General features: G+C 67.3%; 111 protein-coding genes (2 of these 111 running past the window's edge). 73 read left to right on the top strand and 38 right to left on the bottom strand.

Annotated features, from left to right (window positions below; all coding sequences use genetic code 11):
* Together CFB45_RS34555 and CFB45_RS34560 are read left to right on the top strand one after the other, a co-directional pair.
* A protein-coding gene (locus tag CFB45_RS34555) for an FAD-dependent oxidoreductase (protein WP_089429603.1) crosses the window boundary here: on the top strand, positions 1–493 show its final stretch. 1,040 nt of this gene lie to the left of the window's left edge; 493 of the gene's 1,533 nt are visible here — the last part of the coding sequence; its start codon lies beyond the left edge, outside the window; the stop codon is at positions 491–493.
* A 37-nt stretch (positions 494–530) separates the two neighbouring features.
* Positions 531–908 (top strand): DUF5594 family protein, encoded by a 378-nt coding sequence (locus CFB45_RS34560; protein ID WP_089429604.1) that lies wholly within the window; start codon positions 531–533, stop codon positions 906–908.
* Between the two features lie 38 nt (positions 909–946).
* Here CFB45_RS34560 and CFB45_RS34565 read toward each other — a convergent pair whose 3' ends face one another.
* Complete coding sequence (locus CFB45_RS34565) at positions 947–1,165, bottom strand: DUF6566 family protein (RefSeq protein ID WP_011349700.1); 219 nt, start codon at positions 1,163–1,165, stop codon at positions 947–949.
* 134 nt (positions 1,166–1,299) lie between these two features.
* On the opposite strand from CFB45_RS34565, the gene CFB45_RS34570 reads away from it, so the two are divergent.
* The 4 genes from CFB45_RS34570 to CFB45_RS34585 all read left to right on the top strand — a co-directional run bounded on the left by CFB45_RS34570 (position 1,300) and on the right by CFB45_RS34585 (position 6,620).
* Positions 1,300–1,938 (top strand): MarC family protein, encoded by a 639-nt coding sequence (locus CFB45_RS34570; RefSeq protein WP_089429605.1) that lies wholly within the window; start codon positions 1,300–1,302, stop codon positions 1,936–1,938.
* A 45-nt stretch (positions 1,939–1,983) separates the two neighbouring features.
* Positions 1,984–2,448 carry a DUF1269 domain-containing protein gene (locus CFB45_RS34575; RefSeq protein ID WP_089429606.1) on the top strand — a complete coding sequence of 155 codons (465 nt, stop codon included), beginning with the start codon at positions 1,984–1,986 and terminating at the stop codon, positions 2,446–2,448.
* A gap of 460 nt (positions 2,449–2,908) precedes the next feature.
* On the top strand, positions 2,909–4,276 hold the full coding sequence (locus tag CFB45_RS34580) for a sigma-54-dependent transcriptional regulator (protein ID WP_089429607.1): 1,368 nt from the start codon (positions 2,909–2,911) through the stop codon (positions 4,274–4,276).
* A gap of 37 nt (positions 4,277–4,313) precedes the next feature.
* On the top strand, positions 4,314–6,620 hold the full coding sequence (locus tag CFB45_RS34585) for a hybrid sensor histidine kinase/response regulator (RefSeq protein ID WP_089429608.1): 2,307 nt from the start codon (positions 4,314–4,316) through the stop codon (positions 6,618–6,620).
* A gap of 109 nt (positions 6,621–6,729) precedes the next feature.
* Here the strand turns inward: CFB45_RS34585 and CFB45_RS34590 are convergent, their stop codons facing one another.
* Positions 6,730–7,161, bottom strand: coding sequence for a CBS domain-containing protein (locus CFB45_RS34590; protein ID WP_089429609.1), 432 nt, complete (start codon positions 7,159–7,161; stop codon positions 6,730–6,732).
* A 470-nt stretch (positions 7,162–7,631) separates the two neighbouring features.
* Between CFB45_RS34590 and CFB45_RS34600 the strand changes: the two genes are divergently transcribed.
* From CFB45_RS34600 to CFB45_RS34625, 6 genes are all read left to right on the top strand, one after another.
* The gene (locus CFB45_RS34600; RefSeq protein ID WP_089429611.1) at positions 7,632–7,937 is read left to right on the top strand and encodes a hypothetical protein; all 306 of its coding nucleotides are present in this window, start codon (positions 7,632–7,634) and stop codon (positions 7,935–7,937) included.
* Positions 7,938–8,098: 161 nt separating this feature from the next.
* A complete protein-coding gene (locus CFB45_RS34605) occupies positions 8,099–8,407 on the top strand; it encodes a hypothetical protein (RefSeq protein WP_089429612.1) in 309 nt (102 codons plus the stop codon).
* Between the two features lie 213 nt (positions 8,408–8,620).
* On the top strand, positions 8,621–10,081 hold the full coding sequence (locus tag CFB45_RS34610; protein ID WP_089429613.1) for an RNA polymerase factor sigma-54: 1,461 nt from the start codon (positions 8,621–8,623) through the stop codon (positions 10,079–10,081).
* 77 nt (positions 10,082–10,158) lie between these two features.
* On the top strand, positions 10,159–10,347 hold the full coding sequence (locus CFB45_RS34615; RefSeq protein ID WP_089430114.1) for a DUF3008 family protein: 189 nt from the start codon (positions 10,159–10,161) through the stop codon (positions 10,345–10,347).
* A gap of 46 nt (positions 10,348–10,393) precedes the next feature.
* Positions 10,394–10,555: a DUF1328 domain-containing protein gene (locus tag CFB45_RS34620; RefSeq protein ID WP_089429614.1), complete on the top strand. Its 162-nt coding sequence runs from the start codon at positions 10,394–10,396 to the stop codon at positions 10,553–10,555.
* The gene (locus CFB45_RS34625; protein ID WP_089429615.1) at positions 10,552–10,938 is read left to right on the top strand and encodes a DUF3022 domain-containing protein; all 387 of its coding nucleotides are present in this window, start codon (positions 10,552–10,554) and stop codon (positions 10,936–10,938) included. Before CFB45_RS34620 ends, CFB45_RS34625 begins: the two co-directional genes overlap by 4 nt.
* A 161-nt stretch (positions 10,939–11,099) precedes the next feature.
* On the opposite strand, the gene CFB45_RS34630 is transcribed toward CFB45_RS34625, so the two are convergent.
* A complete protein-coding gene (locus CFB45_RS34630) occupies positions 11,100–12,419 on the bottom strand; it encodes a cation:proton antiporter (RefSeq protein WP_089429616.1) in 1,320 nt (439 codons plus the stop codon).
* Positions 12,420–12,456: 37 nt separating this feature from the next.
* Entirely contained in the window at positions 12,457–12,813 is a 357-nt protein-coding gene (locus tag CFB45_RS34635) for a DUF3175 domain-containing protein (protein ID WP_089429617.1), read from the bottom strand.
* 166 nt (positions 12,814–12,979) lie between these two features.
* Between CFB45_RS34635 and CFB45_RS34640 the strand changes: the two genes are divergently transcribed.
* From CFB45_RS34640 to CFB45_RS34650, 3 genes are all read left to right on the top strand, one after another.
* Complete coding sequence (locus CFB45_RS34640; RefSeq protein ID WP_089430115.1) at positions 12,980–13,351, top strand: DUF3022 domain-containing protein; 372 nt, start codon at positions 12,980–12,982, stop codon at positions 13,349–13,351.
* A 209-nt stretch (positions 13,352–13,560) separates the two neighbouring features.
* Entirely contained in the window at positions 13,561–13,926 is a 366-nt protein-coding gene (locus CFB45_RS34645) for a DUF1488 domain-containing protein (protein ID WP_089429618.1), read from the top strand.
* Positions 13,927–14,157: 231 nt separating this feature from the next.
* Entirely contained in the window at positions 14,158–14,385 is a 228-nt protein-coding gene (locus CFB45_RS34650; protein WP_089429619.1) for a hypothetical protein, read from the top strand.
* A gap of 423 nt (positions 14,386–14,808) precedes the next feature.
* Here the strand turns inward: CFB45_RS34650 and treY are convergent, their stop codons facing one another.
* From treY to CFB45_RS34695, 9 genes are all read right to left on the bottom strand, one after another.
* Positions 14,809–17,580 carry a malto-oligosyltrehalose synthase gene (gene treY, locus CFB45_RS34655; RefSeq protein WP_089429620.1) on the bottom strand — a complete coding sequence of 924 codons (2,772 nt, stop codon included), beginning with the start codon at positions 17,578–17,580 and terminating at the stop codon, positions 14,809–14,811.
* Entirely contained in the window at positions 17,577–19,805 is a 2,229-nt protein-coding gene (gene malQ / locus CFB45_RS34660) for a 4-alpha-glucanotransferase (protein WP_089429621.1), read from the bottom strand. The genes treY and malQ overlap by 4 nt, the downstream gene beginning before the upstream one ends.
* On the bottom strand, positions 19,802–21,673 hold the full coding sequence (gene treZ / locus CFB45_RS34665; protein WP_089429622.1) for a malto-oligosyltrehalose trehalohydrolase: 1,872 nt from the start codon (positions 21,671–21,673) through the stop codon (positions 19,802–19,804). Before treZ ends, malQ begins: the two co-directional genes overlap by 4 nt.
* The gene (glgX, locus tag CFB45_RS34670; RefSeq protein ID WP_089429623.1) at positions 21,670–23,796 is read right to left on the bottom strand and encodes a glycogen debranching protein GlgX; all 2,127 of its coding nucleotides are present in this window, start codon (positions 23,794–23,796) and stop codon (positions 21,670–21,672) included. Before glgX ends, treZ begins: the two co-directional genes overlap by 4 nt.
* A 32-nt stretch (positions 23,797–23,828) precedes the next feature.
* The gene (gene glgB, locus CFB45_RS34675) at positions 23,829–26,036 is read right to left on the bottom strand and encodes a 1,4-alpha-glucan branching protein GlgB (RefSeq protein ID WP_089429624.1); all 2,208 of its coding nucleotides are present in this window, start codon (positions 26,034–26,036) and stop codon (positions 23,829–23,831) included.
* Complete coding sequence (gene treS / locus CFB45_RS34680) at positions 26,033–29,446, bottom strand: maltose alpha-D-glucosyltransferase (protein WP_089430116.1); 3,414 nt, start codon at positions 29,444–29,446, stop codon at positions 26,033–26,035. Before treS ends, glgB begins: the two co-directional genes overlap by 4 nt.
* Positions 29,446–32,838, bottom strand: coding sequence for a maltotransferase domain-containing protein (locus CFB45_RS34685; protein WP_089429625.1), 3,393 nt, complete (start codon positions 32,836–32,838; stop codon positions 29,446–29,448). Before CFB45_RS34685 ends, treS begins: the two co-directional genes overlap by 1 nt.
* 147 nt (positions 32,839–32,985) lie before the next feature.
* Positions 32,986–33,474, bottom strand: coding sequence for a phage protein NinX family protein (locus CFB45_RS34690; RefSeq protein ID WP_089429626.1), 489 nt, complete (start codon positions 33,472–33,474; stop codon positions 32,986–32,988).
* Between the two features lie 80 nt (positions 33,475–33,554).
* Positions 33,555–33,839: a hypothetical protein gene (locus tag CFB45_RS34695; protein WP_089430117.1), complete on the bottom strand. Its 285-nt coding sequence runs from the start codon at positions 33,837–33,839 to the stop codon at positions 33,555–33,557.
* Positions 33,840–34,183: 344 nt separating this feature from the next.
* Here CFB45_RS34695 and CFB45_RS34700 point away from each other — a divergent pair, with 344 nt between their 5' ends.
* Entirely contained in the window at positions 34,184–34,426 is a 243-nt protein-coding gene (locus CFB45_RS34700) for a DUF6566 family protein (RefSeq protein WP_089429627.1), read from the top strand.
* 109 nt (positions 34,427–34,535) lie between these two features.
* Here the strand turns inward: CFB45_RS34700 and CFB45_RS34705 are convergent, their stop codons facing one another.
* Complete coding sequence (locus tag CFB45_RS34705) at positions 34,536–35,210, bottom strand: HAD family hydrolase (RefSeq protein ID WP_089429628.1); 675 nt, start codon at positions 35,208–35,210, stop codon at positions 34,536–34,538.
* A 214-nt stretch (positions 35,211–35,424) separates the two neighbouring features.
* On the opposite strand from CFB45_RS34705, the gene CFB45_RS34710 reads away from it, so the two are divergent.
* Positions 35,425–36,609: a sugar transporter gene (locus CFB45_RS34710; protein ID WP_089429629.1), complete on the top strand. Its 1,185-nt coding sequence runs from the start codon at positions 35,425–35,427 to the stop codon at positions 36,607–36,609.
* Positions 36,610–36,660: 51 nt separating this feature from the next.
* Here CFB45_RS34710 and CFB45_RS34715 read toward each other — a convergent pair whose 3' ends face one another.
* Positions 36,661–37,437, bottom strand: coding sequence for an SDR family NAD(P)-dependent oxidoreductase (locus CFB45_RS34715; RefSeq protein ID WP_089429630.1), 777 nt, complete (start codon positions 37,435–37,437; stop codon positions 36,661–36,663).
* A gap of 184 nt (positions 37,438–37,621) precedes the next feature.
* Between CFB45_RS34715 and CFB45_RS34720 the strand changes: the two genes are divergently transcribed.
* The 14 genes from CFB45_RS34720 (at position 37,622) to CFB45_RS34785 (ending at position 51,679) form a co-directional block, all read left to right on the top strand.
* Positions 37,622–38,524, top strand: coding sequence for a LysR family transcriptional regulator (locus tag CFB45_RS34720; protein ID WP_089429631.1), 903 nt, complete (start codon positions 37,622–37,624; stop codon positions 38,522–38,524).
* A gap of 241 nt (positions 38,525–38,765) precedes the next feature.
* Positions 38,766–39,203: a hypothetical protein gene (locus CFB45_RS34725; protein WP_144025259.1), complete on the top strand. Its 438-nt coding sequence runs from the start codon at positions 38,766–38,768 to the stop codon at positions 39,201–39,203.
* A 286-nt stretch (positions 39,204–39,489) separates the two neighbouring features.
* The gene (locus tag CFB45_RS34730) at positions 39,490–40,203 is read left to right on the top strand and encodes a helix-turn-helix transcriptional regulator (RefSeq protein ID WP_089429633.1); all 714 of its coding nucleotides are present in this window, start codon (positions 39,490–39,492) and stop codon (positions 40,201–40,203) included.
* 105 nt (positions 40,204–40,308) lie between these two features.
* Positions 40,309–41,787: an indoleacetamide hydrolase gene (gene iaaH / locus CFB45_RS34735; protein WP_089429634.1), complete on the top strand. Its 1,479-nt coding sequence runs from the start codon at positions 40,309–40,311 to the stop codon at positions 41,785–41,787.
* 564 nt (positions 41,788–42,351) lie between these two features.
* Entirely contained in the window at positions 42,352–43,488 is a 1,137-nt protein-coding gene (locus CFB45_RS34740; RefSeq protein ID WP_089429635.1) for a muconate/chloromuconate family cycloisomerase, read from the top strand.
* A 55-nt stretch (positions 43,489–43,543) separates the two neighbouring features.
* Positions 43,544–44,488 (top strand): catechol 1,2-dioxygenase, encoded by a 945-nt coding sequence (gene catA / locus CFB45_RS34745; RefSeq protein ID WP_089429636.1) that lies wholly within the window; start codon positions 43,544–43,546, stop codon positions 44,486–44,488.
* A gap of 114 nt (positions 44,489–44,602) precedes the next feature.
* A complete protein-coding gene (locus CFB45_RS34750) occupies positions 44,603–45,961 on the top strand; it encodes a Rieske 2Fe-2S domain-containing protein (protein WP_089429637.1) in 1,359 nt (452 codons plus the stop codon).
* Positions 45,958–46,446, top strand: a complete 489-nt coding sequence (benB, locus tag CFB45_RS34755) for a benzoate 1,2-dioxygenase small subunit (RefSeq protein ID WP_089429638.1) — start codon at positions 45,958–45,960, stop codon at positions 46,444–46,446. Before CFB45_RS34750 ends, benB begins: the two co-directional genes overlap by 4 nt.
* A 45-nt stretch (positions 46,447–46,491) precedes the next feature.
* Positions 46,492–47,514, top strand: coding sequence for a benzoate 1,2-dioxygenase electron transfer component BenC (gene benC / locus CFB45_RS34760; RefSeq protein WP_089429639.1), 1,023 nt, complete (start codon positions 46,492–46,494; stop codon positions 47,512–47,514).
* Positions 47,515–47,516: 2 nt separating this feature from the next.
* Positions 47,517–48,287 (top strand): benzoate diol dehydrogenase BenD, encoded by a 771-nt coding sequence (gene benD / locus CFB45_RS34765; protein ID WP_089429640.1) that lies wholly within the window; start codon positions 47,517–47,519, stop codon positions 48,285–48,287.
* A gap of 91 nt (positions 48,288–48,378) precedes the next feature.
* Positions 48,379–48,777 carry a RidA family protein gene (locus tag CFB45_RS34770; RefSeq protein WP_089430118.1) on the top strand — a complete coding sequence of 133 codons (399 nt, stop codon included), beginning with the start codon at positions 48,379–48,381 and terminating at the stop codon, positions 48,775–48,777.
* Between the two features lie 231 nt (positions 48,778–49,008).
* Positions 49,009–49,821 (top strand): creatininase family protein, encoded by an 813-nt coding sequence (locus CFB45_RS34775; RefSeq protein WP_089429641.1) that lies wholly within the window; start codon positions 49,009–49,011, stop codon positions 49,819–49,821.
* A 61-nt stretch (positions 49,822–49,882) separates the two neighbouring features.
* Positions 49,883–51,058 (top strand): YncE family protein, encoded by a 1,176-nt coding sequence (locus tag CFB45_RS34780; RefSeq protein ID WP_179255140.1) that lies wholly within the window; start codon positions 49,883–49,885, stop codon positions 51,056–51,058.
* A 138-nt stretch (positions 51,059–51,196) separates the two neighbouring features.
* On the top strand, positions 51,197–51,679 hold the full coding sequence (locus CFB45_RS34785) for a DUF1641 domain-containing protein (RefSeq protein ID WP_089429642.1): 483 nt from the start codon (positions 51,197–51,199) through the stop codon (positions 51,677–51,679).
* A 10-nt stretch (positions 51,680–51,689) separates the two neighbouring features.
* Here CFB45_RS34785 and CFB45_RS34790 read toward each other — a convergent pair whose 3' ends face one another.
* Positions 51,690–52,400, bottom strand: coding sequence for a response regulator (locus tag CFB45_RS34790; protein WP_089429643.1), 711 nt, complete (start codon positions 52,398–52,400; stop codon positions 51,690–51,692).
* A 433-nt stretch (positions 52,401–52,833) separates the two neighbouring features.
* Here CFB45_RS34790 and CFB45_RS38775 point away from each other — a divergent pair, with 433 nt between their 5' ends.
* From CFB45_RS38775 to CFB45_RS34800, 3 genes are read left to right on the top strand one after another with little or no spacing between them, the layout of a single operon-like run.
* The gene (locus tag CFB45_RS38775; RefSeq protein WP_144025260.1) at positions 52,834–53,022 is read left to right on the top strand and encodes a hypothetical protein; all 189 of its coding nucleotides are present in this window, start codon (positions 52,834–52,836) and stop codon (positions 53,020–53,022) included.
* Positions 53,023–53,034: 12 nt separating this feature from the next.
* A complete protein-coding gene (locus CFB45_RS34795) occupies positions 53,035–53,388 on the top strand; it encodes a hypothetical protein (protein WP_089429644.1) in 354 nt (117 codons plus the stop codon).
* Positions 53,389–53,407: 19 nt separating this feature from the next.
* Positions 53,408–53,662, top strand: a complete 255-nt coding sequence (locus CFB45_RS34800; RefSeq protein WP_256978525.1) for a hypothetical protein — start codon at positions 53,408–53,410, stop codon at positions 53,660–53,662.
* Positions 53,663–53,723: 61 nt separating this feature from the next.
* Here the strand turns inward: CFB45_RS34800 and CFB45_RS34805 are convergent, their stop codons facing one another.
* From CFB45_RS34805 to CFB45_RS34815, 3 genes are all read right to left on the bottom strand, one after another.
* Positions 53,724–54,263 (bottom strand): GNAT family N-acetyltransferase, encoded by a 540-nt coding sequence (locus CFB45_RS34805; RefSeq protein ID WP_089429646.1) that lies wholly within the window; start codon positions 54,261–54,263, stop codon positions 53,724–53,726.
* Positions 54,264–54,671: 408 nt separating this feature from the next.
* Entirely contained in the window at positions 54,672–54,893 is a 222-nt protein-coding gene (locus tag CFB45_RS34810) for a hypothetical protein (protein WP_039371644.1), read from the bottom strand.
* Positions 54,894–54,956: 63 nt separating this feature from the next.
* Positions 54,957–55,220 (bottom strand): HPr family phosphocarrier protein, encoded by a 264-nt coding sequence (locus CFB45_RS34815; RefSeq protein ID WP_174970737.1) that lies wholly within the window; start codon positions 55,218–55,220, stop codon positions 54,957–54,959.
* A 363-nt stretch (positions 55,221–55,583) separates the two neighbouring features.
* Between CFB45_RS34815 and CFB45_RS34820 the strand changes: the two genes are divergently transcribed.
* A complete protein-coding gene (locus CFB45_RS34820) occupies positions 55,584–55,928 on the top strand; it encodes a zinc ribbon domain-containing protein YjdM (protein ID WP_021158207.1) in 345 nt (114 codons plus the stop codon).
* A 43-nt stretch (positions 55,929–55,971) separates the two neighbouring features.
* Complete coding sequence (locus tag CFB45_RS34825; RefSeq protein ID WP_089429648.1) at positions 55,972–56,808, top strand: spermidine synthase; 837 nt, start codon at positions 55,972–55,974, stop codon at positions 56,806–56,808.
* Positions 56,809–56,840: 32 nt separating this feature from the next.
* Here the strand turns inward: CFB45_RS34825 and CFB45_RS34830 are convergent, their stop codons facing one another.
* Together CFB45_RS34830 and CFB45_RS34835 are read right to left on the bottom strand one after the other, a co-directional pair.
* Positions 56,841–57,026: a ribbon-helix-helix protein, CopG family gene (locus CFB45_RS34830; RefSeq protein ID WP_021158209.1), complete on the bottom strand. Its 186-nt coding sequence runs from the start codon at positions 57,024–57,026 to the stop codon at positions 56,841–56,843.
* A gap of 87 nt (positions 57,027–57,113) precedes the next feature.
* Positions 57,114–57,872, bottom strand: a complete 759-nt coding sequence (locus CFB45_RS34835; protein ID WP_089429649.1) for a YoaK family protein — start codon at positions 57,870–57,872, stop codon at positions 57,114–57,116.
* A 270-nt stretch (positions 57,873–58,142) separates the two neighbouring features.
* Here CFB45_RS34835 and CFB45_RS34840 point away from each other — a divergent pair, with 270 nt between their 5' ends.
* The 3 genes from CFB45_RS34840 (at position 58,143) to CFB45_RS34850 (ending at position 60,638) form a co-directional block, all read left to right on the top strand.
* Entirely contained in the window at positions 58,143–58,493 is a 351-nt protein-coding gene (locus tag CFB45_RS34840; RefSeq protein WP_089429650.1) for a hypothetical protein, read from the top strand.
* The gene (locus CFB45_RS34845) at positions 58,490–58,702 is read left to right on the top strand and encodes a twin transmembrane helix small protein (RefSeq protein WP_006489184.1); all 213 of its coding nucleotides are present in this window, start codon (positions 58,490–58,492) and stop codon (positions 58,700–58,702) included. Before CFB45_RS34840 ends, CFB45_RS34845 begins: the two co-directional genes overlap by 4 nt.
* 493 nt (positions 58,703–59,195) lie before the next feature.
* Positions 59,196–60,638 (top strand): sensor histidine kinase, encoded by a 1,443-nt coding sequence (locus CFB45_RS34850; protein ID WP_089429651.1) that lies wholly within the window; start codon positions 59,196–59,198, stop codon positions 60,636–60,638.
* Between the two features lie 13 nt (positions 60,639–60,651).
* Here CFB45_RS34850 and CFB45_RS34855 read toward each other — a convergent pair whose 3' ends face one another.
* Positions 60,652–61,125 carry an acyl-CoA thioesterase gene (locus CFB45_RS34855; protein WP_089429652.1) on the bottom strand — a complete coding sequence of 158 codons (474 nt, stop codon included), beginning with the start codon at positions 61,123–61,125 and terminating at the stop codon, positions 60,652–60,654.
* 231 nt (positions 61,126–61,356) lie between these two features.
* Here CFB45_RS34855 and CFB45_RS34860 point away from each other — a divergent pair, with 231 nt between their 5' ends.
* From CFB45_RS34860 to CFB45_RS34890, 7 genes are all read left to right on the top strand, one after another.
* A complete protein-coding gene (locus tag CFB45_RS34860) occupies positions 61,357–62,295 on the top strand; it encodes a response regulator (RefSeq protein WP_089429653.1) in 939 nt (312 codons plus the stop codon).
* 853 nt (positions 62,296–63,148) lie between these two features.
* Positions 63,149–64,078: a TauD/TfdA dioxygenase family protein gene (locus CFB45_RS34865; RefSeq protein ID WP_089429654.1), complete on the top strand. Its 930-nt coding sequence runs from the start codon at positions 63,149–63,151 to the stop codon at positions 64,076–64,078.
* A gap of 46 nt (positions 64,079–64,124) precedes the next feature.
* Positions 64,125–65,156, top strand: coding sequence for an ABC transporter substrate-binding protein (locus CFB45_RS34870; protein ID WP_089429655.1), 1,032 nt, complete (start codon positions 64,125–64,127; stop codon positions 65,154–65,156).
* 64 nt (positions 65,157–65,220) lie between these two features.
* Entirely contained in the window at positions 65,221–66,210 is a 990-nt protein-coding gene (locus CFB45_RS34875; RefSeq protein ID WP_089429656.1) for an ABC transporter ATP-binding protein, read from the top strand.
* Entirely contained in the window at positions 66,207–67,094 is an 888-nt protein-coding gene (locus CFB45_RS34880) for an ABC transporter permease (RefSeq protein ID WP_089429657.1), read from the top strand. Before CFB45_RS34875 ends, CFB45_RS34880 begins: the two co-directional genes overlap by 4 nt.
* Before the next feature lie 167 nt (positions 67,095–67,261).
* Positions 67,262–68,479: an acyl-CoA dehydrogenase family protein gene (locus CFB45_RS34885; protein ID WP_089429658.1), complete on the top strand. Its 1,218-nt coding sequence runs from the start codon at positions 67,262–67,264 to the stop codon at positions 68,477–68,479.
* Positions 68,480–68,521: 42 nt separating this feature from the next.
* A complete protein-coding gene (locus CFB45_RS34890) occupies positions 68,522–69,883 on the top strand; it encodes an LLM class flavin-dependent oxidoreductase (protein WP_089429659.1) in 1,362 nt (453 codons plus the stop codon).
* 2 nt (positions 69,884–69,885) lie between these two features.
* Here CFB45_RS34890 and CFB45_RS34895 read toward each other — a convergent pair whose 3' ends face one another.
* From CFB45_RS34895 to CFB45_RS34910, 4 genes are all read right to left on the bottom strand, one after another.
* Complete coding sequence (locus CFB45_RS34895; protein WP_089429660.1) at positions 69,886–71,073, bottom strand: LLM class flavin-dependent oxidoreductase; 1,188 nt, start codon at positions 71,071–71,073, stop codon at positions 69,886–69,888.
* Between the two features lie 109 nt (positions 71,074–71,182).
* Positions 71,183–71,707, bottom strand: coding sequence for a c-type cytochrome (locus CFB45_RS34900; protein WP_089429661.1), 525 nt, complete (start codon positions 71,705–71,707; stop codon positions 71,183–71,185).
* Positions 71,700–72,983, bottom strand: coding sequence for a sulfite dehydrogenase (gene soxC / locus CFB45_RS34905; RefSeq protein ID WP_089429662.1), 1,284 nt, complete (start codon positions 72,981–72,983; stop codon positions 71,700–71,702). The genes CFB45_RS34900 and soxC overlap by 8 nt, the downstream gene beginning before the upstream one ends.
* Positions 72,984–73,126: 143 nt before the next feature.
* Positions 73,127–74,311 carry a porin gene (locus CFB45_RS34910; protein ID WP_089429663.1) on the bottom strand — a complete coding sequence of 395 codons (1,185 nt, stop codon included), beginning with the start codon at positions 74,309–74,311 and terminating at the stop codon, positions 73,127–73,129.
* Here CFB45_RS34910 and CFB45_RS34915 point away from each other — a divergent pair.
* The 3 genes from CFB45_RS34915 to CFB45_RS34925 all read left to right on the top strand — a co-directional run bounded on the left by CFB45_RS34915 (position 74,310) and on the right by CFB45_RS34925 (position 76,185).
* On the top strand, positions 74,310–74,675 hold the full coding sequence (locus CFB45_RS34915) for a hypothetical protein (RefSeq protein WP_179255141.1): 366 nt from the start codon (positions 74,310–74,312) through the stop codon (positions 74,673–74,675). The genes CFB45_RS34910 and CFB45_RS34915 overlap by 2 nt on opposite strands.
* A 120-nt stretch (positions 74,676–74,795) precedes the next feature.
* Positions 74,796–75,140 (top strand): DUF3088 domain-containing protein, encoded by a 345-nt coding sequence (locus CFB45_RS34920; RefSeq protein WP_089429665.1) that lies wholly within the window; start codon positions 74,796–74,798, stop codon positions 75,138–75,140.
* Positions 75,141–75,186: 46 nt separating this feature from the next.
* A complete protein-coding gene (locus CFB45_RS34925) occupies positions 75,187–76,185 on the top strand; it encodes an ABC transporter substrate-binding protein (RefSeq protein ID WP_089430120.1) in 999 nt (332 codons plus the stop codon).
* A gap of 133 nt (positions 76,186–76,318) precedes the next feature.
* Here the strand turns inward: CFB45_RS34925 and CFB45_RS34930 are convergent, their stop codons facing one another.
* Positions 76,319–76,639 carry a hypothetical protein gene (locus CFB45_RS34930; protein ID WP_089429666.1) on the bottom strand — a complete coding sequence of 107 codons (321 nt, stop codon included), beginning with the start codon at positions 76,637–76,639 and terminating at the stop codon, positions 76,319–76,321.
* 415 nt (positions 76,640–77,054) lie between these two features.
* On the opposite strand from CFB45_RS34930, the gene CFB45_RS34935 reads away from it, so the two are divergent.
* The gene (locus CFB45_RS34935) at positions 77,055–78,176 is read left to right on the top strand and encodes a DUF2827 domain-containing protein (protein WP_089429667.1); all 1,122 of its coding nucleotides are present in this window, start codon (positions 77,055–77,057) and stop codon (positions 78,174–78,176) included.
* Positions 78,177–78,766: 590 nt separating this feature from the next.
* Complete coding sequence (locus CFB45_RS34940) at positions 78,767–80,182, top strand: ISNCY family transposase (RefSeq protein ID WP_089430276.1); 1,416 nt, start codon at positions 78,767–78,769, stop codon at positions 80,180–80,182.
* Positions 80,183–80,474: 292 nt separating this feature from the next.
* Here the strand turns inward: CFB45_RS34940 and CFB45_RS34945 are convergent, their stop codons facing one another.
* Positions 80,475–81,044 (bottom strand): lipocalin family protein, encoded by a 570-nt coding sequence (locus CFB45_RS34945; protein ID WP_089429668.1) that lies wholly within the window; start codon positions 81,042–81,044, stop codon positions 80,475–80,477.
* 250 nt (positions 81,045–81,294) lie between these two features.
* Here CFB45_RS34945 and CFB45_RS34950 point away from each other — a divergent pair, with 250 nt between their 5' ends.
* The 14 genes from CFB45_RS34950 to CFB45_RS35015 all read left to right on the top strand — a co-directional run bounded on the left by CFB45_RS34950 (position 81,295) and on the right by CFB45_RS35015 (position 93,883).
* Complete coding sequence (locus CFB45_RS34950) at positions 81,295–81,906, top strand: sigma-70 family RNA polymerase sigma factor (RefSeq protein ID WP_089429669.1); 612 nt, start codon at positions 81,295–81,297, stop codon at positions 81,904–81,906.
* Positions 81,903–82,637 (top strand): anti-sigma factor, encoded by a 735-nt coding sequence (locus CFB45_RS34955; protein WP_089429670.1) that lies wholly within the window; start codon positions 81,903–81,905, stop codon positions 82,635–82,637. The genes CFB45_RS34950 and CFB45_RS34955 overlap by 4 nt, the downstream gene beginning before the upstream one ends.
* A 153-nt stretch (positions 82,638–82,790) precedes the next feature.
* Entirely contained in the window at positions 82,791–83,624 is an 834-nt protein-coding gene (locus CFB45_RS34960; protein ID WP_089429671.1) for a DUF1295 domain-containing protein, read from the top strand.
* A complete protein-coding gene (locus CFB45_RS34965; protein WP_089429672.1) occupies positions 83,621–84,721 on the top strand; it encodes an SAM-dependent methyltransferase in 1,101 nt (366 codons plus the stop codon). Before CFB45_RS34960 ends, CFB45_RS34965 begins: the two co-directional genes overlap by 4 nt.
* Entirely contained in the window at positions 84,718–85,338 is a 621-nt protein-coding gene (locus tag CFB45_RS34970; RefSeq protein ID WP_089429673.1) for a lipocalin family protein, read from the top strand. Before CFB45_RS34965 ends, CFB45_RS34970 begins: the two co-directional genes overlap by 4 nt.
* Positions 85,339–85,448: 110 nt before the next feature.
* Positions 85,449–86,735: an NAD(P)/FAD-dependent oxidoreductase gene (locus CFB45_RS34975; RefSeq protein ID WP_373558432.1), complete on the top strand. Its 1,287-nt coding sequence runs from the start codon at positions 85,449–85,451 to the stop codon at positions 86,733–86,735.
* Positions 86,732–87,586: a DUF1365 domain-containing protein gene (locus tag CFB45_RS34980; RefSeq protein WP_089429675.1), complete on the top strand. Its 855-nt coding sequence runs from the start codon at positions 86,732–86,734 to the stop codon at positions 87,584–87,586. Before CFB45_RS34975 ends, CFB45_RS34980 begins: the two co-directional genes overlap by 4 nt.
* Positions 87,583–88,800 carry an SAM-dependent methyltransferase gene (locus tag CFB45_RS34985; RefSeq protein ID WP_089429676.1) on the top strand — a complete coding sequence of 406 codons (1,218 nt, stop codon included), beginning with the start codon at positions 87,583–87,585 and terminating at the stop codon, positions 88,798–88,800. The genes CFB45_RS34980 and CFB45_RS34985 overlap by 4 nt, the downstream gene beginning before the upstream one ends.
* Before the next feature lies 1 nt (position 88,801).
* Entirely contained in the window at positions 88,802–89,335 is a 534-nt protein-coding gene (locus tag CFB45_RS34990) for a chalcone isomerase family protein (protein WP_089429677.1), read from the top strand.
* Between the two features lie 110 nt (positions 89,336–89,445).
* Positions 89,446–89,604 carry a DUF2256 domain-containing protein gene (locus CFB45_RS34995; RefSeq protein ID WP_373452710.1) on the top strand — a complete coding sequence of 53 codons (159 nt, stop codon included), beginning with the start codon at positions 89,446–89,448 and terminating at the stop codon, positions 89,602–89,604.
* A 527-nt stretch (positions 89,605–90,131) separates the two neighbouring features.
* Positions 90,132–90,998: a hypothetical protein gene (locus CFB45_RS35000; RefSeq protein WP_256976953.1), complete on the top strand. Its 867-nt coding sequence runs from the start codon at positions 90,132–90,134 to the stop codon at positions 90,996–90,998.
* A 135-nt stretch (positions 90,999–91,133) separates the two neighbouring features.
* Entirely contained in the window at positions 91,134–91,865 is a 732-nt protein-coding gene (gene folE, locus CFB45_RS35005) for a GTP cyclohydrolase I (RefSeq protein ID WP_089429680.1), read from the top strand.
* A 116-nt stretch (positions 91,866–91,981) separates the two neighbouring features.
* Positions 91,982–92,686 carry a sigma-70 family RNA polymerase sigma factor gene (locus CFB45_RS35010; RefSeq protein ID WP_089430121.1) on the top strand — a complete coding sequence of 235 codons (705 nt, stop codon included), beginning with the start codon at positions 91,982–91,984 and terminating at the stop codon, positions 92,684–92,686.
* 225 nt (positions 92,687–92,911) lie between these two features.
* A complete protein-coding gene (locus CFB45_RS35015; RefSeq protein ID WP_089429681.1) occupies positions 92,912–93,883 on the top strand; it encodes a MerR family transcriptional regulator in 972 nt (323 codons plus the stop codon).
* An 85-nt stretch (positions 93,884–93,968) separates the two neighbouring features.
* Here the strand turns inward: CFB45_RS35015 and CFB45_RS35020 are convergent, their stop codons facing one another.
* Entirely contained in the window at positions 93,969–94,928 is a 960-nt protein-coding gene (locus CFB45_RS35020; protein ID WP_089429682.1) for an alpha/beta hydrolase, read from the bottom strand.
* A gap of 460 nt (positions 94,929–95,388) precedes the next feature.
* On the opposite strand from CFB45_RS35020, the gene CFB45_RS35025 reads away from it, so the two are divergent.
* The 5 genes from CFB45_RS35025 to CFB45_RS35050 all read left to right on the top strand — a co-directional run bounded on the left by CFB45_RS35025 (position 95,389) and on the right by CFB45_RS35050 (position 99,656).
* Positions 95,389–95,901: a DUF2878 domain-containing protein gene (locus CFB45_RS35025; RefSeq protein ID WP_256978483.1), complete on the top strand. Its 513-nt coding sequence runs from the start codon at positions 95,389–95,391 to the stop codon at positions 95,899–95,901.
* Positions 95,902–96,167: 266 nt separating this feature from the next.
* Positions 96,168–96,857 carry a hypothetical protein gene (locus tag CFB45_RS35030; RefSeq protein ID WP_089429684.1) on the top strand — a complete coding sequence of 230 codons (690 nt, stop codon included), beginning with the start codon at positions 96,168–96,170 and terminating at the stop codon, positions 96,855–96,857.
* Positions 96,845–97,546, top strand: a complete 702-nt coding sequence (locus CFB45_RS35035; RefSeq protein ID WP_089429685.1) for a hypothetical protein — start codon at positions 96,845–96,847, stop codon at positions 97,544–97,546. The genes CFB45_RS35030 and CFB45_RS35035 overlap by 13 nt, the downstream gene beginning before the upstream one ends.
* A gap of 226 nt (positions 97,547–97,772) precedes the next feature.
* Positions 97,773–98,087 carry a helicase gene (locus tag CFB45_RS35045; protein WP_089429687.1) on the top strand — a complete coding sequence of 105 codons (315 nt, stop codon included), beginning with the start codon at positions 97,773–97,775 and terminating at the stop codon, positions 98,085–98,087.
* Between the two features lie 198 nt (positions 98,088–98,285).
* Positions 98,286–99,656, top strand: a complete 1,371-nt coding sequence (locus CFB45_RS35050; protein WP_089429688.1) for an MFS transporter — start codon at positions 98,286–98,288, stop codon at positions 99,654–99,656.
* Between the two features lie 317 nt (positions 99,657–99,973).
* Here the strand turns inward: CFB45_RS35050 and CFB45_RS35055 are convergent, their stop codons facing one another.
* The 3 genes from CFB45_RS35055 to CFB45_RS35065 all read right to left on the bottom strand — a co-directional run bounded on the left by CFB45_RS35055 (position 99,974) and on the right by CFB45_RS35065 (position 102,572).
* Complete coding sequence (locus tag CFB45_RS35055; RefSeq protein WP_089429689.1) at positions 99,974–100,162, bottom strand: hypothetical protein; 189 nt, start codon at positions 100,160–100,162, stop codon at positions 99,974–99,976.
* Between the two features lie 447 nt (positions 100,163–100,609).
* Positions 100,610–101,902, bottom strand: coding sequence for an NRAMP family divalent metal transporter (locus CFB45_RS35060; protein WP_089429690.1), 1,293 nt, complete (start codon positions 101,900–101,902; stop codon positions 100,610–100,612).
* A 286-nt stretch (positions 101,903–102,188) separates the two neighbouring features.
* Positions 102,189–102,572 (bottom strand): hypothetical protein, encoded by a 384-nt coding sequence (locus CFB45_RS35065; RefSeq protein WP_089429691.1) that lies wholly within the window; start codon positions 102,570–102,572, stop codon positions 102,189–102,191.
* A 255-nt stretch (positions 102,573–102,827) separates the two neighbouring features.
* Here CFB45_RS35065 and CFB45_RS35070 point away from each other — a divergent pair, with 255 nt between their 5' ends.
* The 3 genes from CFB45_RS35070 (at position 102,828) to CFB45_RS35080 (ending at position 104,461) form a co-directional block, all read left to right on the top strand.
* Entirely contained in the window at positions 102,828–103,268 is a 441-nt protein-coding gene (locus CFB45_RS35070; RefSeq protein ID WP_089429692.1) for an Hsp20/alpha crystallin family protein, read from the top strand.
* Between the two features lie 15 nt (positions 103,269–103,283).
* Entirely contained in the window at positions 103,284–103,691 is a 408-nt protein-coding gene (locus CFB45_RS35075; RefSeq protein ID WP_089429693.1) for an Hsp20/alpha crystallin family protein, read from the top strand.
* A 206-nt stretch (positions 103,692–103,897) separates the two neighbouring features.
* Positions 103,898–104,461, top strand: coding sequence for an Hsp20/alpha crystallin family protein (locus CFB45_RS35080; RefSeq protein WP_089429694.1), 564 nt, complete (start codon positions 103,898–103,900; stop codon positions 104,459–104,461).
* 101 nt (positions 104,462–104,562) lie between these two features.
* On the opposite strand, the gene CFB45_RS35085 is transcribed toward CFB45_RS35080, so the two are convergent.
* From CFB45_RS35085 to CFB45_RS35110, 6 genes are all read right to left on the bottom strand, one after another.
* Positions 104,563–104,817, bottom strand: a complete 255-nt coding sequence (locus tag CFB45_RS35085) for a hypothetical protein (RefSeq protein WP_089430122.1) — start codon at positions 104,815–104,817, stop codon at positions 104,563–104,565.
* A 111-nt stretch (positions 104,818–104,928) separates the two neighbouring features.
* Positions 104,929–106,551, bottom strand: a complete 1,623-nt coding sequence (gene groL, locus CFB45_RS35090; RefSeq protein WP_089429695.1) for a chaperonin GroEL — start codon at positions 106,549–106,551, stop codon at positions 104,929–104,931.
* 75 nt (positions 106,552–106,626) lie between these two features.
* On the bottom strand, positions 106,627–106,944 hold the full coding sequence (locus tag CFB45_RS35095; protein ID WP_089430123.1) for a co-chaperone GroES: 318 nt from the start codon (positions 106,942–106,944) through the stop codon (positions 106,627–106,629).
* Between the two features lie 208 nt (positions 106,945–107,152).
* Entirely contained in the window at positions 107,153–109,483 is a 2,331-nt protein-coding gene (locus tag CFB45_RS35100; RefSeq protein WP_089429696.1) for a putative bifunctional diguanylate cyclase/phosphodiesterase, read from the bottom strand.
* Between the two features lie 53 nt (positions 109,484–109,536).
* Positions 109,537–111,636, bottom strand: a complete 2,100-nt coding sequence (locus tag CFB45_RS35105; protein WP_254600118.1) for a putative bifunctional diguanylate cyclase/phosphodiesterase — start codon at positions 111,634–111,636, stop codon at positions 109,537–109,539.
* 517 nt (positions 111,637–112,153) lie between these two features.
* On the bottom strand, positions 112,154–113,056 hold the 3' portion of the coding sequence (locus CFB45_RS35110) for a M4 family metallopeptidase (RefSeq protein WP_089429698.1). 795 nt of this gene lie beyond the right edge of the window; the window shows 903 of its 1,698 coding nt (coding positions 796–1,698); the start codon falls outside the window, past its right edge; its stop codon occupies positions 112,154–112,156.

Raw genomic sequence — 113,056 nt, forward strand, 5'->3', positions numbered from 1 at the left:
CGACGTGCTGCCGGCCGATCTCGTGGTGGTCGGCATCGGCGTGCATCCGAACGTGGCCCTCGCGCAGGACGCGGGGCTGGCCGTCGACCGAGGCGTGACGGTCGACCGCTTCCTTCAGACGAGTGGGCCCGGCATCTACGCGGCCGGCGACATCGCGCGCTGGCCCGATCCGCTGACGGGCGAGCGGATTCGCGTCGAGCACTGGGTCGTCGCCGAGCGGCAGGGCATCGTCGCCGCGCACAACATGCTCGGGCAGCAGCGGCCGTTCGACGCGGTGCCGTTCTTCTGGAGCCAGCATTACGACCTGACGGTCAACTATGTCGGGCATGCAGAGCAATTCGATCGTGTCGAGATCGATGGCGACCTCGGCGCGCACGATTGCTCGATCGCGTACTGGCGCGGCAACACGCGGCTTGCGGTCGCGACGGTGGGCCGCGATCTCGGCAGCCTGAAGGCGGAAGCGGCATTTGAGCGGCAGATTGCAGCCGCGTGACAGCGATGTGACGACATGATTCGAACCCGGAGGCGAGATGAATCCCGATGTGCGTGCCCGTTTCGAAACCGAGTTTGCGCCGCGTATCGCGGCGCGCGTGCTCGGCCTGTATCAGCCTGGCGAAGTGAGGGTGGACGTCGTGCCGCACGACGGGCAGGGCGGCACGACCTGTATCGACGTGATCGGCCTCACGTCGACGGTCGGCTTGCCGAACCGGCTGAACGCGCGGCTCGCGTGGCGTGACGATGCGATCGATGCGTTGCTGGCCGAGCCCGACCGCAGCCGCTTCGACCGCTATCTCGCGGCGCTGCCGGTCACGATCGAACGCTGGCAGATGGAGTTGCCGGTCGATTTCAGCACGCGCACCCAGCGCGATCGCGAGATCCTGATCGGCGATCTGGATTTCGATGCGTGAAACGCGCCGTGCGATGCATGCGGATGAGCCGGTTGCCGCTAGCGGTCGCGTGTCTTGATGATCACGCGGCCCTGGTCGATGCCGCCGCGCAGGGCTTCGTCGCACGTGAGCCATTCGGGTGTGACGAGCTCGGGCGCGGGCAGGTCGACCGGCGCGCCGTCGCGGAAGATCCGCACCTGCGCGACCCACGCGCCGTTCGCGTTGCGCGTCGCATCGACGCGAATCTCGTGATCCATGAAGGTGTCGGTGGCTTGCATCGGTCGGGGCCCTCCGTCGTGCGTGAACGCGGTGCGTCGATCGTAGCAGCATGGCGTGCGCCGTGCATCCGAAACGAAGCGGAACCTGCGCGCGACTCGACGCACGTGTCGACGCGCGAGACGGGAGCGAACCTGTGGCCTTCGACCTGACCTTCTCCATCAAGGTGTTCGCGGCGCTGTTCGCGATCATGAACCCGATCGCGAACATTCCGGTGTTCCTGTCGCTGACCGAAGGCGCGGCGGACGGCGTGCGCCGCAAGGTTGCGCTGACGGCCGCGATCGGCGTGACGGTCGGCTGCATCGTGTCGGCGGTGGCAGGCGGCGCGATCCTGCATGTGTTCGGCCTGACCATCGACGATTTCCGCCTCGCGGGCGGGCTGCTGGTGCTGCTGATCGCGCTGTCGATGCTGCACGGCGCGCCGAGCCGGCAGCATTCGCCGGGCGACGACGAAGGCGCCGATCCGGCCGCGGCCGAGAGCGTCGCGATCTATCCGCTGACGATCCCGTTGCTCGTCGGCCCCGGCACGATCGCGACGATGATCGTGCTCGGGCATGGCGCGTTCTCGACCGGGCAGGAATTCGCGTTCGCGCTCGGGCTTGCCGCGTTTCTCGTGTTGCTGGCCGTCTCGCTGCTGTCGGCACCGCTGATCGGCCATTACCTGTCGCCGCGCGTGACGGCGGTGACGCAACGGCTGATGGGGATGATTCTCGCGGCGATCGCGATGCAGATGATCGTCGCGAGCCTGAAGGCCGCATTCGGGCTGCCGCACTGAGTGCCGCCCATCTCGAACCGGCCGCCTGATTTCATGGAGTCGTTGATGAATACGTTGATCGTGTTGTCCTATCCCGACCTCGCGGCCGCCCATCGCGCGCTCGCCGAACTCGATACGTTGCGCGACCGGCACGTCGTCGCGCTGTCGGGAGTGGCGATCGTCGAGTGCACGGCCGATGGACAGTTGCGCGCGCATGCGGTCGACCCCGATCGCACGCCGCCCGCGTCGCTGCTCGACAGCGTGGTCGAACATATCGAATCGTCGCTCGACGCATGGCGCGAGAAGCCGGTGGACGACGCACTGATCGACCGCGTCGCGCGCAAGGCGCGCCCCGGCACCGTGTCGCTCGGGCTGGCCGCGACGCAACTCGATATCTACGCGCTGAGCACGGCGCTCGCACCGTTCGGCGGAGACGTGATCGACACGACGCTGTCGATCGACGACGAACTGAAGCTCGTCGAAGCGATCTCGAAAGCGCGCGACGGTGGCAGTCAGGCCTCAACCGACTGACGGTTCGACGAAGCGGATAGAGCGCTCGATGGTCGGCAAGTCACGCGGCAGGGTCTGAATCGAACGCACGCTATTAAGCGGCCACTCTCGTCATCCGAGAATTCCGACATGCGAAAAATCAGATCGGAAAGTTTGACCGCATGGCGCGTCAACGTGCACAAAAGACGGGATCCGGGCGACTTCACGCTACATGATCGCCTTGAAGCGATGGCGTTCTTACCGATTGCCGCGCATTGAATCTGGCAATGCAGGTCACGTGGGCGGATAGATTTATTCGATGACCGGCGAAAGCGCGACATGCCTCTCCTATACTCACAGAGACGCTTTTCACGGGAGGACAGCCCATCCGCACGAGTGCATCGATCAAGCCATATCGTCGTGCGACCGACGGCCGGACCTCGCTACAATCCGCCGCGGTCCCGGCAGGCAAGCGCGCCGGGCCGCCTCACAAGGAGCCACGATGCCCTACGTCCTGATCGTCGAAGATGACGCCGACACGCGGACGATGCTCGCGGCGCTCGCGCGCACGCAGCAGCTTGCATGCGACACGGCCGCGACGCTCGAGGAAGCGCGCACGCTCGTCACGACGCACCCCCCTGATCTCGTGCTGTGCGATCTCGTGCTGCCGGACGGCAACGGGATGGATCTGTTCGATGCGTTGCCGAAGCATTCGCACTGCGAAATGGTGCTGACCACCGGCCACGCAAGCCTAGAAACCGCGATCGACGCACTGCGGCGCGGCGCGACCGACTACCTGGTGAAGCCGCTCAACATGCAGCGGCTGAACAGCATCTTCGCGCGCGTGCCGCGCACCACCGCACTGCATGAAGAGATTGCCGAACTGCGTTCGGAGCTGCAGCGCCTCGGCCGTTTCGGCCGCATGCTCGGTAGCTCACCCGCGATGCAGACCGTCTACGACGCGATCGGCCGCGTGGCGCGCACCGAGGCATCGGTCCTGCTGACGGGCGAATCGGGCACCGGCAAGGAGCTCGCCGCGCAGACGGTGCACGACCTGAGCCTGCGCCGCCGCGGCCCGTTCCTCGCGGTGAACTGCGGCGCGATTGCCGCGAACCTCGTCGAGAGCGAGATGTTCGGTCACGACCGCGGCAGCTTCACGGGCGCGGAGCGCCAGCACAAGGGCTTCTTCGAACGCGCAGACGGCGGCACGCTGTTTCTCGACGAGATCACCGAGATGCCGCTCGAGTCACAGGTCAAGCTGCTGCGCGTGCTCGAGACCGGGCGCCTCACGCGGCTCGGCTCGACGCGCGAGATCGACGTCGACGTGCGTATCGTCGCGGCGACCAACCGCGATCCGGAGGCCGCGATGGCCGACGGCAAGCTGCGGCCCGACCTGTTCCACCGGATCAACGTGTTCCCGATCCCGCTGCCGTCGCTGCGCGAGCGCGGCGACGACATCCCGATGCTGGCCGATGCATTCCTGCAGCAGTTCAACGCCGAAAGCGGCCGGAACCTGCGTTTCGCACCGGCCGCGCGCGACGCGCTGAAGACCTATGCGTGGCCGGGCAACGTACGCGAGCTGCGCAACTTCGTGCAGCGCGCGAGCATCTTCTGCGACGCGGACGTGATCGATACGCTGCCGCCGCCGATCATGGACGAACTGTCGAACCTGGCCGATTCGCACGAGGATCGTGTGACCGTGCCGTTCGGCACGTCGCTCGAGGAAGCCGACGGCAAGCTGATCCTCGGCACGATCGCGCAATGCGGGGGCGTGAAGGCGCAGGCGGCCGAGGTGCTCGACGTCAGCCTGAAGACGATCTACAACCGGCTCGCGCAGCTCGAAGACGAAGTGGACAAGCCTGAATCCTGATGCCGCCGCGACCGACCCGCCGGCAGGAGTGTGATCGATGATCGACATTTCGCGGACCCGCGCCGGCAACTACGTCACGGCCGTGATGCTGGTTGCGATCGCCACCGTGCTGCAGGCGCTCGCGATCCGCTTCGGCGGCGTGAACCTGCCGCTCGTCCTCTACTATCCGCTGCTCGCGGGCGCCGCGTGGGCGACGTCGTTCCTGTTCGGGATGGCCTCGACGGTCGTCAGCGGCCTGCTCGTGTGGACGCTGTTCCTCTCGGATCCCGCGGCCTATACGCAGCCGCTGCCCGATCGACTCGTGCGGCTCGGCACCTTCGTGCTGATCTGCGCGCTCGTCTGCGCGATCGCGTCGATGCTGCGCCACGCGCGCTTCACGAGCGATGCGGCGCTACGGCGTGAAGCGGCCGCGCGCCGGCGGCTCGAAGCCGTGCTGCAGGCGCTGCCGCATGGCGTGATCGCCACCGATACGAATGGGCGGCTCACTTACCTCAACGCCGCCGCGGCCGCGCTCGTCGGCTGCCGGCCCGACGATGCGATGGGCCGCGCCGCGCGCGACGTGCTGCGGATCGCCGATCGCGACGGCCGGCGCGTTCAATCGACACCGCTCGATCTCGCGCTCGGCGGCGAGGGTGTCACATCGGATCGCCACTGGCTGCAGGCGGAAGGGAGCGAGCCGGTGCCGATCGTCGAGGTGGCCACGCCGCTCGGCGATGCGGACGGCAACGTCGACGGCGCCGTGCTGCTGCTGCGCGACGCCGGTGCCGACCGTTCGCGGGCCGATGCGTCGCGGTTGCAGCGCGCGGTCGTCGACGCGTCGCCCGACGCGATCGTCGGCATCGATGGCGACGGCCGCATCGTCAGCTGGAACCCGGCCGCGCAACGCATGTTCGGCTACGACGAAAGCCAGGCGCATGGGCGCATGTTCGAATCGCTGGTGGCGATGCGCTGGCTGAAACGCAAGCCGCTCGTGCAGTCGTTCGACGACATGCACGCGGCGGTCGGGCCGATCGACCTGCTGTGCGTGCGGCGCGACGGCCGGCGCTTCCGGGCGACCGTGTCGGCGGGCCCGGTACGCGGCGACGTGCGTGCCTCCGTCGCGTTGTCGCTGACGCTGCGCGAAGCCGGCGCGCAGCGCCGCCGCGACCTGCGCGCGCAGCGGTCGCTGCAGGGCGCACGCGATGCGCGCGATCAGGCCGATACGTCGAACCGGCTGAAGGACGAACTGCTCGCGACGGTGTCGCACGAGCTGCGCACGCCGCTGAACGTGATCTACGGCTGGGTCGAGGTGCTGCGCAATTCGGGCGACAGCGCGCTGCAGCAGCAGGCGGTCGACGCGATCGACCGCAGCGCGCGTTCGCTCACGCGGATGGTCGGCGACATCCTCGACGCGTCGTCGCTCGCGACCGGCAAGCTGCAGCTCGACGCGCGGCCGGTGGACGTCGTGCGGCTGTTCTCCGATTCGGTCGGCGCGTTCCAGACGGCCGCGTCGTCGGCCGGCATCGTGCTCGAATTCGACTGTGCGGCGTCGACCTGCGTGGTGTCGGGCGATGCCGAGCGTTTGCGGCAGATGCTGTCGAACCTCGTGTCGAACGCGCTCAAGTTCACGCCGTCCGGCGGCAGCGTGACGGTCGGGCTCGCCCGCAACGATGCGCGGGTGGTGCTGACCGTGAGCGACACGGGGCAGGGCATCGTGCCGGCGTTCCTGCCGTACGTGTTCGACATGTTCCGCCGCGCGGAGGATTCGCCGGCGTCGTCGCGGCGCGGGCTTGGCCTCGGCCTGTCGATCGTGCGGCATATCGCCGAGCTGCACGGCGGCGGCGTGACGGTCGAGAGCGCGGGCCGCAATCGCGGCGCGACGTTTACGGTGACGCTGCCGGCCGGCTGGCAACCGGTCGGCGCGATGGCGTGGGGGAATGCGCACGTGGACGGCCATCGCGCCCCGTTGACGCTCGATACGCAACGCATCCTGATCGTCGACGACGATCCGACGACGCGCGAGAGCCTCACCGCCGCGCTGACGACGTTCGGCGCGGCCGTCGCGATCGCGTCGACGGGGCGCGAAGCGCTCGCGGTGGCCGCCGACCTGCGGCCGACCGTCGTGCTGTCCGATCTCGCGATGCCCGACGGCGACGGCTTCTGGCTGCTCGACGCGTTGCGGCGCGCCGTCATGAACGGCGGCGGCGGGCCGCCCGCCATGCGGGTGCTCGCCGTGACCGCGCATGCGGGCGTGGCCGACGAACGCCGCGCGCTCGAGGCCGGGTTCGACGGCTATCTGTGCAAGCCGGTCGACGTGCGCGAACTGGCGGACAAGATCGTGCGCGTGACGAAGCAGGACGGCTGACGCGGCGGCCGTCCGTCATTGCCCTGTTGCGACGGCCCGTTTCGGTGATGCGGGGCCGGCCTCGACCGGCGGCCGGCAGGCTGCATCGCGCGCGGCATGCGATGCGCCATCACGTCCGCTTCGGCTGCGACACGCCTTCGAGCGTGTTCGCGACGTCGTCGCGCGCCGGGCCGGCCGAGCGCGTCGCGATGTCCGCGAGCGACAGCATCCCGACCAGCCGCTTGTCGTGATCGACGACCGGCAGGCGCCGCAACTGCGCATCGGCCATGTAATGCTGGATCTCGTCCAGCGAATCGTCCTCGAAACACCATTCGATCGGACCCGACGCGACTTCCTGGATCCGCGTCTCCGGCGGCTTGCCGACCGAGATCGCGCGCACCGCGAGGTCGCGGTCCGTCACCATCCCCACCAGCCGGTTGTTGTCGCATACGGGGAGCGCGCCGATGTCGTAGCGCTCCATCAACTGCGCGGCATGGCGGATCGAATCGGTCGGCGCGATGCGCACGACGTCCTGCGACATGATTTCGTTGACGCGATGCATGACGACCTCCTGGCGGGTTGGATGGGGTGATTCCTCTGCGGATTCGGCAAACCGCATGCCGTCCGGCACGCTCGGCCCGTCGTTCGCCGTTGCGTTTGCGCGGGTGCTGCCGGGGCCTTTCGTCATGCGTATCGCGTAATGCCGCCCGACGCGCGGAACATGTCCTCGAGCGGCGGGTCGATAGGGCATTCCGAATGACGAATGGCGCGTGCGCCTGTGGTCCCGGTGCTTTCGCGGCGGCGACGGATCGGTGCGTCGTTCGTGCATCGGCGCGTCATGGCCGGGCCGGGTCGCATCCTTCATGGCAACGCGCCCGCGGACGACGAAGACGCGAACGTTTCCGCAACGACCATGCCCGCGCTCGGCACGCGGCACGCGACTTGCCGTATCGACGGGGAACACGACGAAGATGACGACGACCACGTGCGGCGCGACCCGTGCCGGCTGCGCACACACCACACGGAGGCACGATGACGATTCCAAAACGGCGAGAGGGTGTGCGCTACGAGCTCAACGTTTGCGGTGGCGGGTTCGATTCGGTGAAGAGCCACTTCCAGGAATGGAAGAGCGAACCGCTGATCTACCGGCCCGAGCGCCGGATGTTCGAGGGCAAGGCGGACGTACGGCCGCTCGGGGAAGAGACGTTCGGCTCGACCGAGCCGGCGCGATTCGCGCTGCAGCGTGCGTGCGAGCCCGCCGACACGTATGCGCTCGCGGCACGCGTGCGCGACGACGGCCGCGAGCTGTGGCTCGTGATGGCCGCGTACGACGCATAGCGGCGCGCAGGCAGGCATCGCAGCGACCGACGGTGGTCCCAAACGCGCGGCACACCGCGGGACGATGTGCTTGACGCGTGAACGGACGGCACGTGGATTGCGAATTGGCGGGGACCTGCCCAACCGATTCCGCGGCTGCCGCGGATGTCAGGAGGTGTTCGATGAAACCGATCCGCACGATCCGCACGGGCGCATGCCTGCTGGCCGCCGCGTGCGCGCTGGCTGCATGCACGCAACCTGGCCCCTACGGCGCGCGAGGCGCGCCGCCCGCGCCGCCGGGCGCCCACCCGCCGTCGCCGGGCACGACGATGCCCGACGCCAATACGCGTTACGAGACACGGCCGTCGCCGGGCAACACGTTGCCGCCGGGTGCGACCGGTGGCGACCCGGTCGACGTGCCGCCACCGGGCCCGAACGGCACGCCGGGCGACCCGACGCTGCCGGGCACGCCGCCGCCGACGCAGTACTGATACATCCCACAGCCGGCGCGACGCGGGACGGTGCGCGAAACGCGTGCCCAAAACTTGCCGACAGCTTGTAAAAAAGCGGCCCTCGACGCGCTGCAAGACGGGGTACGAACCCGCGCGACCCGCGACGCGGAGCGTTCGGGCCGCTTGGCATGGAAGCTGCATCAATCCTGACCGAATACGAAACGAAACCGTGAAACGTCAGGAGGACCATCGATGTCCGTCTCGCTTGCGCTGCAGATGCGACAGCATCTGGCACTTACGCCGAGGCTTCAGCAGTCGCTGCGGTTGCTGCAGTTGTCCTCGCTCGAATTTCAACAGGAATTGCGGCAGGCGCTCGATCAGAATCCGTTCCTCGAGGATGGCCAGGGAGACGAGGAGGCTGCCGCCGACGCCCCCGGCCAGCTGGCCGAGGCCGCCGCGCCCGATGCGGCACCCCAGCCCGACGACGCTCGCCCGCAGGATGGCGAAGCCCCCGAAGTGCCCGAGGTGTCCGAAGTGTCGTTGACGGCCGCGCCCGCGCCGCGCGGCACGAGCCGCCAGGGCGACGATGCGGGCGGCCAGTCGCCCGGCGAGTGGCTGGCCGCGGAACCGTCGCTGAATCAGCAGCTGCACGATGCGTTGCGGCTCTATCCGTTGAACCGGCGTGACCGTGAAGCCGCGCGCCTCGTGATCGACGCGCTCGACGACGACGGCTACCTGCGCCAGGAACTGGCCGAACTGCTGGTCGCGGCCGACCCCGCGCTGCTGCTCTCCGAGCAGGATCTCGCGATCGCACTGCGGCTCGTGCAGATGCTCGACCGCCCGGGCCTGGCCGCGCGCTCGCTGTCCGAGTGTCTCGTGCTGCAACTCGACGCGATTCCGGCCGGCACGCCGGCGCTCGCGGAAGCGAAGGCAATCGCGCGCGAGCATCTCGAGCGTCTGGCCCGCCGCGAGACGGCCGAGATCCAGCGGCGGCTCGGCTGCGACGCGCCGACGCTGCAGGCGGCCTGCGCGCTGGTGCGCGGGCTCGATCCGCGCCCCGGCAATCATTACGGCAGCACGCGCGGCGACTACGTGGTGCCCGACGTGATCGTGCGCCAGGTGCGCGACGAGTGGATCGTGACGATCAACCCGGCCGTGCTGCCGCGCGCGCGGCTGCATGAACGCTATGCGACGCTGTTCGCGCAGTCGAGCGGCGAATGCGATTCGCCGCTCGGCCAGCAGCTGCAGGAAGCGCGCTGGCTGATCCGCAACGTGCAGAAGCGCTTCGAGACGATCCAGCGCGTCGGCGAATGCATCGTCGCGCGGCAGCGCGATTTCTTCCGCTACGGCGAGATCGCGATGAAGCCGCTCGTGTTGCGCGACATCGCCGAGGAACTCGACCTGCACGAATCGACCGTGTCGCGCGCGACGGGCAACAAGTACATGGCCACGCCGCACGGCACGTTCGAGTTCAAGCATTTCTTCCCGCGCAAGCTCGAGGCGGCCGGCAAGGGCGTGTGCTCGGCGGCGGCCGCGAAGGTGCTGATCCGCGACATGATCGCGGCCGAGCGGCACACCGATCCGCTGTCCGACGTCACGCTCGCGCAGAACCTCGCGGGCCGCGGCATCCTGCTCGCGCGTCGCACGGTGACGAAGTATCGCCAGGCGATGAAGATTCCGCCGGCTGACCTGCGCCGCCGCGACGCCGCATGACGGCGGCCCGGGCGAGCCTGTCGCGTGCACGTGCCGACCGTCGCGTCGACGCATGCGCCCACGACAGGCGCGCAACCATGCCGGCAAAGTCTCAAGCCCGGCAGAGCGCGGCGGGCGCCGTGCTGTCGGCCGGGCGCGGCAACACGAAAATGCGGGACCTCATGCCGTCGGCGAAGCCGATGGCCAGGTCGATGAGCGAAAAGGAACGTGAAAAAATGGCGTCCACGCCGCGATGCGGCAAACCGGAGCACAAGCACGATGCGTGACCGGCGACGACGTGTATTGACCACTGCTGCCATCCAGGAGGTATCCATGCTGCGATACGCGGTCATCTTCTTCATCATCGCGATCGTCGCGGCCGTGTTCGGCTTCGGCGGGATCGCGGCCGGCGCGGCCGAGATCGCGAAGATCCTGTTCTACATCTTCGTCGTGATCTTCTTCGTCACGCTGCTGCTGGGCGTCATGCGACGATGAGCGGCGCACCCATCCGGTCGCAGCGCATCGCGGAACTCGAGCATGCGCTCGCGATCGGCTTTCCGTCGGAATCGACCGTCGTCGTGCACACGGACGACGCGTCCGGGCGGCTGACGATCCAGGTCTCGTGGGTGCGTGTGCCGTCCGACGAGGACGCGCGCGAATGGCGTTGCACGGTCGACCTGCGGTTCGAGCCGGACGTGATCACGCGCTATGCGTCGCTCGGCGCGGCCGACCGGCTGCGCGTGCGCACGGTTCTGTGCGACCGCGCGCGGCGCGCGGTGGACGAGCGCAAGCCGCGCGTCGAGGAGGCGGTGATCGAATGCAACGTCGCGCTCGACGTGACGCGCGCCGACCTCGACGCGGCGCTGCGCGCGCCCTGACGCCGCTGCCGCTCGCAGGGCGGCGGCGCGGCGATCCGCGTGGCTGCTGCATCCCGAACGCGGCGAGCGCATGTCGATGTCGATGCTTCCCTCACACCCCTGCGGCGCCACCACCCGCGTGGCGGCCTGATTGCGTGGCAGCGCGCATCGTCGTGCACGCGTCAGCGCCGATGCTGCAGCCGGTGATACCAGTTCATCAGCGGCGTCGCGGTGATCCCGTGCGCGATCACCGATGCCGACACGACGGCCAGCACGGGGGCCGCGAGCGGGCGCACCGCGGCGGAGGGCCCATGTTCGAGCGCGAACAGCAGGTAGTAGAACGAGCCGATGCCGCGGATGCCGAACCACGCCATCAGCCGCCGCTGCGCATGCGTCGCGCGCGAACCGGTGAGCGTGACCAGCACCGCCAGCGGGCGCACGGCGACGAACAGCACGACGGCCAGCGAGGCCGCGCCCCACGTCAGCAGCGGGCCGGGCAGCGTCATGAGCACGCTGCCGATCATCGTCATCACGAGGGCTTCGGCGATCCGTTCGAGTTCGATCGTGAAGCCGAGCACCGATTCGGCCATGAACGCGTGCGCTTTGTCCGGATGCTTCTCGGTGGCGACGACGTCGGACGAATCGATCTGGCCGATCACGTCGCGCGGCGCGCGATCGCCGCTCGCGCGGTGCTCGACCCGGCGCATCGCGACCCCGGCCGCGAACGTCGCGATGAACCCGAATGCATGCGCGTACTGCGCGGCGCCGAACGACAGCACGATCAGCGCGAGCGCGAAGAAGCCTTCGAGGCCGAGCGCCTGCGCGTGGCGCGTGCGCAGCCAGCCGATCGTCTTCGTCGTGATCCAGCCGAGGCCGCCGCCGATCGCGGCCCCACCGGCGATGCCCCACAGCGCGGTGAGCGCGAACGCGCCCGACAGCGGCGGCAGCCCGTGCGTCGTGCCGGGTGCGCCGCACAGCGCGAGCCCGGCCAGCGCGAACGGCAGTGCGATCCCGTCGTTCAGGCCGCCTTCGCCCGACAGCGCGAAGCGCACGAGATCGCGATCGCCCGGGTCGTGCACCTGCACGTCGTGTGCGAGCACCGGGTCGGTCGGCGCGAGGATCGCCGCGAGCAGCAGCGCGGGGCCCCAGTCGAGCCCGAGGGCGAGCATCGCGCACGCGGCCAGCAGCGGCACGGTGAGGCCCATCGCGAGCAGGCCGAGGCGGCACGGCACGTGCCACAGCCGGTCGGTGAGCGGCACGCGCAGCCGCAGCCCGATCGCGAACAGCGAGACGAGCAGCGCGATCTCGACGATTTCACGCAGCAGCCGTGCGTCGCGTTCGAGATCGAGATCCAGCAGGCCGGCGCCGGCCGGGCCGAGCACGACGCCGAGCACGAGATAGATCATCGCGGTGCTGACGGGCAGGTGGCGCAGCGCGGACGTCGCGACGCCCATGCCCATCAGCACCGCGCCGACGATCAGGTACCAGAGCGTCTCGTGCATGTGTGCCGTGGCAGGCCGATCAGGTGGTCGCGCGCCGTCAGGGCTTGCGGCCGAACGCCTCGCGCAGCTTCCGCTTCGCGCGTTCGAGCGTGGCGCGGCGCGTTTTCGGCAGGTTGCGGCCCGCGCGGTTCACGTAGAAGTTCAGCATCGACATCGCCGACTGGAATGGCGACCCGTGGCGGCGGCGGCTGTGTTCGGCCGAATGCTTCAGCGACGCGGCGATCGCGGCCGGGTCGTCGGACTTGAAAATATTGGGTTCGATGTCGAGCGCATCGCTTTTTTGCGTGACGTCGGCGGACCAGCGCTTGCGGTGGTGCGGGTCGGTGCCGCGGGCGCGGCCCGGGCGTCGCGTCAGGTGCTTGCCATGCGCGTGGGTAGCGGTAGCGGAAGGCATTAAGTCGGCTCCATTGGGGTGACAGGGACGTGGTGACGGTGGCGGCGCAAACCGCGTGCCGCGCGGCGCGCGTGATCCGGACGACGAACCCGTGCCGGCCGCGGCACGGGTGTTGCTGCACAAGACGGGCTGGACGTGCCATCCCGCCAACACGCAGGAGGACATCATGCAATCGCATTCCCGGATCTGGCTGGAAAACGACGAGATCGACAACGATGCCGATGGCGACATGATCGACGCCGACGATCTCGATACGACGGTCCATGTCGACGTCTCGACGGGCAGGATCATGTTTCAGGCGGCGTGGGCGGAGGCGGCCGACCCGCCGCCCGAGACCGCGCGGCATTCGGTCGTGCTCGTGCTCGACTGCGACACGATGGAGCGCTATGCGGATCTCGACGAAAGCACGCGGATGCGCGTGCACGCGATCCTGCACGCCACGGTGGAGGACCTGCTCGAGCGCCTGCCCGACGAACACGTGACACTGACGGTCGAGCTGACCGATGCGATGCTCGACGCCGCGCGCCGGCTGCAGTAGCCGCACGGATGCGCTTTCCGATACTCGAGATTGGCGCGCGCGGACGGGCTGGCAGGCACGCCGCTTGCTGCGCGACCGGCATGGCACGACACGTGCCGCCACGCGGACGGAGGGGCTCATGAGCGGAAAGTTGAGGCATTGCAAGGTAGCCATGCTCGCGGTCGGGGACACACCGATCGATCGCTTTTCGGCGCGGGGCGCCTGAGACGATGGCCGCCGATTCCGCCCGCCGCGTGACGCTGGTCGACGAGCCGCCCGTGTTCGACGGGGCGGCGCTGCAGTTGCGTTTCGTCGTCGATGTCGATGGCGAGCTGCAAACCTGCGCCATCACGGTCGAAGCGCTGGAAGATCATTTCGGCGCACGCTCCGCGCTGGAGGCCGACTTGCGCGATGCGTTCGAACAGGGCCGCGCGCGCATCGCAGCCGCCTGCGCCGACGTGCTGGGCGACAGCAGCGGCGGCGGCAACGGTGACGGTAACGGTAACGGTAACGGCGGCGTGGTGCTGCACAGCGGCTATTTCCGTGCGCCGGCCGGTCGTGCGCGAGCGGGCCTGTTCCGGTCGCGGCGATCCTGACCCGGCTGTGGTTCCCCCCGCGTGTCGTACACCGGTTTGCCTCCCGCCGATTTGTCTCCCGCATTACACGCCGTTGAAAACTTTGCACCGCGCAGGGGCCGCCGTGTGGTGCCACATCGTGCCGCGCGCAAGCGGCACGGATAACGAGGGCGCCACGCAACCCGGCATGGTCCCTGCATGCAATGCTGCTCGCCGGCGCGCATCTCGCGCAGCCGCCAACGGGGAACGAGCATGCTGACCGCCCATGAATTCGCCACGCTGCTCCTGGTGCATCGCGCACCGGAGCAGATCCAGATCGACCGCGAGGATGTCCTTGCGCTGGTTGAACAGCACCTGATCGTGATGCAGCACGACGACGCGTCCGGCGAGCGCCGGCCTGCGTTGACGGCCGACGGCCTGTCGGTCGTGCAGTGCGTGCAGCGCAACGACGCGCGAGAGCCCGACGTCACCGACGCGTGACGGGCGGATGCGGAGTTTCCTGTGAGCGGCTAGCTGCGGGTTGCCGGCGGGCGTGTTGTCGTGAGGCTTGCTTTATTGTCCGGCCGGTCGTTCAGGGCGGTATCGATCAACGATCGCGGCATCCGTGGAGTCGCCGTCGCGAAAGGCCGAGGATACTGCTTCGACGATCGCGGGCCAGATACCCGGCTGCTGCAAGACGGGCATTTCCTTCGGCCCAGCCAATGCGCAAAACCGATTATGGAAGCTCGTTTCGGGCGTAAATCGATTTTGGATGTACAAAAACGATTACACGCAGGCTGTCTTGCACAAATTTGATTTTCCCTGGCAACTGGGGGTACGAGCAAATGCGCGATGCTCGTGACTAAAGACAAACGCCACGACTTCCCGGAATTTCATCGGCGGAAACGAGCGTGCGCTGGACGATCACGATTCGCTCGTTGGACGCGTAGCCACCAGCACGGCAACCGGTAGCGCGGCCAGCCAGTCACCGAGCTTGATCAACCCTCCCGGCACGTCGACCGCATCCCCCGCCTCCAGTCCATCCATCCACGGCCCGTCGATATCGCGCGGCAGCACGACCGCCGTATCGCCCCATTGCGCCGGTTCCACGCGCGGCAATTCCGGTGCTCCGCCGAGCAACCGGCCCGCAAGCCGTGTCGCGACCACCACCACGGTGGCCTCGTCGCTGCAGCGCGCGAACGCAACCGCATGACGCCCGAGCGGGCCGCGTACGCGCAGCGGCACGTACGCGCCGTCCGCGAACGTCGCCGGCCATCGCGCGCGCAGCGCCAGCATGCGCTCGACCAGCGCCCGCTTCACGCGCGCATCGGGCCACGTCGCCAGATACGACGCGACCGGCCCGTCGACCCGCTCGGCCGCGAGCGCGGCGAACGGCACGTCGCGGCGGTTGTCCGGATCGACGAGCGAGTGATCCCATGACTCAGATCCTTGATACAGGTCGGGCACGCCGGGCGATGCCATCCGCAGCACGGCCTGCGTCAGGCTGTTGACGACGCCGGCCGGCGCGATCCGCGCGACGAACGCATGCAGCCGGTGCGCGAAGTCGCCTGGGCCACGCGGCCGCAGGATCGCGCGGACGAACGCTTCGCAATCGCGCTCGTAGCGCAGGTCGGGCGCGAGCCAGTCGGTGTGATGCTTCGCCTCGCGCAGCGCTTTCGTCTGCCACTGCACGACGCGTTCGGTGAGCGCCGTGAGCCCCGCCGCGTCGTCGGGCGCGAGTTCGGGCGGCCAGCAGCCGACGAGCGTCTGGTACAGCATCGCCTCGGCGGCCGGCCCCGGCGCCCATGCGAGGTCGCGATGCGCGCTGCCGCGATGCGGCCGGTTGAGCGCGGACCAGTCGAGCGACACCGCGCGCCACGCGTCGGGCATTTCGCTGAGCACGGCGAGCCGCGCACGCGCGTCCTCGCCGCGCTTGTGGTCGTGCGTGGCGGTGGCGACGAGCCCGTGCGGCACGTTGCGCGCGCGGCGCCGGTTGCGCGCATGGAACGCGCCGCGCGACAGGCTGAAGTCGCCCGCGTCGGCGCCGACTTCATTGCGCGACAAGAGCCGGCCGTAACGATAGTGAGCCGTATCCTCGACACCCTTCGCGGCCAGCGGCGCGGTGAGCTGCGCGAACGCGACGCGCGCCGCGTGCAGCGCGGCGGCATCCGCGCGCGGCACGCGCGCGACCGGCAACCCGAGCCAGGTGGCGACGTGATCGAGTGCGAACCGGTCGGCAGGATCGACGGCCTCGACCGCCCGTTCGTACGCTTGCGCGAGTACGCGACGGTCGGCGTCGGCGGGTTCTTCGTCCTGCACCGGATACATCCGGTACACGGGCAACTGCACCGCGAGTTCCCCCAGTACGCGCCGAATCGCGATCCGGCTCACGTCGCGCGTCGCGGGTGCCGCACGCGCCACGCCGTGCAACGCCCGCGCGGCGCGCGCATGCTCGACGGCGAGCTGGCGCATCAGCACGCGCCGCTTGCCGTCGAGCGCTTCCTGCGCGAACGTGCGCGACGAACCCGACACGTGGGCCCAGTGCGCGGCGAGCGGCGCGGCGCCGGCCGGATCGTGCAGCAGCGCGCCGACATCGTTCATGAAGTCGTAGCCGGTCGTGCCGTCGACGGCCCAGTCGGCGCGCAGCGATTCGCCGGGCGCGAGGATCTTCTCGACGACGATGTACGGCCGCGCGTCGCGTTGTGCGGCCAGCCGCTGATGCAGCCGCCGGCCATACGCGCGCGGATCGGCGAGGCCGTCGACGTGATCGACGCGCAGGCCGTCGATGTAGCCGGCCGCATGAAGCCGCAGCGGCAGCGCATGGACGGCATCGAACACCGCATCGTCGTCGACGCGGATGGCCGCGAGCGTCGCGATGTCGAAGAAGCGCCGCCAGTTCAGCTCGTCGGCGGCCGTGCGCCACCACGCGAGCCGGTAGTGCTGGCGTTCGAGCAGCCGGTGCAGGCAGGCGCGGGAGCGCGCGCGGCGCGGATCGGCGCCGCGCAGCACCGCGTCGAGCGCATGCGGGCCGTGCGTGGCCGCGTGATCGCGCAGCGCCGCATGCGCGGCGGCCAGTCGCGTGCTGTCGCGCGGCGGCGCGGCGTCGAAGCGTTCGGCGAGCGCGTTCAGGTCCGCGCGGTTCGCGAGGCGCAGGAGTTCCGCGTAGGTGGCGGCGGCCACCGGCAGCCGTCGCCCGGGGCACGACACGAAGAAGCGCCCGGTGGCCGGATCGGCGTCGAGCGTGATGCCGCCGGCCGCGAGCGCTTCGCCATACGGCGTGCCGAGGCAGGGCAGCAGCACCTTGCCGTCGAGCGCCGCGTCGGGCGGATGCCAGTCGATGTCGAAGTGGTGCGCGTACGGGCTCGCGGGGCCCCATTCGAGCACGTCGTTCCACCAGCGGTTCGACGAACCGCCGACGCCCATGTGGTTCGGCACGATGTCGACGATCACGCCCAGCCCGTGCGCGCGCAACGCATCGACGAGCCGGACGAAACCGGCTTCGCCGCCGAGCTCGGGGTTGAGCGTGCCGTAATCGACGGTGTCGTAGCCGTGCCGCGAACCGGGTTCGGCCGTCGCGACCGGCGACAGGTACAGGTGGCTCACGCCGAGCCGCGCGAAATAGCCGGCGTGCGCGGCCGCGTCGTCGAACGTGAAGCCCGCATGCAGCTGCAGTCGCAGCGTCGCGCGTGGCGTCATGGGCCGGGCTCCCGCGAACCGCGTGCGCGCCCCACGGCCGCGATGCGGTCGCGCACGTCGGCGTCGAACAGCGTGTCGATCGGGCGTGGCAGGCGCTGCCGCCAGTTCGGGTGCCCGCAGGGCGGCCCCGGCAGGTTCGGCTGCGTGTCCAGCGCCAGCAGGTCCTCGAGCGGCAGGATCGCGAGCGGCGACGGGCTGCGCGCGACGTACGCGAGTATCTCGGCGACCGGCGGCGCATCAGCCGGCGGGGCGGTGTCACCGGCCGGCGCGCAGCCTGCGTGCTGCAGCGCGCGCCACAGCGCCGCGCGTTCGGTGGCGCGTGCAGCATGCGCGGCGACGACGTCGGGGTCGACGGCGGGCGGCGGGGGGGCGGGGCCGGCTTCCGGGGGCGGCGTGGTGTCAGCGGTGTCGGGCGGGGCGGCGGCGCCGGGCACGGTCGTGTGCCGATCATCCGCGCTCGCTTCATCCGGCGGTGTGGGCGGCGCTGCGTCGCGCGCCTCCGCGTCGTCGGACTGCTGCGCCGCCTCGGCCGCGATTCGACGCCAGGCCAGATCGACCCCGCGCCACCAGCCGGCCACGGTCGGCAGATCGTGCGTCGACGGCATCGCGATCGCGTCGCGATCCCATGCGGACGGCGGCCGGAAGGCGCCGCCGGCGTCGCGCTCGAACCACAGCACGCGCATCCCGGCGATGCCCTGCGCGCCGAGCCGTTCGCGGAAGCCGGCCGGCACCGTGCCGAGATCCTCGCCGATCGCGAGCGCGCGATAACGGGCCGCCTCGAGCGCGACGAGCCGCACGAGATCGTCGACCGGATAGCGCAGGTACGCGCCGTCGCGCGGCGAGCCGCCGTCCGGCACGATCCACATCCGCGCGAAGCCGAGCACGTGATCGATGCGGATGCCGCCCGCATGGGCGAACGCCGCGCGCAACAGCTCGACGAACGGCACGAAGCCTTCCGCCCGCAGCGCGGCGGGCGTCCAGGTCGTCACGCCCCACGCCTGGCCGGCCGCATTGAACAGGTCGGGCGGCGCCCCGAGCGACACGCCGCGCAGCAGCGTCGCGCCGTGCGCCCACGCGTCGCTGCCCGCGCGATCGGAGCCGACCGCGAGATCGGCGATCAGCCCGGTGGCCATGCCCGCGCCGCGTGCCGCGTGCTGCGCGTCGCCGAGCGCGCGCGACGCGCACCATTGCAGGTACGTGTGGAACGCGACCGTGTCGGCATGGGCGTGCGCGAACGCATCGACTTCAGCCGATCCCGGTTCGCGCCACGGCGCCGGCCATTTCCGCCAGTCAAAGCCCGCCCCGTGCTCGAGGCAGAACGCCTGCAATGCGTCGAAGCGCGCGTGCGCCTCGAGCGCCGCACCGCCCGCGGCGCGAAACCGCTGGAAGGTGTCACGCGACGGGTCGTCGCTGGTGCGCCATGCGTCGAAGCACGCACGCAGGCGCCGCAGTTTAAGCGGCAGCACGTGCGGCCAGTCGATCAGTGGTGCGTCGGCCACGGCGCCGGTTGCGTGAGGCACGGCAGCGGCGCCCGGCACCGCGTCGCAGTCGAGATACGCGACGTTGTGCCAGCGCCGCGACGACGGCGAATACGGGCTGTCGTGCGCGGGCAGCGCCGGAAAGCCGGCGTGGGTCGGGCTGATCGCCACCGCCTGCGCGCCGTGCCGCGCCGCATGCGCGGCCAGCCGCGCGAGCGCGGTGTAGTCGCCCGCGCCGTCGTCGCCGGCGCGGCGCAGGCTGTAGAGCTGCGCCGCGATGCCCCAGCGGCCGCCCGCATCCGCCGCGCGCGGGTCGACCGGTTGCGGGCGCGGCGGCGCGATCGTGAGCCCGATGCGCTGGTCGCCGACGTCGAGCGCGTGATAGCCGGGGATCGCGAGCGGCGGCAGCGTGCCGTGTTCGCCTTCGCCGCCGACGCGCCCGTCGACATGCCCGCCCGCTTCGAGCGTGATCCGGAAGCGCGCGCCGGGCGGCGCGATCGCGGCCGGCAGGGTCGGCGGCAGGCCCGCGTCGCCGGTGACGATGCGCGGGGCCGACGCGTTCTCGTCGGCGAGCGCGGCGGCGCTTTCCACCCGCTGGGCCGCCGTGCCGCACGGCCAGCCGAGCGCGTCGACGAGCGTGACGAGGGCGTCATCGTCCACCCGCCGCGCGATGCCGCCCGCATCGGTCCAGTCGGTTTCCAGGCCGGCCGTGCGCGCGAGTTCGGTGATCGACACGTCGGCCGTCATGATCGGCCCTGCCCGTTCATGCGGTGCTGCCGCGCATCTTGGTTGACCTCGCCGTCGCGCCACGCGATGCACGCGCGGGGCGGCAGCCGCAGGTCGCGCAACCGGTCGCGTGCGCGCGGCGGCGTCTCGAACACGATCTTGCCGACCGGCAGCGCGGGCAGCACCGCGTCGTGCGAGCCGAGGTTCAACGCGATCGTCAGCGTGCTGCCGTCGCCGAGGCGCCAGCGCGCCGCAAGCGCCTGCGGGTCGCCGTCGCCCGCGAGCAGGTCGACGCCGAGTGCGCTGGCGCCGGGCAGGTTCGGCGTCACGAGCGCCGCACGCACGGTCAGTGCGCTGCGGTAGAAGCGCCGCCAGGCGTCGGTGTCGGGCGTGGTTTCGTCGCTGCTGCCGTGCAGCGTCGAACGCACGAACGTCGCGACGTCGTTCGGATCGGGAATCGCGTCGCGATGCGCGGCGTCGGCGAACGCCGGAAAGGCCGCGAATTCGCGGCGCCGGCCCTCGCGCACCGCGTCGGCGAGCGCGCCACGATAGTCGGTGAAGAACTGGAACGGCTGCGTGCTGCCGTCTTCCTCGCCCATGAACAGCAGCGGGATCGACGGCGCGAGCAGCAGCAGCGCGGTCGCCGCGCGCACCGCGTCTTCGTTCGCGAGCGTGCGCAGCCGTTCGCCGAATGCGCGGTTGCCGACCTGGTCGTGGTTCTGCAGGAACGCGACGAACGCGGTCGGCGGCAGGTGCGCGCTCGGTTCGCCGCGCGGGGCGCCGTCGTGCAGCGGCGATGGTTCGCCCTGGTATGCGAAGCCTTCGCCGAGCGTGCGCGCGAGATGGCGCAGCGGCGCGTCGGCGTACGCGCGGTAGTAGCCGTCGCGCTCGCCGGTCAGCAGCACGTGCGCGCTGTTGTGGAAGTCGTCGTTCCATTGCGCGTCGAAACCGCCGGGCCCGAGCAGGCTCGCCGCATTGCGCTCGTTCTCGAGCACGAGGTGCACATGGCGCGTGTCGCCCGCGTACGCGCGCACGCGGCGCGCGAGTTCGCGCAGCCACGTGTCGTCGTCGATCGCGTGCGCGGCATCGATGCGCAGCCCGTCGAAACGGAATTCGTGGAGCCAGTACAGCGCGTTCTCGATGAAGAACGCGCTCGTCTGCTCCCGCGAAAAGTCGATCGCCGGCCCCCACGCGGTCTGACGGTCCGCGCGGAAGAACGCGGGCGCGTAGCGCGGCAGCAGGTTGCCTTGCGGGCCGAAGTGGTTGTAGACGACGTCGAGAAACACCTGCAGCCCGAGCCCGTGCGCGGCATCGACCAGCGCCTTCAGTTCCTCGGGCCGTCCGTACGACGGATCGGGCGCGAACGGCAGCACGCCGTCGTAACCCCAGTTGCGCGCGCCGGGAAACGTGTTGACGGGCATCAGCTCGATGGCGGTCACGCCGAGCGCGGCGATGTCCGGCAGCCGCCGCTCGACGCTCGCGTGGCCGCCGAATGCGCCGATGTGCAGTTCGTACAGCACCGTTTCGTGCCACGGGCGGCCGCGCCACGCGTCGTGGCGCCAGCGGTACGCAGCGGGATCGACGACCTGGCTCGGGCCATCCACGCCGCCGGGCTGGAAGCGCGACGCGGGATCGGGCACCGCGAGATCGCCGTCGAGCCGGTAGCGATACAGCGTACCGGGGCCGCACGGCACGACGGCCTCGAACCAGCCTTCGCCCACCGCGGTCATCGGGACGGAGGGCCGGTTTTCGCCTTCGATCTCGACGGCGGCCGTGCGGCTCGCGGGCGCCCACAGCCGGAAGCGCGTGCGGTCGGCCTCGACGCAGGTCGCGCCGAACGACGTGTCGAACGCGTGCGAACCCGATGGACGGGCGGGGCGTGATCTCATGTCGGGTCTCCCGGAGACAGGTCGGTCGGCACGGCGGCCACCGCGATCGCGGCCGCGTGCGCGGCGACGTCGAGGCCGTCGGCCGGCCACGAGCGCGGGCCGGCGTCCGGCGTGGCCGTGTCGACCAGCACGCGATAGTCGAGCGCCGGCGCGGGCGGCGCGAACACGACCGTCTCGGACGACGCGTTCAGCATCACGAGCAGCGCCTCGGTGCGCCCGGTGCGGCCCGTGCCGACGCGGCGCATCGTCAGCGCGCGGCGCTCGCGGTCCTGCCACGCGGGCACGGTCATCGCGTCGCCGTGCTCGTCGAACCAGCCGATCTCGGCCATGCCCGGCGCCGCTTCGCGGTCGCCCGACGGATAGCGCGGCGCGGACATCACCGGATACATGCGCCGCAGCGCGGCAAGCCGCGATACGAAGCGCATCAGCGTCACGGCTTCGTCGCCGCGCGCCAGCTCCCAGTCGAGCCACGACAGCTCGTTGTCCTGGCAGTACGCGTTGTTGTTGCCGTGCTGCGTGCGGCCGAACTCGTCTCCGGCCACCAGCATCGGCGTGCCGAGCGCGGTAAACAGCGTCGCGAGCATCGAGCGCGCGACCCGCGCACGTACCGCGCGGATCGCCGGGTCGTCGGTCGGCCCCTCGACGCCCCAGTTCGCGGTGCAGTTGTCGTCGCGGCCGTCGCGGTTGTCCTCACCGTTCGCGTCGTTGTGTTTCGTCGAATACGACACGAGATCGGCGAGCGTGAAGCCGTCGTGCGCGGTGACGAAGTTGACCGACGCCCACGTATGGCGCCGCTGGTGGTTGAACAGGTCGGCCGACCCCGCGAGCCGCGCGGCGAGTTCCGGCCGCTGGCCCGGGTCGCCGCGCCAGAAGCGCCGCACCGTGTCGCGAAAGCGGTCGTTCCATTCGGCGAAACCGGGCGGGTGGCGGCCCAACTGGTAGCCGCCGGGGCCGAGATCCCATGGCTCGGTGATCAGCTTGCGCTGCGCGAGCACCGGGTCCTGCCGCAGCGCGTCGAAGAACCCCGCGCCCGGATCGAAGCCGTGTTCCTCGCGACCGAGCGTCACGCCGAGGTCGAAACGGAAGCCGTCGATGTTGAACGCGGTGGCCCAGTAGCGCAGCGAATCCATCACCATCTGCACGACGCGCGGATGCGACAGGTTCAGCGTGTTGCCGCAGCCGGTCTCGTCGACATGAAAGCGGCGGTCGTCCGGCCTCAGCCGGTAGTAGCTCGCGTTGTCGAGGCCGCGCCACGACAGCGTCGGGCCGAGCTCGTTGCCCTCGCAGGTATGGTTGTAGACGACGTCGAGCACGACCTCGATGCCGGCCGCATGCAGCTGGCGGATCGCGATGCGCATCTCGTCGAGCCGCCGCGTCGCGAGATACGCGGGCTCCGGCGCGAAGAACGCGGCCGTGTCGTAGCCCCAGTAGTTGCGCAGCCCGCGGTTCACGAGCGCGCGCTGCTGCAGGAACGCATGGACGGGCAGCAGCTCGACCGTCGTCACGCCGATCGACAGCAGGTGATCGATGAACGCCGGATGCGCGAACGCCGCGAACGTGCCGCGCTCGGGCGGGCGCAACCCGGCACGCCGCATCGACGCGCCGCGCACGTGGGTCTCGTAGATCACCGTGTTGCGCCACGACACGCGCGGGCGCCGGTCGGTGCTCCAGTCGAACGCCTCGTCGACCACTACGCACTTCGGCATCGCGGGCGCCGAGTCGCGCCGGTCCATCGACAGGTCCGCGCGGTTCGAATGCAGGCGATAGCCGAACAGCGCGTCCGACCAGCGGAACTGGCCGACCAGCTTGCGCGCGTACGGGTCGAGCAGCAGCTTGGTCGGGTTGAAGCGATGGCCGTGCTGCGGCTGGTACGGGCCATCCGCGCGAAACCCGTACACGGTGCCCGGATGCGCGTTGGGCAGGTAGCCGTGCCAGATCTCGTCGGTGCATTCGGGCAGGTCGAGGCGCGCCAGCTCCTTGCGGCCGGTCGGATCGAACACGCACAGCTGGATGCGGTGCGCGTGCGCGGAAAACACCGCGAAGTTGGTCCCGAGGCCGTCCCAGGTCGCGCCGAGCGGATAGCTGCGGCCGGATTCGAGACGGGCGGGCAGGGCGGTCGGCATGGGGCGGATCTCCGTGTCCAGGGTGCGGGAAATCAGGCAGGGCGCAGCCATAGCGTCGCGAGCGGCGGCAGGCGCAGGGTGGCCGACCACGCCTCGCCGTGCGCGGGCACGGCTTCGGCCCACACGGCGCCGTCGTTGCCGGCGTTGGTGCCGCCGTACGGCGCGGCATCGGTGTTCATCAGTTCGCGCCACTGTCCGGGCGCGGGCAGGCCGACGCGATAGCTCGCGCGCGGCACCGGCGTGAAGTTGCAGACGGCGACCACCCGATGCCCGGCGTCGTCGCGCCGCGCGAACGCGAACACGCTGTTGTCGCGGTCGTCGCCGATCAGCCAGGAGAAGCCGGCCGCTTGGCAGTCGAGCGCATGCAGCGCCGGCTCGGCCGCGTACGTGCGGTTCAGGTCGCGCACGAGCCGCTGCACGCCGCGATGCGCGGGCGCATCGAGCAGGTCCCAGTGCGGCGTCGCGTCGTGCGCGAACTCGGCCCATTGCGCGAATTCGCTGCCCATGAACAGCAGCTTCTTGCCGGGGTGCGCCCACATGAAGCCGAAGTACGCGCGCAGCGTCGCAAGCCGCTGCCACGCGTCGCCCGGCATCTTCGCGACGAGCGAGCCCTTGCCGTGCACGACCTCGTCGTGCGACAGCGGCAGCACGAAGCGCTCGGAGAACGCGTACACGAGCCCGAACGTCATCCGGTCGTGGTGATAGCGGCGATGCACCGGGTCCTCGCGCAGATACGCGAGCGTGTCGTGCATCCAGCCCATGTTCCACTTGAAGTCGAAGCCGAGCCCGCCGTCGCCGGTCGGCGCGGTGACGCCCGGCCACGCGGTCGATTCCTCCGCGACGGTGACGACGCCGGCCGGCGCGGCCGCCCCGTGCAGCGTGTCGTTCAGCATGCGCAGGAACGCGACCGATTCGAGGTTCTCGCGGCCGCCGTGCACGTTCGGCACCCATTCGCCTTCCGCGCGCGAATAGTCGCGGTACAGCATCGACGCGACCGCGTCGACGCGGATGCCGTCGACGTGATACCGGCGCGCCCACGCGAGCGCCGAGGCGGCGAGGAACGCGCCGACTTCCGTGCGCCCGACGTTGAACACGCAGGTGTGCCAGTCGGGATGCAGCCCTTCGCGCGGGTCGGCGTGCTCGTACAGCGCGGTGCCGTCGAACTGCGCGAGGCCGTGCGGATCGTCGGGGAAGTGCGCGGGCACCCAGTCGACGAGCACGCCGATGCCGGCCGCGTGCGCGCGGTCGACGAAGCGCGCGAAGCCGTCAACCGGCCCGAAGCGCGCGGACGGCGCGAACTGCGCGAGCGGCTGGTAGCCCCACGAGCCGCCGAACGGGTATTCGGCGATCGGCATGAACTCGACGTGCGTGAAGCCCATCCCCTTCACGTACGGAATCAGCCGCTCGGCGAGTTCGTCCCAGGTCGCGCTGCGGTTCATTTCCTCGGGCACGCGTTGCCACGATTCCGCATGCACCTCGTAGATCGACCACGGCACGCGGTAGCGGTCGGTGTGCGGCCGCGCGTGCATCCAGCCGTCGTCGTGCCACGCGAACGCGTCGAGCGCCGCGACGTCGGCGACGACCGACGCCGTGCGCGGCGGCGCCTCGGTCGCGCGCGCGCAGGGATCGGCCTTGTGCGGCAGCACGCGCCCGTCGGCCGCGCGCACCTCGTATTTGTAGCACTCGCCCGCGCCGATGCCCGGCACGAACAGCTCCCACACGCCCGACGGCCGCCGCAGCCGCATCGGATGCCGGCGGCCGTCCCAGCCGTTGAAATCGCCGACCACCGACACGCGCTGCGCGTTCGGCGCCCAGACGGCGAAGCGCACGCCGTCGGTGTCGTCGATGCGCGCGGGCGCCGCGCCGAGGCAGTCGAGCACCGCGGCCGGGTCGCCGGCCGAGAAGCGGGCGAGCACGGCGTCGTCGAGCAGCGTGCCGAACGCATACGCGTCGTCGATCACCTGTCGCGCGTCGGGCCAGTCGATCGCGAGCAGATAGTGGGGCGCGCCGCCGTCGCGCGGGATCGTCCCCGCGAAGCAGCCGGCGCGATCGACGCACGCGAGCGCGCCGAGGTCGGCGCCTTCCGGCGACAGCGCATGCACGCTTTTCGCGCCGGGCAACAGTGCGCGCACGACGACCTCGCCGGCCTGCCCGTGCGGGCCGAGGCAGGCGAACGGATCGGGATGACGGCCGGCGAGCAGCGCATCGATGTCGGATCGTTCGAACAGCGTTCCGGTCATTGCGTCCCTCCTTCGGCGGATGCACCGCCGTCACCGAGCAGCCGTTCGACCAGCGCGGCGAGCCCGCCGACCGGCACGCTCAGCCAGTCGGGCCGGTTCGCGGCTTCGTAGCACAGCTCGTACGACGCCTTGTCGATCAGGAACAGCGCGAGCAGGCGATCGGCGTAGCGCGGGTCGACGAAACGCGCGGGGGCCTGCTCGGTGGCCGTGCGATAGCAGTCGACGAAGCGGTCGGCGGCGGCCTGCCCGAAGCGGTCGAACAGTGCACGCTTGCGGCCGGCCGCCTGCGGCGGCGCCTTCTCAATCGCGAACTGCGCGGTCGCGCTCACGTACGACAGCGAACGCAGCAGGCCGGCCACGTCGCGCAGCGGATGCGATTTCGCGCGGCGGTGTTCGAGCGGGCGCGCCGGCTCGCCTTCGAAGTCGATCAGCAGCGCGTCGCCCTGCACGTCGAGCACCTGGCCCAGATGGAAATCGCCGTGGATCCGCATGCATTGCGCATCGAGCGTGCGCGGCACGAGCTCGCCGAGCGCGCGCACGGCCGCGTCGCGCGACGCGAGCAGCGTGTCGGCCGCCGCGCGCATGGCCGGGTCGAGCGCATCGAGCCGCGTGTGCAGCACGTCGAGCGCGTGCTCGAACGACGCGATCGCGTCCGCGCACCAGCCGTCGACGTGTTCGGGCGTTGCATGCTCCGGCGCGAACGCGGGATCGTCGGACGGCTGCGCGAGCGCGACGTGCAGCTGGCCGAGCCGCGTGCCGATGATCCCCGCGAACGCCGCATAGCCGAGCAGCGCGTCGGGTTCCTCGTTGGCGTCGTCGGTGTGCTCTTCGTCAGCCGCCGGCAGCGCGAGCTCGTCCACCGCGCGCCGCAGGAAGTCGAACGAGCGCGTCCACGCGTCGCCCTGGTTGTCGACGTAGCGCTGCAGGATCGCGACCGTGTGCGGCGTGCCGTCAGGATCGACGTGCACGACTTCGCCCGCGAGCGTCGCGGTGTTCGGGTAGCCGATCCGCGTCAGGTACCGGCTCATTTCCGCTTCCGGATGTACGCCGTGCGCGACCTTGCGCACCAGCTTCAGCACGATCGCGTCGCCGATCACGAGCGAGCTGTTGCTCTGCTCGGCCGCGAGCCAGCGCACTTCGGCGTCGTCGCCGGGATCGAGTGCGGCGAGCGCGTCTTCCGGCAGGAACGCGAGCCGGCCGCCGTCGGTGGTCGGCACCGTCGCGCCGTCGCGTAGCTTGCGCAGCATCCCGTGCGCGAACGCCGGCAGCGCGAACGCGTCGGTCAGGTAGCCGACCGAGTGGCCGCGCCGCACGCGCGCCAGCGCCAGCTGCGTGAACAGCGGCTGCGAGGTTTCACCGCCCCACGCGGCCGCGAGCGGCACGACGTAGCGTTCGACGTCGCCCGTCGCACCGGATTCGACCCAGGCCTCCGCATACTGGAACGGTTCGCCCGGCACCGGCGTGACGACGTTCAGCCGGGCCGTGCCGATCGCGCGGTCCTTCGACGCGAACCAGCGCCGCCGCGCGAGCCACGAGGGCAGGGCATCGTGCGCGAGCACGTGCAGCTGTTCGACGTTCGGCCGTGTATCGCCGCGTCGCATCACGAGCGTCACGTATTCGGGCAGCGGCTCCGCGTGCGGCTGCCGCCACGACGGCTCGCGGCCGTGCTCGGCGAGCACGAACCACAGGAATCCGTAAGGCGGAAAGGTCAGCAGGTACGTGAGCTGCCCGATCGGCGGAAACGGCGAATCCGACGTCATCTCGATCGGCACGCGGCCCGCGAATTCGGACAGGTCGAGCTCGACGGCCTGCGACGCCCGCGACAGGTTCGCGACGCACAGCACCGGATCATGGCCGTCCAGCTCGCGCAGGTACGCGAGCACCTTGCGGTTCTCCGGGCGCAGGAAGCGGATCGTGCCGCGTCCGAACGCCTGCGACGCGCGGCGCGTCGACAGGATGCGGCGCGTCCAGTTCAGCAGCGAATGCGGGTCGCGCGTCTGCGCCTCGACGTTGACCGCGTCATAGCCGTACAGCGCGCCCATCACCGGCGGCAGCACGAGCTGTTCGGGGTCGGCGCGCGAGAAGCCGCCGTTGCGGTCCGACGACCACTGCATCGGCGTGCGCACGCCGTCGCGGTCGCCGAGGTGGATGTTGTCGCCCATCCCGAGCTCGTCGCCGTAGTAGATCACCGGCGTGCCGGGCATCGACAGCAGCAGCGAGTTGATCAGCTCGATGCGGCGCCGGTCGCGTTCCATCAGCGGCGCGAGCCGGCGCCGGATGCCGAGGTTCAGCCGCGCGCGCCGGTCGCTCGCATAGGTCTGCCACAGCAGGTCGCGCTCGGAGTCGGTGACCATCTCGAGCGTCAGCTCGTCGTGGTTGCGCAGGAACACGGCCCACTGGTTGCTCGGCGCGAGTTCCGGCGTCTGCCGCATGATGTCGACGATCGGGAAGCGGTCCTCGCTCGCGATCGACATGTAGATGCGCGGCATCAGCGGGAAATGGAACGCCATGTGGCATTCGTCCTCGTTGCCGAAATATTCCTGCACGTCTTCCGGCCACTGGTTCGCCTCCGCGAGCAGCATCCGGTTCGGATACTCGGCGTCGATCGTCGCGCGGATCCGCTTCAGGATCGCGTGCGTCTCGGGCAGGTTCTCGTTGCTGGTGCCTTCCCGCGCGACGAGATACGGCACCGCGTCGAGCCGCAGCCCGTCGATGCCGAGGTCGAGCCAGAAGCGCATCACCTGCATCACCTCGCGCACGACGGCCGGGTTGTCGAAGTTCAGGTCCGGCTGGTGCGAATAGAAGCGGTGCCAGTAGTACTGGCCGGCGATCGGGTCGTGCGCCCAGTTCGACGTTTCCGTATCGAGGAAGATGATCCGCGTGCCCGCGTATTTCGTGTCGGTGTCGGACCACACGTAGTAGTCGCGATGCGTGGAGCCGGGCTTCGCGCGGCGCGCGCGCTGGAACCACGGATGCTGGTCCGACGTGTGGTTGATCACCAGCTCGGTGATCACGCGAATGCCGCGTGCATGCGCTTCGCGGATGAAGCGCCGCACGTCGGCCAGCGTGCCGTAGTCGGGATGCACGTCGCGATAGTCGGCGATGTCGTAGCCGTCGTCGCGGCGCGGCGACGGGTAGAACGGCAGCAGCCAGATCGTGTCGACGCCGAGTTCGGCGATGTAGTCGAGCTTCGCGATCAGGCCGGGGAAATCGCCGATGCCGTCGTTGTTCGAGTCGTAGAACGACTTCACGTGCACCTGGTAGATGATCGCGTCCTTGTACCACAGCGGATCGTCCGCGCAGAGCGCCGGCGCGCGGCGGCGTGCGCGGCGCCGGCGCGGGGTGCCGGCCGGCGCCAGCGACGGGAATTGCGCGCGGCGTACGTCGTCGAGGGAATCTTCGCGTTTCATCATCCGTGGGCTCCCGAGGAGGGCCGGGCGTCGCCCGGTTCGCGCGCCGCCGCCCGCGCGGCGCCTGGAGACGGCGTGAGCCGCCAGATCGCATACGGGCGCACATGCGGATCGAGCGAGACGTACTGGCGATGCCCGCGCCAGGTTTCCGCATGCGTGGCGTCCTGTTCGAGCGCGTCGAGCGGTTCGCCGTCGACGAGCCCCAGGCCGCGCCACAGCGACGCATCGAGCGTGAAGTTCGTGACCTGCGGATGCCACGGATCGGTGCTGATCGCGACGACCACCACGCTGTCGAACGCCGGCGTCGCCTTCACGAACACGAGCACCGCGTCGTTGTCCGCGTCGGCGAACGTGAGGCCGAGATGGGTCTGCAGCGCCGGGTGCGCGCGCCGCGCGCGGTTCAGCCGCGCGACCTCGGCGCCGATATGCGCGGCCTTGCTCCAGTCGCGCGCACGCAGCTCGTACTTCTCCGCGTCCGCGTATTCCTCGCTGTCGGGCAGCGGCGCCGATTCGCCGAGCTCGAAGCCCGAGTACAGGCCCCACGAGCCGGCCAGCGTCGCCGCGAGCGCCGCGCGGATCACGAACTGCGTGCGCGGCGCGTTCTGCAGGTGGCGCGGGTTGATGTCGGGCGTGTTGACGAAGAAGTTCGGCCGGAAGAACTCGCGCGCCGGGCCGGTCGTCAGCTCGGTCAGGTAGTCGATGAATTCGCGCTTCGACTCGCGCCACGTGAAGTACGTGTACGACTGCGAGAAGCCGACTTTCGCGAGCCGATACATCATGGCCGGCCGCGTGAACGCTTCGGACAGGAACACCACGTCCGGATGCCGGCCGCGCACGTCGTCGATCATCCACGCCCAGAACGGCAGCGGCTTCGTGTGCGGGTTGTCGACGCGGAAGATCCGCACGCCCGCGTCGACCCAGAACAGTACCGCGTCGCGCAGCGCGAGCCACAGGTCGGGCAGCGCGTCCGGCGCGTAGAAATCGGGGTTGACGATGTCCTGGTAGCGCTTCGGCGGATTCTCCGCGAAGCGCAGCGAGCCGTCGGGCCGCCACGCGAACCAGCCCGGATGCGCGGCGAGCCACGGATGGTCGGGCGAGCACTGGATCGCGAAATCGAGCGCGATCTCGAGCCCGTGGCCGCGCGCGGCATCGACCAGCGCGCGGAACGAGTCGAGCGTGCCGAGCTGCGGATGCACGGCCGTGTGGCCGCCGTCCGGCGAGCCGATCGCGTAAGGGCTGCCGACGTCGTCGGGGCCGGCCTTCAGGCTGTTGTTGCGGCCCTTGCGCGCGGTCGTGCCGATCGGGTGGATCGGCGGGAAATACAGCACGTCGAAACCCATGTCGCGGATGCGCGGCAGGTGCGCGATCACGTCGTCGAACGTGCCGTGCCGGTGCGGATCGTCGCTCGCCGAGCGCGGAAACATCTCGTACCAGCTGGAGAAGCGCGCCGCGCGGCGCTCGACGTCGACCGGGAAGGTCGTCGTGTCGTGCGTGACGAACGGGCGGTAGCGCAGCGCCGCGAACGCGTCGGCGAGCGGCGCCGCGCCGAGCTGCGCGAGCCGCGCGTCGAACGGCGCATCGTTGAATTCGGCGACGAGTCGTTTCATCTGCGTGAGCGCGCGCGTATCGCGCGGATCGGCGAGCTTGAGCGCGGTCGCGAGCAGCAGCTGCGCTTCGCGCAGTTCGAGCGTCACGTCCTGGCCGGCCGCGTGTTTCTTCGCGACATCGTGGACGAGCGAGGCCCAGTCGTCGCGCCAGGCAATCACGCGAAATTCATGGCGGCCGAGCCTGTCGAGCGCGACGCGGGCGTGCCAGCCGTCGTTCGGTTCGGCTTCGAACGGGATTTCGCGCCAGTCGTCGTCGCCGGCGGCGCGCCACTGCAGCGCGGCCGCGAGATGCGCGTGCCCGTCGGTGAAGATCGATGCGTGGACGACGAGCGTCTCGCCGATCACGCGCTTGACCGCGAAGCGGCCGCCGTCGACCGACGGCTCGACGCGCTCGATCGCGATCCGTTCGGCCGCGAGCGCCGCGGACAGCGCACCGCGCTCGTGTGCGGCGTCGTGGCGGGTCGTGACGGGCGGCGCCCGCCACGCATGCAGCAGCGCGTACGCGCCGGGGTCGAGCGTGAACGGTTCGAGCGCGGCCGGCGGGTGGGTTTGCGTGCCGCCGTGCGTGGCGACATGCGTGAATCCGCCCGGCACGCCGGGCAGGATCGTCGCGGGGTCGACCGTCACCGCTGCGTCGAGCTCGGGATTCAACGCGATCAGCAGCGCCGCTTCGTCGTGTTCGAGCGACGGCCCGGTGCCGCGCAGCAACGCGGTCGCCGGTGCGCCGGGTGCGCTCAACTGCACGATTTCGCCGCGTGCGGCCGCCACAGGCGTGGCGCGGCGCCACGCGTTCGCGTCGGCGATCGTGCCCGACAGGTCGAAGCGCGCGCGCTCGAACGCGGCGCGGTAGCGCGCCGCATCGGCGTCGCGCGCCATCAGCGGCACCGTGACGCCGCGCTCGAAGCCCATCGGCACGAGCCAGCCGGTGCCGACGGCGGCAGCGGTCCACAATGCGCGGCGATAGGCGCGCACGACGAGCTCATCCGGCGCGCCGGGCCAGTCGTCGGCGAGGCGTGTGCCGTCGAACGCGTCGGGAAACGCGATCGGCGCGCCGATGCGCCGCAGCAGCCGGTGTTCGTCGACGAACCACGGCGCGCGCAGATCCCACCAGCGCACCGATGAAAACACCGCGTCGAACCCGGCGCCTTCGAGCTGCGCCAGCGCGTCGCGCGCATGGCCGGGCACGCCGGCGAGCACCGCGGCGTCCGGGCGCGTACGGCGCAGCGCCGCGCGCCAGCCGGGCCACCAGTCGGCCGGCAAATGATGCGGCGCGTCGATCAGGAAGCCGGCCGCGCCCGCATCGGCGAACGCGGCGAGGTGCTGGCACCACCACGCGGACAGCGCGTCGCGCGCGGCTTCATCGCCGAGGTTCGCGTGGGCGACATCCAGCGCGTGCGCGGTGCCGCGTGGATCGATCAGCGCGTCGTCGTGCGTGTGCTCGACGTACCAGTCCGGATGCTCGGCACGCAGCGGGTTTTCGCGCGCGACCCGATCCGGCACGACTTCGAGCAGCAGGCGCAGCCCGTGGCCGTGTGCGAGCTGGGCGAGCCGCGAGAAGGTTTCGAGCGCGCTCGCGCGGGTCGCGAACGCTTGGGACGGCCGCCGGAAATCGGCCACGTGGCGCGGAAAGCCGGCGACGCTCGCGGCCCAGAACGCGCCGACGAGCACATGATCGAAGCCCATGCCGGCGACATGCGCGAACGTCTGCGGCCATGCGTCGAGCGGTCCGACGAGGCGGGCGTCGCAGAAGTAGAGGTGCGGAGAAAAGGGCGGCGTGGAGTCCATGGCGCGGGCGTACGGGCGGCAGTCAATGACGCCGGTTCGCCGCAACGCGCGTGCCTGCCGGGTGGTTTCCCGTGGGGCAAGGGCGGGTGGGAGATCCGCGGCGGCGGGGACTGTCGTTTTTACATGACCGCTGGGTACTGCATGCACTTACATGCGCGGCACCGAGCGGATATCCGTGCTGTCGCCCGTGGCACGATCGTCATCGGCTTCGGGAAGCGGCACGCCGGGGTCGCAGCGCACCACCGTACCGTGTTCGATCCGGTGCGGGAACGGCGGCGGTGCATCGATTTCGTCGCCAAAGCGTGCGCGCACGAACGCCCGCAGCAGGGCCACACGCGCATCGCGCCCGTGCGCGCCGCAGGTGCACGGGCCGTCGACGAAGGTCGCGTCGCATTCGACGTCGTCGCCGTGCCGTGCGATTCGAAGATCGTCGACACGGTCGAGCACCGCGCCCGCATCGGACCACGACGTCGACGGCACGAAACACGTGTCGAGCCGCCTGAGTGCGTCGCATGCAGCCGTCACGACCAGGTGCGGTGCGACGGCGGTGAAACGCAGCGTGTCGTCGTCGTCGGCGCACAGCGCGCGTGCACACCAGTAGTCGAGATCGTTTCCGTCGAGTGTGTCGGTTCGCATGGGCCGGCTCCGTCCGATCAAAACGGGCTCACCGCGCAAGCGACGTGCCCGCTGCGGGGCGTCGCGCGCGTCCGGCACGATCACCATGCGTCGATGTCCCGGTTGCTGTCGATTCGCTGCAGCAGCACGTCGCAACGTTCGCGCAGCGCGTTCAGTTCCGGTGAATCGGCGTCGAGCCGCACCCGTTCGCCGCTGTCGGGATCGCGGTTCGCGATCGCGATGTCGTAGATCCCTTGCGCGATCGTCGCGGACGCGTCCGCGATCCTGGCCCGCGCAAGCCATCCGCATTCGGCGTGATGGCACGCGAGCCACATCCGCTGCACGTCGACGAGCTGACCGGTCGTGAGCCATGCGCCGGACCGCATGCGCGCGGCCAGCTGGCTCGTCACGAGATAGGAGAGCAGATCGGTCGTTTGATTCACAACGAGGCTCCTTGGCGAAGGGTCGGGACGGGTGATCCGCGAGCCGGGTCGCGGGAGCGGAGCCGGGGAAGGCGTCGGTGCGCGGATCGTCGTCCGGTTGCAGGGGGAACCGCTTCGCGGGCTCGGGCCCGTGCCCGTGGCGGTTCGGTGCGCGAGCGGCGCGCAAGCCGCGTGCCAGCGGGCCGGTATCAGGCACGGCGCGTGCGTACGGGGCCGAGGGGGCGCGCGGCGATCATGCGGCGCGTATTTTTTGCATCGCCATCGCAGATAGGTACAAGGAGGCCACCGTGCAAAATCAACAGGACGCACAGATTCGGGATCCGTATCGCGGGCACGAGATACACGTGTGGGCGCGGCGCAACGACAGCGGCGCGTGGCGCGACGAGGTGCAGGTGTATGTGGGCGGCAAGCGCATCGAGCTGGTCGTGCCGGCGGCCGATGGCACCGACTGGATGACCGAGAACGAAGCGCTGCTCGCGGGTGTCGAGCGGGGGCGATATCTGATCGACAAGCGCGTGGACGACGATTGAGCCGCGCGGCGGCCACGTGCCGATACGGCGGGGGTGCGGCCGGTGGTCGTGCGCGACCTGACGAAACCGACGACGATCCGGCGAAGGTGCCGTCGGCGAAGCAGGCGTCTCAGGGTCGCGCGGCAATCTCGTCGAGATGCCACAGCAGATCCGCCGGATCGTCGTACACGCGCAGCGCGCCCGCGCGTTCGAGTTCGTCGCTGCCGTAGCCACCCGACAGCAACCCGACGCCGAGCGAGCGGCAGCGGGCGGCGGCGAGCATGTCCCAGATGCTGTCGCCGACCACGACCGTGTGTTCGATCGGCACGTTCAGTTGCGCGGCAGCCGTCAGGAACAGGTCGGGGTCGGGCTTCGCGTACTTGACCTGGTCGCGCGTCACCACCACCTGCTTCGCCGGATCGACGCCGAGCGCCTCCAGATTGATGGCGGCCGTCTCCATCCGCCCGCTGGTCGCGATCGCCCAGCGAATGCCCGCCGACGACAGCGCGGCCAGCAGTTCGCGCGCACCCGGCAGCGGCCGGACCTGCGCGCGCAGCCGCTGGTACGCGGCCGCATGGAGGCGCGCCAACCGCTCGACGCGCTCGGCGTCGAGGTCGCCCGACGTCTCGCGTAGCAGCTGATTCAGGAACAGGCCGCCGCTCATGCCGATCTTGCGGTGGATGCGCCACACCGACAGTTCGATGCCTTCGGTATCGAGCGCTTCCTTCCACGCGAGCACGTGCTGGTAGACGCTGTCGACGAGCGTGCCGTCGAGATCGAACAGAAAAGACGTTTCAATGCGCATGTGTACCTCCTGACTCGAAAGGGGTCGAGCGAACGGGTCGTGAGAAGCGTGTGGGCACATTATCGGCGCACGGCCGTGTCATGACCATGTCCCGCGGCCCACCGACGCCCCCCCGCGCCGCGCCGTGTCATGTGCCGCTGGTACAATCGCGGCGATCGCCGGGCCGGGTTCTCCGCGCCGCGCGCCCCCAACCCTCGTCTCGCCGATTCCAGGTATGGCTACACCGGACGCCGTCAGTTCCAAGCACTCGTGGTGGGGTGTCCTGACCCTGGCACTCACCGCCTTCATCTTCAATACCACCGAATTCGTGCCCGTCGCGCTGCTCAGCGCGATCGGCGACAGCCTGCACATGCAGCCGACCGACGTCGGCCTGATGCTGACGATCTACGCGTGGGCCGTGGCCGTCGTGTCGCTGCCGCTGACGCTCGCCACGCGCCACGTCGAGCGTCGCAAGCTGCTCACGTGGGCGTTGCTGGGGTTCATCGCTAGCCACGTCGTGACCGGCGTCGCGTGGAATTTCGCGGTGCTGATGGTTGGCCGGCTGGGCATCGCGTGCGCGCATGCGGTGTTCTGGTCGATTTCCGTGCCGCTGGCCGTGCGGCTCGCGCCGAGCGACCGGAAAAGCCGCGCGCTCAGCCTGCTGGCGATGGGCACGGCGATCGCGATGGTGGCCGGCATTCCGCTCGGGCGCGTGGTCGGCGAGACGTTCGGCTGGCGCGTCACGTTCCTGATCATCGCCGGCGCGGCGGGCGTCGCGTTGCTGCTGCTGCGCGCGACGTTGCCGGTCTTGCCGAGCGAGGGCGCCGGGTCGCTCAGCAGCATCGGCGTGTTCCTGCGCAAGCCCGCGCTGGTGGCGCTGTACGCGATCACCGTGCTCGTCGTGTCCGCGCATTTCACGTCGTACACGTACATCGAGCCTTTCGTCCAAAGCGTGAACCACGCGAGCAGCAGCCGGATCACCTATGTGCTGATCCTGTTCGGCGTCGCCGGCATACCGGCCGCGATCTGCTTCAACCGCCTCTATCCGCACCGGCCGGACGACTTCCTGCTCGGGTCGATCGTCGCGCTGGCGGGATGCCTGCTGATCCTGTTCCCGTGCGCGCTGAACATCGTCACGCTGTCCGTGCATACGCTGGTCTGGGGCGGGGCGATCGTCTGCTTCGGGCTGGCGATGCAGGCATGGGTGCTGAAGCTGGCGCCGGAGGGAACCGACCTCGCGGTGTCGATCTTCTCCGGGCTGTACAACGTCGGCATTGGCGCGGGCGCGCTGATCGGCAACCATATCGCCGGCGACTTCGGGCTGCCGTGGGTCGGCACGTTCGGCGGCGTGGTCGGCGCTGTGGCGGTCGGGATCGCGTGGCTGGCGCTGCGGCTGCACGCGAGGCAGGCGGTGGCCTAGGGCCTGTTCACGCTAATAACGGGCTTGCGGACGTGGCTCGCGCGTTGCCCGTCATGCCACCGAGTAGCCGCCGTCGGCCACGAGCGCATGCCCTGACACGTAGCTGGAATCGTCCGACGCGAGGAACGCGACGATCGTCGCCATCTCCTCGGCGGAGCCCCAGCGTCCTGCCGGTGTCGATGCGGCGAATGCCTGTTGCGCCTCTTCCGACGGCCAGATGCCGCGATGATGGAACGGCGTTTCGATCAGCCCCGGGCACAGTGCGTTCACGCGCACGCCGCGTTTGAACCATTCGATCGACGCGGTCTTCGTCATCCCGATCACCGCGTGCTTGCTCGCGATATAGACCGATGCATTCTCGAAGCCGATCAGCCCGCCCATCGACGCGTTGTTGATGATGCTGCCCGACCCCTGCCGCAGCATGATTTCAGCGGCGTACTTCATCGAGTTGAACACGCCGCGCACGTTCGGTTCGAACACCCTGTCGAACCGCTCGGCATCCTGCTCGAGCAGCGGCGCGAACACGCCTTCCGTGCCGGCGTTGTTGAACGCGATGTCGAGGCGTCCGTAGGTTTCTACTGCGAAATTGAACAGCTTGCGCAGATCGTCTTCGTTCGCGACATCCGCGACGAAGGTCTTCGCTTCGCCGCCGGCGGTCACGATTTCGTCGACCAGTCGATCGAGCTCGGGTTTGCGCCGCGCGGAGACGACGACCTTGGCGCCGCGCCGCGCGAGTTCGATCGCGGACGCGCGGCCGATGCCGGAGCTGGCGCCCGTCACCAGGGCGATGCGGCTGTCGAGTTGGGTCGGTTTCGTGCTTGCGTTCATGATGAGATTCTCCAGAGTGAGGGATGAAAGCGGCGCATGGGGCTGAGTTGAATCGGTTGAGATGCACGCTTGATGGGCATTGTGGTCGCTCGCCGATCGTAAAAAAATGGAACAATGGCGCATTCAGAATTCCCGTTTCGGGAATGAAAAGCGCTGCCGCATGCGCGTGCCACGAGGGTTCTCCATGCTCAACCGACTCGACATCCTGAAGATCTTTTCCGCGGCCGCCGCGGCGCCCACGTTCCGCGAGGCGGCGGCGCGCCTCGGCGTGTCGCCGCAAGTCGTGACGCGCGCGGTGCGCGAACTGGAGGAGATGCTCGGCGAAACGCTGTTTCACCGGACGACGCGGAGCATCCGGATCACCGCGTTCGGCCAGTCGTTCGCCCGCGACGCGCAGACGGCGCTGGCGGCCGTCGACGGGCTGTTCGGCCCCGCGACCGGCCAGGCCGACGAGCCGGTGGGCGTCGTGCGGATCACGGCGCCGTCGGGCATGGGGCGTCGTTACGTGCAGCCGATCCTGAGCGATCTCATGCAGCGGTATCCGGGGCTCGTGCCCGACTTGCGGCTGTCGGACGTGCCTTCGCCGGTGGTCGACGAGCAGATCGACATCGGCGTGCGCGTCGGGGCGATCGGCGATAACCGCTTCGTCGCGCGCATGGTCGGGCCGTTGCCGATGTGGATCGTCGGCGCGCCGTCGCTGATCAGGCGGCTGGGTGAGCCCAGGAACCGCAAGGAACTCGAATCGATGCCGGTCACGTGCCTGATCGATCGCGCGAGCGGCCGCGCGTGGCCGTGGATGTTTCGGGGGGAGCACCAGTTCGTCCCGTCGTCGCCGGCGTATCTGACCGACGATACCGAGGTGGAGATCGAGGCCATCTGTGCGGGGGTGGGGCTGGGGCAGTGCTCGGAATACCTCGTCCGGCCGTACGTCGACAACGGGCGCCTCGTGCGGCTGCTGCCCGGCCTCGAACCCGAGCCGTGGAAGCTGCACGTCTATCGGCCGCGGCGCGGGCCGATGCCCCGGCGCATCCGGGTCGTGTACGACGAACTGGTGGCGAAGCTCGCGGACGCGACATGGCGAGGGTAGGCAGTGCGGCCGGGCTACGGATCGCGTTGGCGTGAAGCGGTGTCAACCACCACTCGACGACGTCGGCGCACCGGCGAAACGGTAACGTGCGAGTAACGTGCATCGCGCGCGGCCATCCGGCCCGGCGTGGTCGCGCCATTCGCCGTTCACCGCCATGCATGAGGCAAGCCGACATATTGCGGCATCATCATGGAGCCGACGCACCGGCACCCGGTGCCCGATATTCGACAGGAGACTGTGCATGCCGATACCCCGGATTGAAACCCGCGACGCGATGGGCGACCCCGATGTGGTCTATCTCAACCCGGATCACGTGCTGTGGATGTCGCAGCCGACCGCTGCGCAGCGGCGCCCGGGCGGCACGGCCATTCGCGTGGACGACCGCGTGAAGGGCGGTTCGTTGCTGATGGCCGACAATCCGCCCGCCGCGCGACTGCTGCAGGATCTCGGGCCGTTCGTGACGGTAACGCTGGCGAACCCGTCGTCCGACTATCCGGACGGTCTCGTCCATGTGCGTGCGCAGGCGATCGTCAAGATCGCGACGGACGACCACGACAAGCCGCTCGCCGAGCGCACGCTCGGCTGGGTGCACGTCAAGGATGGCTCCGCGTTCAAGGTCCGGGATTACGCCGGCGTGGCCGCGCAATGGCAGGCGTCGGTGGGGGCTGCCGGCCTTTGACCGGGCCTTCGCGTTGGCGCCATGACGCAGTGGCCCGGCCGTTGTTCCCTCGGGAAAACGGCCGTTTTGCCTCGTGCGCCCTGGCGAACCGCTCAGGTGTCGGAGCGCCGCGCGAACCATGAGCCCGCTCGGCGCCGCAGTCGATACGCGATCCGCATTGCACCGATCCCCCGAGTAACATGGCGCATCGCGACGCACCCATGCCCGTGCGGGCCTTCGCCGCGACACCCCCGTCGAAGCGCTCGATGCAGGTGTTCTCCACCGGCTTGCCGAGGAACCGTCCGTCATGAACCTTTCCGCGTCCGATATCACACCGGAGGAACTCCGGCTGTTCGGCGACACCGTCGCCCGCCTGGAAGAACTGGGGCCGGTCGTCGACGTGAGGACGGTCGTGCTGCCCGCGATCACGCAGCTGCTCCGCGCCGATTTCGCCGCGTCGTTCGATTGCGACGAACACACCGGCCTGTGGCGCAACGGCTTCTCGTACAACCTCGATCCGTTGCAGATCGCGCGGTACGAAGCGTGGTTCCAGCATATCGATCCGGTCACGCCGCCACTGCGCGCGCGCCGCGTGGCGACCTGCGTCGACGAGGTGGTGAGCCGGCGCGAGCTGGAGCAGACCGAGTTCTACACCGATTTCCTGTGTCGCGACGGCATGCACCACGGCATCAACGTCTATGCGTTCGACGGCGCGACCCACGTCGGCGACCTGCGCATCTGGCGGGCGCAAGGGCGGCCCGATTTCACCGAACGCGACAAGCTGCTGCTGAACGGCATCGAGCCGTTTTTCCGGCGCGCGCTGCTGCGGCGGCGCCATGCGTGCGCGGGGCTGACCGAGCGCGAGAGCGACGTCGCGCGGCTGGTTGCCGCCGGTTATACCGACAAGGACGTCGCGCGCACGCTCGGCATCGGGGTGCCGACGGTCCGCACGCACCTGCGGCGCGTGATGGCGAAGAAGGGCGTCGCCAACCGCGCGAGCGTGGCGGCCGCGCTGGCGTAACGGCGGGTTGCATGGCCGTCGGCCGGGGTCATCCATTGTGATGATGGGCGTCAAAATCGGCGCGCCCTACCTTGTGACGATCCCCCGTGACGAGGAACGACGACGATGCCCACCCTGGGAACCCTGACGCTCACCGAAGCCCGGCACGCGATCCTGCGCCGTGAGTTTTCCTGCGTCGAATACGCTTACGCCATGATCGAGCGGCACGCACGCTGGCGCTACCTGAACGGCTTTACGTGCGTCGACGATGCGCGGCTGCTCGCCGAAGCGGCCCGCTGCGACCGCGACCTCGCGACGTCGTCCACCCCGCACGCGCTGCTGGGCCTGCCGATCGCGATCAAGGACAACATCGACACCGCGTGCCTGCCGACCGGCAACGGCACGCTGGCGCTGCACAACCGCGTGCCGCCGCAGCATGCGCCGGTCGTCGCGCGGCTGCTCGCGCAAGGGGCGCTGATCGCGGGCAAGGCCAACCTGCACGAGCTGGCGTTCGGCGTGTCGGGCAACAACCGTGTGACGGGCGCGGTACGCAACCCGTACGATTTCAACCGGATTCCGGGCGGCAGCAGCAGCGGCTCGGGCGCGCTGGTCGGCGCGGGCGTGGTGCCCGCCGCGCTCGGGACGGACACCGGCGGCTCGGTCCGGATTCCGGCTGCGCTGTGCGGTGCCGTCGGCCTTCGCCCGACGGTGGGGCGCTACCCGTCGGGCGGCGTGGCGCCGATTTCGCGCACGCGCGACACCGTCGGCCCGATCGCGCGGTCGGTCGAGGACATCGCGCTGCTCGACGCGATTCTGTCCGGCACCGGCGCCCACGCGCCGATGTCGCTGCCGACCCGTGGCACGACACGCTCCGTGCGCCTGGCGGTCCCGCGCACGACGTTCTGGCGCGGCCTCGCTCAAGATGTCGAAAGGGTGGCGAATGCCGCGGTGGCGAAACTGGCTCAGGCGGGATTCGAGTGTGTCGATATCGACCTGAACGACTATCCGGGGTTCTTCGACGATGAGCCGGCCATCATCGCGATGTACGAATTCCGGTCATCGATGCACGCGTATCTGGTCGAGAACGGCTACGACCTGTCGGTCGACGACATCGTCGCGAACGTGGGGAGCCCGGACGTCGCGAAGATCGCCCGCCATATCACCGGCCCCGACGGGATCGGCGAAGCGGCGTACCGCACCGCGCTCGACCGGCGTACGCGGTCGCGTGCCGCGTATCGGCAGTGCCTCGCCGACAGCGGCGCCGACGCGCTGGTGTTTCCGACCACGATCGCCACCGCGTGCCCGATCCCGGCGGGCGACGTGATGATGCTCAACGGCGAGCCTGCGTCGGTGTTCTCGACCTACATCCGGAATACCGAGCCGGGCAGCAATGCCGGCGTACCGGGCATGACCGTCCCGGCCGGCCTGACGGCGGCCGGGCTGCCGGTCGGCCTCGCACTGGATGGGGCGGCCGGCACCGATCGCGAACTCATCGCGGTCGCGCTGGAGGTCGAGCGGGTGCTCGGGCGGCTGCCGGAGCCGAATGATGGATTCGGGGTGGAGGGCAGGTTGGGTGGGTACGCGGGTGTCGATGGGGAGTCGTGATGCGGTGCCGCCGCGCCCCGGGGGCGGTGCGGCGGTTGAATTGCCGGAGCCGGTGACGCTCGCCACGAAGCCGGCCGGCATACGCATGAGGTGACCTGCGGTGACGCCGGGCCCTTCGCGCACCCAACCCGATGCGCAAGCATCGCTGACGTGAATCCCGCCGGCGCCGCAGCGTCTTGACCCGACAACCGCTCGAACCAACGCACGCGAAGCCGGCCGCCAACCGCATATACCGAGAAACTCGCCCACGAGCTCCGGGCGAGGCATCAGGAAAACCCTGACAGCGGGCCGCCGAGGCCGCTTTTTTGCGTCGCCGCGCCCATGGCGGCCGATGCCTTTCGCGTCTCCGGCCGTCCGCATCCCGGTTGACCGCTCCTCTCGATCCAGCGCGGCTCCCCGGCCATATTGCCTGTCATTGAGGGTATGGTGGCAAGCTAAATCAACCGAATATCCGCGAATTTCAATACCTGTCAGGTATTGAAATGACCGCCTAAAAGTATTGGACGCTCGATCTGGCCGAGACGTATAAATCGCCTCAAGAACATCACCCACACGGCGTGCCCCATGTCCTCCGTCACCATCGAACGCATCGAAACCCGCCTCGTCGACCTGCCGACGATCCGCCCGCACAAGCTGTCGGTGGCCACGATGCATGGCCAGACGCTGATGCTCGTCAAGGTGTGCTGCAGCGACGGCGTGACGGGTCTCGGCGAAGGCACGACGATCGCCGGCATGGCGTACGGCCCGGAAAGCCCCGAGGCGATGAAGCTGGCGATCGACACGTATCTCGCGCCGGCGATCATCGGCAAGGACGCGACGCGCATCCAGACGCTGATGGCCTTCCTCGGCAAGCTCGCGAAGGTCAACCACTTCGCGAAGAGCGCACTCGAAACCGCGCTGCTCGACGCGCACGGCAAGCGGCTCGGCGTGCCGGTGAGCGAGCTGCTCGGCGGCCGCCGCCGCGATCGCCTGCCGGTCGCCTGGACGCTCGCATCGGGCGACACGGCCACCGACATCGCCGAAGCCGAGCGGATGCTCGACCTGCGCCGCCACAACGTGTTCAAGCTGAAGATCGGCGCGAAGTCGCCGGAAACGGATATCCGCCACGTGGCCGAGATCAAGCGGGCCGTCGGCGATCGCGCGGCGGTGCGTGTCGACGTGAACATGGCGTGGAGCGAAACGCAGGCCGCGCGCGCGATTCCGGCGCTGGCCGATGCCGGTTGCGAACTGGTCGAGCAGCCGGTGGCTTCGGCCGCGGCGCTGGCGCGCCTGATGCGCCGCTTCCCGGTCGCGCTGATGGCCGATGAAATCCTGCAGGGCCCCGACAGCGCCTTCGAGATCGCGAAGCACCACGGCGCCGACGTGTTCGCGATCAAGATCGAGCAAAGCGGCGGCCTGTTCGCCGCGCAGCGCGTCGCCGCGATCGCGGATGCGGCCGGCATCGAGCTGTACGGCGGCACGATGCTCGAAGGCGCGTTCAGCACGGTGGCGTCCGCGCACCTGTTCGCGAGTGTCGCGAACCTGCAGTGGGGCACCGAACTGTTCGGGCCGCTGCTGATCACCGAAGAGATCCTGACGCAGCCGCTCGATTACAGCGACTTCGAACTGACCGTGCCGGACGGCCCGGGCCTCGGCATCGAACTCGACGAGGACAAGGTCAGGCGTTTCACCCGCGACGGGCTGACGAAAGTCGCGCGATAGATAACCCGAGCCAGGCAACGGCCGTCATTCCCCCAATACACGTGGAGACACCATCATGAGCGTCAAAGTTTTCGAGTCCCGGGAAGTGCAGGATCTGCTGAAGGCCGCGTCGAACGCGGGCGCGAACGGCACGACGGGCGGCAACGCACGCACGCAGCAGGTCGTGCTGCGGCTGCTCGGCGACCTGTTCAAGGCGATCGACGATCTCGACATCACGCCCGACGAAGTGTGGGCCGGCGTCAACTACCTGAACAAGCTCGGCCAGGACGGTGAAGCGGCGCTGCTCGCGGCCGGCCTCGGCCTCGAGAAATATCTCGACATCCGGATGGATGCCGCGGACAAGGCGGCCGGCCTCGACGGCGGCACGCCGCGCACGATCGAAGGGCCGCTCTATGTGGCCGGCGCACCGGTGCGCGACGGCGTGTCGAAGATCGACCTCGACGAAGACGACGGCGCGGGCCCGCTCGTGATCCACGGCACGGTCACCGGCCTCGACGGCAAGCCGGTCGCGGGCGCGCTGGTCGAATGCTGGCACGCGAACTCGCACGGCTTCTATTCGCACTTCGACCCGACCGGCAAGCAGAGCGAGTTCAACCTGCGCGGCGCGGTAAGAACGGGCGCCGACGGCACGTACGAATTCCGCACGCTGATGCCGGTCGGCTACGGCTGCCCGCCGCAGGGCGCGACGCAGCAGCTGCTGAACGGCCTCGGCCGCCACGGCAACCGCCCGGCGCACGTGCACTTCTTCGTCGACAGCCCCGACCACCGCAAGCTGACGACGCAGTTCAACATCGACGGCGATCCGCTGATCTGGGATGACTTCGCGTATGCGACGCGCGAGGAGCTGATCCCGCCCGTGGTCGCGAAGACCGGCGGCACGGCGCTCGGCATGAAGGCCGATGCGTACCAGGACATCGAGTTCAACTTCGTGCTGACGCCGCGGGTGCAGGGCAAGGACAACCAGATCGTCCACCGCCCGCGCGCAGCCGCGACGGCGTAACCACCCGCCGGCACGGCGCGAATACGCCGCCGCCGGCCGGGTTCCCGCGAGATTCAACCGATTACCGATGCGAGCGTGCTTGCAGGACGCGGCACGCGCATGGGAGGAGCCAACATGTCCGCCACGATCGACCAAGCCACCGACCTGGATCACCTGCTCGCCACCGCCGTGCAGGACGACAAGGAAGCCGGCGTATTCCGCTGCCGCCGCGACATCTTCACGAACGCCGAGCTGTACGAGCTCGAGATGAAGCACATCTTCGAAGGCAACTGGGTGTATCTGGCGCACGAAAGCCAGATCCCGGCCAACAACGACTACTACACGACGTGGATCGGCCGCCAGCCGATCGTGATCACGCGCGACAAGACCGGCGAGCTGCACGCAGTGATCAACGCCTGTGCCCACAAGGGCGCGATGCTGTGCCGCCGCAAGCACGGCAACAAGGGCAGCTTCACGTGTCCGTTCCACGGCTGGACCTTCTCGAACACCGGCAAGCTGCTGAAGGTGAAGGACGAGAAGACGACCGAGTATCCGGTGCAGTTCAACACGCACGGCTCGCACGACCTGAAGAAGGTCGCACGCTTCGCGAACTATCGCGGCTTCCTGTTCGGCAGCCTCAGCGCCGACGTGCTGCCGCTCGAGGACTACCTCGGCGAAGCGCGCGTGATCATCGACCAGATCGTCGACCAGGCGCCGAACGGGCTCGAGGTGCTGCGCGGCAACTCGTCCTACATCTACGAAGGCAACTGGAAGATGCAGATGGAGAATGGTTGCGACGGCTACCACGTCAGCACCGTGCACTGGAACTACGCGGCGACGATGGGCCGCCGCAAGGAAGACGGCACCAAGGCCGTCGACGCGAACAGCTGGAGCAAGTCGGTCGCGGGCGTGTACGGCTTCGACAACGGCCACATCCTGCTGTGGACGCAGACGATGAACCCGGAAGTGCGGCCGGTGTACCAGCACCGTGACGAGATCAAGGCGCGCGTCGGCGATGTGCAGGCGGACTTCATCGTCAACCAGACCCGCAACCTGTGCGTGTACCCGAACGTGTTCCTGATGGACCAGTTCAGCACACAGATCCGCGTGGTGCGGCCGCTCGGCGTCGACAAGACCGAAGTCACGATCTTCTGCTTCGCGCCGAAGGGCGAGAGCGAGGCCGACCGCACGATCCGGATCCGCCAGTACGAGGATTTCTTCAACGTGACGGGCATGGGCACCGCCGACGATCTCGAGGAATTCCGCGCATGCCAGGCCGGTTACGCGGGCATCACGGCGATGTGGAACGACCTGTCGCGCGGTGCGCCGTTGTGGATCGACGGGCCCGACGAGAACGCGAGGAAGATGGGGCTGAACCCGCGCATTTCCGGCGAGCGCAGCGAGGACGAAGGGCTGTTCGTGTGCCAGCACGAACACTGGGTGCACGTGATGCGCGATGCGCTGAAGAAGGAACGTGGGGAGGTGGCAGCATGAGCTTCGATTACCGGATCATTTGCGCGGCGCTGTATCGCGAAGCGCGCCTGCTCGACGATCGTCAGTGGGACGCGTGGCTGACCTGCTACACGGAGGACGTCACGTACTGGATGCCCGCATGGGACGACGACGATCGGCCGACCGACGATCATCAGAGCCAGATCTCGCTGATGTACTACCCGGACCGCGGCGGCCTCGAGGATCGCGTGTTCCGGATCAAGACCGAGCGCAGCGGCGCGTCGACGCCCGAGCCGCGCACCAGCCACAACGTGACGAACGTCGAGGTGCTGGCCGAACGCGACGACGAGGTGGACGTGCGCTACAACTTTCACACGCTGAACCACCGCTACCGCGTGACCGATCACTTCTTCGGCACGATGTTCGTCACGTTGCGCCAGGTGGGCGACGAACTGCTGATCTCGTACAAGAAGATCGTGCTGAAGAACGACTACATCCGGCAGGTGCTCGACGTCTATCACGTCTGACGCCCGTTGTTTCGTCATCAAAGACAAGGAAGTGGAGGCGACGCCATGTCCAGCTACAAGATTGCACTGAATTTCGAGGACGGGGTAACCCGCTTCATCGACTGCAAGGCCGGCGAGAAGGTGCTCGACGCGGCCTTCCGCGCGAAGATCAACCTGCCGATGGATTGCTCCGACGGCGTGTGCGGCACCTGCAAGTGCCGCGCCGAAAGCGGCAGCTACGACCTCGGCGACGATTACATCGACGACGCGCTCACCGAAGACGAAAAGGACGGCGGCCTCGTGCTGACCTGCCAGATGGTGCCGCAAAGCGATTGCGTGATCGCGGTGCCGACGTCGTCGGTCGCGTGCAAGACCGGCCAGAGCAGCTTCGCCGCCACGGTGACGAAGGTCGAGCAGCACAACGACGCGGCCGTCGTGCTCGAACTGGACGTCGGCGCGGCCGCGCCCGTTTTCCTGCCGGGCCAGTACGTGAACATCGACGTGCCCGCGAGCGGGCAGCACCGGTCCTACTCGTTCTCGTCGGCGCCGGCCGATGCGAAGGTCAGCTTCCTGATCAAGAAGATCCCCGGCGGCGTGATGAGCACGTGGCTCGAATCGGCGCAGCCCGGCGACACGCTGGAACTGCACGGGCCGCTCGGCAGCTTCTACCTGCGCGACGTGCAGCGGCCGCTGCTGTTCCTCGCGGGCGGCACGGGGCTGGCGCCGTTCCTGTCGATGCTCGAGGTGCTCGCGCGCGCCGGGTCGCAGCAGAAGATGCACCTGATCTACGGCGTGACGCGCGAGCTCGACCTCGTGCTGGTCGACGCGATCGAAGCCTACGCGGCGAAACTTCCGAACTTCAGCTTCGCGACGGTCGTCGCGGATGCGGCGTCGAGCCATCCGCGCAAGGGCTGGGTCACGCAGCACATCCCGGCCGAGGCGCTGAACGACGGGGACGTCGACGTGTATCTGTGCGGGCCGCCGCCGATGGTCGACGCGGTGCGCCAGTATTTCGACGACGAAGGCGTGAAGCCGAACAGCTTCCACTACGAGAAGTTCACCCCCAACGTCACGGCAAAGGCGGCGTGATCATGCAACGATTCTCTGGCAAGGTCATCGTCGTCACGGGCGCCGCGCAGGGCATCGGCCGTGGCGTCGCGCTGCGCGCGGCGGCCGAAGGCGGCAGGGTGCTGTTCGTCGATCGCGCGGATTTCGTCGCCGACGTCGCGGCCGAAGCGACCGGTGGCGAGACGGCCGGCTTCGTCGCCGATCTCGAAACCTACGACGGTGCGCATGCGGCGATCGCGTACGCCGCGCAGACGTTCGGCGGCGTCGACATCCTGATCAACGGCGTCGGCGGCGCGATTCGCATGCGCCCGTTCGCCGAATTCGAGCCCGCGCAGATCGATGCGGAAATCCGCCGTTCGCTGATGCCGACGCTCTATACGTGCCACGCGGTGCTGCCGCACCTGCTCGCGCGCGGCGGCGGCACGATCGTCAACATCTCGTCGAACGCGACGCGCGGCATCCGCCGCGTGCCGTACTCGGCGGCGAAGGGCGGCGTCAATGCGCTGACGGCAGCGCTCGCGATGGAATACGCGGAGCACAACATCCGGGTCGTGGCGACCGCGCCGGGCGGCACCAGCGCGCCGCCGCGCCGCGTGCCGCGCAATGCGGCCGGTGACAGCGAGCAGGAACAGGCATGGATGGGCGAGGCGGTGCGCCAGGTCACCGAGTCGACGTTCTTCAAGCGCTACGGCAGCCTCGACGAGCAGATCGCGCCGATCCTGTTCCTCGCGTCCGACGAGGCGAGCTACATCACCGGCACGGTCCTGCCGGTCGCGGGCGGCGATACGGGTTGAGCGATGTGTCGTGGCGCCACCTGCACGTGTTCAACCTGTGTTCATCGACAACCCACCGGTCGGCGCCAAGACGCCGGCCACGGAGACCCTCATGCGTGATCGCAAAGCCATCGTTCCGGCGGGAATGGAAGCGGTGTACGAGAAAATCGGCTATGCACCGGGCCTGAAGGTCGGCGATACGCTGTACGTATCCGGCCAGATCGGCCGCGATGCGGCGATGCAGCTCGTCGACGGCCGTGAAGCGCAGATCGTGCAGGCGTTCGAGAATCTGAAGCTTGTGCTGGAGGCGGCAGGCGCATCGTTCAACGACGTGGTCGACCTGACGACCTTCCATACCGACATGCGCGACCTGCCGTTGTTCATGCAGGTGCGCGACCGCTACCTCGCGGCGCACCCGAAGCCGGCGTGGACGGCGGTCGGTGCGCACATGCTGGGCGGCGCGCCCGGCTATATCGTCGAGATCAAGGCGGTGGCCGTGTTGCCGGCGTGATGGGCGCTGATGAGGAGCGGGTGCGAAGTGCCGGCGTCCGCGCCTCGAATCGGCTCGTCGCGTGCTGACCGGGAGCGACAGGCTTCGCGACGCAAGACGGCATCCTGACGAAATCCTTTCTCTCGACCCGCGGCGTGAAGCGTCATGCGTCGGTCAGCGACAAGTCGCGCGAGTTCGTTTATGGTGCGAGGGAACGCCGCGTCGTTTCTTTCCTTACGCCGGGAATCCGCGATGAAATGCCTGCCACGCGCCATCCTCGCCGCCCTCGCTGTCACCGTCGCGCAAGCCGTGCTCGCCCAGGCGCCGGGCACGGTGCAACTCGAAGACATGACCTGGACTGAACTGCGCGACAGCATCCGGGCCGGCAAGACCACGATCCTGATTCCGATCGGCGGGACCGAGCAAAGCGGGCCGTACGTCGCGCTCGGCAAGCACAACGCGCGGGTCAGGGTGCTGTCCGAGCGGATCGCGGAAGGGCTCGGCAACGCGATCGTCGCGCCCGTCATCGCCTATGTGCCCGAGGGTGGCTATGCGCCGCCGACGTCGCACATGCGCTTCCCGGGCACGATCACCGTGCCCGACGACGTCTTCGAAAAGACCCTCGAATCCGCGGCCAACAGCTTCCGCGTCCATGGCTTCACCAACATCGTGTTCCTCGGCGACCACGGCGGCTACCAGAACGACATCAAGCAATCCGTGGCCCGGCTGAACAAGTCGTGGGCCGGCACGGGGGCGCGCGCGTTCGTGCCGGCCGCGTACTACGGCACCAGTTCCGACGGTTATGACCAGATCCTGCGCGAGCACGGCGTGCCGGGCGCGGAGATCGGCACGCATGCGGGGCTGGCCGACACGGCGCTGCTGCTGGCGGTCGAGCCGCGCATGGTCAGGGTCGACCAGCTGCGCAACGCCGCGAAGCCGGGCGCCGTCGACGGCGTCTACGGCGGCGATCCGCGTCATGCGAGTGTCGAACTCGGCCGGCTGGGCACCGACGCCATCGTGTCGCGCACCGTCGATGCGATCAGAAAGGACATCGCCGGCCGCTGACGCAGCCGCGCCATCGCGCTACCTTTGTCGTCGTTCCCTTCAATCGAACCGGGACATCGTCATGCAACCGCGCTTTCTCCGTCATCTTCGCTTCTCCCGTCCCGCGATCGTCATCGTGGCGGCGCTGGCTGTCGGTGCCCGCGGGGCGGTCGCGGCGGCTGCCGTCGCGACCGTACCCGGCATGCCGCCCGTCCTTCATCCCGACAACCTGTACAGCGAGGCGCAGGCCGGCCGCATGAGCGCGGCGGTAGCGGGCGCGTTGCCGCGCATCTATGTGCCGAACCTGAGATCGAACGACGTCTACGTGATCGACCCGGCCACGTATCAGGTCGTCGACCGGTTCGCCGTTGGCCGCAGTCCGCAGCACGTCGTGCCGGCATGGGACCTGCAGACGCTGTGGGTCGCGAACAATGCGGAAGGGCGAACCGACGGCAGCCTGACGCCGATCGATCCGAAGACGGGCAAGCCCGGCCAGCCGGTGAGCGTCGACGATCCGTACAACATGTATTTCACGCCCGACGGCCAGGACGCGATCGTGGTGGCCGAAGCGCATGCGCGGCTCGACTTCCGCGACCCGAAAACGATGGCGCTGAAATCGAGCCTCGATGTGCCGCACTGCAAGGGCATCAACCATGCCGACTTCTCGATCGACGGCCGGTATGCGCTCTTCACGTGCGAGTTCGGCGGCAAGCTGGCCAAGATCGATTTCGTGAACCGCAAGGTGGTCGGCTATCTCGAGCTCGACCGGAAAGGAATGCCGCAGGACATTCGCGTGTCGCCCGACGGCAAGGTGTTCTATGTCGCCGACATGATGGCGGACGGGGTGTACGTCATCGATGGCGACGCCTTCACGAAGCTCGGCTTCATCCCGACCGGCGTCGGGACGCACGGCCTGTACCCGAGCCGCGACGGCACGAAGCTCTATATCGCGAATCGCGGCTCCAATCGCGTCCATGGGCCGCGTCACGGCAAGGGCAGCGTCTCGGTGCTCGATTTCGCGACCCGCCAGGTGGTCGCGACCTGGCCGATTCCCGGCGGCGGCAGCCCCGACATGGGCAACGTCAGCGCGGACGGCACCACGCTGTGGCTGTCGGGCCGTTTCGATGACGTCGTCTACGCGATCGACACCGCGAGCGGCGCGGTCCGGTCGATTCCCGTCGGCATGGAGCCGCACGGCCTGACGGTGTGGCCGCAGCCGGGCCGCTATTCGCTGGGCCATACGGGAAACATGCGGTAGGGCGGCGGCCGGTCAGCGCGCACCGGCACGGCCGCCCGACACGCGGGCCGCCTGGCTCGCCGATGAAACCCGCATACGCAACCGGCGCGCGTGGCCGCCGTCGCGGCGGCCACGTGGCGTCCCAAACGGAGAAAGCCGATGACCGAACGTCAGTCCCCCGAAACGACGCCTCCGCACCCGGAGCCCAGCGCGCACGATGCGCTCGAACATTTGCTCGGCAGCCTGCACCGGCATGGATTCCTGCATTTGGCGACCGAGGTCGTCAGCGCGAACGCGCGGCTGGCCGACACGTTCGTCGATGCGCTCGACAAGCCGGGCATGCAGAGCGGCATGCAGAATCTCGCGGTGCTGTTGATGGCGCTGTCGCGCATTCCGCCCGAGCAGTTCGGCAAGGCCGTGTTCGCGGCCGCCGACGCGCTGCATCACGTCGGCGCGTGGCAGCCGGCGCAGCACGAGCATGTCGCACCGGGCGTGCGCGGCGTCTACCGGCTGCTGCACGACGAAGCACTGTGGGACGCGCTGACGCCGTTGCTGGAAGGGTTGAAGGTGTTCGCGCAAGGGCTGGCGCGCGCCCCGGAGACGCCCGTTACAGCGCCCGGCGAGAAGACGACGGGCACCTGAGCGCAGCGCGTCAGTCCCACGCGTGCTTGCTGAACTGATAGCCCTTGCCGCGAATCGTCTTGATTCGCTTCGGTTCCATCAGGTCGTCACGCAGCTTGCGGCGCAGCTTCGAAATGCGGCCGTCGATCGAGCGGTCGAAGCCGTCGAACTCGATGCCGCGCAGCAGCAGCGTCAGGTCTTTTCGGCTGACCACCTCGCCGGCGCGGCAGACGAGCGCCCACAGCAGGTCGAACTCGGTCGACGTCAGGCGGGGTGCGCTGCCGTCGGGAAGACGCACCTTGCGATCGGCCCGGTCGATCGAAAACTTGCCGAACTCGAAACGATGAGGCGATGCCGGCTCGACATCGTCCGGGCGCATGCGCACCCGTCGCAGGTGGGCCTTGATCCGCGCGAGCAGGATGCGCGGCTCGATCGGCTTGTGGAGAAAGTCGTCCGCGCCGAATTCCAGGCCGAGCAACTCGTCGAACTGTTCGTCGCGAGCCGTCATCATGATGACGATGCCGTCGTACTGCGTGCGTGCGTCGCGACAAATCTCGAAGCCGTCCTTGCCCGGCAGGTTGATGTCGAGCAGCACCAGGTCGGGGTGACGTGCGACGATCGTGGCGACGGCGTCGGCGCCGTCGAACAGGCGGTCCACCTCGTACTGATGCGTGCGCAGATAGTCTGCGATCAGTGCGGACAATGGGACGTCGTCTTCGACGAGCAGGATTCGGATGGGCATCGCTAAACGAGGGGGTGAAACGGGAAAGTGGCGAGCGTTCAAGCCCAGTCCGACCATGGGGTGGCTGAAGAGACGCGCATGATACGTCCAAACAATCCGGTGGAATGTGGCGAAATCTGCATCGCTCGACCGCCCGGTCCGCACGCGAATCACCCGGCCCAGGCAGCCAGGCAAATGGGCGAAGGGGGGGAATCGTGTCGTCGCGGAACGGGGCGACGGTTGGGCGATAAGGTCGGGCGTGGAATCCGGTTAAAGGCCGGCAAGGATCGCTGGCGCGATGTCGTTCGCACGAAAACGTTTGCGGAAAAATGGCGCGTGAAAAGCACGCCCGCCCGCGCCGCAAGCCGGTAAAGATTGCTCGACATATCATTACAAAATATTACGAAACGGGCAACGGACAGGTCCTTACAATCGTGGCGACTCGGTGGCCAGCATGACGCACGCCGGCTTCCGGCCGGCCGCCGAAGTGAATGCCAATGCGATGGCGGTGACTGACAGCGTGCCATTGCTCGCGTGGTGCGTCCGTTCGGTGCGGCACTGTCGGTGCCTCGACGCGCGCGAAACAATGTCGACGTCACCCCGCCTTCCAGGCGGCAAACGTCTGACCGGCACGATGCTCTGATAGGAATGCGAAATGACGCCGCTTCAAATCATCCGGAGTCTCGATTCACTCACGAACGCGATCGAAGTCGCGGTCGCCCACGCCGACTGGAGCGAGGCCGTCCGGGCAGCGGAAACACGTTCGGCGTTCTTGACGGCGCTATCACCCGATCAACCCGACGAGGTTCACGCGGCGATCCGGAGAATGCGGGAGATCGATATCCGGATCTCGATCACCGCACGGGAAGCGCTGGAGGCACGCGTCGCGGAGAGCCGGAAGGCGTTGTACGAAACCCGGCCGCCGTCGCCCGGGGCGGATGCCATGGCCGCCCGATCCCCTTCGTGGCGCTCAGCCATTTCACGGCGCTTCGCGCCGTACACGCATTGACACGGACAGGTCCTTGAACATGCCGGTCAGGTCTCAACATTTCGGTGGCGGTATGCGATTTCGAAAACGTATCAGTTATGTCGATGCAACACGGTGGTTCGCGGATGGCGACCACGATCGGGTGGAAACCCGTGAAGGCGGACGCGCGATCGCCACACCGGAAGGCTGGCGTTCGGTGAAGTCGGGTGACTGGATCGTGCGCGATGATTGCGGCAACTGCTGGCCGATGGACAACGGGCTCTTTACGAGCCTGTATGAACCGGTCGTGGAGTGAGCGGCGAGGGCGCGCGGGTGCCGTCCATACGGTACGCCTTCGTCACCCGTACGCCGGCAGCCTATCGGCGCGCGCGCGAAAACAGCAATGAGTCGGTATCGTTGAACCGGATCTGCACCGGCTCCCCATAACCCGCCTTTTCCGCCACGCGGATCGACGCGACGTTGGTCGGCGCGATCAGGCACACGCTGCGCTCGAACCGGTGTTGCCCGTCGAGCCATGCCAGCGCGGCCGAGAGCGCCTCGGTCGCGTAACCCTTGCCGTGCGCCCACGTCGCAAGGGCCCAGCCGGCTTCCGGCACGCCGCGAATCGACGGCTCGATGAGCCGGTGGAAATCGGCGAAGCCCAGATCGCCGACATAGCGGCCCGACGCCTTCTCGCGAATCGCCCAGTACCCATAGCCGAGCAGCGGCCACAGCCCGCGATACGCGAGCATGCGCATCCACGAGTCGCGCGGCGCGGACGGCTTGCCGCTGAAGATGTGCTCGACGACCTTCGGCTCGGCCCACATCGTGGCGAGCGCCTCGAAGTCGCCGAGCGGATGGCCTTCGAGGATGAGACGCGGCGTATCGAGAACGGGCGGGGAGGAGACAGGCGGCATCGTGGCTTCCGGAGAGGAGGGGCATGGGACGGTCAGGCCGTCAGCATGTCGATGCCGCGCTGGTTGGGTTCCGTTCGCGCACCGGCAGGCAGATCGGCCGGCGATGTTCCTCGGCGAGCGACGACGTGCGATTGACGGCAGGCGACGGCGGCCCGCTGCGAGCGGGCATGTCCAATTCGGCAAGACAGGGAGCCGGAATGATAGCAAAACCGTTGCACGAACAGGCTGCGGTGCGGGCGGCCGGAGATGATGCCACCGCATCGACGACGTCGCACGGGAAGCGGGCGCAATTCCATCGGCTTCCCGCGCGATAGTCGGACTTTCATGTGGCGCGCCGCCCTTCCGATGTGCCGCCGTCACTCGACATGATGCTCGGCGGGATCAATCCGATTCGCGGCCGCAGGCGGTCTACTTCCGGTTCTTCAGGAAGGTCCGGCCTTCGGCCGTGATCGAGGCGCCCGAGCGGCCGTGTGCGGGATGGCTGACGAAGCCCGCGCTGACGAGTTCGCTCGCGATCGACCAGCCGAGCGCCGGTGCGTCGCGCCCGTAGCGGACATCGGCGAGGCGTTCGAGCGCCCAGATGGCGGAGGCCGACAGGTTCGGGGTGTTGGACGTGAAGTTGTCGCTCATCGCTTCCTCGTGAAAAGGGGATTCGGGGTGGGCGGGATGCCGTGACATCGAGTGGCGCGCCGGTCAGCGCGCTTGCAGCACGGGCAGCAGCGCCTGCAGGGCTGCCTCCTCGTCGGGGCCGGTGGCCAGCACCTGTGCGGACGTGCCGCCGTGCACCTGCAGCGCCGCGACGGCGGCGCTGTCCTTCGCATCGCTGCTGATCCCGTTCGCGATCAGCAGGATGTCGCTTTCGAAGCCGCGCGCCGCGTCGGCGGCGGCTGCTCGTGCGGCGTGGCCGCGGTTGCGGTTCCACGCGGGGCCGATTTCAACGAACACAACGGTTGCCACGATGTCGGAGAGCCTCTGGACGGAACGTCGGGATCGGTGTGCGGCGCCGGGCCGGCGGTGCGCCAGACAGGCGAGAAACGCGCTGCTCCGCATGACTCCGGAACGCCGGCAGCGCTGCCGGGGCATGCGCATCCTGCGTGGATGTGCCGGCATTCTCGGTGAAACGGGCCGCAAGTCCGGCGAACGGCGCGAAAACGCCCATTATAATACAGCAGCCAAGATATGTGTATTGCATTATAATGCCGTGTGCGCCGAAGGCGGCTCGCCGACCCATCGGCACGTGCCTTCAGGCGGGCCGGGCGACGCTGCCAGCGCGCCCGGCCTTTTTATCGACGACTCAACTCCCCCTGAATGGAAGCCGCAATGAACGCCGCCCCCGCCTGCCCGCAATGCGCGATGGAAAACACTTACCCGGACGGCACGCTGACCGTATGCGCGGACTGCGGCCATGAATGGTCGGCCGGCGCCGGCGCCGAAACGGGCGACGAACCGGCGGGCGACGTCGTCAAGGACGCCAACGGCAACGTGCTGTCGGATGGCGACTCGGTCGTACTGATCAAGGATTTGCGCGTGAAGGGCTCGTCGATCACGCTTAAGATGGGCACCAAGGTCAAGAGCATCCGGCTCGTCGGCGGCGATCACGAGGTCGACTGCAAGACCGACATGGGGGGCTTCATGCTGAAGGCCTGCTACCTGAAGAAAGTCTGAGCGCGCACGCTCCAATCGACCGTCAGTAACTGACTGCCCGTTCATGGCCGAGGATCGAATTTCCTACGACGCGTTCGTCAGGTTCCTGGCGACGCCGCTGAACGACGGCCGGCCGTTCGTGCTGGAGACGCAGCACGCGCTTTCGCTGCACTTCGACCATTTCGGCACGCAGAGCTTCATGTCGCTCCGGGATCCGGGCCGGCTCGAGCTCGGCTATACGCGCGTGATGATGGGCTTTCTGCTGCTGCAGCCCGAGCCCGCGCACATCTGCATGCTCGGGCTCGGCGGTGGTTCGCTGGCGAAGTACTGCTACCGGCACTTGCCCGGCGCGACGATCGACGCGGTCGAGATCAATCCGGACGTGATCGCGCTGCGTGACGTTTTCAGGATTCCCGTTGATGACGGCCGGTTCACGGTGGTGTGCGCCGACGGCGCGGATCATCTGGACAGGGCGGATGTCCGGACGGACGTGATCCTGCACGACGCGTTCGTCGCCGACGGCATGCGGGGCCGCTGTACGGGCGCCGCATTCCTCGCCGCATGTCACGCGCGCCTGAGCGAAAACGGCGTGCTGGCAATCAACTTCATGGACGACGATCCCGCGCTGCCGGAGCATCTCGAGCAGTTGCGATCCGTATTCGGCATGTCGTATACGCTGGCGCCGTGCGGCGACGACAACAACTTCATCGCGTTCGCATGGAAGGGTGGCAGCCGGCTGCCGTCGCTGCGGATCCTGCTCGAACGCGCACTGGCGTGTGCGCGGGCCGGCGAGCTCAAGCTGGCGGCCACGGCGAGGCGGATGAAGGCCGGGGAGAGCGTCGACCCGCAGCGGCTGGTGATGCGTGCGCAGCCGCACGGGCGATGGGAAATCGGCGCGTAGCCTGCAGGTAGGCGCGGCCTGTACGGCCGTCTTTACTTCACGCGCTTGCCGAGCGCGCTCTTGGTCTTGTACGTTACGCCGTGGCGGTCGAGATACTCGCGGATCAGTTGCCGCACGACTTGCGACGGCGTGAGATCCTGCTCCGCGCAGAGCATCTCGAAGGCTTCCTTTTTCGCGGGATCGATCAGGACGGTCAGGCGGGCGGTTTTCGTTTCCATTGCGGGGCGAGGGTGGTCGGTATGTTAATCAAATTATAATCGATCCGCCTTCGGCGCCACCGCCGAAAGCGCGCTCCCGGTGCGCGATCAGCGCCTGCTGCGGAGCAACGCGAGCAGGTCGTCGATCACCGGCACGATCGCGAGCGTGACGAGCACCGCGGCAAGCGGCACGGTCGACACGTAGCCGACATGCTTGAAGCCGATCGCGCCGGCCAGGCCGCCGATGAAGAACGACGCGAGCATCGTCGCGTGAATCCGCAGTTTCGAGCGGTTGGCGACGACCGCCTGCGCGTCGACGTCGACCGCCGACCGGTTCCAGTAGAACAGCTTCCCGAGCTCGATGCCGAGGTCGGTCACGATGCCCGTCATGTGCGTCGTGCGGATCTCCGCGCCCGACAGCTTCGTGATCGTCGCGTTCTGCAGCCCCATGATGAAGCACAGCAGCGTCACGGTCACCGGCACGAAGAAGGTTTCCCACAGCGCGAGGTGGCTGCCGAGCAGCCCGAACAGGAGCAGCAGCGCGGCCTCGACCAGCAGCGGCAGCATGAACTGGCTGTGCAGGCCGCGACGGCGGCCCCAGTTGACGAGGATCGCCGAGCAGCTGGCGCCGATCAGGAACGACCCCAGCGAGCTGATGCCGGCCAGCGCGAGCCGCACGTCGCCGAGCGCCGTCTGGTCGGCGATCGCCGACACGATGCCGCTCATGTGCGACGTGTATTGCTTGACCGCGAGGAAGCCGCCGGCATTGGCCGCGCCGGCGACGAACGCCAGCGAAAACCCGAGCTGACGGTTCGCGGTCGCGCTGCGGTGTTTTCCCGTCAGGTTTCGAAAGTACTGCGCTGGCATAGGGGCTCAGGGGCTTCGCTCAATCGCCGCGAATCGCGGGCACGGACGTGACGACCGGCACCGGACGGCAGGGCGGGCACGCCGCCTGCCCACAGGTGCCGGGTCTCTCGAATCATGTGACGAACATGATAATGCCATTATCATACTCTGTTAGTCGAATAGGGCTTTCAGTACAATGTCATCCGGCGCGGCCTGACAGCGGCCCGACTGCGGCTTCGCTGCCGCACGGCCGCGCCGCCCGCCTTCGCGATCACTTCTGCCCACCGCTTCATGACCCCGATCAAGTTCATTCTTCGCTATACGGCGATCCCGTTCACGGCCATCGTGGCTGTGGTGATCTGGACTGTCATACCATCGTCGAAAGAGATCGATGCGAGACAATATGCGGCGCTGTCGCGCGCGTACGCGAGTTTCCCGCTGCCGTTCCGGCGCGAGATCTCGGAAACGATGGACCACGGCCGGATCAACGACCGGCGCTACCAGGCGCTCGTGCGCGATTCGCTGGGCAATGGCGTCGCGCTGGACTGGCCGGCGTCGGGCGTCGGCGCGCTCGCCGACGAGCGGCACAAACTGGCCGAACTGCTTCAGGCCGATTCCGATCTTCAAGGGCATCACCAATGAAAACTCTGCTGGTTTCCGTGGCATTCGCGATGATCATCGCGAGCCTGATCTTCGCGCTGTATTTCATGAATCACGATCGCGGCAAGTCCAAGCGGATGGCATGGTCGCTCGCGGCACGCGTCGGGCTGTCGGTCACGCTGTTCCTGTCGCTGCTGATCGCTTACAAGCTGGGCTGGATCGAGCCGACCGGGTTGCCGATCGGGCGCTGAAAGGCGAACGCCCCGTTGCATGCGGGGCGTTTGCGCAAATGCGAGTTTGGCTCTCTCATCGATCTATTGTGATAAGAAAACTTATCGTGATGATGGGGTTGTGTGATCCAAAATCAGGTTTCGCACGACGCGCGACAGAGACTGCCCACGCTGCAACGGCAGCGCAGGGGCGTTGACACGGGTCTTCGCGAGACCACGGCCAGTGACAAACCTGAATTCGCGACGTGCAGCCTCATGAATTCACGAGACCTTCGCACCTTCCGGCCAACGTTGAACGGCCAGGTGACAACCTTGCTTCGCAAACCGCGACAATTTCATTCTGGTCAACGCTACCCGGCACACGGCACCGCGCGTGCAACAGTTGTGATGCGCAGAGGCCCCATGGACAAAGCCGCCGCGCTCGCTCGCCGAGCGCGGCGTGCTACTCTCGCGAACGGCACCGGCCAGGACAGTTCAGTGGTGCGCGACCCGTCAACATGGTGGATTCACGCATATGTACTCGATCTTGCCTGCGTTCGTATCTGCGTTGTTTCTCGGGTTCGGCCTCTACGTGCTGGCCACCAAGGGGCTCACGCGGGTATCCGTCCCGTTCGCCCTGATGTGCGCGACGACCTTCGTCTGGCAGGGAACGTGGGCCTTCCTGTTCCAGACCACCGACGCGGACGTCGCCAACGTGCTGGTCAAGGCCGGCTATCTGTTCATCCTTTTTCTGCCGACGACCTTCTATCATTTCGTGACGGAGATCGTGTCGCGTCGGGACGAGCGGCCGATCATATTCGCGTCCTACGGACTCAGCGTCCTGCTGGCCGTGCTGCTGGTCACGAGCAATGCGGTCGTCGATGGATTCCGCCCGCATTTCTTTGGCCCGTATCCCAAGGCGGGCCCGCTGCATCCGTTGCACGTCGTGCAGACGGTACTCCTGGTCTGCCGCAGCGGTTGGCTCCTGATCGAGGCAAGACGTCAGGGGCGGGCGCGAGACGTCCGGCAGTTGCTCACGCAATGCCTCGTCAGCCTGGGCCTCTACTCGCTCGCGGCGACCGACTACGCGGTGAACTACGGCGTCGACTTCTATCCGGTGGGGGTGCTGTTTATCGCGATCAGTCTCGGGATACTCGCGACGTCGATCGTCCGCTATGGGCTGATGGGTCCCTATCTGCTGGCCGCGACGGTCGCGCACGAAGTGGCCACGCCGCTGGCGGCGATCGGCCTGCACGCGGACGAGCTGCGCGCTGTCCTGCCGGAGCTGCTGCGCGGGTATCGGCTGGCGGTGCAGCACCGGTTGTGCGCCGACAGTTTGTATCCCGGACAGCTGGAGCGGCTGCCGACGCTTGCGTCGTCGATCCGGCGCCAGGTCGACACCACCAGCACGGTGGTCGAGATGTCCCTGGCGTCCTTTACGCTGGACCGACTCGATCGCCACAGCTTCGCGGCCTATCCGATACGGGGCTGTGTCGACGCCGCCGTGGATCGCTTTCCGTTCCGTCCGGGTGAGCGGGACCGCGTATCGGTCGACGCGATCGATACGGACATCCGGTTTTTCGGCTCCGACTCGCTCGTGATCTTCGTGATCTTCAATCTGCTGAAAAATGCCCTGTACGCGATCCACGCCAACGGCCGTGGGCAGATCGAGATCGACGCGCATCGCAGCAACGGTTACTGCGTGGTGCGTTTCAGCGATACGGGGCCGGGCATCGCCCCTGATGTGCTCCCTCAAATTTTCGACGCCTTTTTCTCGACCAAGTCGCACGGTCGCGGCGCCGGCATGGGCCTGAGTTTTTGCCGCCGCGCATGTGAAGCGCTCGGTGGCACCATCACGTGTGAATCCGTTCCCGGCATCCGCACCACGTTCACGATCCGGCTGCCGGAGCCCGGGGCGCCGGCGGACCCGACACTGAACGGTCCGCCGGCGCTCCCCCCGCGCTATCGCATCGGGTAGGGCGGTCTCACATTCAGTTCGCGGCGGACGGCAGGATCAGCTCATACGCCTTGACCCGCTCGATGATGCCCGGCGGAAACCGGCGGATCCGCTTGTCGGAACCGGCAAACACGATTTGCTGATACCCCAGCGACACCTGCCGCCCGTCCACGTAGAAGCGAAACAGCAGGTAGGCCGAACATTGCCGAACCTCGAACGTATTGAGAAAGCAATCGACGCGCTGGAACGGAAACGTCTCATGGACGTATTCCTGATGCGCGCGCTTCGTCACGAATGCCCCGCCGGCCCCCATCAGGTTGTTGTGGATGCATTCGTGAAACCAGCGTTCACGGCACACGCCCTGCCATTCGAAATAGCGTGCGAAATAGGTATTCATGAAGGCATTGGAATCCTTGAGGTAAATGTCCACCACATGGTGGAAGGTTTTCTCGGAAATATGGGCCGTTTCGTTGGAAAGGACGTGAAGAATCGCGTCTCGCGTCAACATGGATAACTCCTTGAATCGCTACTGGCGGTAGCGGCGCATTCCTTCAACGAGAAGGAATGGCCCGATTCTCCCCGTGCAATTCCGCGGAGCGGTGCAGTCGAAACGTGCCGAATTAGCGAATGAAGAGCAGTTGATGTGCGTCGCACTTTCGCCGGATAATTGCCGCGATAATCATTCGCGGCAAAGCGTCTCCGTTGCCGCATTATCTTTTGCTGATTTATCGAGACCCTTATGCAACCCTTCGTCAGGCAGCCGGTGCTTTACCCCGTGTCCGTGGTATTTGTCGACGACAATCCGGATTTCCTGCAGGCGCTGCGGGGCGCATTTCCGGACGAACGCCTGAACCACTTTTTTACGCACCCCCGGGCGGCGCTCGACTTCGTGTCGTCGCGTGACGCGGAGATACCCCCCACGGCTGCGGACTATTTCGGTGCGGAGAAAACCGGCGGGAATGCGATCGGCGAGGATGCGCTCGCCGATCCTGCCCGATTCGAGGCGGTGGGCGCGGTGGTCGTCGACTATTCGATGCCGGAGGTCGACGGCATCCAGTTCCTGACCTCCATCCGCAACGCGAACTGCATGAAAATCCTGCTCACCGGCATCGCCGACGAGCGCGAGGCGGTGGCCGCGTTCAACGCGGGACTGATCGATTGCTATCTGAAGAAAACCGACGTCGAGATGGCGCGCAAGCTGGCGAGCGCGCTGGACGACGCGAAACGCAAGTGCTGCGCGGCCCGCGGGCACATCAGCCTGCATGAAGCGGGAGCGACCTACCGGGATCCACGGATCGTCAAGCTGATCGATGAGGTGGCCGCGCGGGAAGGCATCGTCGAATACTACTGGCGCCCCAATCAGGACGCGGTGCTGATGTTCGATGCCGCCGGCGCGCCCAGTGTATTTCTCGCCTGGAGCGAAGAGGACTGGGCGTTCCACTGCGATATCGTGTCCGACGCGGGCGGACCGGCCGAATTGCGCCAAGGCATGGAAGCGCGCCGCATCATGCCGCTATTCTGGCCATTTCAGGCCTATCGGCCGGGCCTCGCGGACATTCACCGTGCGGCCCCGCTTCCCGTTCCGGGATGGCACGGCACGTTTTATAGCTGGATCCGGCTGGATGATCCGGCCACCGAGCACGAACTGCCTACATTGGCAAAATGGCGTCACGCGTAAAGGATCATCCGCTCATTTTCAAACGGGCGGTGCTGTCGTCGTCTCGGTAGCCACTCAAACTGGAACAATCCCTGTCAATGTTGTCAGTTATCAGCGGCGCGGGATTTTGTTTCAATACACACCTTGTTCCGAGGGCCACCCAATATTCCAATAGACGGCACATCCGTTCAGTGCAGACCGTTGACCAACGGTCTGCACGCGCTCTCAATATCGATCGATTCTCGATCTGATATTGTCACCACCCTTCACAAAATCTGCAGCGGCAAACGATCCGCAAAATTTCCGACTGATGCGTTGAAGCGCGTTTTCACGGCGCGTCGATTGAGCTCGTTTGCCGGAATGCGTCCGCCGGGCCCGTCATGCATTGAAACGGACGCCCTCAGGCGCCCAACCCCATTAATACGCGCCGGAATGCGGCAATCGAACTGAAATCGAAAGCCGTGCAGTGATCGTCGCGAAATGCGGGATCGGACCCGCATCCGATCGAGCGGTATTTCAACGGCCTGTTATCCGCCCGACTCCGCCCGACTCACTCGCAAAGTCATGGCGATACGCGCGGGGCGAGCAGCCCACGATGCGCTTGAATGCATGTCCGAACGCGCCATCCGAGTCGTATCCGAGCCCAGCACGCGAATGTCCTGAAGGGGCCGTGCACGTACCCGACCCGGCGACGGAATCGTGACGGCCGCCGCGATCGGCCGTTTTCGCACGTGAGCCCGCCGTCCGCCGCCGCGCCGTATGCGGGAGCAGCGATCTTTATCAGCGCAGCAGATAAACGTATCGGAATCGCTTCGTTGACGCCGTCCGGCACGCACTCGTAGATTCGCGTTTTGACCGAATCAGGGGCCGTGCCATGACGACTACCGCCATCCGCGACGACGTATCGCTTTGCGCCGGGCATCCGCCCGCGTCGCGGCCGCGCGTTGCGGCGCAGCATTTCGACATCGTGCCGTTCGATGCGCCGCTCGGTGCCGAAGTGGTCGGCCTCGACCTGTCGCAACCGCTCGACGCCGCCGACTTCGCGCGCATTCATCGCGCGCATCTCGACCATCACGTGCTGGTGTTTCGCGACCAGCGCATCACGCCGGACGAGCACATCGCGTTCAGCCGCCGCTTCGGCCCGCTGCAGATCCACGTGCTGCACCAGTTCGCGCTCGCCGGCCATCCGGAGGTGCTGATCGTGTCGAACGTCGTCGAGAACGGCAAGCCGATCGGGCTCGGCGACGCGGGCCATTTCTGGCACTCCGACCTGTCGTACAAGGAGAAGCCGAGCCTCGGCTCGCTGCTGCATGCGCAGGAACTGCCGGCCGAAGGCGGCGACACGCTGTTCGCGAACATGCATCTCGCGTGGGACACGCTGCCGGCCCATCTGCGCCGCGCGGTAGAAGGGCGGCGCGCCGAGCATACGTATCTCGCACGCTATGCGGAGCTGCAGGCGCGCAATCCGTGGCGGCCGAACCTGTCGCCCGAGCAGATCGCGCAGGTTGCCGCGGTCGTGCATCCGGTCGTGCGCACGCATCCGGAAACGGGCCGCAAGGCGCTGTTCGTCAGCGAGCATTTCACGACGCGCATCGTCGGGCTGCCCGACGACGAAAGCCGCGCGCTGCTCGACGAGCTGTTCGCACACAGCGTGCGTGCCGAGCATGTGTACCGGCACCCATGGCGCGAGCACGATCTCGTGTTCTGGGACAACCGTTCGCTGATGCATCTCGCCGCCGGCACGCCCGACCACCTGCCCCGCAAGCTGTACCGCACCACGATTGAAGGCGACGCGCCTTTCTGAGCCACGTGCCGCGTCAATCTTCCGCCCCATCCTGACTGGAGTTCCGATGCCGTTTTCGTTTTTGCCGGCGCGCCGCGCGCTGGCGGCAGCACTGACCGCAACGCTTGCGTTCGCCGGCGCACTCGCCCCGCAAGCCGCGCACGCGGAAGGCCGCATCCGCATCGCCGAGCAGTTCGGCGTCGTCTACCTGATGTTGAACGTCGCGCGCGACCAGCAGTTGATCGAAAAGGAAGGGCGCAAGGCCGGCCTCGACATCAAGGTCGACTGGGTCCGGCTGTCGGGCGGCGCGGCCGTGAACGACGCGCTGTTGTCCGGCGCGGTCGACATCGCGGGCGCGGGCGTCGGGCCGCTGCTGACCGTGTGGGACCGCACGCGCGGCCGGCAGAACGTGAAGGGCGTCGCGTCGCTCGGCAATTTCCCGTACTACCTCGTCAGCAGCAACCCGAACGTGAAGACGATCGCCGACCTGAGCACGAAGGACCGCATCGCGGTGCCGGCGGTCGGCGTGTCGGTGCAGTCGCGCGTGCTGCAGTACGCAGCCGCGAAGCAGTGGGGCGACAAGCAGTTCGACAAGCTCGACGCGCTCACGCAGGCGATTCCGCATCCGGACGCGACGGCTGCCATTCTGGCGAACAGCAGTGTGATTACCGGCCACTTCGGCAATCCGCCGTTTCAGGAGCAGGAACTCGCCGGCAACCCGAATGCGCACATCGTGCTGAATTCCTATGACGTGCTCGGCGGCCCGAGCTCCGCGACGGTGCTGTATGCCACCGAGAAATTCCGCGACGACAACCCGAAGACCTATCGTGCATTCGTCGCCGCGCTGGCCGATGCCGCGCGCCAGATCGCGGCCGATCCCGAGCGCGCGGCCGATACCTATATCCGCGTGAACGCATCGAAGATCGATCGCGCGCTGCTGCTGAAAATCCTGCGCAATCCGCAGGTGCAGTTCAAGACCGCGCCGCAGAACACGCTCGCGCTCGCGCAGTTCATGCACCGCACCGGTGCGATCCGCACCGAACCGAAGTCGTGGCGCGATTACTTCTTCGACGATCCGGCGACGGCCGGCGGCAGCTGAGCGGAGCCGCTTCGACGCCGCGATCGACGCTTATGCGTCGGTGCGGTTTCGATATGGGCAATCGATGGTTGGTCCGCGAAAGGTCTGGCCGCATGCTGATGCTTTACCCGCAAGAGATTCGATCGTGAACGCCACTTCTCCCCGAACCTGGCTGCCGCCGTATGTGGCACGCGGCGGCGCGGCGCCTGCCGTCCACCCCGTGCCCGACGCGCAGGTCGCCGGCCGGCCCGCGCCGGATGCCGCGCAGGCTGGCGCGCACAGTGAACGCCTGCTCGCCATCGACCGGGTGAACCTCGAATACCGCAGCGGTGCGCGGATCGTGCGCGCGACCCACCAGGTCAGCTTCGACGTGTATGGCAGCGACCGCTTCGTGCTGCTCGGCCCGTCGGGGTGCGGAAAGTCGACGCTGCTGAAGGCGATTGCCGGCTTCATCGAGCCTGTATCTGGTTCGATCGCGCTCGACGGTCGGCCGGTGCGCGGGCCGGGCCCTGACCGCGTCGTGGTGTTCCAGGAGTTCGACCAGTTGCCGCCGTGGAAGACGGTCGTCGAAAACGTCGCGTTTCCGTTGCGTGCCGCCGCCAGGTTGTCGCGCGCCGAAGCACGGGAGCGCGCGCTGCATTATCTCGACAAGGTCGGGTTGAGCGGGTTCGCCGACGCCTATCCGCACACGCTGTCGGGCGGCATGAAGCAGCGCGTCGCGATCGCGCGCGCACTGGCGATGCAGCCGCGCGTGCTGCTGATGGACGAGCCGTTCGCCGCGCTCGACGCGTTGACGCGCCGCAAGATGCAGGAGGAACTGCTGCGCCTGTGGGACGAGTTCCGTTTCACGCTGCTGTTCGTCACGCATTCGATCGAGGAAGCGCTCGTCGTCGGCAACCGGATCCTGCTGCTGTCGCCGCATCCGGGCCGCGTGCGTGCGGAACTCAACAGCCACGAGCATTCGCTCGACAACGTCGACACCGGCGACTTCCGCGACAACGTCGCGCGGATCCATCGCCTGCTGTTCGATACCGACACGACCCGCGTCCCGACGACGGAGGCATCTGCATCATGAGCACGATCGATCCGGCCCTGCCGCCGCTACCGCCCGTGCGCGCCGAATACGAACGCACGCTCGACACGCTGCCCGACGCCGAACGTGCCGTGCCGGCTCCGCTGTGGCGTCGCGTCGCCGGTGCGGGATGGTTTCGGCGCAGCGTCATCGCACTCGTGCTGATTGCCGCGTGGGAGATCGTCGCGCGCATCGTCGCGAACGATCTGCTCGTGCCGACCTTCGGCGCGACGCTGGCCGCGTTCGTGCAGGGCATCGAGTCCGGCGAACTGCTGGTGAAGACGGGCATCTCGCTGTCGGTGTTGCTGCGCGGTTACGCGCTGGGCGTGTTCTTCGCATTTGCGCTGACATCGCTCGCGGTATCGACGCGCATCGGCCGCGACCTGCTGGCGATGCTGACGTCGATGTTCAATCCGCTGCCGTCGATCGCGTTGCTGCCGATCGCGCTGCTGTGGTTCGGGCTCGGCACCGGCAGCCTGCTGTTCGTGCTCGTGCACGCGGTGCTGTGGCCGCTTGCGCTCAGCATGTATACGGGCTTCGCGGGCGTGCCGGCCACGCTGAAGATGGCGGGGCGAAACTACGGCCTCACGGGTCTGCGCCAGATCGCGCTGATCCTCGTGCCGGCCGCACTGCCGTCGATCCTGTCGGGCCTGCGCGTCGGCTGGGCATTTGCGTGGCGAACGCTGATCGCGGCCGAGCTGGTGTTCGGCGCGAGCGCGGGCCAGGGCGGGCTCGGCTGGTACATCTTTCAGAACCGCAACGAGCTGTATACGGATCGCGTGTTCGCCGGCCTCGCGGCCGTCATCGTGATCGGCCTGCTCGTCGAGAACCTCGTGTTCGACACGCTCGAACGCGTGACCGTGCGGCGCTGGGGCATCCAGCACTGATGTCACCGCACGCGGCAATTCCCGGCGCATGCATAACGTAAGCTGAAATCGGCTTTTCACGCGCGCCGGGTGCGTCCCTATACTTTGCGATGCTGCGCATGCGGCGGTTCGCGCATGTCGCGATCGCGCTGCGCAGCGCCCGATCTTCCCGAACAAGGACTTGCCGAATGACTGCCCGTGATGCCGTCGATCCGCGCGACGCGTTGCGCGACGCGCTTGCCGCGCTACCCGATCTCGCAAGCGCGATCGGGCAGGATGCCGCGCAACGCGAGGCGCGTCGCGAACTGCCGTTCGAGGGGTTCGCGATCTTCCGTCGCTCGGCGCTGGGCGTGCTGCGGATTCCGGTGGAGCGCGGCGGCCTCGGCGGCACGCTGGTCGACCTGTTCGATACGATCGCGACGCTGGCCGCCGCCGATTCGAATCTCGCGCACGCGCTGCGGATCCACTACGACCAGATCGAGACGCTGCGGCTGTCGCCGCGCACACCGTTCAACGACGTACAACTCGAGCGGGCGCTGGCCGGCGCGATCTTCGGCGGTGCGTCGACCGAGCGCGGCACGTCGCGGCCCGGCGAGAACACCACGGTGTTGCGTCGGGACGGCGATCACTATCGCGTGACGGGCCGCAAATACTATTCGACCGGCACCGCGTTTGCCGATTTCGCGCGCATCAACGTGGAGAACGAGCAGGGTGACGCGGTCGCCGTGATCATTCCCGTCGCGCGGGACGGCGTGCAGGTGCTCGACGACTGGGACGGCATGGGCCAGCGCATGACCGCGAGCGGCAGCCTGCTGCTGAACGACGTGCAGGTGTTCGCGGATGAGGTGGCCGCGCGCGACGGCTCGACGCTCGTCGGCCGCCATTGCGGCGCGCTGCGGCAGGTGCATCTCGTCGCGACGGGGGCGGGCATCGTGCGCAACGTGGTTGCCGATGCGCGCCGCTACGTGCTCGGGCACGGCCGCCCGGTGCTGCACAGCCCGGCGCCGACCGCACGCGACGATCATTTCATCCAGCAGGTCGTCGGCGAGCTGTCCGCGCACAGTCATGCGATCGACGGGCTCGTGCGCGAAAACGCGCGGGCGCTCGACCGTTCCGCCGACGCGATCGCAGCCGGCGATGCCGATGCACATGCGCTGGTGCTCGACAGCGCGCTCGCGACGGCACGCACGCAGCTCATCGTCAGCAAGCTGGCGCTGCATGCGGCGGAGCGGCTGTTCGAGGTCGGCGGCGCGTCGGCGACGGCGCGCGAACACAACCTCGACCGGCACTGGCGCAACCTGCGCACGATCTTCAGCCACAACCCGTTGCTGCACAAGGCGCGCGTGATCGGCGACTACGAGCTGAACGGCGTGACGACACACCTGACCGAAGGCCGCGTGTTCTGACCTGGCCGCGCGCGCGGCCCTCTTTTCCGGAAACCCTTCCCGATGACGACCCGCACCGGACACCTGCATCTCGGCGCATTCCTGTACCCGACCGGCCATCACATCGCCGCGTGGCGCCATCCCGGTTCGCAGGCCGACGCGGGCGTCGATTTTCGCCACTACGTGCGGCTTGCCCAGGCAGCCGAGGCCGCGAAGTTCGATCTCGTGTTTCTTGCCGACGGCGTGGGCACGCGCGGCGACGACGTCGAGTTCCTGAGCCGCACCGCGCACAGCTACGTCGCGCAGTTCGAGCCGCTGACGCTGCTGTCGGCGCTCGCGGCCGTTACCGAGCGCATCGGCCTCGTCGGCACCGCGTCGACGAGTTTCAACGAGCCGTTCCACATCGCGCGCAAGTTCGCATCGCTCGACCACATCAGCGGCGGTCGCGCAGGCTGGAACCTCGTCACGTCGTCGAGTGCGCACGAGGCGCGCAACTTCAATCGCGATGCGCATTTCGATCATGCCGAACGCTACGCGCGCGCGGAGGAGTTCGCGGATGTCGTGCGTGGCCTGTGGGATAGCTGGGACGACGATGCATTCGTGCGCGATCGCGCATCGGGCCGTTTCTTCGATCCGCACAAGCGCCACGTACTCGACCATCGCGGCCGCTTCTTCCAGGTGCGCGGGCCCTTGAATGTCGCGCGGCCGCCGCAGGGACACCCGGTCGTCGTGCAGGCCGGTTCGTCGCCGGCCGGTACGCGGCTGGCCGCGCGCACGGCCGAAGTGATCTTCACCGCGCAGCAGACGCTCGACGACGCGGTCGCGTTTTATGCGGACGTGAAGGGCCAGCTCGCGGCGTTCGGCCGCGATCCCGATACGCTGAAGATCATGCCCGGCGTGTTTCCGGTGGTCGGCCGTACCGAAAGCGAAGCGAAGGAGAAATTCGACGCGTTGCAGTCGTTGATCGACCCGACGGTCGGGCTCGCGCTCGTCTCGGGCCTCACCGGCGGGTTCGACTTGTCCGCGTATCCGCTCGACGGCCCGATTCCGCCGCTGCCGGAGACGAACGCCAGCAAGAGCCGGCAGGCACTGACGATCGAGCTCGCGCGCCGCGAAAACCTGACGATCCGCGAACTCTATTTGCGTGTCGCAGGCGCGCGCGGCCACTGGCAGCTCGTCGGCACGCCGGAGCAGATCGTCGACCAACTCGAAGAGCGCTTCGTGCGTTACGGCGCGGACGGCTACAACGTGATGGCGCCGACGTTGCCCGGTGGCCTCGACGATTTCATCGCGCTGGTGCTGCCCGAGTTGCGCCGCCGAGGGCTGTTTCGCGACGACTATGCGGGCCATACGCTGCGCGAGCATCTGGGGCTGCGCCGGCCCGTGCGCCGCGCCACCGCCGCCCGTACCGAAACGGCTGCCTGACGTCAGCGCCGCAGACCAGCATCGCGCAGTAGCGGCAGCACGCGCTCACCAAAGAAGTCGAGATCGGGCTTGAAGTCGTAGAAGCTCAACTGGATGCCGTCGATGCCTGCACGGTGCAGGCGCACGATGGTATCGGCGACTTCTTCCGGCGAGCCGGTGATCGAGATATTGCCGCCGATCGCGCGCGAGGCAGCCTGCGAGCGCTGTTCGAAGCCGCCTCGCCACGCATGCGCGTCACTGTCGAAACGGTGGAAGCTGCCTTCGTCCGCATGCGCGACGATCGCGTCGCGGTACGCACGCGCTTCCGCCGCCGTCTCGCGGCAGATCACGAGCGGGTTGAGCAACGTGCGGATCGTTCGGCCGCGCGCCGCGGCGGCTGCCTTCACCCGTGCGGTATGCGCGGGCAGCGCAGCGATCGCGCGTTCGGCATCCGTGCCGGCCGGGCTCGTGACGAACACGATGTCCGAGTAGCGTGCGGCGAAATCGATGCCCGCATCGGAGCCCGTCGCGTTGATCAGCAGCGGGCGACCGTAGCGCGGCTTCGGCGTCACGAATGCGCCGCCCAGCCGCCAGCTCGACAGCGCCGGCGTGTAGCTGAAATTGTCCGGTTGCGCCCACAACTGCTGGACCGCGTCGAGAAATTCGGCGGCCATTTCGTAGCGCCGGTCGTGTTCGATCCGGTTCCAGCCGAACATCTCGTGCTCGATCGCGCGGTGGCCGGTCACGACGTTGATCCCCCAGCGCCCGCGCGAGATGTGATCGAGCGTCGCGGTGAACTTCGCGAAATGCAGCGGATGCCAGGGCCCGTACAGCACGTGGCTCGTCGCGACGAGGATGATCCGTTCGGTGCGCGCGGTCAGCGCGGCCAGCGTCATGAACGAGTCGAGCGCCTGGCCGTCGAACACACCGCCGTAACCGCCTTTCGGCAGCCACTGCGACAGCGCGAACACGAGATCGAAGCCGAGTGCCTCCGCGCGCGCGACCAGGTCGGCGTTGTAGTCGAAGGTCCAGTCGGTCGTGCGCGGCAGCGTCGACGCGCTCCAGCCGCCGGCCTGGATCGGCAGGAACAGCCCGAGCATCAGCGGCTGCGCGAGGACACGCGAGACGGGGCTGTCGGGGAAATCCGCCGGTGAGCGCACGTCGACGAACGGTGACGGCGCGACCGGAGCGGCGAGGGACGTGTCGCTCATGAAGGCTTCCTTGCGGGTTGGACATGTAGCGGACGACAACGCGCGGCACGTGCGGCGGCGAATCGCCCGGGTGTCATGCACGATGTGCGTGCGCGCGGTTCGAGCCGCGTCATAGCGTGCCGGGCCTCGGATCGGACACGAACCCGTCGCGGTTCGGCATCCGCACGCGTGGCAGCGTGCGCGCGTCGAGCCGTGCATCGGCGGGCACGATGCCGTTCAGATGGAGCACATAAGCGGTGACCGCATAGACTTCGTCCGCGCTCAGCGATTGCGGCGCGTTGTACGGCATCGCGCGGCGGATGTAGTCGAACAGCGTCGTCGCGTACGGCCAGTAGCTGCCGACCGTCTTTTTCGGCTTGGCGCTCGCGAGCGAGCCCAGTCCGCCGACGAGCGGATCGCCGACGCCGCCTTCGCCGCCGGCACCGTGGCACATCGCGCATTTGTCCGCGAACACGTGAGCGCCGCGCGCGACCGTGCCCGAGCCGGGCGGCAGGCCGCTGCCGTCGGGCGCGACGTCGATGTCCCACGCCGCGAGCGCCGCGCGGTCGACCGGCTGGCCGAGACCGTAGCCCGCGCCGAATGCGCTCGGGACGCTCAGGGATGCGACGAGCAGGCAGGCAAGCGGCTTACGCATTGCGCACCTCGCCGTCCGTGCCGATGCGCCAGTTCTGGATGCCGTTGTAGTGGTACTGCGAGTTGACGCCGCGAGCGGCGACGAGCGCCTCGCGGGTCGGCTGCACATAGCCTGTGTCGTCGGTGGCGCGGCTTTGCAGGTCGGCCGGCTCGCCGTTCCAGATCCAGTCGGCTTCGAAGCGCGTCAGCGCGCGATCGCGCACGTCGCCCGCGAGTCGAGCGGGCCGCCAGGTGCGGCCGCCGTCGGTCGAGACGTCGACCGCGCGAATCCGGCCACGCCCCGACCACGCGTAGCCGCCGATCGGGTAATAGCCGTGCGCGGCGAGCCGATGGCCGGCCGACGGCCGCGTGATGACCGACTTCGCATCCATCTCGAACACGAACTGGCGCGCGCAGCCGCCGGGCAGCAGGTTCGTGTATTTCGACGTTTCCTCGCGCGTCATCTCCGGCGCGCGCACCAGTTTCAGCCGCCGCAGCCACTTGATGTTCGTGTTGCCTTCGAAACCCGGCACGATCAGCCGTACCGGATAACCGTTCTCGGGGCGCAGCCGCTCGCCGTTCTGCGCATAGACGACGAGCGCGCGCTCGAGGATCCGGTCGAGCGGCAGGCTGCGCGTCATTGCCGCGCCGTCGGCGCCTTCGGCGAGCAGCCAGCGTGCGTCCGGATCGATGCCGGTTTCGTCGAGCAGCGTCGACAGCCGAACGCCTGTCCATTCGCAGCACGACAGCAGCCCGTGCGTGAACTGAACGGGCAGCCCGCTCGGGCCGTTCCATTCGCTGCCGGTGTTGCCCGAGCATTCGAGGAAGTGGATCCGCGACTCGGACGGAAAGCGCAGCAGGTCGTCGATCGTGAACACGCGCGGCTCGCGCACGAGGCCGTGCACGACGACGCGATGACGCTGCGCATCGATCTCCGGCACGCCCGCATGATGACGCTCGTAGACGAGGCCGTTCGGCGTGATGTCGCCGAACAGGTCGGCGAGCGGCGTCATCGACGAGCCGGAGCCGGGCAATGCCGGCGTGCGGGCGCTGCGGCGGATCACGTCGCGTTCGTGCGGCCCCGGCACGCCGTAGGGCGGCGACAGTAGCGGCGCACCCGGTTCGCGTGTCCATGGCGGCACGTCGAGCGGGGAGCGCGGAGAGAGCGGGGCGAGCGGCTGACTTGCCAGCGCGCCGCTGGCAGGCAGCATCGCTGCCGCCCATCCGCCGGCGAGCCGGCGCAGTGCTGCGCGCCGGCCGCTGCGCGGTGGGTGGGGCGGGAAACGGGAGTCGGTCATGGTCGAACGCGTATCGTGTGCCGGGGCAGCACGCGGGGAAACGCCCATTCTCGGCAACCGAACCCGGTGCGACAAACAACGATTCCCGCTTTGCTTATCGCATCACGCTGCACCACGCTGCACCGCGCCCGATACGCTCGCCGTCAGAACTTCACGCGCAGCCCAGTGACGAACGCGACCTGGCGGTTCGTCGACGACGCGCTGCCGATATTCGAGATCGCCGCGATCTTGCGATAGCCGCCCGACGTTGCCGTGCTCGCGTCGCCGGCCGCGAGCTGGTAGATGCCGGACAGGTAGATATCGGTGCGTTTCGACAGCGCGTAGTCGAACCCGAGCGTGAACTGGTGCCAGCGCGGTTTCAGCGTCTGGCCGCCGGTGCCCGGCAGGCCGCTCGCGCGCCCGTCGGTGAACGTATAGACACCGATCAGCGTGGCCGCCGGCGTGAGCTGGTAACGCGCGTTCACGTCGTAGTTGTTGAACTTGCGCGACGAGCCGTCGAGATAGTTGAGCTGTGTGTGGCTCCACGCAAAGCCCAGCGTCGCAGGGCCGAGCGCGTAGTTCGCGCCGACCACGCCGATCTGCTGCTTGAGCACGCCGCCGTTCAGCCCGTAGAAGAATCCGCCGCTGTAGTCGTTGCCGGTGGTGGAGGTCGCACCGCCCACCGCGCCGCTCGTATTCGACGTCGAATTCGGATGATTGATGCGGACATAGCCGGCGCCCACCGACAACGGGCCGTTCACGTAGTTTGCCGACGCGCCCCACGCGTTGTTGTTCGAGAATCCGGTGCCCGCGCCACCGTTGGCCTGGTTACTGAACGCATAGAGCAGGTCGGCCGTGAAGCCGGCGATCGTGTCGCTGCGGAACTTCACCGCGTTGTTCAGCCGGAAGCTCTGGTTCATGTTGTCGTTGTCGCCCACGTGCGTGGCCGGCGACCAGAAGCCGGACCCCGAGTACTGCGCAACGAGGTCGGTGATCGGCTCGTACTGGCGGCCGAAGGTCAGCGTGCCGAGCCCCTTGCTGGCGAGGCCCACGTATGCGGAGCGGCCGAACAGGCGGCCGCCCTGGCCGAGCCCGCCGTCGCTCGGCCGGAACCCGCTTTCGAGCGTGAAGACCGCCTGCACGCCGCCACCGAGATCTTCCACGCCTTTCAGCCCCCAGCGGCTGCCGCTCAGCTTGCCGCTCGTCTGCTGGATGTTGCTCGCGCCACCCTGATTGTTCGTATAAGCGAACCCGGCATCGACGACGCCGTACAACGTGACCGAACTCTGCGCATGCGCGCTGACCGAACCGATCGAAACCAAACCCAGGACTACCGTTTTTTTGATCATGACTATCCTCTGTTTTTATGGGTACATCTGCGAGGATCACGATCCTATTGATGACGGCGGTGCCGGCGAACGGTCGATCCGTGGTTTGCAAATCGCTGCGCGGCCGATTTGCAATATGAGTTGCCGCAAGCCCTTCATGTGCGCCGCGATCGCGTCCGGCACCCATGCTGCGGCGAACGTATCGCGCGAACGGCGAACGTCGAGCACCGGATACACGCGGGCGTCGTCATATCGATCGATGAAATCGTTCGATGTCCGCACTACCGGCGGCCCGGCGTGCGATGTTTTTACGCAACGCCCGCTGTGCGGCGAGCGCCTGATGCGCTACGTGCGGCCGCATATCGATTCCGCAAAACGTTGGTAGGGCCGTGCGATGCATGACGGTAGAGTCGGGCATCCGGCCTCGGGCCGGCATGCTCCGGGAACGGAAGGGCGCCCAAGCGCATTCGTCCCGGCTGAACCACGAACACGGGAGCCGTCTGTCATGAGTCGCGATGTGCTGTTTCTGCTGGAACCGGGCTTTGCCGATCCGAAGCATCCGGGCCAGCGCTTCGTCTGCCCGCATGGACTGTCGATCGAGGGGCTGCTCGCGAGCGCGCCCGATCGCGCGAGTCGAATCGACGTGAAACGTGTCGGCTTCGAGCGGCCTCGGCACGCGGTGGTCGACGCGCTCGACGATGCGCACCAGGGGCTGCCGGTCCTCGTGCTCGGCCGCGACCAGCCGGCGCCGGACGACGCGCAGACGCTCGGCGACGTGCGCTTCGTCACCGACGCGCGCCGCATCCTCGAACTGCTGGCCGAGCGCCACGGATTTCCGGTGCTGCATTGACGCAGCGCTTTTCACTTCCCGTTTGATCGACCGACAGGAGCATCCGATGTCGTCAATTTCGGCGGCACGTCGCCGTTTGCTGCTTGCCGGTGCCGCGGTGGCGGCGGCGCCATGGGCCGCGAAGGCCGCGTTCGCCACGCCCGCGGTCAGCACCGATCTCGCCGGCACCACGTTGCGCGTCGCAACCTACAAGGGCGGCTGGCGCGCGCTGCTGCAGGCGGCCGGGCTGGCCGACACACCGTACCGGATCGACTGGCGCGAGCTGAACAACGGCGTGCTGCACATCGAGGCGCTCAACGCGGATGCGCTCGACATCGGTTCGGGCAGCGAAATTCCGGCCGTGTTCGCCGCGCGACAGAAGGCCAACGTGCGGCTCATCACCCGCGTGCGCGAGGACCTGAACAACCAGGTCACGCTCGCGCGCAAGGACACGACGATCCGCAGCATCGCGGACCTGAAGGGCAAGCGTGTCGGGTACGTGCGTGCGACGACGTCGCACTACTTCCTGTATCGCCAGCTCGCGGAGGCCGGCCTGAGCTTCGACGATATCCAGCCGATCAACCTGTCGCCGGCCGATGGCTTGTCCGCCTACGATCGCGGCGACATCGACGCATGGGCGATCTACGGCTACAACGGCCAGCTTGCGCGCAATCGCTACGGTGCGCGCGTGCTGAAGACGGGGAAGGGCTATCTGTCGGGCAACTTTCCGGTCTATGCGAACCCGCGCACGCTCGACGATGCGCGCCGTCGCGCGGCGACGGGCGATCTGCTGCTGCGGTTTCGACGCGCGTATGCATGGGCGAACACGCATTTCGGCGACTATGCGCTCGTGCAGAACCGCGAGACGCGCGTGCCGGTTGCCGATCTCGTCGCGATGTTCGACCAGCGCAGCGAAGACTACGCGCTGCTGCCGGTGACGCCCGACGTGGTGGCGCAGCATCAGCAGGTCGCGGATGTGTTCGCGCGGATCGGTGTGCTGGATGGGCCGGCCAATGTCGCGCCGCTGTGGGATACGTCGTTCAACGCGCTGGTCGCGGCGACGTGAGCGGGGGTAATGAGAAGGCGGCCGGGTAAGTGGGGGATTGAGGGCACATGCGCTTTCGGGAAACGCTGCTTTCCCTTCGTGAGCGAGGCTTCACGCCCTGCGCGGACCCCGATGGGAGATTTTCTCGACCGGGTCAGGCGAACGTCGTCGCGACCATGATGCCGAACACGACGCCGATCGCGATTCCGCACAGCCGGCCGTAAATCGACGCGCGCACATTGTCGTCGAGCACGAACGGCGAGCGTTTGTGCTTCCATACCGTGCTGAATGCGACGGGGCGCGTCAGCAGCGTGATGCACGCGATCAGCACCGGCGTGGCGATGAGCATCGCGATGCGCGGCCCGTTCCAGTCGACGCCGTGCATCGCCAGCGAAACGATCGCGGCAAGCGGAACCTCGACGCACAGGCCCAGCAACGAACCGTTGACGAAGGAATCTCCGGGGGACTGGAACATGATCGGTCCTGGCGTTCGGATGAAATCGGCGCCCGGCTCGAGCTCCCGAAGATAAAAAACCATGGCCGTTGCCCAAGGTCGATCGACCGCATTCGACATTAGCCACGATGACGGGCGGATAGTACGGCAAATCATTCGCACGTTGGCGGGTATTCAAGCTATTTAACAAATGGGCCGGGTAGGCGCGCATTTTCGCGCTCAGGGCCGCCCGGACATCGTCGACTGGATCCGACGCGATTTCAATCGACAACCGTACTTCCGTGAATACGAAACCCTGCGCGCCGCTGTATGGCATGCCGTGCAGGGTCACCCGTGCCGAGCACGTATGTCAGATTTTGACAGTTCTTGACAGCTGGAGACTAGTGCAGCGCTATGATCTAACTCTTTATTGGACGGGCATCCTGGAGAACCTCCCATGAGTTTGGCACGCTCACTCAGCGTCGGTATCACAATTGGCCTTCACCACGCGGCAGAAAGTCTCTGGGTCAACGGCATCAAGCAGAACGCCTTGTATCTGATGAAGCTCTTTCAACACTCGCCTCTTGGCCATCAGGTCACCCTCGTCAACACCACGAACGTCCGGATCACGTCGGAACTTCCGTGGGATACCACGCAGTATCCGATACGCTCGTTCGACGATGCGAAAGACTCGCTCGATGTCCTGATCGAACTCGGGGGGCAAATTGACCAGCAGCAAACCGCGTATCTGCAGGCACGCGGTACAAAAGTCGTGAGCTACTGCTGCGGTCCTGAATACGTGCACATGATGCAGGCCATGATTTTTGGCAGACGGCATGCGGAAACGGTATTCATCAACCAACGTTACGATCAAGTGTGGATCATCCCGCAAGTTGTCGATACCAGCGCGAGCTACTTCAGCGTATTACGACGCCAGCCGGTTCGTGAAGTCCCGTTCGTTTGGGACCCGATGTGCGTCGAAGAGCGGTCGGCAGCGCTTCCGCATCGCGGGGAGTATCGTCCAACCGGGCAGTCGAAGCGCCTCTCCATCATGGAGCCGAATATCGACGTTACGAAGTTTTGCCTCTATCCGCTCTTGATTGCGGAACTGGGCTATCGGAAGTTTGGCGAAAAGATATCTTACGTGCACGCGACGAACACGGAGCATCTTGCAAAAAACAGCCCCGAATTTGTTGGCATCGCGCACCACCTCGACCTGGTGAGAGACTCAAAGATAAGCTTTGTCGGCTATTACAACACCCCTCAATTTCTTTCGGAACATACCGACATTGTAATATCCCATCAATCAGGGCTTGCGCTGAATTACTTCTATTTCGATGTGTGCTGGAACGGGTATGCATTGATCCATAACGCATACCTCTGCCGTGAGCTTGGTTATTTTTATAATGGACAGGATGCGGAGGAGGGTGCACTGCAACTCGGGCAGGCAATCGATTCGCACGATGAGAAATGGGTTGACTACAAAAATCGACAGCGCGAATTTATCGGCGGATTTCTGTCGACAAATTCGAGACAAATCGAATCATACGACAGGCTCCTGATCGGTCTTTTTGATTAAATTCACGACATTTCACTGGGAAAATCAGTAAGCCGCTGACTGAAGCGGAGTGAAGTTTGATTCGGAATGGGCGTGTCGCTGCCGCCTTGAGGTCGGTATTGACGGCGAGCCGGTAGCATCAAGTGGAGCGACGTTGGTCTTACACGTTGAGTGCGCTATTCGCTGATCAACGCTTATCTCGAACAGCACGCTCGCTGCCGATGTGCCTGCTTGATGTCGACTACCATACCGCGCTCTGGCCAGACAATGCCGCCGCCATTTCCGATATCGGGCTGCTCCAGTCACCCAATGTCGCTTGCCGATACAGCTGCATGGACCTGTACCACGGCGTATCGCGATGGCTGTTGGACCAACGCTCATCGCATGCAGCCGACAGCAACACCCACACGGGCCGTCCGAATGCTCCAGCGAGGTGGGCCGGTCCTGTATCCACGGCAATCAACAAATATCATTTATTTGACATAATGATGATGATCGCATTTTTTGTTTGTAGCAGCCATATCCTAATGTCGTGTTCTGGCTATTTACAGATGTCGGGTTTTTGACTGCTGGCATGCTGGACGGCTCGTTGAGCGAGCGCGGAGCCGACCATGCAGCCAGCCGGATTGGTGACACTGACGATGCGAGAGCTTGATCGACTCAAGGTAATCCAGGCCGTGGTGGACACGGGCCTGAAGCCCGGACGTGCGGCCGAACGGCTGGGACTGAGCGTGCGACAGGTGGAAAGGCTGGTCATCCGATATCGAGAGCATGGACCTAGCGGCGTTGCTTCGGGCCGTCGTGGCCGGCCAGGCAACCGCAAGCTCGACGAAGGACTAGCGTTACGCGCCTTGACCACTATTCGAGAGCGTTACGCCGATTTCGGGCCGACGTTGGCCTGCGAGAAGCTGTGGGAATGCCATGGCATTCGGCTGGCCAAGGAAACGGTCAGGAAGCTGATGACGGACGCTGGCTTGTGGATTCCACGTCGGCAGCGTCCGCCGAAGGTTTATCAGCCGCGAGCGCGCCGGGCGTGTCTGGGTGAACTGATCCAGATCGATGGTTGCGATCATCGGTGGTTCGAGGAACGGGCGCCGGCCTGCACGCTGCTGGTGTACGTGGACGACGCGACGAGCCGGCTGATGATGCTGCACTTCACGCAGACCGAGTCGACGTTCAGCTACTTCGAGGCCACGCGAGCGTATCTGGAGCGCTACGGCAAGCCGGTGGCGTTCTACAGCGACAAGTACAGCGTGTTCCGCAATACGAGCGCCAGCAAGACAGGCCAAAGCGTGACGCACTTCGGTCGGGCGATGTACGAGCTGAACATTGACACGTTCTGCGCGAACAGCAGCTCGGCCAAGGGACGTGTCGAGCGAGCGCACTTGACGCTGCAGGATCGGTTCGTCAAGGAGTTGAGACTGCGCGGCATCAGCACGGTGGCCGACGCGAACGCTTACGCGCCCTCCTTCATGGCCATGTATAACGAGCGCTTCGCGAAGCCACCGAAGAGCGGCTTTGATGCGCATCGACCGCTGCGGTCCGACGAGGATCTGGATCTGCTGCTGACCTGGCGCGAGACACGCCGGGTCACGAAGGCGCTGACGGTGCAGTACGACCGGGTGCTCTATCTGCTGGACGATACGCCGGGGAATCGGGCGTGGATACATCGTGACATCGAGGTGTGGGAGTACCCGGACGGACGCATCGAGCTTCGGGCGGCTGGCCAGCTACTGTCGGCACAATCCTACGATCGGCTGGCCGAGGTGGATCAAGGCGCGATCGTGGATCACAAGCGCCTGAGCCATGCGTTGCAGGTGGCACAAGCGTTTCAGGCGCAGCGCGACAGCCGGCGGATCGGCACTGCGCCGTCGCGAACGCATCGGGGGCTGCCGGTGCGGGCAAATGAAGCGCAACCCGGCACGAAGAAACCTCGCCGGTTCACGGTGACTGACATGGAAGCCGCGATTCTGGAAGTTGCGTCAAAAGCAGAAACTGAGCGGCGGTCTGCCAAGGCCCGCGGGTGAGCGTAAGCGCCCTGCTGCTTCAGGCTCGGCGCTTCAACGCTGAAGGACGGAAAGGCCGATGAAACATGCGACATCTGTATTTAGCTGGCACTACGACATCTGAATCCGGGTATGACATTAATTGTAGTAGCTAAGTTCAAATGTCCGTTCGGGACGTGCGGCCGTACGGCCGTACGGCTGAACCTGAACGTGCGCCAGGTGGAACGGCTGGTCATCAGGTATCGAGAGCACGGACCTGGCGGCTTTGCTCCAGGCCCGACGGCGCCGTACACGCATGCCGCACGCGGTCGCCCTAATGCGCGGTGCGCCGCAACATCGTCGTGTCGTAACCGAGCGCCCGCACCCGTTCGACGAGCGCCGCGACCTGTTCAGCGGAAGGCTTCGCATCGCGCGTCAGGATCCACAGGAACCGCCCCGACGGTTCACCGACGATCGACCACGCGTAGTCGTCGGCGCGATCGAGCACCCAGTAATCGCCGAAGAAGAACGGCCCGAAGAACGACACTTTCAGCTTTGCGCCGCCGCTGTCCGCCACGATCCTTGCGCGGCCGTCGGCGCTTCGCGCGCGGCCGTCCGGCCCGCCTTCGCGGCAGGTATTGCGCACGCCGACGAGACCGTCTTCCCGCTTCGCATAGTCGGCCGTCACGCCGTCGCATCCGCGCTCGAACCGGTTTTCATACCGCGCGAACTCGTACCATCTGCCGACGTAGCGATCGAGATCGACGGATTTCGCGGGTTGCGGAACGTGTGCATTCCCGCTGGGCCCGCCGGCGAGGCCTGCACATCCCGCCAGCACCAGGGCGGCGCCCGCCACGATCGCTCCCGCCGCCCACAGCGGTCGGCCAACGATACTTCGCTTCATTGCATGACTCTCCGGACACGAAACCCGGTCATTGTGCACGCAACCGACGGTAGTCGGCCGCATTCGCCGCACGTTGCGGCTGCCTGAATCCGCGCGGACGCGTCGCTCGTATCTGGTTGAAGAGATCACAGCGGGCGTTGCGCTGCACAACGTGCAGCGGACGTGCCACCGATCGTTCGATCACATGCATCCGGGAGTGCTATATTTCGCTCGACATTCACATCATGGCGATCCGCGCCATCCACTTCGCATGAGCGACACGCCAAGCGGTGCCAGCGGCTTCGATCAGTCAGCCCCTTCGCACGATGCCGATGCGGATGCCGCGCGCCGCGAACATCTGAATCGGGTGATGCTTCAGGCAGCAGCCGGCGATCAGGCGGCTTTCGCGGAGTTGTATCAGCTGACCGCGTCGCGGGTGTTCGGGACGATCGTGCGCATGCTTCACGATCACGGCGAAGCCGAGGATATCCTCCAGGAGGTCTACACGACCGCATGGCGCCGCATCGACACGTTCGACCCGACGCGCGGCGGCGCGATGACGTGGCTGATCACGCTGGCACGCAACAAGACGATCGACCGCTTGCGGCAGCATCGCGACGCGCAACTCGACGACGAACAGGCGCTTGAGCTTCCCGCCGATGATCCAACGCCCGCCGCGCTGGCGGAGGCCTCGCAGGAGCGCCAGCGCCTCGAGCGCTGCCTCGCGCAACTCGATCCGCAGCAGGGCCGCGCGGTGCGCGAGGCCTTCTTCAGCGGCGCGACCTACAGTGAGCTGGCAGCGCGACTGCGTGTGCCGCTCGGAACCATGAAGAGCTGGATCCGGCGCAGCCTGATGCAGCTGAAGGTGTGTCTGGAGCAATGAATACGCCGGCCGATCACGATCCCGAATTGCGCTGCGCCGAATACGCGCTCGGCGTGCTCGACGCAGACGCGCGCCGCGAGCTGGAGCAGGCCGCCGCGCGCGACCCGGCGTTGCAAGCCACGCTCGAGCGCTGGCAGCGCCACCTCGCCCCGCTCGCGGACGACGTCATGCCCGTCGACCCGCCCGCGCGAACCTGGACGAGGATCCAGCACCAACTGGGCTTCATCCCGCCGTCGCGCCCGCGCAGCGCCGCGCCATCCGACGGATGGTGGAACAACCTGAAACTGTGGCGCTGGGTCGGCATGGGCGCGAGCGTGGCGGCGCTCGGGCTGCTCACGGTCAACGTGATCCGGGTGGGCGAAGCGCCGCCGCGCCCCGCTGCCGAAGACAGCCACTACATGGCGGCCACGCTGGCACAAGCGGATGGCGTCGCACGGTGGACCGCCACGGTCGACTTGCGGCGTGCCCGGATGGTCGTGGTGCCCGCGAACACGCCGCCGGTCGCCGCGGACCGCTCGACGGAGCTCTGGCTGATTCCGCCGAATGCGAAGCCGATCTCGCTCGGCGTATTCGCGTCGAACGCACCAGCGTCGATGACGCTGCCGCAAGCGATCGTCGCGCGACTCGATGCACGCGCGGTGCTCGCCGTATCGCTCGAGCCTCACGGCGGCTCGCCGAGCGGCCAACCCACCGGGCCGGTGCTCGCCACCGGCGCGATGCACACCACTTGACGCGCGCAACGCGCGCTCGCCCTGTAAACGTAAAGCGCGGCGGCGTGCCGCCCGCTGCCGTCTCTCTCGACGACATCACGCATCTCGTCGCATTCGTCTGCATCCGATCGGTCGCCGGCTCCGTATAAAGGGTATCGCGCCCTCGGAGCCCGTATGCCCGCCGTCGTCGTTGCCCTCCTCGCCTTCGTCGGACTGATCCTGTCCTTCACGGCGGTGTGGATTATCCAATTGCAATCCCGGAACGCCGGGATGATCGATCCGGTCTGGGCCGCGACGCTGGGCGGCGTAGCCGTGTTCGTCGCCGTGCTGGCGACCGGCCCGGAATTGAATCGTGCGCTCGTCGCCGCCGGCGGCGGCATCTGGGGGCTGCGACTCGCGCGGCACCTGTGGCGGCGCAATCGCGGGCAGCCGGAGGACCCGCGCTATCGACAGTTCCGCCTGCAGTGGGGCGACGCCGCGCCGCGCAACATGTTCTGGCTGTTCCAGTTGCAAGCGCTGATCTCGATGCTGCTGTCGATCGCGTTCTTCATCCCCGCCTACAGCGCGGCAGCCCCGTCCCGGTTCGCGATTGCCGCGGCAGTCGCGATCTGGATTGCCGCCGTCGCCGGAGAGACGGCCTCCGACCGGCAACTCAAGCGGTTTCTCGCGGATCCCGACCACGGCGGCCAGGTCTGTCGCGCCGGCTGGTGGCGCTATTCGCGGCACCCCAACTATTTTTTCGAGTGCGTGCACTGGCTCGCCTACACGGCCCTGGCGATCGGCATGCCGTGGGGCTGGCTGACGCTGTTGCCGCCCGTCCTGATGGCATGGCTGCTGCTCAAGGTTTCCGGCTTGCCGCTGCTCGAAGCGCGTCTGGTGCAAAGCCGGCCGGGCTACCGCGAGTACATGCGCACGACCAGCGCCATCGTTCCGTGGCCTCCGAGGCCGGCGCCCGGCCCTTCCCCCACTCGATCCGATCACCCTGACGACCGGAGCACGCGATCATGACCGCTACCACCTCGCCACCGTCGCCGGCATCGGTGGCGGCACCCAACGACACCTGGCTGATTCGCTGCTGCGAGCGCGGCTGGCTGCCGGACCGGCTGATCCGGGCCGGCATGCGCTCGCTCATGCGGCAACGCCTGCGCGCCGAACACGCGTATGACGGCGAACAGCGCGCGGCGGCCCACGACACGCTGGTGCGTGAACTGGGCGCAAGCCCGATCGCAATCGAGACGCTCGCGGCGAACACGCAGCATTACGAAGTGCCCGGCAGCTTCTTCGAGGCCCATCTCGGCCCGCGGCTCAAATACTCGTGCGGCTATTACCCGCGTGGCGACGAAACGCTGTCGCAGGCGGAGGACGCCATGCTTGCGTTGTACGCGCAGCGCGCCAGGCTGGCGGACGGCCAGCGCATGCTCGACCTCGGATGCGGCTGGGGTTCGCTGTCGCTATGGCTCGCCGAGCGGTATCCGGCGGCGCAGATCGTCGGCCTGTCGAATTCACACGGTCAACGCCACTTCATCGAGCAATGCGCGGCGCAGCGCGGGCTGACGAATCTGCGAATCGTGACCGGCAACGTGGTGGAGTTCGACTTCGATCCCGCGGATGCCGGTTTCGACCGCGTACTCTCGATCGAGATGTTCGAGCACATGAAGAACTACGGGCAACTGCTCGCCAAAATCGCGCGCTGGATGCACGACGACGGCAAGCTCTTCGTGCACATCTTCGCGCACAAGCTGCTCGCCTATCACTTCGCGGTGCGCGACGACACCGACTGGATGTCGCGCCATTTCTTCACGGGCGGGACGATGCCGTCGGCCGACCTGCTGCTGCGGTTCCAGGACGACGTGCGCATCGCCCGCCAATGGTGGCTCGACGGGACGCACTACGCCCGCACGGCCAATCAGTGGCTCGCGTCACTCGACGCGGCGCGCCACCGGATCATGCCGATTTTCGAGACGGTCTACGGCGCCGACGCCCGCCTGTGGTTCCAGCGCTGGCGGATGTTCTACATGGCGGTCGCCGAGCTGTTCGGCTATGCCGACGGGCAGGAATGGGGCGTCGCCCACTATCTGTTCGACAAGCGCCCGGGTCTCGCGTGAGGGCCGCGATCCCGTGCCGGGTTCTCCGCCGCGTCGCCGCCACGGTCGTGACGGCGCTCGCGATCGGGGCCGCCGGGTGCTCGGGCAGCCCGCCGAACCCGAATCCGCGCGCCGCCGTTCCGCTGTCGACCGTACCCGTCGACTTGCCGCGCTACATGGGCCGCTGGTACGTGATCGCGAACATCCCGTATTTCGCGGAACGCGGCTTCGTCGGCAGCCGCGCCGAGTGGCGCCTGCGCGACGACGGCCGGATCGACGACGCATTCGTCGGCCGCGACGGCGGCTTCGACCAGCCCGAGAAGCACTATCGGTTCGTCGACGCCGTCAAGCCCGGCAGCGGCGGTGGCGAATGGCGCGTGCGGCTGTTCTGGCCCGTGTATGTCACGCAACTGACGCTCTACGTCGACCCCGACTACCGGTACACGATCCTCGGCTACCCGGGCAAGACGCTCGGCTGGATCTTCTCGCGCGCGCCGACGATGGACGAGGCCACCTATCGCTCGCTGCTCGCCCGGCTCGATGCGATGGGTTACGACACATCGCGCTTCAGGCGGGTGCCGCAAACACCGGACCAGCTCGGCAAGCCGGGCTTCGCGTCGCCCGGCGATCGCGAATGAACACCGCACCTGCATCCGCCGCGCGCGGTGCGTCGTATATGAGCACAGGTGATTCCAGAACCTGCTCTTGTGACTGACGGAGACCCTTCGCGATGCACCCGGAACTTTCAATGTCGCGGCCCGGCCGGCGGATCGCCGTCGTCGGCGCCGGCATCGCGGGCCTGGCCAGCGCGTACTTGCTGGCCCGCCGTCACCGCGTGACGCTGTTCGAGGCCGCCGACTATCTCGGCGGTCACACGCACACGGTCGACGTCGATCTCGACGGCGCACGCCACCCCGTCGATACGGGCTTCCTCGTGTTCAACGACCGGACCTATCCGAACCTGGTCGCGCTGTTCGACGAACTGGGCGTGGCCGCCCATTCGACCGACATGTCGTTTTCGGTTTCGGTCGACGGCGGCCGGCTCGAATGGGCCGGCAGCAACCTGAACACGGTGTTCGCGCAACGCCGCAACCTGTTCTCGCCGACCTTTCTCGGGATGTTGCGCGACATCCTGCGCTTCAACGCGTCCGCGCACGATCACCTCGAATCGGCGAGCCGGCAGCGTCTTTCGGTCGGGGAACTGCTCACGGCCGGCGGTTACGGCGCCTCGTTCCAGCATCACTACCTGCTGCCGATGGCGGCCGCGATCTGGTCGAGCGCGGCCAACGACATCCTGCGGTTTCCGGCGGCGACGTTCCTGCGCTTCTGCCTGAATCACGCGTTGTTGCAGGTCAACAGCCGGCCGACCTGGCGCACCGTCGCGGGCGGCGCGCGGCAGTACGTCGAGCGCATCGCCGCGACGCTCGACGACGTGCGCGTGAATACGCCGGTGCGCGCGATACGGCGCGACGACGCGGGCGTGACGGTGGCGACCGATTCAGCCGGTCACGAGCGTTTCGACGCGGTCGTGCTCGCGTGCCATGCGCCGACCAGCCTGCGGCTGCTCGCGGATGCGAGCAAGGCCGAGCGCGACGTGCTCGGCGCCGTGCGCTACCAGCACAACGTCGCGGTGCTTCATACCGATACGGCGTTGCTGCCGCGCCGGCGGCGCGTGTGGTCGGCGTGGAACTACCTGGGCGGTCGGCCGAGGCGCAAGGGCGGCGAATCGCCCGTGTGCGTGAGCTACCTGCTCAACCAGTTGCAGCCGCTGCCGTTCCGCTCGCCGGTCGTCGTCACGTTGAATCCGGTCGACGAGCCCGCGCCCGGCACCCAGCTCGGCCGCTACGATTACGCGCATCCGCTGCTCGATCTCGCGGCCGTGGATGCGCAGCATCGCCTGCCGATGCTGCAAGGGCGGCGCAATACGTGGTACGCGGGAGCGTGGACAGGCTATGGGTTCCATGAGGATGGACTGAAATCGGCGTTGCGCGTCGCCCGCAGCTTCGGCGTCGCGCCGGCCTGGGCTCGCCCATGAACGCGCCCTTTGCCAGCGACGGCATGGCCGCCCGGCTGCTCGTCGGCACCGTGATGCACGTACGGCTGCGGCCGGTGCGCCATGCGTTCGCGTACCCGCTATTCCAGGTCTGCTGCGACGTCGAGCGGCTGGACGAGATCGACACCGGCTGGTTCGGCATCGATCGCCGGGCCCCGCTCGCGCTCGCCTCCCGCGACTACGGCCCGCGCGACGGCCGCGCGCTCGGCCCGTGGATGCGCGATGTCCTCGCGCACGCCGGCATTCCCGCCGACGGCCCGATCTGGCTGCAGACGATCCCGCGCGTCTTCGGCTACGCATTCAATCCGGTGAGCTTCTGGTACTGCTACGACCGCGCGGGCCGGCTGCGTGCGCTGTACGCCGACGTGCGCAACACGTTCGGTGCGCACCACGGCTACCTGCTGAGTGCGGTGCGTCACGCGCCGATCGACGCCGACACCGTGCTGGTCTGCCGCAAGACGTTTCATGTCTCGCCGTTTTGCGACATCGTCGGCGATTACGCGTTTCGCGTGCGTCAGTGCGGCGACCATCTGAGCGTGGCGATCGACTATCGCGACGACGACGGTCTGCTGCTGCGCACGGCAATCGGCATGCGGTCCGCGCCGCTGACGGCGGCACGCGCATGGCGCGCGCTGGCCCGGCAGCCGCTGAACGCGGTCAACGTCGTCATGCGCATTCATTGGCAAGCGCTGCGGCTGTGGCTCGCGCGCGTGCCGTTCCACGGCAGGACGCCCCCCGGCCGTTCTGCCGCTGCCGGTTCGCCATTGTCCCGTTCGCCGGGCGCGTCGCCACGCGGCCGCTCGGCGATGTCCGATCACGAGGCTCGACCATGACCTTGCTTCGCCTGCTGTCTCCCGCCACGCAACCGGCGATGCCGCTGTCGGCCCGGTTGTTCATCGCGCTGCTCCGGCAAATCCACGACGGTCACCTGACGCTCGTGACGCCCGAAGGCGCGCAGCATGTGTTCGGCGATCCCCACCGCCAGCCGGCCGCGACGCTGCAGGTGCGCGACTGGCGGGCGTGCCGTGCGATCCTGCGCGCGGGCGACATCGGATTCGCGGAAGCGTATCGCGCCGGCTGGATCGACACGCCCGAGCTCGTCGCGCTGCTGCGTCTCGCGATCCGCAACCAGCCGGTGATCGCGAAGACGGTGACCGGCGGCCGCCTGGCACGCCTCTGGTACGCGCTGCGTCACCGGCTGAGGATGAATACGCGGGCCGGCAGCCGCCGCAACATCCACGCGCACTACGATCTCGGCAACGACTTTTACGGTTTGTGGCTCGACGACACGTGGACGTATTCGAGCGCATGCTTCGACGGCGACGCGCAGCGTTCGCTCGCCGACGCGCAAACGGCGAAGTATCAGCGCATCGTCGATTCGCTCGGCCTGCGCGCCGGCATGCGCGTGCTCGAGATCGGCTGCGGCTGGGGCGGGTTCGCCGCGCATGCCGCACGGCAAGGCATCCGTGTGCATGGCGTCACCGTCTCGCAGGCGCAATACGCGCTGGCCCGCGAGCGCATGGCGCGCGACGGGTTGTCCGATCGCGTCACGCTTGAATTGCGCGACTATCGCGACGTCGACGGTCAATACGACGCGATCGTGTCGATCGAGATGTTCGAGGCCGTGGGCGAAACGTTCTGGCCGGTGTACTTCGACACGCTCAGGCAGCGCCTGAAGCCCGGTGCTCGCGCGCTGATTCAGTCGATCACGATCATCGAGTCGCTATTCGACGCGTATCGCACGTCGAGCGACTTCATTCGCGAGTTCATCTTTCCCGGCGGAATGCTGCCGAGCCCGGCGCGTTTCGTCGATGCCGCGCGGCGGGCCGGCCTGGCCGCCGAACCGGTGTTCGCGTTCGGTGACGACTACGCGCGCACGCTGCGCACCTGGCGCGCCGCGTTCGAGGCGCGCATCGACTCGGTGCGCGCGCAACGGTTCGACGAGACGTTCATCCGCACCTGGCGCCTCTATCTCGCCTATTGCGAAGCGGGATTTGCCGAGCGGCGGACCGACGTGATGCATTTCATCGTGTCGCCGGGCGGCTGACATGAGGCGCCGGCTTGCGATGCTCGCCGCAGTCGCGGCCGCGGCGCTTGCCGCACCCTTGTTCGCCGGCGCGAACTGCGTCGACGACATCCCATCGGCGCGACTGATCGGATCCGGCCGGTTCTGCATACTGGGCATCTGTCTGTACGATGCCCAGCTGTGGGCGCCCCGGCCCCCGGGCGCGTTCGACACGCCGTTTGCGTTGTCGCTGGCCTACCGTCATGACGTGAAAGGCGAACGGCTCGTCTCGACGGGCATGGACGAGATCGAGCGCCTCGCACCCGCGCCGTTGCCGGCTGCGACGCTCGATGCATGGCGCCGCGATATCGAACGGGCGTTCACCGACGTATCGCGCGGCGACGTGCTGTGCGGCGTGTATGTGCCCGAGCGCGGCGCACGCTTCTACACCAACGGCCGCCTCACGGCCGAAGTGACCGACCCGGCGTTCGCGCGTGCATTCTTCGCGATCTGGCTCGACCCGCGCACGCGGGCAAAATCGTTGCGCCGTCAGTTGCTGGGCGACGATCCGCGCTGATTCGACAGTGAGCGATGGCGACTGATCCAGTGTATCGACGCGGCAACGTTGCTCGGCCGGGCAGTGCGTCAGAGATCCGTCTCGACGCGTGATTCGCCATGGCCAACAAGATGCACTTGCCCGAGAAGACCTGCGAGACCTGCGGCTTGCCTTTCAGCTGGAGAAAGAAATGGAAAGCCGCGTGGGACGAAGTCCGATATTGCTCGGAGCGTTGCCGTCGGAATCGGCGGCCGCCTTCCCGCATGAAGACGAACGCTGAACGTCGTTGACTTCGCGTTGATGATCCGGTCGCGAGCAGCGCGCGGGCCCGGATAGCGCTTCGATCTGGCCGAGACGGAATGCTCGCCCCTGTTTCGGGCAACCGGGATCGATCGGCACCGGCGCGCGCAGGCGCGCTCGTGAGCGCGGCCCTCCACCTTCCCCTTCCCCACGGCCGTCTGGATTGCAGCATGCCCGGTTGCCTCCAGGCGGTTCACGCCGCCCTGTCTCAGTTGCACGACGCTGGCGGGAATGCGCGGTCATGTTCGTTGGCGTAAACGGCCGCAGGCCGGATCCTGCTGCATCGACTCGAAAATGTGCGACACGATTGATTCACGTATCGAAATCGCCCCCTTCCGGCGTACTTTCTGCCCCATCCCCACCGGTCGTTGTCGCCATAGCGTTGACCCTGAAAGTCGTTTCGCATGCATCAAAGACCCGCAATGCGCTTGCAGAAATAAGCATTCACGTGCTGAAAGCGCAATTTTCCGATGCTGAATCGACAACTGACGCATAAACGTCCAGCACAAATTATTTCATGAATCACTTTTCCGCTTCACTTCCCGGAAAATTTGCATACAATCCAGCTGTGCCGCATGAATCGACCGAGGGAGGCCCCGTGCCAACACGCAATCACGACATCAAGCCGCGCCGGTTTCCGGCGTGTCCGGCTTCATTGATGGCGCGCGTGTCCGTTGCCCCGGCACGCAGCCCGTCACACCACGTCGGTGCGGCGCCCGACCGGTCGATCGCATCGCGCTTGCGGGTCGCCGCGCAGCAGCGCGGCCAACGCTGCCGGCGCCGCTCGCCGCAGCTGACCGACGGGTGTGCAAGCGCCTGCCTGAACGGCGCACTGCCCGAACGGCGATCGAACACCGTCGCGGCTCGCGCGTGTCCGACGCTGCTCGTCACGGGCGGCCTGACTGCCTCCGACGAAACGATCGAGCAATTCGGCCTGCACGTCAGCGAGCGCGTCGAGTCGGTGTCGCGGGCGCTCGTACAGCCAGGCCTGGCTGTCGACGCCCTGATCGCCGAGGTCTCGTCGTTGCATATGGATCTGGCCATTCAATTCGTGTCGCTGGCGCAGGCTCGCCGTGTCCGCGCGGCCGCGATCATCTATGCGTACGGCAGCGCGCAGGCCCTCTCGTTGATCCGCCTTGCAGGGTTCCACCTGTTTCACTCGGTCGGCGGACGTATCGACCAAACATACGTCCTGACCCAGTTGCAACAATCCGCCGCCGTCATGCTCGCAGCGAAGCCGACGGCGAACGACCCTATGTTGTGGTTCCGCCGGGACGTCGGCGGCTGCGCCCCGCCAACGCCAGTCGGTCCGTCGTGCGGGATCAGGACCGGATCTCCGGTGACGCTGCCGGGCCGCCATGCACGCCCGCGTGCGCGCAGGTGAGCGTCACCCGGTCGGCGCGTCGTCGAAATAGCGGCGGCGTTCGGCCGATTTTTACGCAAGGAACACAGGGAAATCACCGCATCGCCTCAGTCGCGATCCATCGCATGACCCCCTAACCTCGAGAAAAGAACCGAAATGGGCAATCTGATCGACGCTCCCGAGCACACCCTGACTGCGATCGACGAGGGCATTCCCCTGTCGCACCTCATCCGTCGTCGGCTCGAGAGCGCGGGCGCGCGCTTCCATGCAAACGACAACATCGCCGCGCACCTGCGCGACGGCGAGCTGGATGCTCTGCAGAACGAAGTGGCGCAGGGAATGGAAGCGGTGCTGCGCTCGCTCGTGATCGATGTCGACAACGACCACAACACCCGCGAAACCGCGCGGCGCGTCGCGAAGATGTTCATCCGCGAAGTGTTCGCGGGCCGCTACGACGCGGCGCCGTCCGTCACCGAATTTCCGAACGTCGAGCGGCTGGACGAGCTGCTGATCGTCGGGCCGCTGCGCGTGCGCAGTGCCTGCTCGCATCATCTTTGCCCGATCATGGGCCGCATCTGGATCGGCGTACTACCTAGCGCCGCGTCGAATCTGATCGGCCTGTCGAAGTACGGCAGGCTGGTGAACTGGGTCATGACGCGTCCGCAGATCCAGGAAGAAGCAGTCAAGCAGATTGCCGACCTCCTCGAATCGCGCATCTCGCCCGATGGGCTTGCCGTCGTCCTCGAGGCCGAGCACTTCTGCATGCATTGGCGCGGCACCAAGGACGACCAGGCAAAAATGACCAACAGCGTGATGCGCGGGAAATTTCTCGCGGACGCATCGCTTCGCCGAGAGTTTCTCGCCTTGTTGTCCGGAAAGAATGCGTAAAGCGCACGACTGGCATTCGTGACGAATGTGCCGGCACCGTGCCCGGCCATGAGCCGCGCCCGCTCGTCACCGCGTGCGCGCAACAGCAGGACGCGCAAAGCCATACGGAGTTCCCGATGAACGGTTCGCACGATTCACTCCGCCCGTCTTCCGGCCAGGGGCGATCGACGACGCTGCATTCAGGCAGGCAGCCACGCCGGGGCGCGTCCCGCGGGCGGTCGTGCCCCGGCGGCAGAACCGAATTCACCGCCGATGCGGTCGTTCAGCCCGACGAATCACCCGACCCGCATGCGGAACTCGACTCGTTGCTGTCGCGCGTCGCCGCCGGCGACGAGCACGCGTTCGCGCAGCTGTATCGACTGACGGCGGCGCGGCTGTACGGGGCGATCGTCCGGATGATCCGCGACCGCCACGAAGCGGAAGACCTGCTTCAGGACGTGTTCACGACGGCGTGGCGTCGCGCCGATTCATTCGACGCCGGACGCGGCACGGCGATGACCTGGCTGATGACGCTCGCACGCAATCGGACCATCGACCGGATCAGGCAGCGCCGCGAGCTTCCGCTCGACGACGAACTGGCGCTGTCGATCCCCGACGAAAAACCGACGCCCGATCTCGGTGCGCAGGCGAGCCAGGAGCGCCTGCGTCTGGAGCGCGGGCTCGCGCATCTGGGCAAGCGGCAGGCGTATGTGCTGCGCGAAGCGTTTCATGGCGGCGCGTCCTATGCGGAGCTGGCCGAACGCATGCAGGTGCCGCTCGGCACGATGAAGAGCTGGATTCGGCGCAGCCTGATGCGACTCAAGACGTATCTCGAGCCATGAGCGCGTGAATCACTTCGCGGTTCGAGGACACTCGAAACACCTCCGCGCGTCCTGACCAACCTCGCGACACCGAGCGGTGCCGCTCCGAAGCATGCTGCCGGCTCGCGCTTCACGAACCACCTTTTCGGACGAAAACCCGCCGATTGAATCACTTTCCTGCTTCGTATTTCACGCAAACTGCGTACAATCCCGAGACAACAGCAGGTCGACTTCAGGAGAGCAACGATGCCCCCTCGCAAGGATCGCGATACGCCGCACCGCTATCGCAGCGGCGAGGCCGCGCGCCTGGCGCGCATGCCGGCAGCCACGCTGAGAATCTGGGAAAGGCGCTATGGCGTGATTGCTCCGCCCAAAACGCCGTCCGGACAACGGATGTACTCGGACGACGACGTCCAGCGAATTCGTTTGCTGAAAACGCTCGTCAATCAGGGCCACGCGATCGGGTCCATCGCCAGCCTGAGCCGCGAGGAACTCGAGGCGTTGTCGTTGACGAATACGCGTGACCCGTCGTTTCACGAGACAAGCGTGCGCCTCGCGGTCGTCGGCGCGCTTTCGATTCCGGAATCCGCGATAGCGCGCATGGGAATCCGGATCGCCGCGCGAATCGACTCGATCGACGACGCGAGCGCGCATGCGGGTACGCCAGTCGACGCCCTCATCGCGACGACCACGTCGCTCCATGAGGATGTCGTTTCGCAGCTCGCTGCCGTGGCGCAACAGCTCAACGCGCACGCCGTGGCCGTCGTGTACGCGTTCGGCACGGCAGAGGCGGTCGAGCTGGCGCGTCTGTCGGGGTTCGAGCTGTTCCGGTCGACGGAAGGCCAGACCAACCCGATAGCCATTATGTCGAGACTGGCGCAAGCCGTCGTCAAGTCGCGCCAATCGAATGACGCGGATCGCGGGCTTTGGCTGCGCACGCGGCGACGCTTCGACGACGCGACGCTCGCGTCGCTCAGCGGCCTGTCCACCACCGTCAAATGCGAGTGTCCGCGTCATCTCTCCGAATTGATCATGCAGCTCGGTGCGTTCGAGCGATACAGCGACGAATGCGTGTCGCGATCGCCGGCCGATGCGCTGCTGCATCGCCACCTTGGAGACGCGGCGAATCGGGCAGCCGAATTGCTCGAGACGGCGCTGGCCGTCATTCTTCGCGAAGAGGGATTAGGCGGAACCACGCCGGAACTGAAGGCGCTGTAGCGCGGCAAGCGCCGCCGGCCGTTGCGGCCTGGCCGCGACGACAGGTGGCGATGCGCTTTCGCGTGCAATGCGGGGCTTGCCTCGATCACTGAGCCGAAACCGAAGCCCGAGCCGCTGCGGCAGGCGACGTCGGCTGTCTGCTCGTGGTGCCGGCATTCGACGCATTCGCGACGCGATCCACGAACGCGGAGAGATCGTCGAGCACGGACGCCACGCCTCGCAACGGCGCGCCCAGAACGCCGACGATCGACGCATGGCTCACGTTCCCGTAACGCATGACCACGACGGTATCGCCCCTGTCTTGCAGCGCGCGCGCGAAGCGGGTCGTGTTGCCGTGCTCGACCACCGTGTCGTTCTCCGCGACGGCCAGCCACATCGGCGGCTCCGTACCCTGGATGAATCGAATGGGCTGGCTCGCGGCGCGCGCTTCCTCCGGGAAGATCCTTTCAAGCGTGGTGTCCCGCAGCGGCAGGAAATCATAAGCCCCGGCCAGGCCAATCACGCCAGCGATATCGCTCTTGCGCATCTCCTGTGCCGCCAGATAGCGGCCGTCGGTCGCAAGCAATGCGGCAATCTGCGCACCCGCGGAGTGCCCCATCAGAAACAGGCGACGTGGATCGCCGCCGAACGCAACTGCATGCTCGCGCGCCCACGCCACCGCCTGCGCCGCATCGTCGACGAAACCGGGAAAGGTAGTCGCCGGATACGTCCTGTAGTCGGGTAAGACGGCAACAAAACCCCTCGACGCGAGCGCCTCTCCCACGAACAGATAGTCCTTGCGCTCGCCGGACTGCCAGCTTCCGCCGTAAAAGAACACGACCACCGGGGCGCCCGCACTCGCATCGGCCGGCCAGTGATGCAAGACGCGCGTGGGCAAGTAGACGTCGAGCACGTGGCGTTCGCCGGATCCGTACGGGATACCGGCGAAAAGGCTGAACGTGTAGCTCGGCGTCAGCGCATTCAGGAGCCGCACCGGGCTACACGCGGCGAGGAGACCGGCCGCGAGCAGCACCGACAGGACGGCAAGTCCGACTTTCATGTTCATGAATATCCTCACACCTGACGATTCCGGCCGCATCCGCCGCCTTGTATGTCGTTTACGGAGCTTGCGCGCAAGCGGATGCATGCATCGCACGGCAGCCGCCCCCCTTAACGACATCCCGATCTTCCCTGCGCAAGTGCATCCGTCCGCAATGGAGCGTCGTATGTGAAATGGATAGATGAATCAGCGCGGAATGCCGGCAATCGCTCCGTGCGACGCAATCGTACGGCGGTGGATCCGCTCGTCGACGATAGCGAGACCTGTCTGCCATGAACGTTCTACCTGCCGTTTTCCGCGAGATGCAACGTCGACGGTGCGGCATGGCGAGCATGCCGTTACTGATCCCGCGCGAACGATCATGAGAAGCACTCCAAATCAACTGACGTCCCGCACGCAAAAGTCTGGGGTCGCTCGCGTATACGTCTATCTCGCGACCACCCAAACAGGATGGCTGGTCTGCGTAATGACAGCCGCATCGCATCACGCCGCGTGGGGCGTCACCTATGCGCTGATCGCGACAGTCGGCCATCTTCTCTTCGCGCGTCGACCCACATCCGAGGCGCGGATTGTGATCACGGTCACAGTGTTCGGGTGGTTATGGGACAGCGCCGTTGCCCATTCCGGCCTGCTCGTGTACCCGAACGGCGTTTTTCTCAAAGGCACAGCACCGTACTGGCTCGCGGGGCTGTGGGCGCTGTTCGCGATTCAACTCAATACCGTGCTGCACTGGCTTCGAGCGCGACCGCTCATCTCGGCGCTCGTCGGCGCGATCGCCGGCCCGGCGTCCTTTCGCGCTGGTGCGGCGCTGGGAGCCGTTCATTTCAAGGATCCGGCCGCAGCGCTCGTCGTTGTCGCAACCGGCTGGGCGTTCATCTTGCCGGCCGCGCTTGCGATTGCAAGCCATTGGGATGGCGTAACGCCTCATTCTCCTGCGCCAACCGGCGCAGACGACATGAACGACGCCCGCGCCGGATAGAGCCGGGAGCCTCGCAAGCCGGCTTTATCTCCGATCATGCGAAGCACGCGAATCGTTCGCATTGACGATGCCAAAAATGAGTCGTTGAACAAGTTCTTTAGTGAACTCGAATGGAGAAAATTCTCGTAATACCTGCTCCATCACGGCAAACCCGCCGCTGCATCCGCTCTCGCGCCTCCATCGTATCTGCGTATGTCATCCAGCCAAGATGCTTGGCGTCCCACCTCGGGAAATGGCGTCGCGATGGCATCCAGAGGAGACAACTCATGAAGCTTTTCATCGGTATCGTCGTTGCCGCAGCGGCGCCGTTCGCGCTCAGCGCTTGCGGAGGCGGAGATGACATTGCGCCCGTGGCAGCGCAACATCCGGAGAATCAGGCCATCTGGGCCGCGCTCGGCGGTGATTCGGCTGCCCCCGGCGTGGTGGCCGGCGTGGTCGATGCAGCTGTCGCAGGCCTGTTGGCGGACCCGGTCGAAGCGCCCTATTTCGCGGCGGTAACCGGTAATGCCAGCCACAGCAGTGCCGCCCATGACACGCCTGCGCGGCTTGAAGCATGTCTCACGCTGCAGTTTGAATCGCTCCTCGGCGGTCCGTACACCTACCCCGGCCCCGTCAAGGTGGCCGGAGACATCGACGCTCAACCGGAGATGTGTCAAGACATGACGACAGCCCATAACGACGTCGGCGTTCCAGGATGCGTGTTCGACCAGTTCATGGTGGATCTCGTCGCGACGCTGCAAAGCAAACTCCCGGCCGCAGACTTTGCCGCACTGACGTCGACGACAAATGGAACGTACACGCTCACCGAGAAAAACTCGGCCGGCATCCCGGTCGGCACAAAATTCCAGTTCAGTGCGGTGCCTATCCTCTTCAATTTGCGTAATACCATCATCAGCGCCACACCCGGCGGCCCGGTGTATCTTCCGCCGACGGTTGCGACATCATGTACGGGCTGACAGCGGTGCGAAGCACCCACGTGATCGCGTGGGTCGCTACGGCACTCTCCGTGAGTGTTGCCGGCATCGGCTGGTTGCACACGACCCAAGGGCGACGGCTCCTCACCGAGCTGGGCGTGAAGTGTCCAGTGGATTCCGTCGATTCCCGAACGGTGCTGTCGATTCGGAACAAAGCCATTTTGCAGGAGAAAGGTGTATCAGCGGCCCCGCAACGTCCTGCGTTCGGCCTGCAGCTTGATCGCAGTACGGAAGCGGACGTGCTGGAAAAAATGCCGCGATATAACGCGCAGTGCGTCGAATTGACCCGAGGCTTACGCTACCTGCGCTGTCGAGGCGTGCCTGCAGAAATGCTCGGCTCGACCGGCCCACCCGTGAGCGAAATATGGTTCAGTTTCGCGCCGGATCGCACGTTGATGGCCATCAATGTGTACCGTCGCGACATGTCCGTGGAGGAAACACGACTGAGCTGGCAGATCGCCGTCCGGCATCTGCACGATGTGCTCGGCGCACCCACATCGGTGTCGGGAGATACCACGCTGGAATCGCTGATAGGCAAACCCGTGGCGGTTGCACGGGTAAGCTACGCCTATTCGGATTACGTAGCGACGGTCACCGCATCCCACCTGCCATACGGGGGATTGGCAGTCCGCGAGCAGTACATGTCTGCCGCGGTCAAGCAGGAAGGATAAACCGGGCTCGTGAACACGATGCTCGATGCCGCCATCGAAGCAATCGATCGCAGCAACAGCCGGCCTGTGGTCCATTCGGATCGCGGCGTGCGTTATCGCTGGCCAGACCGGCTTACCGGGATGCGTGAGGCCACCTCGAGCAACCTCGGCCGCCGCACAACCTGGCCGACTCTCGGTGCATCCTCGCGCAGCGTTAAAATAGCGCCCCTTCTCACAGGAGACGAAAATGTCCTGGTTCGTTTACGAAGTGCCCGAATACCACGAAGACGCTGCGCGCATCGAGCCCTTCAGTGACCTCCGTAGCCGTGTGCTGCAAATCAGTGGCCCGGCCATGGCCGACGAACTGGAAAGCGTTCGCGAGAACGCCGCAGCGACGGTCGACAGCCCCGAGCGCCCGTTGCGTACGCCGGAAAATCCGCATGTCTTTCCGATTCCTTACGCCAATTCCATGATCCTGGTCGGGTTCATCTTCGATCTGAAACGCGAATTCCGGCAACTGGTCGTGTCACCCGTGGAAATGCCCTGGCTGAAAGACGCATAAATGGTGAGCAGGCCCGGTTGGTCCACCGCTGATCACGCCGCCGCGACGAATGACGGTCAAACGTCATATTATGATATTTAAGGATCGCTGAAAGAATGACCCGGGCAGCGAGGCAGCCATGCGTCGCCCGCGCTTGCCGGAACCTGTCGCGGGGCGTATGGTTAATTTCTCTATCGCCCTGTTCCGGGAGATATCAAAATGGCTGCCATGCAATCCGCGGCCACGCCCCTCTCCGACGAGGAAGCCCGGCGCCAGTTACGCCGCGCCGTCATCGCCAGCACGATTGGCACCACGATCGAATGGTATGACTTCTTCCTCTACAGCACGGTCACCGGCCTGGTCTTCGCAAAGCTGTACTTCCCGCAATCCCACCCGCTCGTCGGTACGCTGCAGGCGTTCCTGATCTATGCCGTCGGCTTCGTCGCACGACCGGTCGGCGCGGCGATCTTCGGCCATTACGGCGACCGCATCGGCCGCAAGGCCACACTGATCGTGACCCTGTTGCTGATGGGGCTCGCCACGTTCGCCGTGGCCTTCGTTCCGACCTACGCCGCGATCGGCATCTGGGGCGCCGTCATCCTCACGGTATTGCGTTTCATCCAGGGCGTCGGCGTGGGCGGCGAATGGGGCGGCTCGGTCCTGATGTCGATGGAGTGGGCGCGCACCAATGCGCATCGCGGTTTCGTCGCGTCGTGGCCGCAGTTCGGCGTGCCGGCGGGCTTGTTTCTCGCCAACCTTGCCGTGCTGGCCATGAGCTGGTTTTCCGGCAACGCATTCCTGACGTGGGGCTGGCGCGTGCCGTTTATCCTCAGCGTCGTGCTGGTCGCGATCGGGCTCTATATCCGCCTGAATATTCTCGAGACACCGATCTTCGCGAAGCTGCTGGCCGAGCGCCGGATCGAGAAGACACCGATGCTCGAAGTGCTGCGCAAGCAGCCGCGGGATATCGTGCTGTCGGCGTTTGCGCGGATGGCCGAACAGGCGCCCTTCTACATCTATACGGCGTTCGTGTTCACGTACGGGATCACGGCGCTGGGCGTCACGCGCGAACTGCTGCTGGCCGCTGTGCTGGCCGCCTCCGTGGTCGAGTTCGTCACCATTCCGCTGTTCGGGCACGTGTCGGATCTGATCGGCCGGCGGCGGATGTACATGATCGGTGCGGCTGCCGTCGGCATGTTCGGATTCGTCTACTTCGCGATGGTCGATAGCCGGAACCCGGTGTGGATCTTCGTGGCGATCGTGTTGTCGCTGGTCCCGCATTCGATGATGTATGGGCCGCAGGCTGCATTGATCGCCGAATCGTTCACCGGGCGGCTGCGGTATAGCGGCGCGTCGATGGGTTATCAGCTCGCGTCGGTCATTGCCGGTGGCCCGGCGCCGCTGATCGCGACCGCGCTGTTTGCCTACTACCACTCGGGGTATGCGATCGCGGCGTACGTGCTGGTGTGTGCGGTGCTGAGCGTGGTCGCCGCGTCGAAGCTCGGCGACTATACGAACAAGGATATTTCGCGGGAATACGACGACGCTCGGGGATTGGGCGATCACGGGCACGCGCCGCCGGTCACTTGACGAACGGGCCCGCTCAGGCCGGCGCTGACGCCTGCAGCCGCGATCCTATCGCGTCACGGGCGCGAAATGGACATGGCTTGCGGGCGCATCGAGACTGCTTTGGCGGCCGACATGCCGCGAGACGGCGCCGGGCGCCGCAGAACAGCGACCCGCCCCGTCCGGCGCGGGTCTGACGACAGGACGCGATACGCGAGCCGAGACGTTCGTGATCCGGCGCTCGCCGTCCGGCGAACGCGTTCCATCTCGATCGAAATGGGGAGAGTCGCCGGACGGCGCGTTCGCCGCTATCGCGCAGCGGCTCGCCCGGCGTAACCGGATTATCGTTCGCTGACCTTCACGCGTGGTTGCCATTCGGCCTCGGCGCCCTGCGTGCCTTTCAGATGAGCAGGCGTCGCGTCCTGCGTGTGCGCGTCGAGGCGGCGCGCCGCCTCGGTGTCGAGATGCCGGCCATCGAACGTCGACTGGCGACGGGTAATCATGTTGATGCGAAGGCGTTTTGCCGCCATGGTCGGTATTCCTTGAGAAAACGGTACCTCGCCGACTGGCGAAGTGCCATAGATTTACGCGAGAAAGATGTCGCTGCGATGACGCGGCGCGCGAGGCGAATCCCCCGCCATCGCCTTGCTTGCCGCATGCACCACAGCGGCCGGCGCCCGGGCCGCCTGCTCCATCGCCTCAAGGTAGCGGTGGACGCAAGCCACTCGTGATGGACAACAAGCAGCGCTTCGAGTTCAGTTTGCTCGGTGGTCGCCAAGGTCACGCGTCACCGCTCTGCGCTCCTTCGTCCTTTTGCCGTTCCAGATGAACACCCGTGCCGGTCGTTGCACGAATGAATCGGCTCGTGTCGAATACCGAAACCGAACGGCACCAGCAACGCATCGAAGGCCGACATGCGGGGATGGGACGCTGAGCCAATCGATCTTTTTTGCGACGCCCGAGCCGCCTGGTGGACGTCATCCCGGCACAAAAATCCCCACGGCTGCAATTGCCATTGCAAGTGTTGCAAGCCACCCTCCCCACGCAAGCGGCCCCGCAATGGCGAATTCGCCCATGACCCGCTTGCTCCGAGCCATCAGCATCATGATGACCATGATGGGGACCGCCGTTACCCCGTTGATCACGGCGCTCCAATACAACGCGCGGATCGGATCGAAATGCATGAACGTGATGGCAACACCACCCACGGTCGCCAATGCGATGACCGCATAGAATTCTCGCGCGAGCGTCAACTTCAGGGCGAGGCTATTGCGCCAGCGGAATGTGCCGGCCGCCGCGTATGCGGTCGATCCGGCGAGCACCGGCAGCGCCAGCAGGCCGGTGCCGACGATCCCGAGCGCGAACAGCATATAAGCGAAGCGACCCGCGATCGGCGCAAGGGCCCGCGCGGCGTCAGCCGACGTCTTGACCTCGATGTGGTGCGCATGCAGCGTAGCCGCCGCGGTGAGCACGATGAAGAAGGCAATGACATTCGATACGCCCATCCCCAGCCAGGTATCGAAACTGATTCGGCGCAGTTGCGCCGGGGCCTGGTGGGGAACGCGGCGAAGCGGCCCCTCGCGCGGCGCGGATTGCAGTTCCTCGACTTCCTGCGAGGCCTGCCAGAAGAACAGGTACGGGCTGATGGTCGTGCCGAGGACAGCGACGACCGTCGTGAGGTAGTCCGATTGCAGCACGATATGCGGCCATACGATCGCGCGGCCCACCTCGGTCCACTGGATCGGGACGATCAACGCAACCGCCACATAAGCGAGCAGGATCAGCGCCGTCCACTTGAGAAGGCGTGCGTACCGTTCATAGGGAACGAACACCTGAAGCACGACCGACAGGCCACCCAGCCCAACCACGTAGAGCTGGTGCGGCCCGGGGAGCAGCAAGCCGGCCGCGGCGCCCATCGCCGACAGGTCGGCGGCGATGTTGATGACGTTGGCGATCATCAGCAGCACGACCGCGCTGTAGAGCAGCCACATCGGGTAGTGAGCCCGCATGTTCGATGCAAGCCCCTTGCCGGTCACTCGCCCGATCCGCGCGCTCACCAGTTGGATGGCCGTCATGAGCGGGTAGGTCAGGAGGAGGGTCCATAGCAATTCGAATCCGAACTGCGCGCCGGCTTGCGAATACGTACCAATGCCCGACGGATCGTCGTCGGCCGCGCCGGTAATCAAGCCGGGGCCAAGGCGACGTACCCAGTTCGGGCCGGCGGGCTTAGGCGCGGTTTTCTCGAATTCGAGCGGTTCAGGGTCGTTCATGATGGCGGCCTCCCGATACGGCCTCAGCAATTCACGTACCCGTCCAATACGGTCGCCATCCGATACGCGCGGTGGTTCGATCCTCGTGGATCACGCGAGGCCTCCCCCTCACGCTTGTTTCTGCGTGATGTTTCGAGTCACGCTGGTCGGGCGGGACGGCCGCTTGTTGCGGGGTCCGCCTGCCCTCCATCGGGATATCGATCGCGACCGGGTCGCTGCACGGTGACGCTGCGGGCGATCCGGCTGGAGGCCACCGCACCGCCCCGTGCCGGCCCGGCCCGGCCGATCATTGGATCGGCGACGTCGTACCCAGCTTCTCCGACAGCATCCGCTCATACACGCCGAAGTGCAGATCGACCTCCTTTTGCGTGACGGGCGTGACCGTGATGTTGATCTGGTCAGGCAGCAGGCCCAGCACCACCGCCACGGCCGCTTCGAGTTGCGGCGCACAAAACTTGTCCTCCGCCATCGTGGTGCCCACGACGACGTCGTAAGTCTTTTCCTGCCGGCAGACGACCTCGACGAGCCGAGCCCGCGCGCTCATGTTGTTGTCGATCGCCAGCCGGACGACCTCCGCCACGGTGCGCATCGACTCGGTCGGAAACCCCCTCGTCGAGCGCAGCCGAATACGGTGTCTGCCGAGCGTAATCCAGTCCGTGTCGAATTCCATGGCGCCCTCCGTAATGCAGTACCGATTCGCCGCGATGATAGGGTCCAGCGCGACAATTTCAAGGGCAAAAAATGAGGGTTTTCCCCTTGAAATTCTCCGCAGAATTCCTATCTTAAGTTTCGCTCAGGCAGACGCGCGGGTCGCTTCATTCCGCGCGCTGCGTGTTTCGATTTGTTTGCCATGCAGTCCGGCAGGCGAACTGGAGCGCGTAGGCCCGTTCGCCTCCATGCTGCGACAAGCCAGGAGGACAAGATCATGAGCGATCTCTATTTCGGAACCGACCTCTTCAGCGAGTTCGACCGCCTGCAGCAGCAGATGGCGCAACGCTTCGGCGGTTTCCCGTCCAGCATTCGCGCGAGCCGTTTCGGCACGTTCCCTCAGATCAATATCGGCGCGACAGACGATTCAATCGAGATCGTCGCGTTCGCGCCCGGCGTCGACGCCGCCGCGCTCGATGTGTCGATCGACAAGGGGCTGCTGACCATTGGCGGCGAACGCAAATCGGCACAACGCGACAGCGGGGGTGAGCGGCGCACCTATGCGCAAGAGCGCTTTGCCGGAACGTTCCGGCGGGTCATCGAGCTGCCCGAGGCCGCCGATCCCGACAAGGTCCAGGCGCACTACGAAAACGGGTGTCTATCCATCAGCATTGGCAAGCGTGAATCGTCCAGGCCGCGTGCCATCGCTGTCCAGTAAGAGAGGGAGCCGATCATGAAAGACACTACCCAACTGGCGGAACGCGACGCGTCCGCCGTTGCGCGTCGCGATACCGAACAGGCCGTGCGCCGGATGACACTCGTGCCGGCCGTCGACGTCTACGAGGACAGTCAAGGCGTCACGCTGTGGGCCGATTTGCCCGGCGTGACGAAGGACAAGCTGGACGTGAAGGTTCACGACAGCAGCCTCCTGATCGAAGCCGAGGCCGTGGTGCCGACGCCGGCCAATCTGCGGCTTCAGCATGCCGAGGTTCGGGAGCCGCATTTCGCCCGCACGTTTACGCTGTCGGCGGATCTCGACTCGTCCCGGATCGAGGCGAGCCTTCAGGACGGGGTGCTGAAGCTGACCATCCCGCGCCGCGACGAAGCGCGTCCACGACGCATCGAAATCAAGACCCGCTGACGCGTCATGAGCCAAGGCTCAGCGCGCCCCTCCGTCGACGCAGAACAGGATCAGCGACGCTTCGCTGCCTGAGTTGACGCAGGCCTATGGGTGAGGACACGCGCTCCGGATCCGCACGATCCCCGTGACGCGAATCACGGCGCGCGTGTCCGCACCGGACGGCTACGCCAGGCTCAAAACAGACTGGAGATCAATCGGAGGACGCCATGAATGCCGATCCGAAAAAGTGGAACCCGTTCAAGTTCCTTCGCGGGGCCACCCGCAAGTCCGATCCGGAAGGCCCGGACAGTCCGCCGACAGGCGAGCCGGGGCGTGCGTCATGGCCCGACATTTCGCGACTGTTTTCACGAGAACCATGGCGCGCCATGGAGGAATTCCTTCATGACCCGTTCGCCGGCAACGGCGCGCTCGAACGGTGGTTTGGCGACTTCAGTTCATCGCGCTTCCAGCCGCGCATCGACGTCGTCGATGAAGGCCCGGTGCTGCGCGTGACCGCCGAACTGCCCGGAATGGAGCGCGAAGATCTGAAGGTGAGCGTCGAGGATGGCGCCATCGTGCTGCGCGGAGAGAAAAGGCAAGACGTGCGCAGTGAAGAAAACGGTTGCTACCGGCTGGAGCGCGCCCATGGAAGCTTCGTGCGCACGATCCCGATGCCGGACAATGCCGACCCTGAGCACACCTTGGCAAAATTCGACAACGGTGTCCTCACGTTGACCGTACCGAAATCGGAGCCGGCCAGGCCCACCAGTCGCACGATCGATATCGGCTGAGCGGGTTTCCCGTGCCATCGACGCGATCGAGTCAGGAGGACAACTGATGGATGTCGACGCGCATCATGCCCCGCGTGTCGCTTGGAACCGGCGGGGCCGATTCAGTCTTCCTCCATCAGATAGCGAATCACGAGTGCCGGATCGGCGATATCGAGAATCAGTCGGCGCAGAATCCGTCGGCGCATGTGGTCCGCGTCGAGGCTCCAGGGCGCCCCCTTCTCGTTGAGATAACGGGTGATGGCGTCCCGGTGATCGGCGTTTGCCGGCAAATCGAGCCGAACAGCCAGCAGTCCTGCCACGACGTCGTCAAGCTCGATGTCGAGCGGTTTCGAGTCGATGCAAAGTTCGAGTTTCATGTCGATCATCGGCAAAAAGGGGCGCCGCATGAGGTGAGGCAGCCTGCGGCGCCAAACGACTTGCACCGGCCGCGACTGTTGGCCGGTGCGTACACGACCCGCTGCCGGGGGTCAGTGCTCGAACTCAGGTGCGACCGACTGCCCCGGTTTGGGGTCTTTCGGCGCTTCGGCGACCGTTGCGTCCGTCGTCAGGATGAGCCCGGCAATCGATGCGGCGTTCTGCAATGCCGTGCGCGTGACCTTGGTCGGATCGACCACACCCGCCTCGACAAGATCGCCATATTCACCGGTGGCCGCGTTGTAGCCAAAGTTGCCCTTGCCTTCAATCACTTTCGCCACGACGACCGACGGTTCATCGCCGGCATTCGCGGCGATCACACGCAGCGGTGCTTCGAGCGCGCGCAGCACGATCTGAATGCCCGCGTCCTGATCGCCGTTGGCGCCTTTCAGGCTCGTCGCCGTGGAACGCGCGCGCAGCAGCGCCACGCCGCCACCCGGCACGATGCCCTCCTCGACCGCCGCGCGGGTGGCATGCAGCGCATCGTCGACGCGATCCTTTTTCTCCTTCATTTCGACTTCGGTGGCGGCCCCGACCTTGATGACGGCCACCCCGCCGGCCAGCTTCGCCACGCGCTCCTGAAGCTTCTCGCGATCGTAGTCGCTCGTGGCTTCGTCGATCTGCGTACGGATGGACTTCACGCGCGCCTCGATGTGCTGCGCGTCGCCCGCGCCGTCGATGATGATCGTGTCGTCCTTGCGAACCTCGACGCGCTTCGCGCCGCCGAGGTCGTCGAGCGTGGCCTTCTGCAGTTGCTTGCCGGTTTCTTCCGAGATGACGGTTGCGCCGGTGAGGATGGCGATGTCTTCCAGCATGGCCTTGCGCCGGTCACCAAAGCCGGGCGACTTGACGGCCACGACCTTGAGGATGCCTCGCATCGCGTTGACCACGAGCGTGGCCAGCGCTTCGCCATCGACGTCTTCGGCAACGATCAGCAGCGGCTTGCCTGCCTTGGAGGCCGCCTCGAGGATCGGCAGCAGATCCCGGACGTTCGAGATCTTCCTGTCGTGCAACAGGATCAGCGCGTCGTCCAGATACGCCGCCTGCTTTTCCGGATCGTTGATGAAGTAGGGGCTGACGTAGCCGCGATCGAACTGCATCCCTTCAACGACATCCAGCTCGTTCTCGAGGGACTTGCCATCCTCGACCGTGATGACCCCTTCCTTGCCGACTTTCTCCATGGCGTCCGCGATTATCTTGCCGATCGCCTCGTCGGAGTTGGCCGAGATCGAACCCACCTGCGCGATTTCCCGGTTCGTGGAAATCGGCTTGGACAGTTTGCGCAGTTCATCCAGCACGGCGGCCACGGCCTTGTCGATGCCGCGCTTGAGGTCCATCGGATTCATGCCGGCGGCAACGTGCTTCATGCCTTCCTGCACGATCGCCTGCGCGAGCACGGTGGCCGTGGTGGTGCCGTCGCCGGCCACGTCGGCGGTCTTCGATGCGACCTGCTTGACGATCTGCGCGCCCATGTTCTCGAAGCGGTCCTTCAGCTCGATTTCCTTCGCGACCGACACGCCGTCCTTCGTGATGGTGGGCGCGCCGAAGCTGCGCTCGATCACCACGTTGCGGCCTTTCGGCCCGAGCGTGACCTTCACGGCATCGGCCAGCACGTTCACGCCGTCGACGATGCGGGCGCGGGCGCTGTCGTGGAATTTGACGTCTTTTGCACTCATCTTGTGGCTCTGGATAGAAGTCGTTGATGCGATGTGTCACGAACACCCGGTGGGGTTCGCGAGCTGCCCGGGATCTCAGGCGGCCTGGCGGGACGCGCCGGTATCGGCCTCGAGGACGCCCATGACGTCCTCCTCGCGCATGACGAGGAGTTCCTCGCCATCGACCTTGACGGTCTGGCCCGCGTATTTGCCGAAGAGAACCTGGTCACCCGCTTTCAACTGGAGCGCGCGAAGCGTTCCATCCTGCAGCAGCCGGCCACTGCCGACCGCGACGACTTCACCCTGCTCGGGCTTTTCCGCGGCCGAATCGGGAATCACGATGCCCGAGGCCGTCGTCCGCTGCGTTTCGATTCGCTTGACGATAACCCGGTCGTAGAGGGGACGAATCTGCATTCTCATCTCCTGAGCGATTAAAGGATCGAAAAAGGAATCCGCCTGCCGGGCATGGCGACGCAAGCGCCGCTGCCGGGCAGCCGTGCCACTGTCTGGCGGAAAGCGAAATAGAGGTGCTGGTCGCCCGCTTCAAGGGGGGCGAAATCGGCTCTTTGTAACAAATTGTTTCATCCCGCCAAGACGATGGCCGTGGCCGTCCCGCCGCCGCTCACGCCTGCCTGGCCGTGGCCTGCGCCGCCAGCGCGGCCCGCTCGATCCAGCGGATGGCCGGCGCATCCTGCTCGCCCGGCGCGGGCTTGCCGATCAGGAAGCCCTGCACCTCGCGGCAGCCGGCATCGGTGATGCACGCCAGTTGCTCCTCCGTCTCGACGCCTTCCGCGACGGTCGTCACGCCGAGGCGCTTGCCGAGATCGGCCACCGTGCGCACGACGGCCGCGCAGTCCGGGCGCGTGACCGCATCGCGCACGAAGCTGCCGTCGATCTTGATCTTGTCGAACGGGAACGCGCGCAGATGCGCGAGCGACGAGAAGCCGGTGCCGAAGTCATCGAGGGCGACGCGCACGCCCATCGAACGCAGTGCGCGCAGGTCCGCGATGGCCTTGCCCTCGTCGTGCAGCAGCGCGGTTTCCGTCACCTCGATTTCCAGCCGGTCGGGCGCGAGGCCCGCGCCGGCCAGCGCCGCCGCTAAGGTCGGCGCAATCGTGCCGTGGCCGAGCTGCCCCGCCGACACGTTGACGGCAACGCGCGCACCGTCGGGCCAGCGCGCCGCCTCCCGGCAGGCCTGCTCGAGCACGAAGCGGCCGAGCCGGTCGATCAGGCCGCCGCGCTCGGCCACCGGAATGAAGCAGCCCGGCGAAATCCAGCCGGTGCGCGGATGATGCCAGCGCAGCAGCGCCTCGCGCGCCGTGATCTGGCGGGTGAGGACATCGACGATCGGCTGGTAGAACACGTACAGCCCCTGGTTCTCGTCCAGCGCGACGCGCAGCTTCGATTCGAGCGCGACCCGCTCCTGCGCGCTCGATTCCATGTCCGGCGAGAACATCCGGTAGGTGCCCTTCCCGGCTTTCTTGGCCGCATAGAGCGCCATGTCCGCGCGGGACAGCAGCGCGCCGGCGTCGTTGCCGTGATGCGGCGCCAGCACGCAGCCGATCGATGCCCCGATGCGGAACGGCCGGTCGGGCGACGGCGCATAGGGGGCGACGAGCGTGTCGACGAGCCGCGCGGCCGCACCCATCGCGCGGTCCGCGTCGGTGTCGCGCAGCAGCACCGCGAATTCGTCGCCGCCGATGCGCCCCAGCATCATCCCCGGCTCGGGGCACTGCCCGCGCAGGCGCTCCGCGACCTGGCGCAGCACCGCGTCGCCGGCCGAATGCCCGCACGCGTCGTTGATCAGCTTGAAGCCGTCGAGGTCGATGAAAAGCAGCGCGAGCAGCTTGTCCGAGCGGCGCAGGCTCGCGTCGAATTCGGCCAGGAAGGTCGCGCGGTTCGGCAGGCCGGTGAGCGAATCGTGATGCGCGAGCTGGTGAATGCGCGCCTCCGCCTCGGCCTGCTGCGTGACGATCGACCACGACAGCATCGGGCCGATGTAGCGCCCCTGGGCGTCGCGCACGGCCGAGACCTGGATGTCGAGCACTTCCGGCCCGAGCGGAATGCGGGCGCGATGCGGCAGGTTCGCCGGATCGGCGAGCAGGCGGCGCTGGTGCTGCGGGTGCGGGTGGAAGAAGTCGATCGACGCGCCAAGCGCGTCGTCCGCGCGGATCGGCAGCAGGTGCTCGATCGAGCGCAGCAGGTTGCGCGACGTCGCGTTCAGGTAGTTGATGCGGAACGTCTCCGGGTCGGCCGTCATCACGGCCACCGGCATGTCGTCGATCATCCGCATCAGCCGCGTCTGCGCCTGCTCGCGCAGACGCGATTCGTCCTGCGCGTCGACGGTGCGCAGGACGCTCCGGTAGTTGACGGAGATGACGGCGATCAGCGACGCCGACACGAAGGCCATGTTGACCGCGGTGGCGACGAGCGTCGGCTGGCCGGTCGAGATGAAGAACACGATGAACGCGACGTTGACGATCAAGGCCACGCTCAGCGCGGCCGTCCGCAGGTACATCAGGCTGAAGACGCAACCGATCATCGTGATCGCCATGTAGAACGCCACCTGGGCCTTTTGCCACGCATCGCCGTACGGGAACAGCAGCAGCGCCCAGGTGGTGAACGTCACCGCGACCGGGATCACCAGCCAGTTCGTAACCGTGAGCGCACGCATCACGGTGTCCGGCGTCGGCTCCAGCAGCCGGGTGCGGTGCCAGTGCAGCAGCCGCGCGAGCGCGGCGAGCGTCATCGCGGCCGGCATCGCGACCGACAGCCACCACGGCGTGCTGCCGAGGTGCGTGACGGCAAGGCTCCAGGTGCTCGAGATGAGGATCAGGTACGACACCGGGATCTGGCCGGCGAATACCCGGTATTGCGCCGCGAGCAGGTCCGGGTTCCGGGCCGGCGCCGCGAGGCTTGCCAGTCTTGCCATCCGTGCGTAGAGGATTTTCATGTGAGCCTGCCGGCGGCAACCCGGGGGCGGGCTGCCGTGTCCGGCGTCGAGGGTTACCCGCGCGGATCCGGGTCGAGATCGGCCGCGACGGCCGATTCGGACGCAGGAACCGCCGTGCGGACGCGGTTGCCGCCGGTCAGCGCAATCTGCCCGCTGCCGACGATCTCGTTGAGGGGGGCGGGCCTGCCGAGCAGGAAGCCCTGCGCTTCGTCGCAGCCTTCGTCGGCCAGCAGCGCCAGCTGGTCGTGCGTCTCGATGCCTTCGGCCAGGATCGGAATGCCCAGGCTCTTGCCGAGCGCGAGCACGGCGCGGATGATCGCGCGATCCTGCGGTTTCGCTTCCGCGTCCGCGACGAACGACTGGTCGAGCTTGATGCGGTCGAACGGGAACGAGCGCAGCGTGTCGAGCGACGAATAGCCGGTACCGAAATCGTCGAGCGCGATGCTCACGCCCAGCGCCTTGATCTGCCGCAGCGTGTCCAGCGCACGCTCGCGGCTGGCGAAGATCGTCGATTCGGTCAGCTCCAGCTGCAGGCGCGACGCCGGCAGGCGGGTGGCTTCGAGCACGTCCGCCACGAGCGCCGTCAGGTCCGCGTGCATGAACTGCACGGCCGATACGTTCACCGCGACCGCATAGGGCGGCTCCCACGTGGCCGCCCGCGCGCAGGCCTCGCGCAGCACCCAGGCGCCGATGTCCAGGATCACGCCGTTTTCCTCGGCGAGCGGAATGAACTCGGCGGGCGGAATCGTGCCGAGCGTCGCGTGCTGCCAGCGCAGCAGCGCCTCGTAGCCGCGGATCTCGCCGGTCGCGAGCGACGTCTGCACCTGGTAGTGGATGCTCAGCTGGTTGTCGGCCACCGCGCGGCGCAGGTCGGCCGCGAGGCTGCGGCGCGCGCGGACGATCAGGTCCATCGCCGGCTCGTAGAAGCAGATCGATTGCGCGATGCTGCCCTTCGCGCGGTACATCGCGAGGTCCGCGTTGTTGATGAGGATGGCCTTGGTGGCCGCGTCGTCCGGATAGATGGCGACGCCGAAGCTCGCACCCGGCACGACCTCGTAGTCGTCCAGCCTGACCGGCTTGTAGAGTGCCGGCTCGAGCCGTTCGAGCAGATCCATCAGGCGCGTGTCGTCGTCCATCCGGCAAAGCGCCGCGAATTCGTCGCCGCCGATGCGGGCGACGAATTCACCTTCGCGCAGCAGGTTCGTCATGCGGCGCGCGAGGATGCGCAGCACCTCGTCGCCGGCGTGGTGGCCGCGCAGGTCGTTGATTTCCTTGAAGCGGTTCAGGTCGATGCCGATCAGCGCGAGCTTCGTGCGTTGTTCCTGCGCAAGCGCGATTTCGAGGTCGAGCCGCTCGTTGAAGCTGGCCCGGTTGGGCAGGCCGGTCAGCATGTCGCTCAGCGCCAGCCGGCGCAGGTGTTCGAGCGATTCGGCCCGCACGTTGCTGTCGATCACGTAGCTCACGAGCCCCGTGCAGACGATCACGAGCGACGTGCCCGCGACCGCCAGCGCCAGCGGACGCATCTCGCTCATGTCGGTCCAGTTGCCGTCGAGCATCAGCGGCGTGATGCGCAGCGCGGACATCCCGGTGAAATGCAACGCGAGGATCGCGAGCGACAGCACGCCGGCCATCTGGTTGACGGCGTGCGGCGACGGCCGCATCGCGAGGTGCAGCGCGAGCGCGGCGAGCGTCATCGCCAGGACCACCGACGCGACCAGGTAGCCGACGTCCCACGACACGATCCCCTCGACCCGCCACGCGAGCATGCCGGTGTAGTGCATCAGCACGATCGCCACGCCGACGATCGCGCCGCCGAGCGCGGGCGCGACCTTGACGATGCGACAGGTCGTCAGCGCGAAGCCGATCGTGCTGCCCACGACCGCGATGAGCAGCGACACGAGCGTGAGCGGCAGGTTGAAGTGCACGGGCGCGCCGGCGTCGAAGCCGAGCATCGCGATGAAGTGCGTGCACCAGATCGCCACGCCGGCCGAAATGGCCGTCAGCACCTGCCAGCCGAGCCGCTGCGTGCCGGAGGTGTTCACCGTGCGCTGGAACAGGCGCGCGGTGACCCACGAGCCGCCTCCGCACAGCAGTGCGGCAAGCAACACCAGCCAGTGGTTGTGCCGATGAACGATGCACCCGAAAACTGTCACCAAAACCTTTCTTCCCCTATCCGTCGCATGGGCCGATGCCATGCCCGATCGACGCAGCGGGGGGCAATGCCGCTTCGATCAGGCGCGCCCTCCAGATATCGGCATGTGATGAATAAACTGAACGCCGCGTGGCCGGGCGCAAACGATTGCACGACAGATATTTTTTTGGGAAAAAGTGCCGGAACGAGACGGGATGGGGGAAAGGAGATTCGGGCTGCGGCGGAGGCCGAGCACATCGCGCTCGAATGGCACACCACCGGACAGGTGATCGATTGGACGGAACGCGTTCCGACGAACGGCGCGACGGGTGACGCGTCGCGGCGAGATCAGCAGGATAGACGGCGAGTGTCGTGAAAGCCGGCCGCCAAAAAATCGACCGCCTGCAATCGCAGGCGGTCGATCAACGGCTGCCCTTCATTCGCCCGGGCGTCACGTGGCTTCGACCGGTTCGCCCTTCGCCGAAGCGAAGGGTTCACCACGCGCGCGCCGGGCGTTCAATGCGCTCACACAACCGCCATCAATTCACTCCGACCGCACTCCACGCGCGAGCGACCGCCGCGCTTTCGGCCGAGTTCGTGCCATACAGGTCGTTCGCCGCCTGGATCGACGCACGACGCGCGTTCGGGTAGCTGGAGTTGGCGTTCAGATACACGGTCAGCGTCCGGTACCAGATCTTCCCGGCCTTCTCGCGGCCCACGCCGCTGAAGGTCGTGTCGCCGTTGCACACCAGTTGCGCCTTCGTCAGGCCGGTATCGGTCGACGGCACCGTCGGGCCTTCCGCGAGCAGGTAGAACAGGCGGTTGCCGACGCCCGACGTGAAATGCGGATCGTGGCGCGGATTCGACCACGAGAATCCGCCGGACGGGTAACAGCTGAACGACCGGCCGTCGAGATCCTGCTTGTACATCTTGCGCAGGCCGCCGCTCACCACGCGCGCACCGATCACGTAGTTGCCGGGATCGTTCGGGTTGTTGGCGTAGTACTTCACGAGCGTGCCGAAGATGTCGGACGTCGACTCGTTCAGGCCGCCCGCGTCACCCGAGTAGTTCAGGTTGGCCGTGGCCTCGGTCACGCCGTGACTCATCTCGTGTCCGGCGACGTCCACCGACACGACCGGTTTCGGCAGGCTGGTGCCGGGTTGGCCGTCTCCATACACCATCACGTGCGAATCCAGCCATGCCGCATTCGCGCCGGTCGTGCCGCTGCCCGTGTTGAACACCACGTGTGCATAGCTCTTCACGCCGCGGCCGTCATTGAAGATGCCGTTGCGGTTGTGCGTCGTCTTGTAGTAGTCCCAAGTCAGCGCGAGACCATAGTCGATGTCGGCGGCGACTGTCTGCCGGTCGGTGGTCGTATTGTTGCCCCACACGTTCGTGCTGCTCGTGAAGATCGGCAGGTCGGTCGCCTGCTCGACGTCGTC

It is taken from the genome of Burkholderia sp. HI2500 (assembly GCF_002223055.1).
Lineage (GTDB): Bacteria > Pseudomonadota > Gammaproteobacteria > Burkholderiales > Burkholderiaceae > Burkholderia.

Coding starts and splice junctions, on each gene's coding strand:
- CFB45_RS34560 (WP_089429604.1), top strand. CDS start 531: ATGAATCCCGATGTGCGTGCCCGTTTCGAAACCGAGTTTGCGCCGCGT.
- CFB45_RS34565 (WP_011349700.1), bottom strand. CDS start 1,165: ATGCAAGCCACCGACACCTTCATGGATCACGAGATTCGCGTCGATGCG.
- CFB45_RS34575 (WP_089429606.1), top strand. CDS start 1,984: ATGAATACGTTGATCGTGTTGTCCTATCCCGACCTCGCGGCCGCCCAT.
- CFB45_RS34580 (WP_089429607.1), top strand. CDS start 2,909: ATGCCCTACGTCCTGATCGTCGAAGATGACGCCGACACGCGGACGATG.
- CFB45_RS34585 (WP_089429608.1), top strand. CDS start 4,314: ATGATCGACATTTCGCGGACCCGCGCCGGCAACTACGTCACGGCCGTG.
- CFB45_RS34590 (WP_089429609.1), bottom strand. CDS start 7,161: ATGCATCGCGTCAACGAAATCATGTCGCAGGACGTCGTGCGCATCGCG.
- CFB45_RS34600 (WP_089429611.1), top strand. CDS start 7,632: ATGACGATTCCAAAACGGCGAGAGGGTGTGCGCTACGAGCTCAACGTT.
- CFB45_RS34605 (WP_089429612.1), top strand. CDS start 8,099: ATGAAACCGATCCGCACGATCCGCACGGGCGCATGCCTGCTGGCCGCC.
- CFB45_RS34610 (WP_089429613.1), top strand. CDS start 8,621: ATGTCCGTCTCGCTTGCGCTGCAGATGCGACAGCATCTGGCACTTACG.
- CFB45_RS34615 (WP_089430114.1), top strand. CDS start 10,159: ATGCCGGCAAAGTCTCAAGCCCGGCAGAGCGCGGCGGGCGCCGTGCTG.
- CFB45_RS34620 (WP_089429614.1), top strand. CDS start 10,394: ATGCTGCGATACGCGGTCATCTTCTTCATCATCGCGATCGTCGCGGCC.
- CFB45_RS34625 (WP_089429615.1), top strand. CDS start 10,552: ATGAGCGGCGCACCCATCCGGTCGCAGCGCATCGCGGAACTCGAGCAT.
- CFB45_RS34630 (WP_089429616.1), bottom strand. CDS start 12,419: ATGCACGAGACGCTCTGGTACCTGATCGTCGGCGCGGTGCTGATGGGC.
- CFB45_RS34635 (WP_089429617.1), bottom strand. CDS start 12,813: ATGCCTTCCGCTACCGCTACCCACGCGCATGGCAAGCACCTGACGCGA.
- CFB45_RS34640 (WP_089430115.1), top strand. CDS start 12,980: ATGCAATCGCATTCCCGGATCTGGCTGGAAAACGACGAGATCGACAAC.
- CFB45_RS34645 (WP_089429618.1), top strand. CDS start 13,561: ATGGCCGCCGATTCCGCCCGCCGCGTGACGCTGGTCGACGAGCCGCCC.
- CFB45_RS34650 (WP_089429619.1), top strand. CDS start 14,158: ATGCTGACCGCCCATGAATTCGCCACGCTGCTCCTGGTGCATCGCGCA.
- treY (WP_089429620.1), bottom strand. CDS start 17,580: ATGACGCCACGCGCGACGCTGCGACTGCAGCTGCATGCGGGCTTCACG.
- malQ (WP_089429621.1), bottom strand. CDS start 19,805: ATGACGGCCGACGTGTCGATCACCGAACTCGCGCGCACGGCCGGCCTG.
- treZ (WP_089429622.1), bottom strand. CDS start 21,673: ATGAGATCACGCCCCGCCCGTCCATCGGGTTCGCACGCGTTCGACACG.
- glgX (WP_089429623.1), bottom strand. CDS start 23,796: ATGCCGACCGCCCTGCCCGCCCGTCTCGAATCCGGCCGCAGCTATCCG.
- glgB (WP_089429624.1), bottom strand. CDS start 26,036: ATGACCGGAACGCTGTTCGAACGATCCGACATCGATGCGCTGCTCGCC.
- treS (WP_089430116.1), bottom strand. CDS start 29,446: ATGAAACGCGAAGATTCCCTCGACGACGTACGCCGCGCGCAATTCCCG.
- CFB45_RS34685 (WP_089429625.1), bottom strand. CDS start 32,838: ATGGACTCCACGCCGCCCTTTTCTCCGCACCTCTACTTCTGCGACGCC.
- CFB45_RS34690 (WP_089429626.1), bottom strand. CDS start 33,474: ATGCGAACCGACACACTCGACGGAAACGATCTCGACTACTGGTGTGCA.
- CFB45_RS34695 (WP_089430117.1), bottom strand. CDS start 33,839: ATGCGGTCCGGCGCATGGCTCACGACCGGTCAGCTCGTCGACGTGCAG.
- CFB45_RS34705 (WP_089429628.1), bottom strand. CDS start 35,210: ATGCGCATTGAAACGTCTTTTCTGTTCGATCTCGACGGCACGCTCGTC.
- CFB45_RS34710 (WP_089429629.1), top strand. CDS start 35,425: ATGGCTACACCGGACGCCGTCAGTTCCAAGCACTCGTGGTGGGGTGTC.
- CFB45_RS34715 (WP_089429630.1), bottom strand. CDS start 37,437: ATGAACGCAAGCACGAAACCGACCCAACTCGACAGCCGCATCGCCCTG.
- CFB45_RS34720 (WP_089429631.1), top strand. CDS start 37,622: ATGCTCAACCGACTCGACATCCTGAAGATCTTTTCCGCGGCCGCCGCG.
- CFB45_RS34725 (WP_144025259.1), top strand. CDS start 38,766: ATGCCGATACCCCGGATTGAAACCCGCGACGCGATGGGCGACCCCGAT.
- CFB45_RS34730 (WP_089429633.1), top strand. CDS start 39,490: ATGAACCTTTCCGCGTCCGATATCACACCGGAGGAACTCCGGCTGTTC.
- iaaH (WP_089429634.1), top strand. CDS start 40,309: ATGCCCACCCTGGGAACCCTGACGCTCACCGAAGCCCGGCACGCGATC.
- CFB45_RS34740 (WP_089429635.1), top strand. CDS start 42,352: ATGTCCTCCGTCACCATCGAACGCATCGAAACCCGCCTCGTCGACCTG.
- catA (WP_089429636.1), top strand. CDS start 43,544: ATGAGCGTCAAAGTTTTCGAGTCCCGGGAAGTGCAGGATCTGCTGAAG.
- CFB45_RS34750 (WP_089429637.1), top strand. CDS start 44,603: ATGTCCGCCACGATCGACCAAGCCACCGACCTGGATCACCTGCTCGCC.
- benB (WP_089429638.1), top strand. CDS start 45,958: ATGAGCTTCGATTACCGGATCATTTGCGCGGCGCTGTATCGCGAAGCG.
- benC (WP_089429639.1), top strand. CDS start 46,492: ATGTCCAGCTACAAGATTGCACTGAATTTCGAGGACGGGGTAACCCGC.
- benD (WP_089429640.1), top strand. CDS start 47,517: ATGCAACGATTCTCTGGCAAGGTCATCGTCGTCACGGGCGCCGCGCAG.
- CFB45_RS34770 (WP_089430118.1), top strand. CDS start 48,379: ATGCGTGATCGCAAAGCCATCGTTCCGGCGGGAATGGAAGCGGTGTAC.
- CFB45_RS34775 (WP_089429641.1), top strand. CDS start 49,009: ATGAAATGCCTGCCACGCGCCATCCTCGCCGCCCTCGCTGTCACCGTC.
- CFB45_RS34780 (WP_179255140.1), top strand. CDS start 49,883: ATGCAACCGCGCTTTCTCCGTCATCTTCGCTTCTCCCGTCCCGCGATC.
- CFB45_RS34785 (WP_089429642.1), top strand. CDS start 51,197: ATGACCGAACGTCAGTCCCCCGAAACGACGCCTCCGCACCCGGAGCCC.
- CFB45_RS34790 (WP_089429643.1), bottom strand. CDS start 52,400: ATGCCCATCCGAATCCTGCTCGTCGAAGACGACGTCCCATTGTCCGCA.
- CFB45_RS38775 (WP_144025260.1), top strand. CDS start 52,834: ATGACGCACGCCGGCTTCCGGCCGGCCGCCGAAGTGAATGCCAATGCG.
- CFB45_RS34795 (WP_089429644.1), top strand. CDS start 53,035: ATGACGCCGCTTCAAATCATCCGGAGTCTCGATTCACTCACGAACGCG.
- CFB45_RS34800 (WP_256978525.1), top strand. CDS start 53,408: ATGCCGGTCAGGTCTCAACATTTCGGTGGCGGTATGCGATTTCGAAAA.
- CFB45_RS34805 (WP_089429646.1), bottom strand. CDS start 54,263: ATGCCGCCTGTCTCCTCCCCGCCCGTTCTCGATACGCCGCGTCTCATC.
- CFB45_RS34810 (WP_039371644.1), bottom strand. CDS start 54,893: ATGAGCGACAACTTCACGTCCAACACCCCGAACCTGTCGGCCTCCGCC.
- CFB45_RS34820 (WP_021158207.1), top strand. CDS start 55,584: ATGAACGCCGCCCCCGCCTGCCCGCAATGCGCGATGGAAAACACTTAC.
- CFB45_RS34825 (WP_089429648.1), top strand. CDS start 55,972: ATGGCCGAGGATCGAATTTCCTACGACGCGTTCGTCAGGTTCCTGGCG.
- CFB45_RS34830 (WP_021158209.1), bottom strand. CDS start 57,026: ATGGAAACGAAAACCGCCCGCCTGACCGTCCTGATCGATCCCGCGAAA.
- CFB45_RS34835 (WP_089429649.1), bottom strand. CDS start 57,872: ATGCCAGCGCAGTACTTTCGAAACCTGACGGGAAAACACCGCAGCGCG.
- CFB45_RS34840 (WP_089429650.1), top strand. CDS start 58,143: ATGACCCCGATCAAGTTCATTCTTCGCTATACGGCGATCCCGTTCACG.
- CFB45_RS34845 (WP_006489184.1), top strand. CDS start 58,490: ATGAAAACTCTGCTGGTTTCCGTGGCATTCGCGATGATCATCGCGAGC.
- CFB45_RS34850 (WP_089429651.1), top strand. CDS start 59,196: ATGTACTCGATCTTGCCTGCGTTCGTATCTGCGTTGTTTCTCGGGTTC.
- CFB45_RS34855 (WP_089429652.1), bottom strand. CDS start 61,125: ATGTTGACGCGAGACGCGATTCTTCACGTCCTTTCCAACGAAACGGCC.
- CFB45_RS34860 (WP_089429653.1), top strand. CDS start 61,357: ATGCAACCCTTCGTCAGGCAGCCGGTGCTTTACCCCGTGTCCGTGGTA.
- CFB45_RS34865 (WP_089429654.1), top strand. CDS start 63,149: ATGACGACTACCGCCATCCGCGACGACGTATCGCTTTGCGCCGGGCAT.
- CFB45_RS34870 (WP_089429655.1), top strand. CDS start 64,125: ATGCCGTTTTCGTTTTTGCCGGCGCGCCGCGCGCTGGCGGCAGCACTG.
- CFB45_RS34875 (WP_089429656.1), top strand. CDS start 65,221: ATGGTTGGTCCGCGAAAGGTCTGGCCGCATGCTGATGCTTTACCCGCA.
- CFB45_RS34880 (WP_089429657.1), top strand. CDS start 66,207: ATGAGCACGATCGATCCGGCCCTGCCGCCGCTACCGCCCGTGCGCGCC.
- CFB45_RS34885 (WP_089429658.1), top strand. CDS start 67,262: ATGACTGCCCGTGATGCCGTCGATCCGCGCGACGCGTTGCGCGACGCG.
- CFB45_RS34890 (WP_089429659.1), top strand. CDS start 68,522: ATGACGACCCGCACCGGACACCTGCATCTCGGCGCATTCCTGTACCCG.
- CFB45_RS34895 (WP_089429660.1), bottom strand. CDS start 71,073: ATGAGCGACACGTCCCTCGCCGCTCCGGTCGCGCCGTCACCGTTCGTC.
- CFB45_RS34900 (WP_089429661.1), bottom strand. CDS start 71,707: ATGCGTAAGCCGCTTGCCTGCCTGCTCGTCGCATCCCTGAGCGTCCCG.
- soxC (WP_089429662.1), bottom strand. CDS start 72,983: ATGACCGACTCCCGTTTCCCGCCCCACCCACCGCGCAGCGGCCGGCGC.
- CFB45_RS34915 (WP_179255141.1), top strand. CDS start 74,310: ATGACTATCCTCTGTTTTTATGGGTACATCTGCGAGGATCACGATCCT.
- CFB45_RS34910 (WP_089429663.1), bottom strand. CDS start 74,311: ATGATCAAAAAAACGGTAGTCCTGGGTTTGGTTTCGATCGGTTCGGTC.
- CFB45_RS34920 (WP_089429665.1), top strand. CDS start 74,796: ATGAGTCGCGATGTGCTGTTTCTGCTGGAACCGGGCTTTGCCGATCCG.
- CFB45_RS34925 (WP_089430120.1), top strand. CDS start 75,187: ATGTCGTCAATTTCGGCGGCACGTCGCCGTTTGCTGCTTGCCGGTGCC.
- CFB45_RS34930 (WP_089429666.1), bottom strand. CDS start 76,639: ATGTTCCAGTCCCCCGGAGATTCCTTCGTCAACGGTTCGTTGCTGGGC.
- CFB45_RS34935 (WP_089429667.1), top strand. CDS start 77,055: ATGAGTTTGGCACGCTCACTCAGCGTCGGTATCACAATTGGCCTTCAC.
- CFB45_RS34940 (WP_089430276.1), top strand. CDS start 78,767: ATGCAGCCAGCCGGATTGGTGACACTGACGATGCGAGAGCTTGATCGA.
- CFB45_RS34945 (WP_089429668.1), bottom strand. CDS start 81,044: ATGAAGCGAAGTATCGTTGGCCGACCGCTGTGGGCGGCGGGAGCGATC.
- CFB45_RS34950 (WP_089429669.1), top strand. CDS start 81,295: ATGAGCGACACGCCAAGCGGTGCCAGCGGCTTCGATCAGTCAGCCCCT.
- CFB45_RS34955 (WP_089429670.1), top strand. CDS start 81,903: ATGAATACGCCGGCCGATCACGATCCCGAATTGCGCTGCGCCGAATAC.
- CFB45_RS34960 (WP_089429671.1), top strand. CDS start 82,791: ATGCCCGCCGTCGTCGTTGCCCTCCTCGCCTTCGTCGGACTGATCCTG.
- CFB45_RS34965 (WP_089429672.1), top strand. CDS start 83,621: ATGACCGCTACCACCTCGCCACCGTCGCCGGCATCGGTGGCGGCACCC.
- CFB45_RS34975 (WP_373558432.1), top strand. CDS start 85,449: ATGTCGCGGCCCGGCCGGCGGATCGCCGTCGTCGGCGCCGGCATCGCG.
- CFB45_RS34980 (WP_089429675.1), top strand. CDS start 86,732: ATGAACGCGCCCTTTGCCAGCGACGGCATGGCCGCCCGGCTGCTCGTC.
- CFB45_RS34985 (WP_089429676.1), top strand. CDS start 87,583: ATGACCTTGCTTCGCCTGCTGTCTCCCGCCACGCAACCGGCGATGCCG.
- CFB45_RS34990 (WP_089429677.1), top strand. CDS start 88,802: ATGAGGCGCCGGCTTGCGATGCTCGCCGCAGTCGCGGCCGCGGCGCTT.
- CFB45_RS34995 (WP_373452710.1), top strand. CDS start 89,446: ATGCACTTGCCCGAGAAGACCTGCGAGACCTGCGGCTTGCCTTTCAGC.
- CFB45_RS35000 (WP_256976953.1), top strand. CDS start 90,132: ATGAATCACTTTTCCGCTTCACTTCCCGGAAAATTTGCATACAATCCA.
- folE (WP_089429680.1), top strand. CDS start 91,134: ATGGGCAATCTGATCGACGCTCCCGAGCACACCCTGACTGCGATCGAC.
- CFB45_RS35010 (WP_089430121.1), top strand. CDS start 91,982: ATGAACGGTTCGCACGATTCACTCCGCCCGTCTTCCGGCCAGGGGCGA.
- CFB45_RS35015 (WP_089429681.1), top strand. CDS start 92,912: ATGCCCCCTCGCAAGGATCGCGATACGCCGCACCGCTATCGCAGCGGC.
- CFB45_RS35020 (WP_089429682.1), bottom strand. CDS start 94,928: ATGAACATGAAAGTCGGACTTGCCGTCCTGTCGGTGCTGCTCGCGGCC.
- CFB45_RS35025 (WP_256978483.1), top strand. CDS start 95,389: ATGACAGCCGCATCGCATCACGCCGCGTGGGGCGTCACCTATGCGCTG.
- CFB45_RS35030 (WP_089429684.1), top strand. CDS start 96,168: ATGAAGCTTTTCATCGGTATCGTCGTTGCCGCAGCGGCGCCGTTCGCG.
- CFB45_RS35035 (WP_089429685.1), top strand. CDS start 96,845: ATGTACGGGCTGACAGCGGTGCGAAGCACCCACGTGATCGCGTGGGTC.
- CFB45_RS35045 (WP_089429687.1), top strand. CDS start 97,773: ATGTCCTGGTTCGTTTACGAAGTGCCCGAATACCACGAAGACGCTGCG.
- CFB45_RS35050 (WP_089429688.1), top strand. CDS start 98,286: ATGGCTGCCATGCAATCCGCGGCCACGCCCCTCTCCGACGAGGAAGCC.
- CFB45_RS35055 (WP_089429689.1), bottom strand. CDS start 100,162: ATGGCGGCAAAACGCCTTCGCATCAACATGATTACCCGTCGCCAGTCG.
- CFB45_RS35060 (WP_089429690.1), bottom strand. CDS start 101,902: ATGAACGACCCTGAACCGCTCGAATTCGAGAAAACCGCGCCTAAGCCC.
- CFB45_RS35065 (WP_089429691.1), bottom strand. CDS start 102,572: ATGGAATTCGACACGGACTGGATTACGCTCGGCAGACACCGTATTCGG.
- CFB45_RS35070 (WP_089429692.1), top strand. CDS start 102,828: ATGAGCGATCTCTATTTCGGAACCGACCTCTTCAGCGAGTTCGACCGC.
- CFB45_RS35075 (WP_089429693.1), top strand. CDS start 103,284: ATGAAAGACACTACCCAACTGGCGGAACGCGACGCGTCCGCCGTTGCG.
- CFB45_RS35080 (WP_089429694.1), top strand. CDS start 103,898: ATGAATGCCGATCCGAAAAAGTGGAACCCGTTCAAGTTCCTTCGCGGG.
- CFB45_RS35085 (WP_089430122.1), bottom strand. CDS start 104,817: ATGAAACTCGAACTTTGCATCGACTCGAAACCGCTCGACATCGAGCTT.
- groL (WP_089429695.1), bottom strand. CDS start 106,551: ATGAGTGCAAAAGACGTCAAATTCCACGACAGCGCCCGCGCCCGCATC.
- CFB45_RS35095 (WP_089430123.1), bottom strand. CDS start 106,944: ATGCAGATTCGTCCCCTCTACGACCGGGTTATCGTCAAGCGAATCGAA.
- CFB45_RS35100 (WP_089429696.1), bottom strand. CDS start 109,483: ATGAAAATCCTCTACGCACGGATGGCAAGACTGGCAAGCCTCGCGGCG.